Origin of the sequence: Archangium lipolyticum (genome assembly GCF_024623785.1) — a bacterium.
GTDB lineage: Bacteria > Myxococcota > Myxococcia > Myxococcales > Myxococcaceae > Archangium > Archangium lipolyticum.
On record NZ_JANKBZ010000004.1, the window covers coordinates 1 to 114,998 of the forward strand.

Genomic DNA, 114,998 nt, shown 5'->3' on the forward strand with positions numbered 1-114,998 from the left:
GATGCACCACCCGTCGCTCAGCCCCGCGATGCACCACCCGTCGCTCGCCCCGGCGATGCACCACCCGTCGCTCAGCCCCGCGATGCACCACCCGTCGCTCGCCCCGGCGATGCACCACCCGTCGCTCAGCCCCGCGATGCACCACCCGTCGCTCGCCCCGGCGATGCACCACCCGTCGCTCGCCCCGGCGATGCACCACCCGTCCGTCAGCTAATGTCGCGATAAAGCGCGTTGTGGCAGAGCGGAGCGCCGCGCACATCCGCTCTGCCGCGCAGTCTTCCTACATCCTAACGTGTGCCTTGCTTTGGCATAGATAAAAACATGACCGCTGAAACGTACATTCGTCGCGCTCGAACCCTCCTCATTGCGTTCGATGATGGAGCTATCTCGGCGTCAAACTTTCTCACCAACTCTTCAGCGGCCATCGACCAGCTTGATATTTCATTGCTTACGGCGGCCAGCGTTTGGCAACCTCCAGCAACACTGTTCGCTTTATTTAGCAACTGGTACGATCCTCGAACAATATCGATCCAATTGCTGCGCCTAGTTGATCTCGGCTTGATGGTCGTCAAGGACACGCCTCTAGGTGAACGCGACATCCATTTTGAGAGGCAATGGAACTGGGATTTGAAGACAGCCTTCTATCATTTTGGAATCAAGAACCCTCAGTACCTCACTCCGCAGGCGACCAGTCTCTGGTTGACCAATAGGCTCTCCACTACACCCATAGTTCCTCTGTATTCGACGAACGAAAGATACAAAACCGTTGTGCAGCTTGCCCCACCTCAGTTCGACTCCGAGATCCTTTCGGTCATGCGAAATCGTCGAAGCTATCGAGGGTTTGGCGATAAGCCTGTTACGGTAGAGCAGTTGCGCGATTGCTTGGTCGCAGGAGTTGGAATAACGGGGTTCATTGAATCACCTCTTGAAGGAATGGGGCAAATCCCGCTCAAGATGACTCCGTCAGCTGGTGGCAGGAATCCATATGAGGCATTCGTCTACGCGCGTAATGTGGAGGAACTTCCACGAGGAGTTTATCACTACTCAGCTACCGAAAACTCCTTGGGGTTGGTTAATGACTCAGAATTGCCGAATTTAGGAGAACTTGTGGGGGGGCAGCCCTGGTTTGATAATGCCGCCGCAGCTATTTTTCTGGTGGCAAACTTCGATCGAACGATGTGGAAATACCCTCATCCCACGGGCTACCGTGTTGTACTCATTGAGTCTGGCCATATCGCGCAAAACATGTTATTGACGGCCACTCTACATGGACTTGCGTCAGCTCCCACCAGCGCGATCAGTGACTCACTTGCAGAGCGCACGCTGTTATTGAACTCGATCACCCAGTCTGTAGTGTATACCATACTCTTGGGCCCAAGGTCAGGTCAGCCCAGCATCGTCGATCCGGTTCGAATCGAGCCCAACCCCAAGATCGCATGATTCGTTTAAAGAAAATGAATGAGGGCGAGTTTGCTGTCTATATGCAGGACGCAGTGCAGTCTCTCGCCGATGAACTTTCGAGAGCGCATGATCTTCCTCCAGCAGGTGGGCTTGAGATGGCAAGGGCATCTTTTGACTCCCTGTTGCCCGAAGGGCGCCCAGACGCGAAAAACCAATTTCTCTACAGCATCGTCAATGATGAGTTCCAGATCGGAGTCCTCTGGTTCGGGGTGCGGCGGGAATCAGGCCGAGACGAAGCGTATGTTTGGGATCTTCTCATCTACCCGCCCTACAGAGGAAAGGGTTTTGGTAAGCTTGCAATGCTAGAGCTTGAGAAGATTGTTCGAGAACTCGGCCTCGCCAGCATCTCTCTTAACGTCTTTGGTCACAATGAGCGAGCACGACACATGTACGTAAGTCTCGGGTATAAGACGGTGGCCATCCGAATGAGGAAATTCATCTGAGCAGACATTTAACTGTAAAAAACTCAGCATGAAAGCCAAGCCCTTGTGGACCCGAGGTGTCCACCGCCACCGGCCCGAGCTTTGGGCATCTCTCTACGCTGGGCCCTGGTGGCCCTCTACCGGCCCGAGCTTTGCCTGCCGGGCCCCGCGGTGGCCTCCACCGGCACGAGGTGCCCGCCGTGGCTGCCGGGCTGTCCTGGCGGACTCCACCGGGCCCGAGTTTCGACTGCCGGGCCCTTTCGAGATCACCCGCCACGTTTATCCCGCTTGCTCCCCCTCCGTCTGTCAGGCGCGGCGCGTTCCGTGCGCGGTCGGCTGCGCTTGCTAGGCGCTGCCGGGCCGGTCGCTTCGGGCGACCCCACATCATCGTCGGCAGGGTCTAGGGCCCATGTACCCTCTTCCCAGCGTTTCAACGCCTGGGATGCTTCAAAAGGGACCAGTCCTGTGCCCTTCGCTGCTTCCTCCAAAACCGCTTTGGCTTCCGCCGTGCGATGGCGCAACAGCAGCGCCGCCGCTGACACACGCACGTCCATTCGTGGATGCGTGAAGAGCACCGCGAGCGCATCCCGTCCGGTGTCACCATGAGCCCGCAGTTTGTCAAACACGGCTAAGCACTGATCAACGTGCTTGTTCGCTGTCTTGGAGTCGCCCCGCCAAGCCGCCTCGGTTTCTGCCTGCACATGCCGCACAAACTCCGCCACAAGACCTTGCAAATCAATCATGGCCAAATGCCGTTTCTGACGTTCTGAATGGCCAGCAGGCCAAATTCCCGTTGCGCCTCATAGGACTGAGTGCTGAGCCACTGACGCACCGTCAGAATCCTTGAGCCCGTAATCCTAAGCATCTTTCTAGAAAAGAGAGCACTAACCCGTGTGTGAATCGCCTTGTCTAGTGCGATGACATTCTCGGTATTGTGCAGGGCCTCGCCCCCGAACCGCTTTACGTTGCCTTTGGTCTGCTCCACGATGTGATGCCATTCCTTTCCGGGGCCCGCCTTTCCCATAGCCGACTTGAAGCCACCAAACGACCCCCACGCCCTGTGTCCGTTCGGCAGGAGCTTACCCCGAGTCGGGGCCGGGCTCCCAGCGGCAACGCCCCGGGCGGCCATGGCCACTGCATGAGGCGCCAACACCACGCGGATCGTCCCCTCGGGCACAGAGACAATAAGGCGCTCGGCGCCGGTTGCCGTCTCCAGCAGGCCCAACCCGGTGCGAGTCGCGACTCTCTCCGACGCTTGCATGAATCCGGGGAGCTTTGGAGCCTTGGAAGCAAGGGCCGCCGTTTCACCAATGGCCGCCGTCCCCACGATGACGAGAATTCGCACACTGTTGGGGCCGATGACACGCCCGAAACGCTCGCCAATCTCGTGCAGCTCCGCAAAGGTGGAGGCTCGGGGCGCATCTTCGTAAAGCCGCGCATAGGCCCGCAGCAAATCGAAGAATTCATAACCGAGGTAACCCCACAGGGCGGCACTAAACACCAGGGCCGCGCCCTTCGTTATCGGCTCGGGCACTGGCGCCAACAGCAGCGCCATATAAACCGTGATGCTAATGCTAATCATCGCGAGCATTCGCGTAGGGTCGAGCATGGCCCGCACTTCCGCGTTTACGCCTTCCAGGGCAGGACCCACCGCCAGGGCGAGCGCAAGGCTTCGCTTGTCGTCATCCTGAATGCGGGGCCCGTCTTCAAACAACGTCAGGCAATCCCCTGGCGTGCCGCACCGCTCGCAAAAATGCCCATAGGAGCGGGCCAGGTCTGATTGCCACGCTTCGCCACTCAAGGGCGCGGAAGCCAACGCCAGCCTACGGCCGACATACAACGGGGGACGGGACGCGGCCACCCGAAGCGGCATGTTGAGCCAAAGCGTTGTCATGGTCTCCGAAAACTCGGCGTCACTCACCTGCACAGGCGCAAAGTCCGTGGGCAGCTTGGCAAAGAAAGCCTCTCCCTCCTGGCTCCCGTCTTCGGCTTCCGCTTCCAGCCCCGATGATTCGGACGAGTCGTGCGGCACGGGTTGACGGTAACGGGAAGCCGTCAACCCTCCACCCATGGGGGCCCCCGTGGCGCACGCTGTAACCAGCATCAGCGCCGCCAGGGCCAGCGCACCCGCGCGCTGGGGCCGCCGTGTGTCCACGGGGCGAGTATCGACAGAATGCCTAGACATTGCCGCACCTCTCCGGGCGAGCCGCCCGAGCTGGAAGCCCAAACCCGTCGATTACAGAAAGCGGCTGATAGCTAGGTCAAGCCGCCGGGTCTGGTGAGGTGCTGAAAACCCATCGGGTAGGTTGGTTTTCCCTCCCGCCGGATGGGGTGGCGGCACTACTCGCGCGCCGCGCCTTGCTTCCCAGCTTACTCCCCAGCCGGGAAGGTGACGTTCCCGAGGTTGACGGTGCGCGGCCCTTGCGCCTCCCACAGCTTGAGGGTGCAGGGGCAGGCGAGTTGCCCCGGCTCCCGCTTGGCGCCCATCACGACAAAGCCACGGGCGCCGGGAGCAATGGCCGACACTTGCCACGCGGAAAGCTCCACCTCCTCCGCGCCCGTCGCGTCCTTCAACACCGCCCCCGCCGCCGTCCAGGGTTCGGCGCCAGGGTTTAGGAGTTGAAGCCTTACCGCCATGCCTCCTGGGAGGGTTACGCCTTGGCGCTGGCTGTAGCTTCGGGCCTTCTCTGTCCGTAGTGCGTTGGCCGGGTCGTGCTTCAAGTCCCTCCCAATGTCTCGCGATTCAACCTCCTCTTCACGCTCCAGCCACGCGGCGCCCATGAGCCCGCCGGGCTCCTTGCGCTCGGCCAGAAGCCGCGCCTTGTCCTCCTGGCATTGGCGGGCTTCGGCCTGTGCTTCGTCTTTCTCTTTCTGGAGCACGTCCGCCGGGCGGGGCTTGCGGAACACTTCCACGCGCCGCGCCCCCCTTGCCGCATGGCCCACGAGCCAGAAGGTTGCACCTGCCGGGGCCGCGCCATCCGCGAAGCGCACCGTTACCTTTACCCTCTCCCCTGGCAGAAAATCCCCCTTGGGAATGACGTGGAGAGTCAGACCCTCTTTGCCCGGGGTCCAATCCGCAAGGCGGCCCTCTGGCTGGACCTCCACGGCCCCCGCAGCAAGGCGGGAGTCAAACGCAAACGTTGTCGTCTCGTTCGGACTAACGCACACCTCGGGGGCCTGTCCCGTGGAGTCCGCCGCCACGTCGATGCGGGAGGTAGCAGCACAGAGGGGGACGGGGGGCGGCGGCTCGGCGGCCTGTGCGGCGCCAGCGAGAAGGGCGAGCGCCAGGAGAGCGCCAGGGGACGGGGGCAGCACGGAAATCCAACCTCCAGAATGCAAGCGGGCCCGCGTCAGACAACCGGTGGGCCCGTGTTAGGCGCAAGGGTGCGGCGGCACTGTCTAGAAAAAACCGCCCTGGTAGCTAGAGCCCTTCGGGAACACGTCAAAGCGGGTGAACATCTTCACGTTGCCGGGCCTGCTCTCGTGCGCGGGGCAGTCGCCCAGACCGGCGGGGCAATCCGGTCCACCCGGCATGGCTGACGGGACCTCCAGGCCAATAACCAGACACACGGGGTAGGCGTCCCCGCCTGGAATCTGCGCCCGGGTGAAGGTGCCATAAAAGCGGCTTTCCCCAAGCTGCAACGTCCCCGAAAGCAAGGTGCCCCGAGGCAGCTTTCCAACGTCTTGCGCAACAACGGTAACCGGGCCCTCCCGCAGAGGAGCCCTCTCGGTGTTCTCCCCTTCGTACCCTTGCAGCACGACGCCTCCCCCCCCGCTGAAAATGCCTAACCTTTTGTGTGACGCCTTCCAATCGGCGGGGCATTCGACAGGCGCGGGCGTGGGGCGCACCTGGGGGGTCGTGCCTCCAGTGCAGCCCTCAAGCAGCGCACAGGTAGCGCCCACAGCGGCGGCACTCTTCAAGGGGGGGAGCCTGCCCGCGCGTTGCGACTGGGGCTTGGGCGCGTCGTCTGGCTTGTTCGTCGTGTCTGACTTGCGAAGCATGGCGGTAGGGGTAGGCGCGGGGGGTTGGGCCCTAACGGGCGCCGCGCCCGTGTTAGCTTCGGCTGGGTTGTGCGGCTGCGCCACTTCGCGGATGGGTGCGGCCCCTTCCGTCTCCCCACCGCTGGCAGACGCGCTAGGTGGGGGCGCGGCCTTCTGGGCCATGGAGGCAGGCGCGACACTCGGAGCGGGGGCGGGCTTTTGCAGCGGCCCCAGGGAGCCCACCGCGAGCGCCACCACCGCGAGCCCCGCCACGAGCGCCAGGGGAGGCCGCTTGAGCATGTCCACCATCAGGGCCCCCATGGGAAGGGGGCCCGAGGCTCCCAGCCAGCGACGCACGCCCCGGGCCCCTCCTGGCGCCGCCCCGTCCGCCACTGGGCCCGCAGCGGGCGCCTCCGGCTTGGCCCTGGGGGAGGGCAACTCGTCCGGGGACGGGGGCGGGGGCGCCTCCTGCTCCTGTGCCGGTGGCTCCTCCACAGGCCACCAGCCGCGCCGGGGTTTGTGCGCTGCTATCCACTGCTGCACTTCCTTCGCCCTTCCGTTCGGCTCTTCGTCCGCACTCGCATTGCCTGCCGTTGTCGCATCGTGGGGGGAGAGGGGATCTATCAACGGCAAATCCCAACTTGCATCACCCTCGGCGGCACTCAGCACCGCTTCCAGTGCGGCGCACAACTCGTCATCACCCTTGAAGCGTGCCTGCGGGTCCTTCTCCAACATGCGCATACACAAGCGGCTTGCCGACTCGGGCACACGCGGATTGATGAGGTGGGGCGCCCTGGGTGTATTCAGGCGGATCCGATCATTCAGCCCACTTTCCAACCGGCCACCGAACGGCATTACATCCGTCAGCAGCCAATACAGAATTACTCCCATTGCCCACAACTCGTCAGACACGGTGTATGTGTATATGTCCTCTGGCGTCTCACCTCTCAGGAACTTGATGATCTCGGGGCTGCGATACTCGGGCGTCCCGGGGGGCACTCGCCCCGGCCCTGTTTCAGTCTGAATTCCCTTCATGGCTCCGTAGCCAAAATCAATCACGACTGGCTCGCCGTCGTCGGCTCGGATGATGATGTTTAATTCCTTCAGGTCCCGGTGCAGCACGTCGAGCCGATGCACCTCCCCCATGGCCTTCGCAATCTTCAGGAACTTGCCCAATGCCACCCGGGGAGAGGGGTTGAATTTTTGGACATACTTATCCATGGTCAACCCGGGGACGAAATCCATGACAATGTATGGATAGCCTATGTCCGGGTCCGGCCACCGTTCGCACCCGCGAAAGCCCACCACGTTTGGGATTTGGAGGTTGAGGGTTTGAAGGCGGACCATGATGGTGACTTCCCGCCGGTTCCAGCCGGTCCACTCCAATTCCGAAAGGAACTTGATGGCGAAGTAACGCCCGCCGCGCTCGGCCTTGTAGACATAGCCAGAGCCGCCCTCGCCTAGCTTGTGGCGGATTGTGTAGTCGCCTACCCGGGCGCCGTCTTTTGGAAGATGAATGACCATGCCGCGAACCTCCGAAGGTCCGCGACTCTAGCAGAACCCAACGCGCGCGGTTGGGTCGTTCTCGCGCATGCTCGCCCGGTTGGAAGCTGGGGCCGGGGCGGAAGGCAGTCCCCTCCATGGCACGTCCGCGCCGAGCACGAATGCGAGCCGCCCACGCCCCGGCCCCAACGCCAAAGCTCGCTCACGCCTCCGGCTCGGAGTCGGGCACCTGCACCGGCTCCAGCAGCTTGGCGAAGCGCGACAGGAGCTTGACCTTTTCGTCAGGCCACGTCTTCAAGGTGCGCACGAGTCGGCGCACCTCGGGAGTCAAATCTCCCTCGGGCGGTGGCTCGTCCATGTTCTTGGCCACCTCCTTCGAGGTAATGCCTAACAGCACGTCCGCCGAGATGCCGAGGGACACCGCGATTTTACGCAGCGTTAGAACGGCGGGCATCATGTGGCCGCGCTCAATCCTCCCGTAAACGGCTGGGGCAATTCCGGCACCCCTGGCGATTTCGGCCTGAGTCACGTTCAGCCTTTCGCGGACGGCACGGGCCGCCTCACCAAGGCTTTTCATCAGGTCTCCGTATTCAGAATCCAAGTCATCCATGTGTCAGCCCCTCTGATTGCGCTGGTAGGTCCTACCGGCGTTCATATGGCTTGAGGTAGGTACTAGCAACATGGCCGATTGCGCGGAGTTGTTCCGGAGTTAGCTTCTTGAGGTAGCGGAACAGGCGCCGCAATCCGGGCGGGTCCTCTGGCGTAGATATGGGCTCCTCCAGGGCATCCACGGGCAAGGGCTCCGACGCTTCCGCAGATGACCGCCCCGACGCCTGCGACGCGGGGGGGACGTCGAGCCCTAGCAATTTGTTGGCATCCGCTCGGAGGGCACGGCACAGGCGCCGGAAGGTGGGCAAGCTCGGGAGCACTCCCCCCCGCTCAATGCGGCCATACACTTCCGTGGCGATGTTGACCAGATCCGCCACGTCTGCCTGTGTCATATTCGCACGCAACCGACATTCACGCGCGGCGGCTCCCAAGTACCTTGCCAGCTTGATTTGTGTGGGGTGTCTGTCAGACATGATGGAGCCTCAACCGCCGTTCGCTTCGTCTTGCAAATCTTCCAGGTCGGGGAGCACGCCGTATTCCATCGGCTGGGCTGCCAGCTTCTTGCGTTCAGTGGCCATCCGCACAACGGTTTGAACCTCGGCCATGACTTGCTGTCGCCCGTAGGAAGGCCCGGCCACCTCGCGGAGGTAGCCGCGCAAGTCGTCGCGCAAATCGGCGGCTGTCTGGTGACGCTGGCCAGGGTCCGCCGCGAGGGCTCGAATCAGGACAGCTTGGAGCGGCTCGGCAACAAACCCAGTCGCCCGCGATACCTCTTCCGTCCCAAACCGGAGCACGCGGTTAGCCAACACGTCCAAGCCTATCCATGTGGGGCGCTCGGTACGAATGCCTGGAGGGAAGCGCGTAGCGGGGCGCTCGGGGAGGAGCCCGAGCGGGTCTAGCGGATACTTCGCCGTCAGCATTTCCAACAGCACCAGCCCCAAGGAGAAGACATCCGCGCGCCCGTCGAGTTCTTTCGGGGCGAGCGGGTCTGACTTCCTCTGGTTGGCGGCGTAGATGGCGCGCAGGAGTTCCGGGGCGATGTAGGCTGGATCTCCTCTCAGCAAATCGCGCGGTGTGGGCATGCGCCCAGCCAACTCGGAGTAAGCCGCCCCAAAATTGGTCAGTTTGACTCGGCCATCCAATGTGAGGCGGATTCGCATGGGCCCCACGGCGCGGTGGACGATGTGCAAGGGAGTCCCCATGTCATCCTCGCACTCGTGCGCATAGGCCAGGGCATCGGCCACCTCGGCGGCGACGTGGACAGCGAAGGGAATGGGCAGGCGGTACTCCACCGCCGCCGCCAAATCCAGGAGAGTGAAAAGGAAAGAGCCTTTCGCGTGCTCCATGACGACAAAGGGGGTGCCGTCGTGAACGACGAAATCAAACACCCGCGCGATTCGGGGATGATGCAGAAACCCCGCGAGGCGAACCTCTTCCGTGGCACGCGCCCGCGCTTCGCGTCCGGTAATGGCACCAACCTTTTTGAGTACGACGCTCCGACGTTCCTTCTTCTTGAGGTGCCGACGTGATGCGATCAAGAGCGTGTCAAAGTCGGGGTGAATCAAGAGGGGCGCTTCTACGTCATAGCGATAATCCCCCGACTCGAAAGAGAAACGATAATCCCTGTAACGATCCGCTCCCTGGCGAGTCGCTCGCCGGGGGCTGTTTCCTGGTGATGGCATGGTGTGATTCCTGTTTGTGGAAGGTTTTGCAGGGAGCTACGGCGCGCTTTTGAAGGGCGGGAGGAAGACGACGCGCAACCAGCCGCCATTGCCATCCGGGGCGTAGAAGCCGCCCACCTCGTACTCACCCGCCCGCAGCGTGGCGCCTTTCACCTCCACAGGGCCGATGCACTGGGTGGGTGTGCCGGTGAGAGCGGAGGAGAGGAAGCCGTCAGAGCCCATCACGCTTAACTCGCGGTAGCGCAGCAGGCGTGAATCCAGCTCAGAGCGTTTCACGGAGGCGGTGCCTCCGATGACTTCCCGCAGCAGCATGTCCGCGACGAGTCGCGGGCCATAGGTGCGGGAGGTGGGCGGATACAGACCGAAGGTGACGCGCAGCCGCGTTGCTTCCTCCGGAGACACGTCCCGGCCTGGGGGCAGCATGTCAGCCGGTAGTCCGGCCTCCAGCAGCAGCGCGCCGAAGTCGTCCAGATCCGCGAGCACGTCCCGCATGGCGCGGAACACCTCGGGACGTGGGCCGCTGGCGCATGCGGCGGGGCACAGCAACAGCACAGCCAGCAAGGCAGGCGTGAGGGGAAAGGGACGGGGGCGAGCACGGGCAACACGAGCCACTATCCGGCGCGCATGGGGGGCGTTCGGCATGGACACCTCGCGAGTTGTGACAACGGTTGGACGAATAGACCAGCCGTGAACCTTGGTGGGTAGACCGGTAGGTAACATGCGGGACCAACCAAGGGAAGGACCAGCCGACTGCGGGGGTCAACAGGGCCGCCCCGACTTGAGCGGGCGGGAGAGGTGCGCCCCGTGCGGACCCTCCCAGGTCCCGAGCTTCGGCTGCCGTCCCCTGGCGCCCTGCCCCCCGAGAGGCCCGCTGTGCTCCTGTCTCCCTCCACGGGCCCGAGGCTTGGCTGCCGTGCCCTGGTGCCTCCACCGCGCCCTGGTAGGCCCACGGGGCCCGAGGCTCGGCTGCCGTGCCCTGGTGGCCTCCCACCGCGCCCTAGTGGCCTCCACGCGCCCGAGCTTCGGCTGCCGCCCTTCCGGTGCCTCCACCGTGCCCTGGTGCTCCACCGTGCCGCTGATGAGCTCCACGAGGCCCGAGCTTCGGCTGCCGCGCCCTAGTGCCTCCACCGCGCCCGAGCTTCGGCTGCCGCGCCCTGGTGCCTCCACCGCGCCGCTGGTGCCCTCCACCGCGCCCGAGGCTCGGCTGCCGTGCCCGAGCTTCGGCTGCCGTGCCCTGGTGCCTCCACCGCGCCGCTGGTGCGCTCCACCGCGCCCGAGGCGCTCCCCGGTGCGTCCACGGGCCCGAGGCTTGGCTGCCGTGCCCTGGTGCCTCCACCGCGCCCGAGGCTCGGCTGCCGTGCCCGAGCTTCGGCTGCCGCGCCCTGGTGGCCTCCACCGCGCCGCTGGTGCCCTCCACCGCGCCCGAGGCGCGCCCCGGTGCCTCCACGGGCCCGAGGCTTGGCTGCCGTGCCCTGGTGGCCTCCACCGCGCCGCTGGTGCCCTCCACCGCGCCCGAGGCTCGGCTGCCGTGCCCGAGCTTCGGCTGCCGCGCCCTGGTGGCCTCCACCGCACCGCTGATGCCCTCCACCGTGCCCGAGCTTCGGCTGCCGCGCCCTGGTGCCTCCACCGCGCCGCTGGTGCCCTCCACCGCGCCCGAGGCGCGCCCCGGTGCCTCCACGGGCCCGAGGCTTGGCTGCCGTGCCCTGGTGCCTCCACCGCACCGCTGGTGCCTCCACCGCGCCCGAGCTTCGGCTGCCGCGCCCTGGTGGCCTCCACCGCACCGCTGGTGCCTCCACCGCGCCCGAGGCGCGCCCCGGTGCGTCCACGGGCCCGAGGCTCGGCTGCCTGCCCTGGTGCCTCCACCGCGCCGCCCGACGCTGCGCCCAGCCCCCTAGGGCTCAGACCTGGCGCCCCGGTTGCGCAGCAATCCGGGCCTCTGGAGGGCGGCGGAATTGGCGCGGCTCCGAAGTCCTCGAGCACGGCGCCAAGGGAGCACGACGCCAGGGCGCGGTGGAGGCCGCCAGCAGCGCGGCAGCCGAAGCTCGGGCCGGTGAAGTTCACAACGCCACCAGGGCGCGGCGAGCACCTCGGGCCCTTGGGGGGCACCAGCGCAGCGGCAGCCGAAGCTCGGGCGCGGTGGAGGCCGCCAGGGCGCCGCGCAAGCCCCGAGCGCAGTGGAATCCACCAGGGCGCGGCAGCCAAAGCTCGGGCCGGTGGAGCGCATCAGCGGCACGGTGGAGGCGCCAGCGGCGCGAACCATGGTCACGGCGCGAACCTCGGGCCCGCATCAGCGGCGCGGCGGATGGCCACCGGGCGCAAATCTCGGGCGCGGCAACGGGACCAGGGCGCGGCAGCCAAACCTCGGGCCGGGGGAGCCTCGGGCCGGTGGAGGGCACCGGCAGCGCGCGGCAGCCGAGCCTCGGGGCCAGTGGACGACGCCAGGGCGCGGTGGAGCGCACCAGCGGCGCGGCAGCAGACACGGCGCGAAGCCTGGGCGCGGTGGTGGCTACCAGGGCGCAGCGGATCCACCAGAGGCCAGCGGCGCGAACCTCGGGCGGGTGGAGGGCGCCACCAGGGCGGCGGCACCGGGGCGCGGCAGCCGAAGCGCGGGCCCGGTGGCGGGCAGCAGCGGATACGGCGCGAAGCGCGGGCGCGGCGCAACCCCAGGCGCGGCAGCGCCCCAGCGTAGCGGCAGCCGAAGCGCGGGCGCGGCGGAGGCCACCAGGACAGCAGCCGAGCCTCGGGCGGATGGAGCCGCCAGCGCAGCGGCAGACACGGCGCGGCGCGCCCTCGGGTGCGGCAAGAGATACGGCGCGAACCCCGGGCGCAGTGGAGCCACCCAAAGCGGCAGCAGCGGCACCAGGGCGCGGCGCAAACCTCGGGCCGGTGGAAGCACCAGAGCACGGCAGCCGAACTTCGGGCCCGTGGAGCACATCAGCGGCGCGGTAGAGCCCACCAAGGGCGCGAAGCTCCGGCCCTTGGAGGCACCACCAGGGCGCGGCAGCGGCACCAGGGCGCGGCGCGAACCTCGGGCCGGTGGGGCGCATCAGTGGCGCAGCGGCAGACACGGCGCGGCGCGATCCTCGGGCGCGGCAAGAGACACGGCGCGAAGCGCGGGCGAGGTGGGGCGCCAGCAGCGGCCCCCCAGCGCAGCGGCAGACACGGCGCGGCGCGATCCTCGGGCGCGGCAAGAGACACGGCGCGAAGCGCGGGCGAGGTGGGGCGCCAGCAGCGGCCCCCCAGCGCAGCGGCACCCGGACGCGGCGCGAACCTCGGGCGCGGTGGAGACACCGGAGCACGGCAGCCGAAGCTCGGGCGCGTGGAGGCGCCACCAGGGCGCGGCAGCAGACACGGCGCGAACCTCGGCCAGGGCGCGGGGCAAACCTCGGGCCGGTGGAGCGCATCAGCGGCGCGGTGTGGAGCGCACCAAGGCAGCAGCCGAGCCTCGGGCCCGGTGGCCGACGCCAGGGCGCGGCGGACGGTGCCAGGGGCAGCAGCAGACACGGCGCGAAGCTCGGGCGGAAAGGAGCCACCCGAAGCGGCGGCAGCGGCACCAGGGCGCGGCGCGAACCTCGGGCCGGTGGAGGCACGCCAGCGGTGCAAACCTCGGGCGCGGTGGATGGCACCAGGGCACGGCAGCCGAAGCTCGGGCCCGTGGAGGCCACCGGGGCGGCAGCCGAGCCTCGGGCCTGTTGGGGCGCATCGGCGGCGCGGTGGGGGCACCGGGGAGCGGCAGCCGAAGCTCGGGCGCGGTGGAAGCACCAGGGCGCGGCAGCAGACACGGCGCGAAGCTCGGGCGCCGTGGCGCCACCCGAAGCGCCAGCAGCGGCACCAGGGGCGCGGCAGATCCACCAGCGGCCAGCGGCGCGGGGGCGGCGCCGGGGCGCGGCGCGAATCTCGGGCCAGTGGAGGCCCGCCAGCGGCACAAACATCGGGCGCGGTGGTGGCCACCACGGCGCGAACCCCGGGAGGGCGCGGCAGCCAAAGCTCGGGCACCGGGGAGGGGGCCAGGGCGCGGCAGCGGCACCAGGGCGCGTCAGCCGATACGGCGCGAACTCCGGGCGCGGTGAAGACCACCAGGGCAGAGTGGACGGCACCACCAGCGGCGGGGCAGCCGAAGCGCGGGCGTGGTGGTGGGCACCACGGCGGCAGCGGTGACAGGGCGCGAAGCTCGGGCGTGGTGGAAAGCGCCACCAGCGCAGCGGCCCCCGAAGCTCGGGCGCATGGAAGGCGCCAGCGGCGCAGCGGCAGACACGGCGCGGCGGCGCTCCTCGGGCGGCGGTGGTAGTCACCTGGGCGCGGCGCGAACCTCGGGCATGGTGGCCCACCTGGGCACGGGCGCGGTGGCGGTGGAGGGCACCAGCGGCGCGGTGGAGGCACCAGGGCGCGGCAGCCGAAGCTCGGGCCCGTAGAGCCCACCAGGGCAGCAGCCGAAGCTCGGGCGCGGTGGAGGGCACCAGCGGCGCGGTGGCGGCACCAGGGCAGGCAGCCGAGCCTCGGGCGCGTGGAGCACACCAGCGGCGCGGTGGCGGCACCAGGGCGCGGGCGCGGCGGATCAGACACGGCGGCAGCGGCACCAGGGCGCGAAGCTCGGGCGCAGTGGTGGCCACCAGCGCACCAGCAGCCGAGCCTCGGACGCCGTGCTCCGTTGAGGGCGCCAGGGCACCGCGGCCGATTCGTGGGGCCCATGGATAGGGCCCCGGTAGGCTCCAGCTCAGGCGCAGCGGAGGAGCCCCAACGCGGCGCACACCTCGGGCACAGCGGCAGCCACGGCGCGAACCTTGGGCGCGGGTGGCGGGCGCCAGGTACGCCGGCCCAATCTCGGGGGGCGGCGCCAGGACGCGGCGCCATTCCGGCGCCAGTGGAGCGGCAGACACGGTGCGAAACTTGGGCGCGGTAGAGTCACCCGCAGCGGGAGCAGCCGCGCCTCGGGTGCGCTCGGGTGCGGTGGAGCGCCAGCAACGCGGCAGCAGCCCCAGCGCAGCGGCAGCGGCACCAGGGCGCGGCGCAAATCTCGGGCGCGGCGGAGGGCATCAGCGGCGCAAACCTCGGGCGCGGTGGAGGGCGCCAGCGCACCGGCAGCCGAAGCTCGGGCCCGGTGGAGGCACCGGGGCGCGGTGGATGGCACCAGGGCGCGGCAGCCGAGCCTCGGGCGCGGTGGAGCAGCGCCAGCGGCGCCAGGAAGCGGCAGCCGAAGCTCGGGCTCGTGGAGGCCACCAGGGCGCGGTGGAGGCACCGGGGCGCGGCAGCCGAAGCTCGGGCCCGTGGAGGCCACCAGCGGCGCGGTGGAGGGCACCGGGCGCGGTGGAGGGCACCGGGGCGCGGCAGCCGAAGCTCGGGCCCGTGGAGGCCACCAGCGGCGCGGTGGAGGGCACCGGGGCGCGGTGGATGCACCAGGGCGCGGCAGCCAAGCCTCGGGCGCGGTGGAGGTGGAGCAGCGCCAGCGGCGCCAGGAAGCGGCAGCCGAGCCTCGGACGCGATGGAGGGCACCAGGGCGCGGCAGCCGAAGCTCGGGCCCGTGGCACGCATCAGCGGCGCGGTAGAGGCGCCAGGGTGCGGCGCGAACCTCGGGCGTGGTGGAGGCTCACCAGCGGCGCGAGGCTCGGGCGCGGATGGAGGGAGCCAGGACGCGGCGCCATTCCGGCGCCAGTGGAGCGGCAGCCTCGGCGCGAACCTCGGGCCGGTGGAGGCCCACAAGCGGCGCGAGGCTCGGGCGCGGTGGCAGACAGGCAGCGGCACCAGGGCGCGAAGCTCGGACCAGGGGAGCCTACCAGGGCGCGAAAGCAGGCACGGCGCAAGCCTCGGGCCCGCAAGGGCACCAGCAGCGCGGCAGCCGAAGCTCGGGCCGGACCAGAGCACGAGCTGCACCAGGGCACGGCAGCCGAGCCTCGGGCGCGGTGGAGGCCACCAGCGGCACGGTGGAGGCCACCAGGGCACGGCAGCCGAGCCTCGGGCCCGTGGAGCGGAGCGCATCAGCGGCGCGGTGGAGACACCAGGGCGCGGCAGCCGAAGCTCGGGCCGGTGGAGGCCACCAGGGCACGGCAGCAGCCGAAGCTCGGAAGCGGTGGAGGCACCAGGGCGCGGTGGAAGCATCGGGGCACGGCAGCCGAGCCTCGGGCCCGTGGAGGCCACCAGCGGCGCGGTGGATGGCACCAAGGAGCGGCAGCCGAGCCTCGGGCCCCTGGAGCGCATCAGCGGCGCGGTGCAGGCACCAGGGCGAGGCAGCCGGGCCTCGGGAGCGGTGGAGCCCATCAGCGGCGCGGCGGAAGCACCAGGGCACGGCAGCCGAGCCTCGGGCCCGTGGAACGCATCAGCGGCGCGGTGGAGGGCACCAGGGCGCGGTGGAGGGCACCGAGGCGCGGTGGAAGCACCAGGGCGCGGTGGAGGGCACCAGGGCCCGGCAGCCGAAGCTCGGGCGCGATGGATGGCACCAGGGCACGGCAGCCGAGCCTCGGGCCGTGGAGCGCATCAGCAGCGCGGTGGAGACGCCAGGGCGCGGCAGCCGAGCCTCGGGCGCGGTGGAGGCCACCAGCAGCGCGGCAGCCGAAGCTCGGGCGCGGTGGATGGCACCAGGGCACGGCAGCCGAGCCTCGGGCCCGTGGAACGCATCAGCGGCGCGGTGGAGGGCACCAGGGCGCGGTGGAGGGCACCAGGGCGCGGTGGAGGGCACCAGGGCGCGGTGGAGGGCACCAGGGCGCGGTGGAGGGCACCAGGGCCCGGCAGCCGAGCCTCGGGGACGGTGGAGGCAAGCGGGGCCCGGTGGAAGCACCAGGGCGCGGCAGCCGAGCCTCGGGCGCGGTGGAGCGCACCGGGGCGCGGTGGAGACGCCAGGGCACGGCGGCCGAGCCTCGGGCCGTGGAGCGCATCAGCGGCGCGGTGGAGGCGCCAGGGCATGGCAGCCGAAGCTCGGGCGCGGTGGAGCCACCAGCGACGCGGCAGCCGAGCCTCGGGCCCGTGGCGCGCACCAGCGGCGCGGTGGAGGACCACCAGGGCGGGGCAGCCGAAGCTCGGACCTAGCCAACCATGACCAACGGTGCCCAACCTTGGCCAACCTACCCGCACCTATCCGCAACTAGCCTTAACTGGTACTAACTAGCCCTAACTGGACTGCACGCCCGAAACGCTTTGACCGTGCTTGTGATGGCGCGGGAAAATATGGGGCATGAAGTCGCAAGGCATCCCGTCGCCGTCTGATTCGGCGGCCATTCAGGACGAAAGCCAGCCAACCCCAACCGCTGCACTGGACAGCGGAGCCGAGCCCAACCTGCTGCGGGAGATTTACGCGGAGTTGTGCAAGCTGCGCGCGATGGTCGGAGACATGCAGAACCGGATCGCCAACGCGGCCCCGGTTCAAGCAGCCCGCGCCATCTCGATTGACGCCGCGCAGGCCCTCCTCGGCTGCGGGCGCTCCCGGATTTTCGAGCTGTTGCGCTCGGGGGCGCTGCGCCGTGCTCCCAAGGTGGGCAAGGTCGCCATGATCACCCTGGACAGCATCGAAGCGGTTCAGGAGTGTTTCAGCCGCGAGCCCGCCCCCAAGCGCAAGCGGCAACCCGCCCAGCAGACTACCGGGCGGGCTGAGAAGGACGCGATCCTCAAGCTGATTCGGCAAGCCTGACCGGCAGGTATGCCGGATCCTCGGGATGCTCCAGCTTGATGGGCACCTTGATCATCGGGGGCACCTTCACGTTGTCATAAAAACGCTTGGTTGTGTTTGCCGAGTGGTGCCCGACAACAGCGGCAATCGCAGACAGCGGAAGCCCTCCCGCCTTGGGCCGTACCTCCTGCCCGCACTCGGAAGCCCAAGTAACGAAGCTGTGCCGGTACTCCCCGAAATGCACCGGCTTGATCCCGAGGGTCTTGCAGGCGCGAGCAACAACCCGGCGGATGTGGCTATCAACCGGCGCCGCACCGCGCGCCTGTAGCCGCTGCACAGCCGCCAAGGTCTGACGGTCGATGCTCTGACGGTGAACGTTCCCGCTCTTGTGGATGAACGTCACCGTAGCGGCGATCTCGCCTTGGTCCTCGAACACGGCAACCTTGCCCTCTCCCTTGGCTAGCCGCTCGATCTCGGTGCCGTGCATCCCGGTTTTCGCGTGGATGCACAGCACGTCGCGCACACACTGAACGTCGGTCGTGCGCCGCGTCCCCTCCTGCCGGAAGTTCGTAAACTCCCACCCGCTGATGGCCCGATAAAGCCGCTCGGTGGTCTCGATGCTGTAACCCTTCTCCCGCACTGCCTTCTCGGGACGGGTAGCGGGCACCTTGAGGGAGACGGTGGGGTCTTCGGCCAGGGCAAGGGCGCCCTGCTCCCGCAGCCAAGAGGCAAAGGACTTGAGCGCGGTAATGCGGTTCTTCCTGCCCGTCTTGTGCCGGGCCAACTCCCGCAGAAGCTCTTGGAGGGTGACGGTGCGTAGGTCCCGGCCCGCCAGAGCTTCGGCCCACGTCGCCAAGTAGAAGCCGACATTCCCCACGTAACGCTCGGTCGTCTTGGCCTGCCTCATGGACTCCAGGAAGCGGCCCACGGTCTCAGCGTTGACGTAAACGGCGGACTCCTGCTGTTGCTGTCGCGCTTCCCGCTTGGTGCTGTAGCCCTCGGGGTCGCGCATGAAAAGCGCAAGCTCGGCCTCGGCTTCCGTCTCGCTGCTGGCGTCGAGGTGGATGGTGTAGGCCCGTCCCTGAACCATCTTGCGCAGCACGAACACCGGGCGGCCGTCCTTGCCGTTGAAGGTCCGCCCCCCCTTCCACTTCCCTGTCCACTCTCTGTTGTTTCCCACGTCACGGGCTCCGTTTTGGTCCGAATTTGGACCCCAGGTGCCCTGATTTGGTCCCCAAAAGCAAGCCGCGCCCCCCTGCTAGGAGGGGGACGCGGCTCGGAGCGGCGAGTAACTTCTAGTGGAGGCGGCGGGAATCGAACCCGTCGCCTCCTGGCATCAATCAGCCGGTCTCACACCTCCCGCTGGAGCGCGGCCACCATGAGGCTCAGAGTCCGGAGTTGGGACGCCTTCAGCTTGCGCACCGAACGCATCAGCCTCCGTACCTGAACGCCATCCCGTTCGGCGGGAGGCTCGATCGCCCACTGGGGAAGTTGCTCGGAAGCGAGCCCGAGCAGGTGGTCCGCCGGAATCCGGAGCGTCAGGCACAGGCGCCACAAGGAGGGGACACTGGGCAACATCAACCCTCGCTCCAACCGGCCATACACCTCAGCGGCCATGCCGATGCGCTCGGCCACATCCACCTGGGTCAGGCCCGCCTGGACCCGCGCGGCCCGGGCCACTTCTCCCAGCTTCTTGGACAGGCGGCGCCGTACGGCGGCGTCCCTCCCGGACCCGGAGGACTGCTCGGCAATCCTTGTCACGTCCCACCAAAAAACAACGCCCACCGAGAGCTGCCAGGCATCTCGGGGGCGTTGCAGATGGAATCCCGCCATGACGCGGGATACCGTCGTTTCGCAATGCTTTGACACGGGCCACTGCTGGCAGTCAGTGGATTCCGTGGGGTGACTTATGCGGTCACCATCCCAACACAACTTTTCAGGGCATGCAAGCGTGTTGGGCTACTGCTGGATGGACTGCGGCACGGGGGCTCGCTCTCCCACCGGCAGGTAGCACTTGCCTTGGTACTCCGCGTCGTCATCCTCGCAAGGCGGTCGCCTCGCGAGTTCCACCCAGCACCCGCCGTTGATCTCCACCTCGCTCTTACCGCTCTTGCCAGACTTGCAAGGAGGCTTGGCCTGATCTCGAAAGGGCTTGGACGGCAGGGGGTAGGCAATGCCCGTCAGGCGCGTGTCGCTGCTGACGATCTTGCGCGGCGCATGGGCCAGGAACATGTCCTCAGTGCCCGAATCGGGCACTGTTCTCTCCTGGCTCCCGGGGGCCTGAATGCGCAACCACAGGGCCACGCCCATCCCCACCGTGGCGAGGCCCACGGCCGCCAGCGTCCAACGCGAGCGCAACAGCCGGCGCGAGCGCCCGGCCCACCTGCTCCACAGCCCGATCGGCTCGCGAGTCAGATGGGTGCGCACCTCGTCCTTCGCTTCCACGCGCTCCACCGCGCTCGTCAGCAGGTCGAGCATGGCCGACAGCTCCGGCAGCTGGCCCGAGGCGGGCGCCTGCTCCACCTCCAGCACGAGATGAGGCGTTGGCTCCACCAGGGAGGAAGCACGAATCCGCCATGCTTCCGAGGGCTCCCACCCGGCACGCGGGTCAGGCACCAGCACCAGGGCGGAAACACCGGTGCGGACATTGTGGGCCTCGTAGAAGCGACCCAGGTCCGCCCCGACGCCCTTGTACCGCCGGCCGAGGTGGAATGCGCCCAACCGTCCACCCTTCCAAAGTGATTTGTCCGCCATGAGCAAGCGCCTCCCCTCTCCGTATACCACCTCTGGCGGCGGTAGGACGCGCGCTATTCACCAAGTCACCCCGACGAAGGGGCACGCACCTCGATGTGCACCGGTGCCGTCGACGTGGCCGCCTGGATGCGCTGACACGCCGTGCCCGTGAAGAGCACACCGAGAAGGTGGGTTGGGAAGACAGCCGGTGGCGAGCACTCCACCGAGGAGCCACACCGCGAGCGCACACAGGGAGCCGCGAGGCACAGTCGTTCCGTTCATGCGCGGATCGTACTGAAGCCCCTGGCATCTTGGAGCCCCTGCCATCCGCCCCCCTCCCCTGCCCGGTACTCAACGCCCCGGGAGTTGTCCGGCCGTCACCCGGTGGACGCCAGCCGCCGGGAGTCCTCACTTGAATCCGAGCGCGGGCCCGCGCTCCCGGTAGAGTCGGCCCCCTATGACGCACGTGACAGAAGACAAGAACTTCCGACTCCCCCTCTCCATCCGTCCCCGGCGGTACGAGGCGACGCTGACGCTCGACATGGAGGCGAAGACCTTCTCGGGCCAGCAGACCCTCGAGCTGGAGCTCGAGAAACCCTCGAATGAGATCATCCTGCACGCCAACGCGCTGAAGCTCGGCGAGGTGACCTTCCGGGCCAACGGCAAGAGCCTGAAGCCCGCGGAAATCCGCCCGGTGCAGGTGAGCGAGACGGTGGTGCTGCGCTTCGGCGAGCAGCTCCCGGCGGGCGCGGCGGCGCTGGACGTGGCGTGGACGGGCCGCTTCACCGAGGGCCTGCGGGGCCTGTACGCGGCGGGCAAGGTGGCGGCCACGCAGTTCGAGGCGGCGGACGCGCGGCGGCTCTTCCCGTGCTTCGACGAGCCGGCCTTCAAGGCGCGCTGGGCGCTCACGGTGCGGGTGCCTCCGGGGCTGACGACGCTGTCCAACGGGGCGCTGGTGAAGGACGAGCAGGACGGCCCCTTGCGCAAGCTGACCTTCCAGGAGACGGAGGTGCTCAGCTCGTACCTGGTGGCGCTGGTGTGCGGCCCGCTGGTGGGCACGCCCGAGGAGAAGGTGCAGGGCATTCCCGTGCGCACCTGGGCGCTACCGGAGAAGGCGCACCTGACGCGCTTCGGGCAGGACGCGGCGCTGGCGGCGCTGCCCCGGCTGCAGGACTACTTCGGGCTGCCCTATGCCTTCGGCAAGGTGGACCAGGTGGGCATCCCGGACTTCGAGGCCGGCGCCATGGAGAACGCGGGCCTCATCACCTACCGGGAGATCGCCCTGCTGCTCGACCCGGCCAGCGCGCCGCTGTCCGTGCAGAAGCGGGTGGCCGAGGTGGTGACGCACGAGCTGGCACACCAGTGGTTCGGCAACTGGGTGACGATGGTGTGGTGGGACGACCTGTGGCTCAACGAGGCCTTCGCCACGTGGATGGCGTACAAGATCGTCAACGACTGGCGGCCGGACTGGCGGGTGTGGCTGGACTTCGACGCGGGCAAGGCCATGGCGCTGAGCCTGGACGCGCTGCGCTCCACGCACCCCATCCGTGGCGAGGTGCGCAACGCCGACGAGGCGGGCGAGAGCTTCGACGCCATCACCTACGAGAAGGGCGGCGCGGTGCTGCGGATGATCGAGGGCTTCCTCGGCGAGGACGCCTTCCGCGAGGGCATGCGCCAGTACATGCGCACGCACGCGCGCTCCAACGCGGTGGCGGACGACCTGTGGCGGGCGCTGGCCAACGCCTCGTCGCAGCCGGTGCTGGAGCTGGCCAACGCGTGGATCGGCCAGAGCGGCTACCCGCTGGTGGCGGCCTCGGTGGAGGGGCGGACGGTGACGCTGGCGCAGCAGCGGTACTACTCGGAGCCGGGCGTGCGCAGTGGTGAGCGCTGGCCGGTGCCGGTGGTGCTGCGGTACGAGGACGGCGGCGGGGTGCGCGAGCAGCGGGTGCTGCTGCGCGAGGCGCAGGCGAAGGTGACGCTGGAGGGCTCGGGCGAGGTGAAGTGGCTGTGCGCCAACGCGGGCTCCACGGGCTTCTACCGGGTGGCGTACGACGAGAAGGCACTGGAGCGGCTGGCGACGAACCTCCAGGCGCTGGAGCCCGCGGAGCGCATCGCCCTGCTGGCGGACCGGTGGGCGCTGGCGCGCAGCGGACAGGCGACGTTGGCCTCCTTCCTGGACCTCGCGAGCCGCTTCGGAGACGAAGAGGACGACGCGGTGCTGGACGAGCTGGTGGGGCGGCTGGCGTACGTGGAGGCCCGGCTGGTGGAGGGCGAGGAGCAGAAGCGCTTCCAGCAGTGGGTGGAGAAGCTGCTCGGGGCGGGGCTGAAGAAGCTGGGCTGGGACTCGGCACCGGGGGAGTCGGACCGGGTGAAGCTGCGGCGGGCGGCGCTGGTGCGGGCGGTGGGTGGGGTGGCGCGCGGCCAGGAGGCGCTGGCGGAGGCCAGGCCACGAGTGACGCGCATGCTGAACGGGGACAAGGCGGCGCTGGAGCCGAACCTGCTGGACGCGGCGGTGGGCATGGTGGCGAGGGCGGGAGACCGGCCGCTTTATGAAAAGCTGCTGGAGAAGATGCTGGCGGAGCCGGATCCTGCGACGCAGCGGCGCTACCTGCTGGCGCTGACGGCCTTCGAGGATGCAACGCTGGCCGGGGAGGCGCAGAAGCTGTTCTTCACGGACAAGGTGAAGATGCAGGACGTGGCGAGCTTCGTGACGGGGCTGATGGGCAACCGCACGGGCCGGGACGCGTGGTGGGCGGAGATGCAGAAGAGGTGGAAGGACGTACTGGCGAGGACGGGTGGGGCGCCGATGCTGCTGAGGCGGGTGGTGGAGTCGATGGGAGGGCTGCGTGAGAGGAAGCAGCTCGAGGAGGCGCGGAAGCTGTTGACGGCGCACCCGGTGGAGGAGGCGAAGCAGGCCATGGGGCAGACCCTGGAGAGGCTGGACCAGGACGTGGCGCTGCGGGAGCGGGTCATGCCCGAGGTGAGCACCTGGCTGAAGCGTCAGCCGTAACAACCCAGGTTGCGAGCACCCTCTCCCTCTGGGAGAGGGCCGGGGTGAGGGTCTACTGAGTCCTCACCCGCGGTAATCCAGGTCGGACGAGACCTCCGCCGCCTGCCCACTGCGGCGCAGCTGGAAAAGGTGGAGCACGATGACGGCGTCGAGCGTGAGCAACCCTGGGAGGAAGAACCAGGGGCCGACGGTATAGGGGCTCATCATCAGGAAGAACCACATCGTGAGCCACACGGCCATGATGACGAGCACGATGGGGTGAAGAGACGAGAGCCCGCGGTGGCGCAGGGCGAAGCACGCGAGCAGGACGAGGGTGAGCTGGGTGAAGGTGGCGAGCGGCTGCTCTCCGCCCGAGGGTCCGAGCATGGGCATGTGACCGCGAGCCCAGGGCAGCAGCAGCGAGAAGGAGCACACGACAACGCCCACCACCACCCAGCGATCCAGACGCTGGCGGAGGTTGCCGGCGTCCGGGTCGTGGTCGAGCTCCGGAGAGACGAAGAACCGGCGTCCCTGCTCGTAGCCGAGGACCAGGGCGGCGAGCAGCCACAGCAGGGAGACGAGCCCGGTGCCCAGCATCAGCAGGGCGTGGGTGAGGGTGAGGGCGGCATAGGCCTGGGCGATGGCGGGGTGCTGGGTCTCCTCGGGGAGGTTCTCGAGCGAGGCAGGCAGGGTGCGAGCGTTGGCGGTGCGGAACTCCTGGGTACCGGGCTGGCTGAGGATGCGCCATTCGTTGATGGCGACCAGCAAGCCGCCCAGGAGCATCACCCCCGAGCCGAGGAACCCGATGCCCGCGACGAAGGGAATGACGGAGAGCAGGAGGGCGAGGCCCACGCAGGCCAGGCCGAGCAGCGTCAACGAGCCTCCGGGGAGGCGCGAGCGCAGGCGCGGGTCGTCCATCACGCCCTGGATGGCCTCCCAGGTCTGCCCGGCCACGTCCTTGACGGGAGCGAGCACCTTGGAGAGCGCCTCATCCATCCGCGCGAACAAGGAGGGGGGTGGTGGCGGCTCCTCCCACGAGTAGTCCCCCGCATAATCCCCCGCGTTGTAGTCCTCGGAGCCGTAGCTCTCGTCCCCGGTGCTGGCGGCCTCATCCCCCGGGACCTTCAGGGGTTCGCCACATTCGGTGCAGAAGCTGTGCGCTTCATCGGTGACGGAGTGGCCGCAGTTCGAGCATTGCATGGGGGGTGCATCCAAAGAGGGGGCACCCCCAGCTTAGGCCAGGGGAGGCTCGCGGGGGTACAGCCCCCCTACTCGTAGGAGGCGGCGTAGACGAGGTTGCTGGAAAACCCTCCCCCGTTGTCCCGGTACCACGCCGTCACGGCGGCACCCGCGGCGTTGGCTCGGACCCTCGGCCGCTTGGAAGTGCCACCGTGGGCCGGCTCGAGTGCGCCGATGAAGGCGAGCGCGGTGGCGCCCTCGGGGTAGCGGGCCGCATATACCCGATCCACCCCGCTCACGTTCCCCACCCAGACGATGTGGAAGTTGCCCTGGCCATCCGCCGCCACCGAGGGCTGGCTGGCCCTGCCCGTCGTCACCTCCACCGGTTGCCAGCCATCCTCCGGCGTGAAGCGCTGGAGACGGAGAGACGAGGGAGAGACGTCACCCGGCGCCGTCCAGGCGGCGACCGCACGGCCCCACCGGTCGATCGTGACAGCGGGCTCATCCCCTCCCGCGACGGCCCTTCCCAACGGGGTGGACGGGCTCCAACCCTCGCCCGGCACGAAGCGGGTGGCCTGGATGAGGGGAGAGCCCGAGGCGAGGTCCGTCCCGCGGAACACGAGGACCGCCGAGCCGTTGGCGCTCAGGGCAGCGGCCACCGAGGCACCCGAGCCGAGGTCCGAGGCCTGCTCCGGTGGCGTCCACCCCGAGTCGGGCGTGAAGTGACTGGCCCGCACACGCACGCCGCCTCCCGAGTCCGGCTGCAGCCACGCCGCCAGCGCCCGCCCCGACTTCTCCACGGCCAGTGCCGGCACCGACGTGGCCCCCGCCTCCGCCTCCAGCAGCAGCGGCGAGCTCCAGCCACCGCCCTGCACCCGGCGCGTGGCCCACAGGCTGTCCTCGGTGCCATCCGACTGCCGCCACACCACGAGCGCATTGCCCTGTGCGTCCACGCCCACCCTCGGCGCGCTCACGGGCCCGGCGCCGCTCTCCAACAGGCGCGGCTCGCTCCAGCCCGTGCCGGGGGTGTACTCGGCGGCGTAGAGGTCCACCTGGGCACCGTCGTGCAACTCCCACACGGCCACGCCGAAGCCCGACTCGTTCACCGCCACCGCCGGGTGCTCCGCATCCCCCGGGTGGACGGTGTCCAGCTCCCGCGCCGGCTCCCAACCCGCGTACGCCACGGAGCGGCTGGCGAAGGGCCGGAAGGCGCCGCTGGAGGTGCCCTGCACCCAGACGGCCAGCGCCTGGCCCTGCCCATCGAGCGCCACGTCCGGCTGGAGCCCGGGCCGGGTCGGCCGTACCTCTCGCGGAGGCTGCCACGCCCGGCCTCGCGTGGTGAAGGAGACGCTGACGGGCGACTGCATCACCCGCCCGGCCGGGTCCTTCACCGCCGCCGCCAGCGTCGCGCGCACCGTCTCCCGGTAGGGCAGCGGGTTGACGGGAGTGAAGGAGCAGCTCGTGCCCGAGGTCTCACAGGCCACCGTCGCCGCCACGCGCTCGCCCGCCACCTCCAGCGTGAGGAGGCCGGAAGTCACACCGGAGACGTCCACCGGCTCACTGAAGGTGAAGCGGATGGGTGCATGGATGTCCACCTCCACCGAGCCCTGCATGGGAGACACGTCCGACACAGAGGGCGGGGAGAGGTCCACCCGGAAGCCATCGGACACCACGAAGGGAGTCCAGCTCCCCGCCGCGTCCTTCGCGCGGACACAGTGGAAGTAGAACCCCCTCTCGGAGAGCGACAGCCCGGTGATACGCGCGGACGTCCGCGTCGTGGTGGCCCGAGTACCGGAGAAATACGAATCACAGCTGGGGACCGTCGCGAGCAGGTACTCGTACAGGACGACGCCATTGGCATCGGTGAAGCCCGTCCAGTTGATCTCGGAGACATCGGAGACGAGCTGGTAGCGCAGGTCCTCCGAGGGACCATCCGCGACCCTCGCGCTCGAGGTGTCCGGCGGCAGGCTGTCCTCGATGTACACCAGGGGCCCCCGGCACTCCGAGCGGTTGCCCGCCGCGTCCCGCGTGGCCACGTAGAGGGAGGTGGTGGCGTTCTCCGGCACGGTCGCGGACACGGAGAAGGAGCCCTCGCTCCACAGCTGCGCGGAGCTCGCCAGGGGCGTCCCCGTGCAGCCCTCGCTCGTGAAGAGGAGCACCTGGGACGGCACCGAGGTGCCGGACACCGTGATGGAATTGCTCTCGTTGGGTGAGCCAGGTGAGAGCGTGAGGGCGGACGGAGCGGCGGGCGGCGTGCTGTCCTCGACATAGCGCGTGGAGGCGCACGGGCCCATGTTGCCGGCCGTGTCGATGGCGTAGGCGCTGAAGGAGGCGGCGGTGTCATCCGCCACGGAGAGCTTCACTTCGAAGGAGCCGCTCGTGCTCACGGACGGCGTGGCGAACGGATCTCCCGCGCAGGCGCTCCCGGTGAAGACCAGCACGCGGGCGCCCGGCTCGGTGGTGCCCACGAACAGGGGCGCGTTGTCGTTGGCCGGCGTCTCCGGGGAGAAGCGCAAGCGCACGGGCTCGGGAGCCGTACCGTCATGGGTGTAGACGAAGGCCTCCGAGCAGGACGAGGCGTTGCCCGCGATATCGGCCGTTCGCGCGGAGAAGGTGGTCGAGCCGTTGGAGTCGGCGATGATGGAGAACGACGCCTCTCCCTTGTCATCCGCCGCCTTGCTGCCGAGGGTACCGCCGAAACAGCCGGTGGACTTGTAGACGGAGACCGTGCTCCCCGGCTCTGCGGCGGCGATCAGGGAGAAGGTACGCGACGAATTCGGCGAGGAGACGGCGCCGCGGAGCACGGGCGGCGCGGGCGGCAGGAGGTCATGGGTGAAGGTGTGGACCGCCGAGCAGGTGCTCGAGTTGCCGGCGCTGTCCACGGCGCGGGCGGTGAAGGAGGTGGTGCTACCGTGGGCCACCGTCAGGGGGAAGTTGACCTGATCCGACGTCTCCACGACGGTCGTCCCGAGCGCCGTCCCCGTGCAGTCGCCGCTGGCGAAGAACTCCACGCGGGCCGCGTACCGCACCGACACCGTCAGGGTGAGCTCGTTCCGGGTGGACGCCTTCGGAGTGCTCGATGACCACTTCGGGGCCTCGGGAGCCACGGTGTCCGCGTAGTAGCTCAAGGACGACGAGCAGGAGGAAGTGACCCCGTCGCGGACCGCGATGAGGGAGAAGGTGGTGGTCTTGTTGGCTTCGACGGAGATCGTGAACTCCGCGAGCCCGGACTCGTCCACGGGGATTTCGGTGCTGGTCGACGAGAAGCACCCCGGCACCTTGTAGACCCGGAGGGTGGTGCCCGCCTCCGCGTGGGCGCGCAGGCGCGGCTCGAGCTCATTGGACTCGCGCGGATTGCCCTCGGCCCACACGGGCGTGGACGGCTTCGGCTTGGGCGGCTCGTCGGACGAGGAGCCTCCACACCCCACGAACAGCAACCCGGTGCACAGCAAGCCCATCCATCGGTGCATCGCCAGTCGCATACGTCTCACCTTCCAGACAGCCGCGCCCACCCCGGGCGGGACCTGGACACTCATTGAGGGAAGCGGGGCCGGTTGGATCTCAGTCGAGCAGGTCCGACTTGCAGCCCTTGCCATCGAAGACGACCCGGGTCCGGCGCTCGGGGAGGACCTTCACCTCGCAGCTCGCGGGCCCCCCGGTCGTGACGAACCGCAGGGTGTAGCGGCCCGCCTTCCAGCGCCGCAGCACGAGCGGCAACTCCTCGAGCTCGCGCCCGGGGAGCGACACCTGTCCGCCCAGGCCCGGCACCGCGCCGATGATGAGCGAGCCCTCGCCCACCAGCGACTCCTCGACGGGAGCGGGAGCCGCGGCAGCCGCCACCTGGCCCTGCTGCCGGACTCGCTTGGGCTCGCGCTTCGTGCGCTCGGGCCGGGAGGGAGTTTCGGACGCGGCGGCCACCTCCGTGGCCCGCGGGTCCGGAGGGGCCTCGGGAGCGGGCTCCGCAACCCGGGTCTCTGGAGGCGCGGGTGCTGGCGCGGGAGCCTCGGCCACCGGGGCGGGCGGCGTCACGGGGGCGGGCGCCTGCCTCGAAGCGAGGAAGGCCACTCCCGCGAACGAGAGCGCCAGGCCCACCACGACTCCCGCCACGGGAGCCCAGACCCTGGTGCCTCCCGGGAGACGGCGCACCGCGGTCCGCGAGGCCGCCGTCACGGTCGAGCTCGCGGTGCTACCCCCACCGCGGAGCCGGCGCGGGCTCGAGCTGGCGACGGAGACCTCCTCGCCCTCGTCCCGCACGTAGTCCGCGAGCGAGCCGGGTCCCACGGGCAGGCCGGCCTCGAGCGCCACCGACTCGAGCGCCTCGCGCAAGGAGCGGGCGTCGGGGTAGCGCTCCTCGGGCTTCACCCGCATGGCCCGGTCCACCACGTTGGAGAAATCGCGAGGCAGGTCCGGGCACACGCGCGAGAGCGGCTCCCACTCGCCCCGGACGAGCGCGGTGTGACGCGACTGCACGGAGGTGTGCGCATCCAGCGGGCCCACGCCCGCGGCGAGCTGGTAGAGGGTGACACCCAGCGAGAAGAGGTCGCTGCGCCCGTCGAGCGGCTTGCCCCGGGCCTGCTCCGGCGAGAAGTAGCCCACCTTGCCCTTGGTGGTGCCCACGCGGGTGAGGTTGCGGTTGGTGGCCGCCTTGGCGATGCCGAAGTCGATGAGCTTCAGCGAGCCTCCGGCGGACAGCAGCAGGTTCTGCGGCGACACGTCCCGGTGCACCAGGTTGGGCCGGGCGTGCACCGCCTCCAGCGCCGCGCAGGTGGCGATGCCCACCGCCAGCAGCGCCTCGTCCGAGAAGCGCTCGCCGCGCGCGCGCAGCGTGCGCTCCACCACCGCGAGCGACTCGCCGGGCACCAGCTCCATGGCCATGTAGAGGAGCCCGTCCGCCTCACCCACCTCGTAGATGTGGACGATGTTGGGGTGGCTCAGCGTGCAGGCGGTGCGGGCCTCGTCGAGGAACATCTCGCGGAAGTCCTCGGACTCCGAGTACTCGGGCCGGATGACCTTCAGCGCGACCGGACGGACGATGCCGCCCGTGAGGGCCTGCTCGGCACGGTACACCTCGGCCATGCCGCCCTGCGCGAGGAGGCGGATGACGCGGTAACGGCCAACGGTGGTCCCAGGCTCGATGGAGGACAAGGCCCCCCGAGCCTATCACCACAGCATGTCTTGATCCTCCGTGACGCCGGGAACCCCGGACAGGCGGAGCGTCTGGCCACCCACCCGTACCGTGCCCTCGAAGAGGCCGAGCGGCTGGGCGAAGTGGCTCACCACCACCTTGAAGTCGTGGTCCTCCCGGTGGACGTAGAGGGGATGGAAGCGCAGGTCCACCGCCCCATCCTCGGTCCGCATGCGCCAGGGGTTCATCAGCTCGTGGCGGTCGTACTCGAAGTGCGCCCGGGCCAGCGGGTAGAGCCGCTGCCCCAGCCAGAGGGCGTTCTCGTTGGTGCCGGTGCTCTCGTTGAAGCCCTCGACGAGGTTGAGGCCCAACGGGGTGCCGTCCGCCAGCCGTCCGGCCAGGAAGGCCCACCGCCACGCGGTGTGCCGCGCCAGGTACCCCTGGGTGTAGTCCGTGCCCCCTACCCCACCATCAAGCCGGAAGCGCTTGCCGCCCGCCTCGAGGCTGCCAAAGGCCAGCATGCCGCCGCGCTTCTGGGTGACGTTGACGAAGCCGTCCTTCTCCACCGGGGCAATCACCGTCAGCGCCGGAGGGCCTCCGGCCACCAGCAGGTCCCCGTTCCACTGGAAGGACTGGAGACTGCCCGTGCGCAACCGGCTCACGTCCACATGGAGGCGGTAGCGCTCGTCGTCCTCGCCTCGCCGCGCCGTGAGCCGTCCGCCCAGCGTGCGGAACGAGGCCGTCAGCCCCGCGCCCGGCCGGTCACTCACCTCGGCCAGCGGGCCAGGGGCGCCCAGGAAGCTCACGTCGCAGAGAGGCCGCTGCTCCTTGAGGTCGAGCGCCACGGCGAAGGCGTTGGCCGAGTAGCCCACGTCCACCACCGCGAAGAGAGCCATCACCTCCGGCGTGGCGGCCAGGGTGTAGTGCCAGCGCTTGCGCTTGAGCAGCCGGGCGGGGGCCGCCACGGGGGCCCACCTCCCCTTCAGCCGGGAGAGATCCACCTCGGGCAGCTCGCCCTGGTAGGTACCGAATCGGGGTTCACCCGACGCCGTGGCCACCGAGGCCGGCGCCGGAAGGAGACTCAACTCTCGCTCCGGTGTCATGTCCTTCCCAAGGTGGGGCATGTCCTTCTCCTCTGCCACCTGACCCTCCGGTGCGACGGATCACTCGCGCACAAAACGCTGTCCACAAGTGTCCTATAATCATCAATCGTATCACGCATCGGGGTCTCCGGGACCGCGAAAGAGGGGGAGTCCATGGCTGGCAAGCCCATCAAGATGACCGTTTCCCTGCGCTCCTTGTTCGCCGTGAACAACAGCGCCCAGGCTCGATGGGGCTCGCCCAGCTCGCACCCCGTGGCGAAGGCCACGGTGGAACTCAAGGGGACCGGGCTCAGCGCACTCACCGGCACCTTTGGGGACGCACAGTTGGATGTCTCCTCGACGGCCATCGCCCTCAAGCGCGTCCTCCTGGATCGGCAGCGATGAAAGGATTCCCCATGCGGCTGTGGAACATCGGCATCGCTTGCTCCCTGGTAGGCGTCTTCCCAGCGGCGGCAGCCGCCCCAGAGAAAGCCCCGCCCCCACCTGTTCCAGTCGTTTTCGCGGAGCCTCTGGGGGCTCGGACCTTGTGGGCGGCGGGAGGTGGTGATCCTGGCGGGACCGCCTTCGGAGCCTGGGTGTCCAGCGATGGCAAGAGCGTGGCCTTCTTCACCCACGCGTCCTCATCGAGTGATGGCACTGCCCGGACGCTCGTCGTGAAAGACGTGGACACGGATACCGTCGTCTTCGAGAAGGTGCTCTTCACGGAGGAGGAGGATTTCCAACGGAGCGATCCTGACCTGGAGCGTCTGGGCAGAGTGCGTACCTGGGAGGCTCGCCCCTATATGGAACAGCGCCAATGGAAGCCTCTCCTCGTCCACCAGGAGCTTCCCCATTACGACACCGAGTTTCTTTCGGAAGCCTGTTATGAGAAGCAGGTCCGCCCGAACCGCTCGATGTCCGTCGGAGACTTGAAGCTTTCCTATCAGGAGCCACGGGTTCAGCTCTGGGCCCGAGGCAAGAAGGTGCTCGACCGCCGCTATCCCTCCTGGAAGGTTCGCCAGCAGGGATGCGAGCACGCCAGCCCCGCCTGGCTGCAAGGCGCCTACGTCAACAGGCAACAGGGGGTGGTGCTCCTCGAGCTCAGTTTCTGCGGCTCGCATGCTTGCAACGAGCCACCCACTGCCTTCCACGTGCTCCGCATTCCCAAGGAGAAGCCACGTAAGGGGAGTGCATCTCCTGGGCAGGAGGTCACTCCGCCCAGCGGCCCGTTCGTCGGGTACACGAAGGAGGGATATGTCAGTGGGTCGCTCTACGCGACCGGTTTCCCAGTCATCTCGGAGGATGGGACACGCATTGCCCTGGCGGAGGTCCTCGCGGATGGTCAGCGCAAGGACCCCAACCTCCTCATCACGGTCCGCAAGACCGACACGAATGAGATCCTCTGGAAGCTGCCCGTGCTCGAGGCCGGAGAGTTGTCGCCCGTTCGGCGCTCGGTCCCTCTGCGCCAGGAGCTTGAGGGGAAGGTGCTCGAGAGGATCCGCCAGGTGAATGAGTACCTCGGTGGGACGCGCTGGGTGCCATTGGTGGAACAGCCCGTCCAACCAATGGTGACGGAGAGCTGCCAGCAGGCCCCTGCCCAGAAGCTACAACTCCCGGGGCTGGAGCTGTCGTTCCAGCAGGGGCACCTCGTCCTGAAGCGGGGAGAGGGCAGTGCTCCCAGCGAGTTGAGTCTCGCGGCCCCGGGAACCGAGGCGTGCAAGGCGGCGAGCAGGACCTTCATCGACGCGGCCTATGCGGACTCATCCAGGGGCGTCGTCCTGCTGCGCCTCTCCACGTGCGGTGACGAGGCGTGCCCAGAGCAGGACAGGTGGTATCACTCCATCAAGCTGCGCTGAGGCGCCACACGGGAACAGCCCGGGGAGCTAATACCCTCACCCCGACCCTCTCCCAGAGGGAGAGGGAGAGGGGAGGGGGCTCACGAGCGGCCGAAGACGATCCGCTCGTCGCTCAGCAGCCGGGAGATCTGCGTCAGGCAGAGTGCCGTCAGCACCAGGCAGCCCACCGTGCTCAGCACGAAGGGCAGTACGCCCAGCGATTCGCCCCGCATCAGCTCCGACACCAGCAGTTGCTGCCCCAGCACCGGCACTCCGTACATCCACATCTGGCTCTGGATGGGAGACAGCGCCAGCACCATGCCCGGCAACGTGGGCAGCATCATCAGGAGCTGCAGGTACGTCTGCGCTTCCTTGTACGAGCGCGCGAAGGTGGACACCAGCATCTGCGCCGCCGATGACAACAGCGCCATGGGCAGCACCGCGCCCACCATCGCCAGCGCCGTCGCCGGCTCCAGGCTCACCTTCACACCCAGGTCCTGCAACGGTATCCGCTTCGCGACGACCGTGAAGGCCACCGAGACCACCACCACCGTGATGCAGGAGAACACCGTGGTGGACAGCCACTTGCCCAGCACCAGCGTCCCGCGCTCCACCGGGTTGAGCAGCAGCGACTCCAGCGAGCCGCGCTCGCGCTCGCCCGCCATGGTGTCGATGGCCACGTTCAGCCCACCGATGAAGCAGGCCATCACCAGGAAGATGGGAATCATGTTGAGGATGCTCGCGGCCAGGCGCTCCGGCGTGGACAGGTCCACCTCCTCCACCCGCACGGGCATGGCCAGTTCCGGCGCCACCCCGCGCGCCAGCAGCCGCTGCGTCCCCAGGCTCCCCGAATACTGGCTCAGCAACGCCTGCGTCCGCTTGATGGTCGCACGCGCCTTGTTGCGCGAGTTGTCCATCACCAGTTGCACCTTCGCCGAGCGTCCCGCCGCGAAGTCCTTCCCGTAGTCCTCGGGGATGATGAGCACCGCGTCCAGCGTGCCCGCCTGGATGCGCGACTCGTAGTCGGCGGGAGCCTCGGACAGCTTCGCCCCCGAGCGCTCCAGGTACGCCATGAGGCTCGGCGCGTTCGCCCGCCCCACCACCGGCAGCTCCAGCGGCTTGTCCTGCCGGTTCCACGAGGCGATCACCGTGAACATCACCGCGAAGAGGATGGGCCCCACCAGCGAGCCGCCCAGCACGCTCGTCACCGAGCGCCGGTCGCGCAGGTGGTCCCTCATCTCCTTGCGAAACACCGCCGTCAGGAGCGCTCTCACTGCATCAACCCCTGGTCACTGCCGATGACCGTCACGAAAGCCTCCTCCAGGCTGTCCTTCCCCGTGCGCGAGCGCAGCTCGTCCGGGGTGCCCTCCGCCACCACCCGGCCCCGCGCCACCACCACGATGCGGTCGCACAGCGCCCCCACCTCCTGCATCACGTGGCTGGAGAACACCACGCAGTGTCCCTGCTCTCGCAACCGGCGGATGAGCGTGCGCACCGCGCGCGTGCTCATCACGTCCAGGCCGTTGGTGGGCTCGTCCAACAGCACGTTGCGCGGCCCGTGCACCAGCGCCCGTGCCAGCGCCACCTTCATTCGCTCGCCCTGGCTGAAGCCCTCCGTGCGACGGTTGGCGATCTCCTTCATCTCCAGCAGCTCCACCAGCTCGTCGATGCGCTTGTCCAGTGCGGCGCCCGACAGGCCGTGCAGCGTGCCCGCGTAGTGGATGTGCTCACGGGCGGTGAGGCGCGGGTAGAGACCGCGCGCGTCTGGCAGCACGCCGATGGCCCGGCGAACATCCAGCGGGCGCTCGGCCACCTCCACTCCGTCCACCTTCGCGCTGCCCCGGTCCGGCCGGATGAGCGTGTAGAGCATCCGCAGCGTGGTCGTCTTGCCCGCGCCGTTCGGCCCGAGCAGTCCCGTCACCACGCCATTCTCGGCGCGGAAGCTCACGTCCTCCACCGCCGTCACCGCGCCGAAGCGCTTGTGCAGGTTCGTCACTTCGATCATCGGGTACTCTCGCTCTGCTGCTCTTCCAGCCAGAAATGTCTGCCACCGCTCGCCAGGGTCCTATCGAGGAACTCCGAGAAGGAGCTCGCGATCCGCTCGCAGTATTCAGGGTCCGGAAACATCTCCCGGTAGCCGTCCATGAGGGGATAGCGCCCGTTCATCGAGTTGCCAGCATCAATCAAGACGTAGTTGCCATCTCCCACGTCGCAGAGGACGTACCAGGAGGCAGGACCACGCGAATCCTCATCCCTGCCACGGATGGCAATCCGCGCCCGGATGATTCCAGACAAGGGCAGGAATCGATAAGGCGAGTTCGGCCGCTCGAAGAGCTCGGCACCGTTGCAATGAAGGTAGAAGGCGCGGAGTTCCGGATCCAGGCGCCAGCCCACCCGCCGCTCGAAGTCATCGAGCTGCGCGGGCGTAGCCGGTGGATTCGGAAAGTGGTCACGCGAGACCTGTTCGAGCAGGGCTTGAATCGACATGGCACTCAATCCACGTAGGGACGGTCGGGCCCCACCGTGTTCCAGCCATCCGCTCCGGCGTAGCAGGCAGGGTAGGCATCCGTGAACTTGTCATGGGTGTTGGGCGACACGGGAAGCACATTCTTCTCGGAGATCGCATCACCGCCATGTGCGAGATCCCTGATGTGATGGCCATGCCAGTTGTTTCCAGCGGCATCCACGGGCCATTCCCCGAACTCCTCACCCCACTTCTTACGGAAGGCGCGCATCACGGATTCCCACTTCGCACGCTGTGCCTTCACGTTCGAAGCTTTCGGGTAATTGCAGCAACAGTGGGTGATGGCGAGCCTCCCGCCAGCGGATACGGGGAAGAGAGCGAACCGCATTTGCCAGTCCGTCTTGATATCGGCGAGCCAGATGCAGCCCTTGAGCACGTATTCTTCCGCGGCGCACTTTCGCTGGCATCGATCCATCCAGGCCTGGCTGCACTTCCATGGGCCGTAATAAATGGTCGTCTGTACCTGACCGCCCTGCGGGCTCTGTATCGTTGGCCCTACCCACTTGTTGCCGGAGGTAGACGTTCCCGTCGCGACAGCCGGGCCGCTACTCAAGAGGGCCAACATCGCCAGGCCAGTCATCGACCCCATGCGGCCCATCGGCATCAGGGCACCGGGCCTGCGAAAGAGGTGAAGAAGGGTGGACGCTTGAGGCCCTCGCCGCACTTCGGCTCGAGCCCCTCCACGCTGCCTCGGGCCACGAAGTCCGCCATCAGCGACCGCGCACAGCCGATGGCGCTCGTCCCGTGCCCCACTCCCGGCAACGTCACGTGCAGGCTGTGCGTCAGCGTGCGCTTCGCGTCCTCGGCCCACTCGGGAGGCGTCACCGGATCCAGCTCGCCCGACAGCAGCAGCACCGGCACATCCGACTTCACCGGCTCGCGGTAGTCCTTCGGTACCTCGCCGCGCGGCCAGAAGGCGCACGGCTTGAGCATGTTGCGCAGCGCCGCCTCCCCCATCCAGGTGCCCTTCGTCTCGCGGGTGATGGCCTCGTCCGTGATGAGCGGCGCATCCTCCGAGCACACCACCGACAGGAACATGCCGTGGCTCATGTTGCGGTCGAAGACGCCGCTCATGCTGTGGTGGATGGCCACCAGCGGCCTCCAGTCCCCCTGCGTCGCCCGGTCCAGCAGCAGCGGCACCAGCGACGTCGCCTCGGGCATGTAGAGCAGCGCACGCAGCACCGCCGCCAGTCCATCGCGGGTGATGGTGACGTCCTCCGGCACTCCCGTGAGCGGGTGCTCCAGCTTCGTCTGCACCGGCGTCTGCTGGAGCTGCGTCAGCAGCGCCTCGAAGCGGCCCCGCAGGTCCGGGTAGCGCTTCGCGCACGTCGCGTCCTCCTCGCAGTTGCTGAAGAGCAGATCCAACGCGCGCTGGCTGTCCCGCGCCACGTAGAGGGGCAGCAGCAGCGACATCGGCGCCACGCCCTCGAGGATGACCGTGCGCACGTGCTCCGGGTGCTGGCGCACGTACACCAGCGCCGCCCTCGTGCCGTATGAGACACCGTAGAGGTTCAGCTTCTCGTAGCCGAGCGCCTCGCGCACCTCGTCCAGGTCGTCCATCGCGATGGGCGTCGTGTAGAGGCGTACGTCCGCGTCATACCCGGCCAGGCACTTGCGGAACTCCTGCTCGTAGAAGGTGTCGTCGAACTGCTTCGACAGCGGCGCGTCCGGTGGCACCGGATCGCACTCGAGCGGCCGCGACTCCCCCGTGCCTCGCTGGTCCACGAAGACCACGTCCCGGTTGCGCTGGATTCGCTCCAGGATGGGCATCATCTGCCCGGCCAGCTTCGCCGCCCCCTGCCCCGGGCCTCCCGCCAGCAGCACCAGCGGGTCCGCCTCCGGCGAGGAAGCCAGCGCCGGTGCCACCACCACCTTCAGCGGAACCTTGCGCCCCTTCTTCGCGGCGCGGTCCTCCCACACCTCGTAGGTGCCGCACAGGGCCTGCCGACTCGCCCCCTCCAGCCGGCACGGTTTGAGGGCCACCTTCCTCGCGGGCCCCGCCTCCGCACTCCGCGTACAGGCGGACAGGGACAGCAGGGCACACAGCACAGCGGGGAGGAGCCGGGATGCGGAGACCCTCACCCCGTCCCTCTCCCGGAGGGAGAGGGGATGTTCGCGCAGGTCGTGCGTTCTCACAGTGTCCAAGACTTACCACCCCCGGCCTCCCCCACGCACCCCTCCTCCGGGTGGCCAGCCTGCCCCCGGAGCGGTTTGAATCACTCGGCAGACCCTCGCGTCGCTGCTAAGCCCATGACCATGAAGAAGAACCGCTCCCTCCTCGTCCTCGCCACCGTCGCACTCGCCCTGCTCGCCGGCTGCGCCTCCCTGCAGCGCATGGCGAAGAACGCCTTCAAGAAGCCGCGCCTCACCTTCAAGTCCGCGCGTCTGTCCAAGGCCTCCCTCTCCGACGCCACCGTCGACCTCACCTACCAGTTGGAGAACCCCAACCCCCTCGGCCTGAGTCTGGCCTCCATCGACTACGCCTTCTTCGTCGAGGACAAGCAGGTGGTCGCCGGCACCCCGCCCAAGGGCCTCAACATCGCCGCCCGCGGCAAGTCCGACCTCGTCTTCCCCGCCAACGTGAAGTTCGCCGACATCGTCCCCGTCGTGCAGACGTTCCTCAACAAGGACACCGCCCGCTACAAGGCCCAGGGCAGCGTCGGCATCCAGACTCCCATCGGCGTGCTGCGCTTCCCCCTGGAGCACGAGGGCGTCTTCGAGGTCCCCAAGGTTCCCCAGGTCCAGTTCGAGTCTCCTCGCATCTCCAACGTCACCCTCCAGGGCGCCACCGTGGAGTTCCCCCTCGTGGTGAGGAACCGCAACAGCTTCCCCCTCCCCGTCGGCGGCATCAGCGGCGCCCTCAAGGTGGCCGGCGCCAGTGTGGGCACCCTGTCCACCGGGGACCTCGGCCTGCTGGAGGCCGGCAGCACCCGCCAGCTCACCCTGCCCCTCAACATCAACTTCCTGCGCGCCGCCTCCGCCGCCACCGCCCTGCGCTCCGGCGGCAACGCCCAGGTGAAGCTCGAGGGCCAGCTCGTATCCGGTGGGCAGAACGTCCCCCTGGATGTCTCGCAGCTCCTGAATTTCCGGCGATAACCGGACCCGGCCGGGGGGCTGCCGGGCGGGCAAGCTCTTGAAGGTTGTTCCCCGGCGCTTCAACCGTTACGGTTGCGCGGCATTCTTCCGGGCCCCCCATGCGCCGAATCCTTTTCAAGTCGAAAATCCACCGCGCGACCGTCACCCAGGCCGATCTGGATTATGAGGGTTCGGTCACGATCGATCGCAACCTGCTGCGCGCCGCCGACATCCTCCCCTTCGAGAAGGTGGCGGTGTGGAACGTGACGCGCGGCACCCGCCTCGAGACGTACGCCCTCGAGGGCGACGCGGGCAGCGGCGTCATCTGCATCAACGGCGCGGCCGCGCACCTCAACAAGCCGGGTGACCTCGTCATCCTCGCCACCTTCGCCGAGGTGGAGGAGCACGAGGCCCGGGAGTGGAAGCCCACCGTCGTCTTCGTGGACGCGAAGAACCGCATCGTGCCGGGCCGGACGGAGGAGATTCCGGGTCCGGCGCGCCGCATCGCCTGAACGGCGGCGGACGCTCCTACCCCCAGCCGCTTTACGCGCCCCCTCGGGCTTGCCATGTTCGTCCTCCTGTCGAGCAGGGGGGCGCCAAGGCCCCGGAGGCGAGGACGCGATGAAGTCGACGTGGGCATGCGGAGGCCTGCTGCTGGTACTGGCGGGCTGTGGCACCCATCGGGAGGCCTTCCGGCCCAACCCCAATGATGATGATCCCCTGGTGGGCTCCCTCCAGGTGGTGAAGGCCCCCCGCGTGGACCGGTGCGCGCAGCACGGCACCTCCTCGGTGCGCGGTCACTGTGACGAGGCGAAGTACCTCGGCACCGAGTACACGCGGCGGCTGTCCGTGGGCGACGAGGTGTGCCTGGATGGTGGCTACGGCGACGAGCCGGGGCAGGCCTGCAGGGCCCGGGCGGCGGTCATCGACACGGCGCCCAACCAGGTGAAGCTCGAGGTGCGCTCGGCCACGCCGGACTCGCGCTGGTTCAACGCGGAGATGCGCCACGCCTGGTACGAAGAGGGAGCGCTGGTGGACCTGTACCTCGCCGAGCGGGGTTATTGAGGGGAGGAGCTACACATGGCCATCTTTGACCCGATCGCCGACAAGGTGAAGCTGCTGACGCCCTCCGAGCTGAAGAAGCTGGCGGACACGAAGCTGTCGGACCTGGTGCAGCAGGAGGTGCCGCGCTCGCGCAAGCGGGTGGCGGAGCTGGAGCAGCGCTATCCGTCGGCGGGCACGCGGGAGCGCGCCCAGCGGCTCATCGACGAGAAGAAGCACGTGGCCAGCATGGTGGGCGGCATCAGCGGCGTCTTCGGCCTGCTGGGCCTGCCGGCGGACCTGACCGTGATGGCGTGGTTGCAGCTCACGCTCCTGGTGGACCTGGCCACGCTGTACAAGGTGAACCTGAAGAGCGAGCGGGCGCGCAACGAGCTGCTCGACCTGTACGGCTACGCGACGGGCGTGGGTCCGGTGCAGCGCTCGGGGCCGCGGGTGCTGGGAAAGGTGGCCGAGGTGCTGCTGACGAAGGGCGGCCTGCACACCCTGGGGCGGGCGATGCCGCTGGTGGCCGTGCCGGTGACGGCGTACCTCAACAACCAGCACATCCAGAAGGTGGGAGACCACGCGGTGCGCTCCTACGAGGGCTTCGACAAGGCGCACGCCAAGACGAAGCAGGCCACCTCGCGCAAGGCGAGCTGAGTGTCCGAGCGCGCCCCCCAAATCTGTCCGCTGACGGGGGCGTACCTGCGCCCCTACTTCGAGTCGCTGCTGGTCAAGGCGGTGTCGGACGCGCACGCGGCGCGCATGCCCCTGACGCTGCTCTGGGTGGACGCGGATGAAACCCAGGAAGGCAACGACACGCACGGGCGCGAGGCCATGGACGCGGCGCTGAGCGGGTTGGTGGACGAGCTCGCGGCGGAGCTGGACGGGCGCGGGCCCATCGGCCGCATGGAGGGAGACGCCTTCGCGGCGAGCCTCTACGCGGTGGCGCCGTACATGGGAGAGCGGCTGGCGGAGGGGCTGCGCCGCAGGCTCGCGGCACGCACCTTCCACTCGGGCGCGGGCGACTTCCACCTCACCGTCTCCGTGGGCGTGGCGGGGCTGCGTCCCGGGGAGCCCTACGGCAACCTGCTGGAGGCGGCGGAGGCCACGTGCGTGCAGGCGAAGCAGGCGGGGCGCGACCGGGTGGTGGTCCGGTAGCGCTCACTCGATGCCGAAGGCCTTCATCCGCGCCTTGAGGGTGTTGAGCGCGACCCCGAGTTCCGCCGCGGCCCGGGTCCTGTTGCCCTCGTGCTTCGCCAGGGCCTCCTGGATGTCCCGCGCCGTCAGGTCCCCGGGGCGCTTGCGCACGGACGGGGGCATCTCCACACCGGGCAGGGTCGTCCTCGGCGAGGCCATGGAGAGCGGACCGCCGAACCCCAGCTCCCGTTGCTCCAGGTAGGACGTCACCGCCTCCAGGGTGACGATGACGCGCTGGCGCTCGATTCCCTCCAGCAGCTGCTGCGCCGCCTCGCGGGCCACCACCGTCTTCACCGTCGACTCCAACTCACGGATCTGCCCCGGCCAGTCCGCCCGCTGCAGGAAGGCGATGGCGTCCCGCGTGAGCTCCGCGTCGTACTGCTGCTCGACCTTGAGGCGGTGCAGGAAGGACTCCACCAGGCGGGGGATGTCCTCGCGCCGCTCCTCGAGCGTGGGGAGGATGATGAAGTCCCCCGCCGCGAGCCGCTGCGCCAGGTCCGGCCTCAGCCCCGTCTGCCGCAGGGGCACCTTGGACGCGGAGATGAGCCGGAAGCGCGGCGGCGGCTCGCGGAAGTCCGCGGGAGCCCCCAGTGGCGCGAAGCTGCCCGTGCCCTCCAGCACGTCCACGAGGAAGTCCTGCGCGATGGCCGGCAGGAACTCCACCTCGTCCAGGAAGAGGGTCCCCCCGTTGGCGCTGTAGAGCTTGCCCACCCGGGGCAGTGCGTCCGTGAAGGCGCCCTTCACGTGCCCGAGCAGCTCACTGGAGAGCGCCGACGAGTCCTGCGGCAGCCGCCCGCAGTTGAGGATGACGAAGTTGCCGTCCAGCCCGCTGCGGCTGTGGATCTCCCGCGCGATGAACGTCTTCCCCGTGCCCGAGTCCCCTCGCAGGAACACCGGCAGGTGGTGGTGGGCACACCGGTCGATGGCGCGCTCGAGCTGGGCCGTGACGGCCGAGACCGCCTGCTTCACGCGAGCACCCGCCACCAACCCCTGGGGCACCTCCGCCAGCAGGGTGATGCGGCTCTTGCCGTTGCCGAGCAACACCACGTCCCCGGCCTCCAGCACCCAGTCGTGCGAGGGCCCCATGCGTTGGAAGCGCAGGCGCTCATCGCTCGAGACCCGCGCCTCCTCCCGCCCCATGAAGCTCCCGTTCCTCGAGTTGAGATCCCTGTACACCCAGCGGTGATCCTCGCGGAACGACAGGCGCCCGTGCTGCCGCGACACCGCGTCGTGGGAGAAGACCACCGTGGACTCGGGCGCCCGCCCGAACACGTAGGACCGGTCCGGGTACAGCGGCACCGTCAGATCCTCGAGGCCCTCGCGCTGCACCAGGAGCGCCTTGGGCTCCAGATAGGCCGCGTCCCAGTTGCCCGGCAGCAACCGTGTCTCCGTGCCGCTCTCCGTGGCCCGGGACTCACGCCCCAACCGCTCGTTGCGCGTGTCCGCCGAGAGCTCCCGCGACTCGGAAGACGCCGCCGGGGAGGACGCCCCCCCGGTCACCGTCTGGACGGACTGGAAGGTCCTGCTGCGAGAAGGTCGGCCCGGGGGCGAGTGCTGCTCCTTTTCTGCTCCTTCGTGCGACTTGTCGTCCCGGCTCGCCATCCTGCCCCTTCAGTGTGTCCGTGGCGCTACTGTCACGATTGATAGCAGTTTTGACAGGCTGCCGCTGGGGGGCACGTCAGGAGGGGGGTGGAAGATGCGTCCAAGTGCCCGGAGCCACGAGGTCCGAGGAAAGACGTTCCGCTGGCACGCCACGTGCTTTAGAGCAGCGCCGGCAAGCCGGATGGACCGGCCCCTCCTCCACCCAGGAGCACGCGTGTTCACCATCACTGTCGGTCTCATTGGAAAGCGGACCACGACGACGGGGACCCTGGCTTCGCGGGAGATCGCCATCGGAAGAGATCCCAAGAACGACCTCGTCCTGGAGAGTGGAAGCGTCTCGCGCACCCACTGCCGGTTGGTGGCCATCGAGGGTGCCACCATCGTGCTGGACGAAGGCTCACGCAACGGCACCTGGCTCAACGGCCGGCCCGTCGCCCAACCCGCGGTCATGCATTTCGAGGATGAATTGGTCATCGGACCCTACAAGCTGAAGGTGCAGTCACTCGTGGGCCGGGGCACGGCCGGTACGCTGGAGTTCGTGGCCAGCCGGCCGCAAGTGCCCGCCGACACGGACGGGTCCCCCTTCCCCCAGGAGCACACCATGGTGTTCGCGGGGCTGCCCTCCCTGGAGCACCGGCGTCAGGCCCTGCGCTGGCTCATGAGGGATGTGAACTCCCCCAACCCCCGGGTCATCGAGCTGCTGCGGGCCGCCCTGCAGGACCCGGACGCCGAGCTGCGGATGACGGCGGTGCTGGCGGCCGCGTGCGTGCGCGCCCGCGAGGTGCTGCCGGAGCTCCAGGCGTTGGATGTCTCCGCCCTGCTGGAGGAGGTCGATGAGCCTCGCGAGCGCCGCTTCTACGAGCAGCTCTGGCATGGGGTCATCCGGTACCTCCAGGAGCGCCGTCACCCAGGGGACTCCGTTCCCGGGAGGGATCCGCTCAACCCGCTGTGGCGCATGCTGGCCGGGGCCCTGGAGGTGACGGATGTCACGTCCTTGTTGCTGCACTCGCTCACCACGCCCCTCGAGCCGGGGACGAGGCCCGAGCAACTGCCGCCCGGAGTGGTGGAGCAGAACGGCCGCTACGTGCTGCGCCAGTCGGGGATGCCCTTGCGGTGGGTGGCGCCCGTCGACCACTGGGTCGGCGCCAATCCCGTGCGCCGGGTGCGCTCCGAGGGCTTCTTCGTGGCCCAGGTGCCCATCGACCGTCCTCTGGCGGCCTGGGTGGGTAAGCCTCTACCCATTCGTGCCGTGCCAGACTACGAGCAGGTGTGGCTCGGTTCCTACCAGGAGGCCGAGCGGCTGTGCGAGGCCCTCTCACGTATCGAGGGGGTGTCCATCCGGCTGCCCACCGCGGACGAGTGGGAGATGGCGGCCCGCGGGCCGGATGGGCGGCGCTACCCGTGGGGCAATCTGCCCCAGCAGGACTGGGAGAAACACGCCTCGCCCTGGGGTGTGGAGCACCTGGTGGGGGACGTGCCCGAATGGACGTTCGACCCGAGGACCTCCTCGCAGCTGCTGCGGGGGGGCGTGGAGGCCCGGACGTGGGTGCGGCACGTCGTGCACCCGGACGAGGACGAGTTCGCCGCGGCGCTGCGGTTCGTCATTCCGGGCGTGTGAGCGGGGCCGGGGTGCCGCCCCGGCTCAAGGCGTCAGCTCCCGACCGCCGGGGCACAGGGCGAGCTTCCGGGCCTGCTCCCGTGCCTCGGGGTCCGCGGTGAGCCACTCGCGCACCGCGGCCACCCGCGTCCGCATTGCCGCGCTGTCCGCCGCGTACTGAAGCCGCTGCTGGTCATGCTCCGTCAGCGCCCAGCTCAACGGCGCCGCCTCGCTGAATTCGAAGATGGCCGTGGTGAAGAAGCACGGCTCGCCCACGTTCAGCTCGTCCTGCACCAGGCCCAGCAGCTCGTCGTTGCGGAACGACATGCTCGACTCGCGCGCCCGCAGCACCGCCTCCATCGGTGACGTCAGCCCGCCCAGCACGTCCCCCCCGGCCTTCGCCTGCAACTTCGTCCGCCGGCCGTTGCCCAGGTGGTCGCGAATCTGGATGAGCACCACGCCCGAGGTGCACTCGCGCAGCCACTCGCGGTGGGCGTGCAGCCACATCGCCGACAGGTCCACCCCGTAGTTGTCGTAGTAGCCCGCGTCCACCACGCGCACCCGGGGCGAGGTGGGCAGCGCGCTCGCCGGGCTCACGTACGGAAAGGACGCGCTCATCCGTGCCGCCGCCGCCACGGAGAACGCCGGCTGCTTGCGGGGGAAGAGCTGGAAGAGCTGCACCCCCGACATCGACAGCCTCGCCTTCTGGCCCTCGCGCGGCTCGTCGCCGTTGCGCTCCACCACCAGCGTGCTCGCCTCCGACGAGGTCAGCGCGGACAGGTCCAGGTTGCTCACCAGCAACCGCCGTCCGTCCTCCACCAGCATCGGCGAGTACACCAGCGAGGGCAGCCAGCCCTCGGACTCGCCGCCGCGCAGCGACGCGAAGGAGCGCTCCAGCAGCCCCTCCGTGTGCTTCACCCAGGCGCGCTCCACCGCCCGCCCGCGGTTCTCTCCGAAGGGCAGCATCAGCGCGATGGCCGCCGCCGAGAGGCTGTCACTCTCCATCATCGAGACGAGCGACACCCGGTCCGGCAGACCACCGCGCTCCAGCCCCGTCACCCACGTGCCCGCCCCCACCATCCCGCCCGAGGCTCCGGTGACGAGGCGCACGTAACGGTGGAAGCCCGGCACGCCCTCCTCGCCTCCCAGTTTCGAGAGCACGTGCGCCGTCCACACCGCCGCGCGGATGCCGCCTCCGCTCGTCGCCACCAGCGCGAGCCGGGGCTTCGGCCCGGGTGCGCACCGCATCACCGGCTGTCCCGACGCGGGCTGCGTCTCCCCCTGCGTGGGCCACGCCACACCCGGCGGAGGCTCGGCACGCATCCGCTCCAGCCAGGCGTTCAGCGCCTCGTCATCTCCCAGCAGCCCCGCGTCGCGGGGAGACGCGAGGCCCGTCTCCGCGTACGCGGGCGGCTCGGGCTGAGACAGCTCGTCGTAGAGCGACAGGTCCGAGCACCCCCTCATGCCGAACACCCCCACCACTCCCGCCAGGAGGAGCGCTCCCGAGTGCCGCACGGGGAAGAAGAAGTGGACGGCCCCATAGAGGGCACCGCAGAGGCCGATCGCCACGCAGATGACCACGGCCGGCGATACCCACCCCCGGTACCCCGTGAGCGCCACGTGCGCGGCCACGACCAGATAGCCCACGAGGAAGAACACCAGGAGCCCGGCCTGCAACACGTGCAGCACCACCACGGTGGTCGAGTGCCGGCGGAAGAACGTCGCTTCGAGCCTCCGCAGCCAGCGGTGGCGCTGCCGATCCGACGCGTACCAGTGCTGCAACCGCTCGGCGCCGCGCGTGAGCAGCAGCATCACCCCCAGCGCGGCCAGCACGCCGAAGAGGAAGGCGAAGTGCCGGTCGATGAGGCACGGCATGCAGAGCGCCACCAGCCACGCCGGATAGACGCCCGTGCGGAAGAGATACCAGCGGATGGTGGGCGGCACCCCGCCCGGCTTGCCCCTCCGGGGAGCCAGGGCCCATGGCTCGTCCGCGTCCAGCAGGTAGCCGATGAAGCACAGCTGCCCCAACAGCATCGCCGCCATGAAGGCCGCGACGAACGTCACCCGGGGCACGTCGTTCAGGAAGAGGCTCGGCAGTCCCAGCTCACTGAACGCGCCCCAGACGATGCACACCGGCACCGCCTGGAGGACGGGCAGCAACGGGCTGCGGACCAGCCACTCCCACAGCGGGCGCAGCGGCTGCACCGTCTCGCCTCGCCACCAGGACCGGACCCGTTCCAACCACTCCATGACCTGGAGCCTGCCTCAGAATGGATCATCTCCGGTAGGCGGGGACTCCCGACTGTTCACAGGCCGTGCAAGGGAGCGTACGCGGAGATCCAGCCGCGCGATCGGGACGAAGACGTACTCCCCGATGCATCGGGCGTCATTCGTCGCCGTCGACGCGGACTTCCGCCAGGAGATACTCGCCTTCGGTCCTCAAGAGCTCCACCGCCATCCGTCGAAGTATCGCGCCGTCGAGGTCATGTATAAAGACGCGCCCGGTTGACCGGGAAACGCATAAGGAGAGCCGACGGAGCGGCGCTCTGTCGTCAGGAATGATCAAGTACGATCCGCATCACTGGTGGCGGCACCTCCTCAACCTCCGCGGCGGCCTGCTCCAGGAGATCGTCGGGCGAATCGGAGTGTTCGCGCTCTGGTCCGCGGCGGTGACCTGGTACCACCTGAACGTCCACAAGATCGACGTGCCGGCCACTGGCCACACACTGGTCGGCACCGCGCTCAGCCTCCTGCTCGTGTTCCGCACCAACTCCTCCTACGACCGGTTCTGGGAGGGACGGAAGCTGTGGGGAGGGGTTGTCAACGAGACGCGCAACCTCCTGCGCGCGGCGGCGATGAACATCCCCTCGCTCGAGCTGCTGCGCCGGCTGGCGGCATGGACGGCGGTGTACCCGTACGCGCTGACGCGGGTCCTCCGGGGCGGTGGCGAGCTCGGCCCCGCCGCGTCCCTGCTCCCTCCCGCGGAGATCGAGCGCGTGATGGCCGCGGGCAACGCCGGGGTCGCGGTGACGCTGCGCATGTCCGCGGTCCTCGCCGAGGCGAAACAGCGCGGGCTCATCTCCGACATCATCCAGATGGAGATCGACCGCAACGTCCAGATGCTCGTCGGCTATCAAGGCGGGTGCGAGCGCATCGTCCGGACGCCGATGCCGTTCGCCTACATGCTTCACCTGCGACGGACGCTCATCCTCTTCATCCTCGGCCTGCCGTTCGCCCTCGTGGAGTCCTTCGGCTGGTCGACGGTGGTCGTCGTGGTCATCATCGCCTACACGTTCCTGGGCATCGAGGAGATCGGCGTGGAGATCGAGGATCCCTTCGGCACGGAGGAAAACGACCTTCCCCTCGAGGAGATCTCCGCGGGCATCGGCCGGACGCTCAACGAGGTGGTCCCCTGGATGAACCAATCCATCGAGAGTCCCGGGTTGAGCTATCCGGGAGCCTCGCTCACGAAGGGTCCCTCCAAGCCGGAGGAGCCACCCGCCTGAGCCGCGGAAGAGTTCCGCATACAACCCTGGCCGCCAAAAGTGCTGTCGGGGCTCCGTGGAGGTCTCTACCGTCGCGCATTGCCCATGCGCTCCGACCTCGTCCGTCCGGCCCTCTGTGCGCTGCTGCTCTCCACCGGCTGCTATCGCCTCACCGCGAGTGACAAGACGCGGGAGGAGTTCAAGCCGCCCCGGCGCATCGATCCAGCCGCCATCGCGGTGCCAGCCGGCTACCGCATCGAGGCCATCGCCACCGGCTTCACCTACCCCACCGGGGTGGCCTTCGATGAGAAGGGCATCCCCTACGTCATCGAGTCTGGCTACTCGTATGGCGAGGTCTTCACCGAGTCCCGCCTCCTGCGCATCAACGCGGATGGCAGCTCCACCGTGGTGGCCACGGGCGAGCATCCGCCATGGACAGGCGTCGTCTTCCACCAGGGTGCCTTCTACGTCGCCGAGGGCGGTGAGAAGGGCGGTGGCCGCATCGTCCGCATCACCCCGGATGGGCACCTCACCCCGATCGTCTCCCACCTGCCCAGCCTGGGCGACCACCACACCAACGGGCCAGCCATCGGTCCGGATGGAGCGCTCTACTTCGGCGTGGGCACCGCGACGAACGCGGGCATCGTGGGGCCGGACAACGCGGACATGGGCTGGCTGCGCCGCGAGCCCCAGTTCCACGACATCCCCTGCCGGGACGTCACCCTCCGGGGCATCAACGTCACCAGCCCCAACCCCCTCACGCCCGAGCCGGACGACCAGGTCACCACTGGCGCCTTCGTCCCCTTCGGCACCGCCACGAAGCCGGACCAGGTCATCCGGGGCCGGGTGCCATGCTCGGGCGCCATCTTCCGGCTGGCCCCCGGCGCCACCTCGCCGGAGCTGGTGGCCTGGGGCTTCCGCAACCCGTACGGCTTGAGCTTCTCTCCAGAAGGCAGGCTGTACGTGACGGAGAATGGCCACGACGTGCGCGGCAGCCGCCCCGTCTTCGGTGCCGCGGACTACCTCTGGGCGGTGGAGCCCGGGCGCTGGTACGGCTTCCCCGACTTCTCCGGCGGCCGTCCCCTCAACCAGGAGTGGTTCAAGCCGCCCGATCAGGAGCATCCGCCGCAGTTCCTCCTCGCCGAGCACCCGGGCCCACCGCCCCAACCGGTGGCCATGTTCGGCGTGCACTCGTCCTCGAACGGCTTCGACTTCTCGCGCGGCGGCGCCTTCGGCTACGCGGGGCAGGCCTTCGTCGCGCAGTTCGGTGACCAGTCCCCCGACACGGGCAAGGTGATGTCCCCCGTGGGCTACAAGGTGGTGCGGGTGGACGTGTCCACCGGCGTCATCCAGGACTTCGCCGCCAACGAGGACAAGGGCAGTGGCGGCCCGGCCACGCACCTGGGCACGGGCGGGCTCGAGCGCCCCATCGCCGCGCGCTTCAACCCGGACAACGACGCGCTCTACGTCGTGGACTTCGGGGTGATGACCGTCGACGACAAGGGCTTCCACCCCTACGAGAAGACGGGCGTGCTGTGGCGCATCACTCCCGCTCCGAAGAAGGAGGCTCCATGAGGGCCATCGGCTGCCTGCTCGTCCTGACCGTGCTCGGAGCCCTGGTGGGCTGCGGACCGGCCCGCCGTGGGGTTCCCTTCGGCCCGCCCCTGCAACTCACCGAGCGGCAGAAGCAGGGACAGGTGCTCTTCATGCGCGAGTGCAACGGCTGCCACCCGGGCGCGGCGGGAGGCCTGGGGCCGGGGATCGCCAACAAGCCCCTGCCCGGCTTCGCCATGCGCACGCAGATCCGCGCGGGCGTCGGCTCCATGCCCGCCTTCACCGAGCAGATGCTCAGTGACGCGGAGGTGGACGCCATCGTGGACTACCTCAACGCGCTCCAGGAGACCCCGGGTCCGCTGTGAACCGCAGCAGCTCGCCCAGCCGCTCGATGCGGGCGTCCCCGTCCAGCCCGAGCCCCACGAAGCGCACGCCCGCCGCACCGGCCGCGCCCCGGTCGAAGCGCGAGTCGCCAACCATGAGCGCCGCCCCTGGCTCGACCCCCAGCCGGCCGAGCGCGTACAGCACCAGGTCCGGCGCCGGCTTGGCGTTCACCACCAGGTCCGAGCACGCGAGCACGTCGAAGAAGTCGAGCAGGTTCGCGGCGCCCAGGAGCGCCCGGGCCAGCGGGGAGACGGAGTTGGTCACCACCGCGCGCCGCAGCCCTCGCGCGGCCAGCGTCTCCAGCAGCTCGCGCGCATCAGGATTCACCCACACCTCGCCGGCGTAGCGGGGCAGGTGCTCCACGTAGAAGGCATCCAGCTCGGCGGGGGTGCAGCGCAGACCGAAGACGCGCACGTCCTCGTCCGTGCCCTGCCCGAAGGTGGGCGCGAACTCCTCGCGCGTCACCGGACTGCCCCGGAAGCGACGTCCCGCGTCCTCCAACACCCGCAGCCACGCCTCCTCGCTGCGCACGAGGACTCCATCCATGTCGAACAGAACGGCGCTCGGTGTCATCAGGCCTGCGGCTCCTTGGCCTTCTTGCGCGCCTCGAGTTCCTTGCGGACCTCGTCCATGTCCAGCGCGCGCACCTTCCCGATGAGCTCCTCCAGCACCGGCCCGGGCAGCGCCCCGGCCTGCTCGAAGAGCAGGATGCCGTCGCGGAAGATCATCAACGTGGGGATGGAGCGGATCTGGAACATGCCGGACAGCTCCGGCTGCGCGTCCGTGTCGATCTTCCCGAAGGTGATGTCCTTGTGCGTCTCGGAGGCCTTCTCGTAGACGGGAGCGAAAGCGCGGCAGGGGCCGCACCACGTCGCCCACCAGTCGAGCATGACGATGCCCTGCTTGGACACCGTGGCCTCGAAATTCTCCTTGCTGATTTCCTGCGTGGCCATGGCGTGCCTCCCTAACGGACCTGCAGCAGTTCCACTTCGAAGACGAGGGTGGAGTTGGGGGGAATCACGGGCGGAAAGCCGCGAGCGCCGTAGCCCAGCTCCGGGGGAATGGTGAGCTTGCGCAGGCCGCCGACCTTCATGCCCGCCACGCCCTGGTCCCAGCCCTGGATGACCTGGCCCGCGCCGAGCCGGAAGGTGAAGCCCTCGTTACGGTCGCGGCTGCTGTCGAACTTCGAGCCGTTGGTGAGGGTGCCCACGTAGTGCACCGTCACCGTCTTGCCCGGGGTCGCCTCGGCGCCCGTGCCCACCTTCAGGTCTTCCGACTTCAAGCTCATGAGCTCTCTCCCGTGAAAAGCCCCACATTAACGCGCCCGGTGTACGTGCGCTGCCCCTGGAGAGAAAAAAGCGCGGCGCGGTGCCTGTTCGCCAAGACACCGCGCCGCCAGATTGTCATGCCACCATCACATGCGGCGCTCAGAAGGTACCGCCGATGTTGATGGTGCCGTTGTAGCTACCGGTAGAGGCGTCACCCGCGTCCACGCCGGGAGCGAAGTCATCGGCGATGAGGAAGTTGTAGTTGACGCGCGCGTCGGCGGTGAAGTCACCGATATGGGTGCGAAGACCCACGCCCACGGGGATGCGGGAGTTGGTGTCGTCGCGGAAGCCGAGCGCCTCACCGTTGCGGACGTTGTACCAGTTCAGGCCGTAGCCACCGAGCACGTAGGGCTGCACGGGAGCCGCGGTCAGGCCGAGGGTGACGGCCGCCTGGGCACCATTGCGCACGATGTCCGGGCCGGAGCCGCCCACGTCGGTATCCAGGTTGTTCACCGCGCCGCTGTAGCCGACCTCGAGGCCGAGCACCTTGCTGGGCCGCAGGGACGCCGCCACGCCCACGGACGCGCCGGGGTTGATCTCCGGAGCGAGCCCGCCGGTGTAGCCCTCGACGCCGGCGCCGACGGTGACCGTCAAGCCGCGCATGTCGCCCATCTCCTGGCCCTTGTCCTTCTTCTCCTCGTAGCCGGAGCCGCCGAAGGCCGAGTCATCGGAGATGGGAGGCACCGCGCTGACCTCCGAGTCGTCGTAGTCACGCTGGATCGACGACTGCTCGTCACCCTGCAGGCCGACGCCGCTGCCACCCGTGGCCTGCTGCTGCACCGGAGTGCAGAAGAGCGTCATGCCACCCTGGCCCTGCATGGGCATGCCGGGCTTGGCGTGCTGGGCGCCGTGGCCCGCCTGGCCCGAGCCGCCGAAGGCGTCCTGGCCGGAGCCCACGTCACCGGTGGTGCCCAGGTCACCGGAGCCACCCACGCCCTGGTCCTGCATGCTGGTGTCGGGAGGAGGCGCGACGTCCTCCTGTTCGAGGATGAGGGTATCGCTCGCGTTGGGATCCGCCAGACCGGAGCCGCCGATGTTGTCCGGGGATTGCTGCGTGTCATTGCGATTCGCGTCGTCGCTCACATCCTGAGCCCACGCAGCATTGCCGTAGATGAGCGCCGTCACGAGTCCCGCCAGAATCTTCACTTTCATCCGAACCTCCAATACGTCGGGTGGCTGACGGGAAGTTCGTTACCGGGAACACATCCGGCAAGGAGCGGCTCACTTCTGGACAGAGTCGGGACCCCGGCCGAGGAGTACCCAGGCGAGCGAGGCGGGTACACGGGCGCGGGGGGTTGACCCTGGAGGAGGGAGAACTGGCCGAGAGGGGTTACCCCTTCGTCCAGTCGCTGCTCGTCACGACGGGCAACTGCAGCGCGCGCTCGCGATCCAGATCCAGGTTGCCGATGTGCAGCGACAGCGGCGCCTGCACCCACTTGTAGATGGACTGGAGGAAGAGCCGGGTGAACTTCTCCACGTAGCCCTTCAGCCTCGCGCCCTCCACCTCGGGGAACATGGCCTCCAGCGCCACCTGCATCTCCGAGGGCACCAGCTTCTCTCCCGCGAAGAGATAGAAGCAGGCATCCAGGATGGGGAAGGGCATCAGCTCCTCCTCGCCCACCTGGTTGTGCGCCAGCTCCGGTCCCGCGGGCTTCGCCAGCACCCTGCGGATGCCCTCGTAGTTCGTCTGCTCCAGCAGGTAGTCCAGCAGGTACATGACGACCGTCTTGGGCACGTTGGCGATGACGGCCAGCGCGCCCATGAGGTCTCCGCCCGTGGTGGTGTAGCCCACCGCGCGCTCGCTCATGTTGCCCGTCTGGAGGAACAGGCCTCCGCTCGAGTTGGACCAGTTCCACATGCGCTGGGCGCGCAGACGGGCCTGGATGTTCTGCTCGGTGATGGGCGTCACCTCGGCCCCCGCGAGCATGGTGCGCGCGATGGCCAGCTCGCGCTCGAAGGCCTCCTCGATGGGAACCACCTGGAAGGGCACTCCCAGCTCGCGAGCAATGGTCTCCGCTGCGTCGCGCGTGGCATCGCTCGAGTAGCGGCTGGGCATGTAGAAGGCGCGCAGCAGGCTGCCCGGATTCTCCGGCCGCACGCGCTTCGCGTAGCGGTGGGCGATGAGCAGGGTGAGCAACGAGTCGCGCCCGCCCGAGAGCGCGATGCCGATGACCTTGAAGGCGCGCGTCTTCTCGAAGTAGTCGCCAATGCCCAGCGCGAGCGCGTCGAGGATGTCCTCGCACAGCGCCTCGCGGGCGGAGCGGCGCGTGTCGGGAGCGGGGAGGAAGAAGCTGCGGTGCGCGGGCACCGGATAGCGCAGCTTCTCACGCCGGCTGGTGAAGGCGCCGGTGCAGTCGATGGTGGGCACCAGCTTGCCACCCTCGCGCAGCCACGCCTCGCGGTCGCTGCGCCACGTGGTGTTCTCCGCGCGCAGGCGCAGCGTGCGGTCGAGGTCCACCACGGCCGCCGCGAAGCCCTCCTGGAAGCGGGGCTCCTCCGCCACGGGCTTGCCGTTCTGGTTGATGAAGCCGCCGCCGTCGAAAATGATGCCGTCGTTGCTGCCCAGCGCGTTGGAGTAGGCGATGGTGCACTGGTGGTCCGACGCGCGCGTGGCGAGCAGCTCGCGCCGGGTGTCCCCGTGGCCCACGCGGAAGGGCGAGGCGGACAGGTTCACCACCAGCTCCGCGCCCGAGTAGGTGCGCCGACGCAGGGGGGCCTCGGGGCTCCAGATGTCCTCGCACACCTCGGGGGCCATGAGGCCGAAGTCGAAGCGGAAGATGTAGTCCCCGAAGGGGATGCCCCGGTACTCCTCGCGCATGCCGGGGTAGCCGCGGGAGAAGGTACGCCCCTCGTAGAAGATGTTGTAGGTGGGCAGCTTCTCCTTGGGAACCAGGCCCAACACCTTCCCGCCGGCCACGAGCGCGGCGCAGTTGTAGCGCAGGCCCTGGTGACTCAACGCCACGCCCACCAGGAACACGGTGGACAGCGAGGCCGTCTCGCGGGCGAAGCGCTCCAGCTCGGGCCACTGGCGCTCGACGAAGCCCTGCCACTGCACCAGGTCCTCGGGCGGATAGCCACCAATGAGCTGCTCCTGGAAGACGCCCACGGTGACGTCATCGGCGGCCATCCGGCGCGCCAGGTCGAGCGCCTTGTCCACGTTGCGCGCGAAGGCGCCCACGGTGGTGTTGACGCTGGCGAGCCCAATCTTCACGAGCCGCATGAAAAACTCTCCTCCACGTCGAGTGGAACCGGCCGGCACGGAGCCGGCGGGCGGGTGTGGCGCGCTAGCAGACGCCCGGCAGGGGCGGCACGCAAGGGCTAGTTCAGGGGCCCCACCGGCTTCACCGGACTGAGGCGGGCGATGAGCTCTCCCACGTCGTCCAGCACCGCCTCCAGCCGCTTCCTCACGTCCAGCTCGCACAGCAACTGCTGGCGCCGCTCCGGCTCCGGGACGACGGCGGCGGCCACCACGTCCGCCAGCGCGCCTCCCTGGGCGCGGGCCACCACCGGCAGCAGGTTCTCCGCGAAGGAGGCGGGCACCCGGCCGGCCAGCTCGAAGACCGCCTGGCGGAGCCTCTCCTCCTCGGGCCCCTGGTAGGCGACGTCCGGCAGCAGCTGCACACGTACCTGGCGGTACAGCTCCTCGGACGTCAGCTCGCCAAGGAGGCGGGCACGGGCGACGCCCTGGAGGAGGATGTTGTAGCGCCCGTCCTCCAGCTCCTCGTGCCAGATGATGAGCCCGGCGCACATCATCGGCTGCATGGGCGGCCGCTCGCCGTACTGGCTCTCCCAGCCGGGCTCCAGCTGGGCGAGCGCCATCACCTTGTCCCCGGCCAGCGCGTCGCGCACGAGGGCCCGGTAACGCGGCTCGAAGATATGGAGGGGGAGCGCCGCATGCGGAAAGAGGACCGCGGAGGGCAGCGGGAAGACCTTCAGCGCCTGGGTGGTGCGCTCGATGCGTTCGAGGGCCGTCGTCATGGGGGGAACACCGTAGCGCGGTAATAGCGGCCGGGCGAAGGCGGCGCATCCCCCAGCCGCCAGACAGGCATCCGCCCGGGGACGCGACGCTGGTAAAGTCCCCACATTCCGCTAGGGTGCGCGCCGCCATGACCGACCCTGCTGCCCCCGCGGCCGTTCCTCCGGCGAAGCTCTCCTGGTACCGTCGGCTCTACCTGCGCGTGGAGGCCCTGTCCTCCACGAAGCACGCCCTGGCCGCCATGCTGCTGGTGTCCGTGGTGGACGGCTCGGTGTTCCCCATCCCGCCCTTCGCCCTGCTGGTGCCCATGGTGCTCGCCCAGCCGCACAAGTGGTGGCGGTACGCGCTGATGGGCACCGCGGCCAGCCTCGTGGGTGGCTTCATCGGGTACTACCTGGGCGTGCTGCTGCACCAGGGCGCCGTGAGCTTCCTGCAGATCGACCTGGACATGCGCATCCAGCGCTTCGGCATCGACGCCACGCTGGGGCAGCTGCTCGGGCAGAACTTCTGGGTGCTGGCGCTGCTGTGCTCGGTGCTGCCCACCCCCTTCAAGGTCGTGGCCATCGGCAGCGGCATGGTGGGCGTGCCGCTGGACCGCTTCTTCCTGGCCGCGGTGCTGGGACGCTCGGTGCGCTTCTTCCTGGTGGCGGGCGTGATGCGCTTCTTCGGGCCCACCGCCCGCAAGTGGCTGCGCGTCTGAACCCCGCCTCCGGGGCGCCTCAGGCCTGCACGGTGGTGGCCAGCGCCTCGTCGATGGTGGCCAGCAGCTCCTCGGGGCGCACCGGCTTCTCGAGGATGCGGTTGCGCACCGAGCGCACGAAGTCGCGCGTGGCCTGGGTGTAGGCCCCACCGGAGATGAAGACGAGCCGCTCGGCCAGCTCCGGCGCGTGCGCGCGCAGGTTCGAGTACACGTCCATCCCCGTCGTCCCCGGCATCTGCAAATCACACAGCACCAGGTCGAAGCGCTGGCCCTCGCGCACCCACGCCAGGGCCTCGGCGCCGCGCGTGGTGACGAACACGTCGTGCGAGGGCTCGATGAGCATGCGCATGGACTGGGCCAGGCGCGGCTCGTCGTCGATGATGAGGATGCGCCGGCGCGGCGGCACCACGCTGGCCGCGGGGGCCTCCGGTTCGGGGGCCTCGGGGAGCTCGGCGCCCTCCGCCGCGGGCAGCAGGATGGTGAAGACGGTGCCCTGCCCCTCCGCGCTGCGCACCCGCAGCTCGCCGCCATGGGACTGGACGATCTGCTGGCAGATGGCGAGCCCCAATCCGGTGCCCTCCCCGCTCGGCTTGGTGGTGAAGAACGGGTCGAAGATGCGTGCCTGCACGGAGGGGGACATGCCACAGCCGGTGTCCGACACCTCCACCAGGGCGCGGCCCGAGTCGTCGCGGCCGGTGCGCACACGCACCTCGTGACGCTCCGGGCTGCCCTCGGGGATGGCCTGTAGCGCGTTGACGAGCAGGTTGAGCATCACCTGCCCGAGCCGTGCCTCGCTCCCCATCACCTTGGGCGGATGGCCGAACTCCTCCACCAGCCGGGCCCGCGGGCGCACCGCGTGAGCGGCCATGCGCAGCGCGGGCACCACCACCGCATTGACGTCCAGCATCGCCCGTTCCTCCCCTTCCTGCCGGCTGAACACCTTCAAGTCGCGCACGATGACGCGGATGCGCTCGGCGCCCTCGCGGGCCGCCTCCAACCGGGCCCGCGCCTCCGTGAGCCCCGCGGACCCCTGCTCCAGACTCTGCGCCACGCCCTCCAGGTTCAGCACCAGGTAGGCGAGCGGGTTGTTGATTTCATGTCCAACGCCCGCGGCCAACGTGCCCACGGCGGCGATGCGCTCGGCGGAGATGAGCTTCGCCTGGAGCTGCCGCTGCGCGGTGACGTCACGGTGGGTGGCCACGAAGTACGCCACCTGGCCCCGCGCGTCGCGCACCGGGGACACCAGCACCTCGCTCTGCACACGGGAGCCATCCTTGTGCGCCAGCGTCGCCTCGCCTCTGAAGAAGTCGCCCTCACGCACCGCCTTCCCCAGGAGCTGGTGCGCCTCCGACTCCAGCCCGCCCATGAGCAGCCCCCGCGGCGAGCGGCCCACCAGCTCCTCCGGCCCCCGGCCCGTCAGGTCTCGGAAGGACTCGTTGGCGTACACCACGCGCAGACTCCCGTCCGGGAGCAGCTGGTGGATGAGCACCCCCTCGCGCACGCTGCCCACGGCCGTGGCCAGCAGCTCCAATTGCGCATGGGCCTTGCCGCGCTCGGCGTGGGCCGCCGCCAGCACCAGGCCGGTGAAGGAGATGACGGCCAGGAAGAGCTGCAGCTCCAGCAGATCCACCGCCGGCCCGTCCTCCTTCGAGAAGAACGGCCCGTGGCCCGACACGGTCCCCCAGATGGAGATGCTCGCGGTGAGGAGGATGGAGAGCACCGCCCCCTGCACCCCGAAGCGCAGGGCGGCCCAGACGCCCAGGGGGAAGAGGAGGAACACCTGGGCATAGGCCAGGGGCCCCACCGCGTTGCCGCGGAACGACCACAGGCCCACCCCGGCGATGAGCGCCGCCAGCCCCAGGGCCTCCCGCCAGCGGGGCTCCGGGTAGGGCCGGGCGAGGACCAGCACCGCCGACCCCACCACCAGTGCCCCCATGGCATTGCCCAGCCACCACACCCACGCCGTGAGGCCGAGCGCGTTCCAGGCGGCCTTCCCACTCAGCACGAGTCCCAGCGAGCCCATGGAGACGCTGGCCAGCGTGCACGAGACCGCCACGAGGGTGAGCACCAGCACGTCCTGGGTGCGCGCCAGCGTGGACGAGAAGCCCAGGCGCCTGAGCAGCAACACCCCCAGCACCGCCTCCAGCGTGTTGCCCGTCCCCACGACCAGCGCCACGGCAGGGGACGCGGAAGCGAACAGCAGGTTGGCCAGGGAGGCCGCCACGAAGATGGCCGGCCAGCGCGACACGCCCAGCAGGAACAGGCCCGCCAGCGACACCCCCGTGGCCGGCCAGACGGGGCTCGCGACGTCGACGATGGTCGCCGTCGACAACCCCAGCCGGGCGAAGGCGAAATACACGGCCGCCAGCGCGAACATCTCGGCGAGGATCCGCTTGCCGGATGCGAACGAGCGATCGAGGCGCTGTGGTGGCGACTGGATGGCGGTTCCCCCCGAACGCTCGCTGTTCGGCCGGGAGCGTTGGCGCGGCATGCTACCCCGACCTGGGGACGAGGAAAACGTCACCCCTGCTTGCCTGTACGTCCACCCAACACATGGGCGAGCGGGAGTTCACTCTCCGTCCTACGTCTGCAATGGATCGGCACGCGCTCCGTAGGGAAGGACAAGGAGGTCATCGAGACCACATGTCCCGCCCTGGTATCGCCGCTATCCTGTCTTTCTTCATCCCCGGACTGGGTCAGATCTACAACGGGGACATCCTCCGAGGTCTCTTCTGGCTCATCATCACGCCGGGCTTCTGGTTGGGCACCGGCGGATGCCTCGGGTGGGTGTGCCACCTCGTCTCCGCGGCCACGGCGCACAACCGCGCCGAGGACAAGGAGAAGGGGGTGCGCGTCAGGGTCGTGTAGCGGCGCGAGGCGCGCCGAGCAGGGCCTGGAGCAGCTCGTCCGACGTCCGGGCGAGCGCCCGGGCCCCGTGGGACTGGAGCTCCTCCACGTCGCGGAAGCCCCAGGTGACGCCCACGGCGTACATGCCGGCGGCCCGCGCGGTGTCCATGTCCACCGCCGTGTCGCCGACGAAGGCGCAGTCCCCGGGCTCCACGCCCAGCTCGGCGGCAATCCCGAGCGCGGCCGTGGGGTCTGGCTTGCGTGGAACTCCGGCCCGCTCACCGTAGATGGCACCGAAAGGCACGTCCGGCAGCAGGGCCGCCACCAGCCGGCGCGTGGCCGCATCCGGCTTGTTGCTCAACACCGCCAGCTTCACTCCCTCGCCCACCAACCGCTCGAGCACCTCGCGCACACCCGGGAAGGGACGGGTGTGGTCCATCATGTGCTCGGCGTAGAAGGCGCGATAGGTGGCCAGCACCGGCTCGCGCAGGCGCTCGTGCTCGCGGGGAACGGCACGGGACACCAACACCTGGACGCCCTCGCCCACGAAGTGGCGGTAGTCGGCGAGCGGGTGGACGGGCAGCCCGTGGGTGGTGAGCGCGTGGTTCATCGCCGCGCCGATGTCGTGCAGCGAGTCCAGCAACGTCCCATCCAGGTCGAAGAGAGCGGCGCGAGGAGGCATGCCCCTAGAAACACCAACGCCCCGGCCCGGACAAGTCCGAGGCGCGGGGCGTGGGCTTCAGGAACAGGCCCTCGGGAGAAGGAGACCTACTCCGTCTTGGCGGCCGTGGGCTCGCCCGCCGAGGCGTCACCCTTCTGGAGGGTGGCGAAGTTGATGTTGTTGTAGCCGGCGCTGGCGCAGCTGAACATCACGCGCTTGATGATGGCGAACTCCACGTCCTTGTGGGCCTGGATGTTCACGTCACCCTTGAAGGCGTTGGTGTTGCCCTCGGCCATGGAGTGGAGGTCCTCGAACTGCTTCTTCATGTCCCGCAGCTTCTCCTCCAGCGCGGGGATGTTGAGGTACTCCTCCTTCACCAGGTCCTGAACCCGGCCGACGACGTTGCCGGAGATGGAGACTTCCTCTCCGGACACCATCACCACCGGGTGCATCTCCACCTCCTTGACGTTGGTGGCCTCGGGGAGCTGGATGTCCTTGGTCATCATCAGCACCTCGCCCGTCGCCGAGAAGTTGGCGATGAGGAAGAGCACGATGATGACGAACATGTCGACCAGCGGGGTGATGAGCACGTCCGCGTTGCCGCCGTGCTTGCCGTGGGCCGCGCCGTGGCCGAACACCTTGGAATGCTGCAGGCGCTTGCCGTAGCGCTTACCGGGAGCCTTGATGGCCATGAGTCGTCTACCTTCCCTAACCCATGATGGCGGACACCGAGACCTGGGGCAGTCCGGCACCGATGCACTGGTCGATGATGCGCACCAGGTCCTCGTAACGGACCTTGTCCTCGGTCTGCAGCGTGATGGCTGACTGATCCGGGAACTGCGCCTTGAGCTCCTTGAAGCGGGCCACCAGCGGCGCCAGGTCCAGCTTGCCGTTGGAACCCCGCTTCGCCTCGATGGGCGGGAACTCGCTCTGATCCGCCGCCAACCGCAACTCGGTGGGCGTCACGAAGAGCGTGAGCTGGACCGTCTTGGTCTGCTCCTCCTGTTTCTGCTCCTCGTCCGTGGCGGGTCCACCCGCCTGTGCCACCTGGAGACGGCCGATCTGTGTCCAGACCGCCGTCATGATGAGGAAGCTGATGGTCACCGCCATCAGGTCGATGAACGGGGTGAGGTTGATGGCAACGTCCAACGACTTCTTGCCTTTACCTCCCCCGAGATCCATTCCGCCGGCCATGGAACTCTCCTTCCGCCCGCGATCGTACGCCGTTCAATGAAGAAGGGCGCGCGTCACACCCACCGACAACGCGCCCGGATTCTGGTTCCCAGGTAGGAGGAGGAACTACTCCTCCACCTCGCGGGAGGACGCCGAGACGGTGGCGTTCTTGAACTTGTCGCGGTTGTTGACGATGAGGTTGAGCACCGCGACGCTCGTCTCGTTGATGTCGTTGACGAGCGCGGTGGCGCGGCCGGAGAGGATGGAGAAGGCGATAACCGCCGGGATGGCCGTGAGCAGACCGAAGCCGGTGCAGTTCATGGCTTCGGAAATACCGTTGGCGAGAATGGTGGCCTTGTCGGCCGGGTTCACGTTGGCCACGGCCTCGAAGCAGGAGATCAGACCGGACACCGTTCCGAGCAGACCGGCGAGCATCGCCGCGTTGCCGAGCATGGCGAGGTAACCGGTACGCGCCTCGATCTTCGGCGTCTCGCGCAGGCTGGCCTCGTCGAGGGCGGCCTGGACCTCCTCCTCGCCCTTGGGAACGTTCATCAGGCCGGCCTTGATGACCTGGGTGAGCGGCGTCTGCTTCTGGCCGGCCACGTAGTTGATGGCCTTGTCCAGGTCACCGGCGTAGATGTGCTTCTTCAAGCCGCGCAGGAAGGCGTCCTTGTTGATGGACGCCTTGCCGAACAACACGATGCCTCGCTCGATCATGATGGCCAGAGCGAACACGAGGCAGGTGGCGATGGGGTACATACCCCACTGGCCCGCCTCCCAGCGCTTGGCGATCTCCTCGAACAAAGAGCGCTCAGCGCCGCCGGCATTGGCGAGGACGGTCAGATTCGTCAAAAACCCCAGGTTCATTGCTTATGGCCTCCAGAGAGGGGCGGGCCCGTCATGGCGGGCCTTGTGCCACCCCGGCAGTTCCCCATGTGGACACCCACATGGTTCCCTGGCTCGGGAATGGCATGAATGGACGCCGGACTTTAGGAACGCACCTCCTGGAGTGTCAAGGCACGCCCAGTGCTCTTAGTTGCTGAAATCCCATGAGAATTTTGCGATCAGACACCGACAGGCAGGCCGGTCTGGTGTCGGACGGACACGGTGCGTCACGCCTCGCTGCTTGCTTGACGGGACCCGGGGCTGGGGCTAATGGCGGCCGCCATATGGCCAGAAAGCGGATCGGCGAGCTGCTCCTGGAGCGGGGGGCGATCACTCCGGCCCAGCTCGAGGCCGCGCTCCAGGCACAGCAACACTCGCGCCAGAGGTTGGGCGTCGCGCTGGTGTCCCTGGGTGCGATCACCGAGAAAACCCTTTCGCACGCGCTGAGCGAAGCACTGGGCGTGCCAGTGATGGACCTGATGGCCCGCCAGCCGGATTGGAGCGCCATCCACCTGCTGCGCGCGCGCTTCTGCGAGCAGCATGACCTGTTCCCCGTGGCCCTGGAGACCGTGGGCGGGCGCCGGCTGCTGGTGGTGGCCATGGCCGACCCGCTCGACTCCGCCGCCATCCAGGAGATGGAGTTCACCACCGGGTTGAAGGTGAGCCCCCGGGTGGCCCCGCTGTCCGCCGTGCGCGGCGCCATCCAGCGCTACTACCACCGGGCCGCCCAGGGCACCGCGGCGGCCGCTCCGGCGGCCTCGGAGGCCGTCCCCGAGGCGCTCGAGGACGACGTCGAGGAGATCATCGTCGGCGAGGAGCTTCCTCCCGGGGAGAACACCCGCCGCGTGTCGCTCGAGCAGCTCATCCAGGAGCGGGAGCAGCAGCGGCGGGCCAGGCGGGACCAGGTGAAGCCCTCCTCGGCGAAGCGGGCCGGAGACATCAGCGCCGAGCTGGACTCGCTGTTCGGTGAGGTCGTTCCCCCCACGCCCGAGCCGTTGGACCCCGTGGAGGAGTTGGAGCGCAAGTTCTGGGCGCTCATGCGCATCATGGCTCGCAAGGGACTCCTCACGAAGGAGGAGTTCACCCGCGAGCTGGATGACGAGAGCTGAACCGGACGGGCTGTCGCAACCCGGGGGAAGACATACCCTCACCCCGACCCTCTCCCAGAGGGAGAGGGAGTGGATTGGGAGGGCTGGGGCTCAATCTGGGATTGGCAGGCGTACGGTGAAGGTCGTCCCCTGCCCCAGCTCGCTCTCCACGCTCAGCTTCCCACCGTGCTTCTCCACGATTCGCTGCACGATGGAGAGGCCCAGCCCCGTCCCCTTCCCTTCTGTCTTCGTCGTGTAGAAGGGCTCGAAGATACGCGACAGGTTCTCCTGCGAGATGCCGCTCCCCGTGTCCTTCACACAGACCACCGCCTCGCGCCCCTCCTGCCTCGTCCGCAGCGACACCTTCCCGCCAGGCTCCATCGCGTGGCAGGCGTTGGTGATGAGGTTCACGAACACCTGCTCCAGGTTCGCCGGCACCGCCGACAACAGCGGCAGCTCCCCGTAGTCCCGCTCCACCTTCACCTTCGACTGCGTCACCACGTGCTCGCAGTACCCCACCGCCCTGTCCAGCACCGTGTGCAGCTGCACCCGCTCTGGTTTGTCCTTCGCCGGCCTCGCGTATGACGTCAGGTCCTTCGTGAAGCGCAGGATGCGCTGCCCGCTCTCCAGGATCTTCTTCAGCTTGTCCGTGTCCGACGAGCCCGAGCTCCCCACCATCATCGCCCGCTGCAGCAGTGACTCCGCGTACGCCACCACCGCCGTCATCGGGTTGTTGATTTCGTGCGCCACGCTCGCCGCCAACTGCCCCATCGACGCCAGCTTCTCCGCCTGGATGACCCGCTGCTCCAGCTGCGCCACCACCGTCACGTCCTGGCCAATCGCCATCACCCCCTCCACCTCCCCCTGCGAGGTGAGCGTCGAGGACGTGGCGAACGAGGCCCGTGCCTCCCCTGTCCGCGTGCGCAGCCGCAGCTCGAAGTTGGGCACCGCCTCGCCCCGCAGCACCGCCCCCATCAGCGACACCAGCCGCAGGTGCTCGTCCTCCGGCACCAGCGTGAAGACGTCCTTCCCCAGCACCTCCTCCTTGCTGAAACCCGTCAGCCGGCTGATCGCCTGGTTGAAGACGACCACCTTCTTGTCCCGGTTCGCCACCAGGATGAGCGCATTCGCCTTCTCCAGCAGCTCCTCCAGGTACTTGCGCACGAACGTCAGCTCGTCGATGAGCTTCGCGTTCTTCACCGCCACCGCCACCTGGTTGGCCAGCTGCACCAGCACCCGCTCGTCCTGCAGCAGGTCTCCCTCTTCCTTCAGCGTGGCCGGGTACTCCAGGTTGATGGCGCCGTAGAGCTGCCCGCTGGCCACCAGCGGCGCGCTCACCCCGCCCGTACTGCCCTCGAAGAGCAGCGGCACCCGCGCCCCCACCACCACCCGCCCCCCCGCCGGAATGGACTCCAGCGCCAGGTGCATCTTCTCCACCGCGCTGCGCTTGAGCACCAGCGGCTCGCGAGAACCCTCCTTCAGCCGGCCCTCCGCGTAGAGGCTCGTCAGCCCCCCTGTCCGCGCGTCGATGATGCGGATGCAGAAGGTACGCCCGGGGAACAGCTCCTTCACCCCTCGCGCCACCGCCGCCACCAGCTCCTCCTCGCTGCCCGCCTCCGCCACGCTGCGCCCCAGGTCCAACAACACGCCCTCGGTGCGCGCCTGCTCCAGCAGCGCCTGCTCCACCACCACCAGCTGGCCCCTCATCAGCTCCGACTCGCGCCGGCCCACCAGCGACACCCACTCCCCACGCCTCACCAGCTCCACCACCACCACGCCCCCGGGCGGCAGCGCCACCTCCATCACGCACGAGGCCCCCTCCTCGGGCACCCGCGCCCCCACCAGCGACTCCATCATCTGCTCCACCGTCGCCCCGTGCTCGAAACAGAAGCGCGAGAAGGCGGCATTGAGCGCCCGCGGCCTCAGTCCCAGGTCGCACAGCGCCGCTGGCAACTCCACCGCTTCGAAGAAGGCACGGAAGGCTTCGGCGGATGGGCCCCCCGGCACACGGGAGTCACTCGTCATGAGAGCTGGCTTTGTCCAGGTCCAGGATCTGCTGCGAGCCCATGTAGGCCTTCGTCTCGTAGCGCGTGATGCGTCCAATCTTCCGGACGATCTCCGCCATGCGCTCGGCCTCGCGGTAGATGATGTCCACCGGCTTGTAGGAGGTGTCCTCCTCCTTCAGCCGGCGCTTGAGCAGCTCGGCGTAGCCCATCACCGAAGTGAGCGGCTGGTTGAGCTCGTGGGCGGCCGTGCCCGCGAGCGCGACGATGACGGCGTTCTTCTCGCTCTCCTCCAGCCGCGTCTCCACGTCCGACAGCTTGCGCTCCAGCTCCATGCGGTCACGCAGGTCCGTGAAGATGCCCACGCTGGCCACCTCGCGCCCTCCCTCGTAGACGATGGAGGCCGTCATGTTCACCGGAACCAGCTGCCCCGTGCGGTGGACGATGTCCTGCCTGCACACCGACAACCGGCCCCGCCCGCCGTAATCCGGACTGCGCAGTTGCGTCATGATGCGCTGGGCCACCCCCTCCGGGTACAGCTGGTTCACGTGCATGCCACTGAGCGCCTGCTGCGCGGTGTAGCCACAGAGCGCCTCGGCCCCCTTGTTGAAGAGGATGATGCGGCCCTGCATGTCCGAGGCGACGATGGCGTCCACCGACGAGTCGATGAGCCGCTCCAGGAAGTCCTTGGTGTGGCTCAGCTCGTCGGCCAGCAGCCGCGCCTGCGTCACGTCGCGGAACGAGAGGATGATGGCCCGGCGGCCATCCTCCAGCGGGGCCGCGGAGAAGCTCAACGTCAGGCGCCGTCCCTTCGGCGTGCGCACCATCAGGTCCACGTCCGAGCGGGATTCGCCACGCCGGGCCGCCGTCACCAGCTCCATCAGCACCGACTCGTCCAGTGGCTGGGAGACGTCCACCAGGTGGCGCCCATAGGCGGCCTCGGAGGACGTCTCCAGGACCTTCTCCCCGGCGGGGTTGAGGCTGAGCACGCACGCCCGGTCGTCGAGGATGGCCACGCCCTCGCGCACGTTGGCGAAGAAGAGGTGGTACGTCTCCAGCGAGGCCGCCTTCGCCTCGGCGGCGATGCGCGCCGACATCTCCCGCTCGGTCTGCCCGCGCACCGACTGCAACAGCGAGGCGTTGCGCAGCGCCACCGCCGTGGCGTGCGCCACCGTCTTGAGGAAGTCGATCTCATCCGGCGCGAAGGTGCGCCGGTCCCCACCCGAGGCGCGCAACAGCAGCACCCCCCGCACCTCGCCTCGCATCAGCAGAGGCAGCGCCGCCAGCGTGTGGATGCCCCGCGCGGCCACCTCGCTCTGCACCCCCTCCAGCAACGGGTGGTGGGAGGCGTCCTCCACGATGACGGGCAGGCCCGTGCGTGCCGCCTCGCGCACCTCCGGGTAGCGCTCCAGCTCGATGCGCACGTCCGTCTGGCCGGGAGCGTCACTGGCGGCCACCACGCGGGCGGACACCTGGTCGTGCTCCAGCATCACCAGCGCCGCGCGGCCGATGCCGAGCCTGTCCGCGAGCCTGCGGGTGACGTCGTGGAGCAGCTCCTCCACGTCCATGCTCTCGGCGTAATCCGCGGTGAGCTCGAGCAGGAGCTTCAAATCCTCCTGCTTCCGCAGGGAGTCCTGGTGCTCGAGGTGGCGCTCGGCGACACGACGCAACCGGTACGCCAGCTCATGGGGCTCGGCCCCGGCCACCACCACCTCGGCGGGCCGCAGGGACTCCAGGGCCGCGAAGGACGCCTCACCCGGCGCCACCAGCGCCACCAGGGAGAGCTTCGCCCCCGCGGGCGTGGCGAGCAGCTCCGCCAGGGCGGACCTCCCCTCCGGTACCGTCAGGTCCACCAGGCCGATGGTGGCCCGCGCTGGCTCCTCCACCACGCGCAATCCCACCCGGGCCACCGCACGAACGAGCGGCTCGCGCGCGGCCGAAGCCGCGGGCACCAGGACGACACCGAGGGAGGATTCGTGGGGAGACACGCCCCGGACTCTACCCCGGGTCTCGCCTCAGGGGCAGTCAGACTCCCGCGCCCCCATGTCAGGTGCCGAACCGCAGAAGGCCTGCCCGAGGGACAGGCCCTCGTTCCGGGCCGGAGAGGAGGGCGCCAGCCGGAAGTCCCCAGCCTCCGCGTCCTGGAAACCGGGCTCTTTCTCCACGGAGTGTGCGTCCCAGCGGGTGGCGCTCCGCCAGCCAGCGAGGTCCGGGGACTTCCCATCCACCCGGAAGGAGACATGCCCCTCGGGGGAGAAATAGAGGTTGCCGTCGAAGGAGCCCCCGGAACGCTGGGAGCCGGCCCGCACCACGATGGCGCAGGCACCAAAAATGTTGTTGCGTGCCTCCACGTCCTGGCTGGGGCCGGAGTCGCCGTTGCCGAAGCCCAGGCAGTGGCCAGGCATGTTCCACACGGTGTTATGGTGCACCTTCACGTTGACCGCGGTGTCAATGCGGATGCCGGTGCCCTCGTTGCCATCCTCCCCGTAGCCGTCGAGGACGAGGTTGCGCCGCAGGACGATGTGGGTGGGTGGTGAGCCCTGACGCACCCCACCGATGTTGATGCCCCTACCATTGTCGCGCACCTCGTTGTCCTCGAGCGTGACGTCGCGAGCGGACAGGTGCACCACCACGCCCTCTCCCGCCGAGGAGGAGGAGCGGCGGTGGCCCCAGATGCGGTTGCCGCGCAGGGTGACGCGCGTGCACGTCTTGATGTCCGCGCCATTCTCCTGGTTCTCGTGCAGGTCGTTGTCCTCGACGAGCAGGTTGTCGAAGGGCGTCCCGGGCTCGGTGGCGCCGCCCTCGGACCCCAGGCACTGCACCCCGTCACCCGAGTTGTGGTGGATGTCGTTGCCCCGGACGACCACGTTCTTCGAGTTGGTCTGCACGACGACCCCGTGGCTGTCGCCGGAGCGCTGGAAGTTGAAGATGGCGTTGTCCTCGATGAGGACGTCACTGGCCCGCTCGGCGATGTTGACGCCCGCGCCGCTGGTGCCGTTCTTCAATGTGCAGCCACGCAGGATGCCGTGGTGCGCCCCCGGGCCACGCCAGAAGGCGGCGAAGGAGTCCTGCCCCGCCACATCGAGGGTGAGCCCCTCCACGCGCCAATACGCGCGGCGCACGTCCAACAGCGTCGTGCCACTGCCAGCGGGTTTGATGACGGGCTTCGCGCCGGGCGCGGCCTTCACCGTGAGATAGCGGCCGGGCGCGCCGTCCCGCGAGTCGAACCGCAGGCGCTCCGTGTACGTGCCCGTCTTGAGGAAGACGGCCTCGCCCGGTTGTAGCAGCGAGAGCGCCTTGCCCACGGTGCGAAAGGGCGCGCGCTCCGTGCCCGCCGCGGTGTCGCTGCCGCCAGGCGCCACCCAGAGGATGCGGGAGAACTCGGGCGGCGGTGGAGGCGCGGGAGGCGGCGGCGGTGAAGGCGCGGGAGGCGGCGCCGGAGGTGGCGCGGACTGAGCGGGCGGGCTCGCGGTGGGAGGAGGCGTCGTGCTGGAGGTGGGGGGCGACGGCGTGGGGGACGGAGGCGGGGGCGACGCTGGCGGCTTGGGTGCCGGTTGCGGTGCGGAGGCAGTCCCGTCGAGGGTGGGAAGCTCGTCGTCGGATGGAATCGGCCCACCCCGCTCACCACACGCGAGGGCTCCGATGAGGACAGCGGGAGGGACGACCGGCAGCAACCACCTGATGCGCATCCGCACTCCTTGTATGAGCCACGGCCCCTGGGGAAGCCGCGAGGACGCGCGCCGGACACGACCCATCCGCTTTCCATTCCCCCCGCTCCACCCCCCGGCCGCCCGCCCGTTCGTGGACGGAGGAGGCGAGGCATGAAGTTCCGATGAGTTGCGGCTCCAGATCAGAAGCCCGTCTGATATCTATCAGTGAAATCTGAAATGACGACACCCGCTCACGAACGCGGCGGACGTCGCACGGCGGCTCACAGCGGCCGACGCCTCGGGTTCACCCGGAGAAACGATGGGAGGCTCGGTGACGGGAGGCTGGAGACACGAACGCCCCGGCCGGGAGGGCCGAGGCGTCCGAGGGAAACGGGGTTCTCGAAGGGATGCGCCTACCAGCCGTTGCTGGCGACGTAGGTGCCACGTCGAGAGGGGACCCACACCCACTCCTGCACCGACTGGTTGTAGCCCTCCACCCAGCGCTGCTCGTAGTAACCGCCCTGGCACTTCACCCGGTCACGGCGCGGCTTGTACTTGCAGGTCTCCTCGACCCAGACCTTCTCGTAGTGACCCGGCACCCACTTCTGCACCGTCCGGAGCTCGTAGCGGCCCGACTCACGCGGCCCTCGCGAGCGCGGGGGCTCGGGAGGAGGAGGCGGCGCGGGGCGGTAGCCGCCCGTGTGACCGTACCCGACGGAGCCGCCCACCGGGGACGCATCGTGCTGGCCGCCGCGGAAATCATCGGCCCGCGCGGCGGGCGCCAGGAGCAGCGCGGAAAGAGCCAGGGTGAAGAGTCCGTTCTGGAGCGTCATCGTCGTGTCCTCCGTCATCGTTCTTGCCTGATTCGACGGAGGACCCCCGGCTTCATTCAACCGCTCGGAGCGCGGACTCCTACTTCTGCGCCGGCTCCGGCTTCTGCCCGCTCAAGCTCCGGTACGCGATCGTCAGCCACATGTCCTGCTTGATGAAGCCATCGCCCCAGCTCTTGAACTTCTCGGGCATCCCCTCGGCCTTCACCTGGTCGAGCGTCTTGCCCGCGGCGATCTTCCCCTTCACCAGGGACACCGTCTCGCGCAGCATCTCCGCGAAGGCCTCGAGCTGCTCACGCCCCGAGAGCGCACCGTGGCCCGGGATGATCTTCACCCCCGCGGGCAGCGTCTGGAGCACCCGCTCCACGTTGCGCAGGTAGCCCTCCAGCGAGCCTCCGCTCTCCAGGTCGACGAAGGGGTACTTGTCCACGGTGAACTGGTCCCCCAGGTGCAGCACGTTGGAGCCGGTGAAGTACACCATGCTGTCGCCATCGGTGTGGCCCGAGGGCAGGTGCGTCACCTGGATCTCCTCGCCGTTGAAGAAGATGGAGAGCCCCTGGTCGTAGGTGATGACCGGCAGCGCCTCCTTGGGCGCGGGAGGAATCTTCATCCCGAGCGCCGCGCTCTCGAGCCCGTTGATCAGCCGCGTGCGCACGTGCGAGTGCGCCACGATGCGGCCCTCGCGACCGAAGACCGCGTTGCTGCCCGTGTGGTCGAAGTGCCAGTGCGTATTCAGCACGTACTCCAGCGACCCCTTCGCGCCCTTGCCCTGGCTCTTGGCCAGCTTGCCGAACGCCGCGCGAATCTTCGGCGCCAGGGGCGCGAACTGGTCGTCCACGATGAGCACCCCGTCCGGGCCCACGGACACGCCGATGTTGCCTCCCGCGCCCTCGAGCATGTGCACGTTGCCCGCCACCGGAATGGACTTCACCTGCACCTTCGAGAAATCCTGCGTCTGGGCCAGCGCCAGGCCGGGCAGCAGCAGCGCTGAGAGGAAGACCTTCTTCATGTCGGGGGGCTCCGTTCGAATCGAGACGCACCCACCATAACCACGTCACGTAAAACTTGTGGGACTCAGGTGACATGGCACCTTCCGAGCCATGTCCGAGCTCCGTGCCTTCCCGCGTCATCCCCATCGGCTCGTCGTCCGGCTGCGGGGGATGCTGCCCGTGCGCACCCGCGACGTGTCCGACGGCGGCTTCCAGGCGGACATGCTCCAACCCCTGCACCGGGGGAGCACCGTACGGGGCTCGCTCACCCTGGACGGCGAGGAGCTGCCCTTCGAGGGCGAGGTCGTGTGGATCCGTGTGGAGGGAGGCGGCCCCACCGTGCGCGGCCGTTACGCGGTGCGCTTCACCTCGGGGGCCGAGGGCTTCCGCCAACGCTTCCACACGTGGCGGCGCCGGCAGGGCCACCGGCTGGTGCGTTGGTTCACGTAGCCGGCACACGAGAGGTCTAAGCTGCGCCCCTTTTCCTGAACCACGAAGGGGAGAGCACATGGCCGAGCAGGCGAAGCTGACGCCGGCGGATGGAGCGGAGCTTCCGGGCTACCTGAAGCAGGCGGAGGGCGGCACGAGCCGCGGTGCGGTGGTCGTCATCCACGAGTGGTGGGGCCTCACGGAGCAGATGTGCGGCGTGGTGGACCGGCTGGCGCGCGAGGGATTCACCGCGTTCGCACCAGACCTCTACCGGGGCCAGTTGGCGAAGGACGCGGCCCAGGCCGAGAAGCTGATGAACGAGATGAACGACCGTCAGGCGGTGGAGGACCTCTCGCGCGCGGTGGAAGCGCTGCGGCGGCGCGCGCCGGGCACGAAGGTGGCGGTGATGGGCTTCTGCATGGGCGGAGCGCTCACGCTGGCGGCCGCGGCCCATGACGGGAGCGTCGCCGCCGCCGTGCCCTTCTACGGGATTCCTCCCGAGGAGGCGGACGTGACGAAGATCCGCTGCCCGGTCCTGGGGCACTTCGCGAACATCGATGACTGGTGCACGCCCGACCGGGTGGATGCGCTGGAGAAGAAGCTGAAGGGCGCGAGCGTGCCGGCGGAGATTCACCGGTACGACGCAGGCCACGCCTTCTTCAACGAGAAGCGGCCCGAGGTGTACTCGCCCCAGAACGCCGAGCTCGCGTGGAAGCGCACGGTGGAGTTCCTCCGCGTGAAGCTCGGCTGAACCGAAGGCAGATGGCCGGGCGGGGACAGCGGAGCCCTCGCCCGGCCCGGGTCACACGAGATTACGGGCACACCCGGGTGGCCACCGGGCTGATGACGGCAGCCCCGGAGATGTTGCAGGACGACGTCCCTCCAGCGCGCAGCCGGATGACGCCCGTGGCGCCACCACCACCGCCGCCACCGCCGCTCTCGTTACCTTGCTTTCCGCCGTTCGAACCCGCAGTCGGAGCAACCCCCGCCACGCCACCCGAGCCACCATCGCCACCCTGACTGGACGTGCTCGTGCCCGGCAATGCCGCGGACGCCGAGTTCGTCGAGCCATCCGAACCATCCGCGCCCACGTTGCTGCCCTCGAACCCACCCTCGCCACCGGCTCCTCCGTTGGCCGTCAGACGGGCAATGCCGAGAACCTCCAACACCCTCCCCTCCAGCAGAATCCCGCCACCACTGCCTCCGCCTCCGCCTCCGCCAGCGCTGGTGTCGGTCTGACCACCTCCCTTGCCGCCCCCTCCACTGACGGACACGGTGCCATCCACATTCAGCAAACCGGCCGCGGAGATCTGCACGGCGCCACCTCCCGCTCCACCCACTCCTGCCACTGCGTTGGTTCCCCCCGCGCCCCCCGGACAACCACCGATCAGCGGAACCAGAGTGCTCTCAAATTGTGCACCAGCCGTCCCCGCAGCCGAATTGCCATCCCCAGTACCACCCACCGCGCCCGCGGTCGCGAAGCCACCACCACCTCCTCCTCCGCTGCCACCGCCGTTAGTACCTGCTCCGCCAGCCCGAACATCACAGGTCATAGCGTTCCCACCCGCGCCAGGTTGTGCCTTGGTGGCATTCGCCAGGATGGAACCATGGATGTAGGCCAGTTCGTAGATCGCGAAGATGACGGGCCGGGTGCCCTTCACGGTCACCGTCTTCTCGTAGTCGATATCGAGACGCTTCATGTAGAGGACCAGCACCTCGGGTCCACCACCGAGTTGCGGCATCACTTTGGCCAGAGGAGCCACGGGAAGCGTCGTGCATGTATTCGTCGCGGACCAAACGAAGGGGCCCGAGCCCGAGGTGTCGAGCGTGACGTCACACGAGACACGAACCTCCTGCAAACCAGCGACCTCGGCAGGCGTGAGCGCATCCGGGTCGAAATTGCTGGGTGAATACGGGAAGAGGCTACACTTGCCATTAACGCTCGCCACGCACGTGCCCTGCTGATTCGTGGTCGTGCTCCAGGTGCAGGGCTTCCCGAGCATGGCAGGGTTCACCGTGTAGACACAGTTGCCGTCACCCGTGCAGACTTCGGCTTGAATCTGGCACGCATTGGGCGGCGCACAGGTGTAGGCGGTACCGGCGCATCCACCGGCCCCATCGCATCGGTCGTCCCTCGTGCAGAACTGATCGTCGTTGCAGGTTGCTGTGGTGGGCTTGGGCGGGTAGCTACACGCCCCCGAGGAGGGATCGCAGGTGCCCGGACTCTCGTAGCACTGACCCGTCGGGGTGTTGCACGACTTGGGGGCTGAACCCACGCATGCCCCATTGCCATCGCACTTGTCGATGAGCGTACAGGCATTCTTGTCGTCGCAGTCCACCGTCGCGGACTTGGGTGTATAGATGCACGCCCCCGAGGCGGAATCGCAACGGCCCATCGTCTCGTAGCACGAGCTCGTCGGGCTATTGCATGTCACGTCCGTTCCCTTGCATGCGCCATCCTCGGTGCACTTGTCGCCCGTGGTGCAGTTGTTGTTGTCGGTGCAGGCCTTGCCCACGAGAACCTGGTAGGCACACTTGCCAGTGCCGCACGAGCCGACGCCTCCACACTGAGAAGGAGAGTCGCATGCGGTGTCGCAACAGATGCCATCCACGCAATGGCCCGACGCGCACATCGTGGGGAACAGGCAGGTACTCCCGTTGGCCTGCGGCCTGCACTCCTTGATTTCGTCGCAATCGAAATCAACCTCGGCATCCTGTACCGAACACTTCGACGACGCGCCCTTGTATACGTCAGCCCTGCCATCGTTGCAGTCCGTGCCGTTGATGGCTTTGTCTTCCATCGAGCTGGCGGGATGGCCGTCCTTGTCCGCATCCTGGGCCTTGAGCACGAGCGCCGCTGGCACGGCGCCCTTCTCGGGCAGCGTCACCGCCTCGGCGAGGCGGCGCGTCTCGATGGCCTGCCCCTCACACTTCTCCGTGGAGTAGGAGGACACCTCGACCTGGAGCTGCTGGCTCCACCCCTTCTCGCGATACACGGCGAGAACCAGGGTCCGGTCCTCGGCGTGCCTGGCCAACGTGGCCGAGTCGATGAGCTCGGAACTCTTGAGGTTCTCCGCCGCGGCATCCAGGGCGGTCACCCGGATACACGCGGGGACATACCCTGGCTTCGGATACGTGATGGTGAGTGCAACCGCACTCTCCTTCACCTTGTTCGAACAGGCGGCCAGCAGGACGAGGCAGACGAATACCCATGCGCGACGCATGGGGCGATAGATTACCCCAGCTCCAGGCGAACGTCGCGCTTACGACACCCGCGGGTCTCAGCCCTGGGGCGGCTGCTGCTCCCCGGACCCGGTCGCGGGCTGTTGCGCGGGCTCGGGCTCCATGTTCACCAACTGGAAGGAGTAGCTCCGCACGCCTTTCGGCAGCACCACCTCCACCAGCGGATTGTCCGCCAACAGGTGCGGCGTCACCGGCAACTGGACAAGGCCGTCCGCGTCGCTCGTCACGGTGATGCGCCCCCGAGTCGATTCGAGCAGCACCCGCGCTCTAGGGATGGGCTGGCCCGTGGACGGATCCACCACGCGCATCGTCACGTCCTTCATCCCCTGGGCCTGCTGCGGATTCAGCCGCGCCACATCGGGCGGGACCACCTGCCGGTAGTACGGACGCAACGTACAGGCCGACAGCAGGCCGAGGGACAGCAGGGAAAGTCGCATCAGGGAACGCATCGGACACATGGTGGCTCCATCCAGGCGATCAGGGGCACGAGGGAGGCGCAGCATACCGGGTGGGCGGCTTCAGCCAGCAAGCACCGCCCCGCCTGCACGGATGCCCGGCCTCCAATGGTACCTCCCCACCTGTCTCCCGCGCCGGCATGTCGCATCTTCAACGGCATCCGAGTCACGGCGGAGCCTCCGCCCCCACCCACCAGGAGAGCACGCATGTCCGAGCCCATCGACCCCAAGAGCCCCAAGCCCACCACCCGCCGCGAGCTCCTCGAAAAGGGCTACTGCGAGAAGGGCGTCTGGGGACCGGAAATCCACGCCACCGCCACCGAGCCCATGCCCGACATCGAGGAGAGTGGCTACCGCGATGTCGTGGTCATCCCAACGCCCACGGAAGGCGTCGAGTTCAAGAACCGGGGCCTCATCATCGGCGCGCTCACGATGATCTCCGTGAGCCTCATCACCTTCTACATCCCGTTCCTCAATGCCCTGCTGGGCGGCCTCTTCGGTGGCTTCTTCGCCAAACGCTGGCGCCGCGCGTTCGGTGCCGCGGCCATCGCCTCCGTGGCGGTCCCGGCGGCCATCGCCTTCTTCTACGGCTTCGATACGCCCGATCTCCTCTACTTCATGTACGGGCTCGGCTTCTGGGGATGGACCGCCCTCCACGTCGTCGGCATGTTCATCGGCGCGGCGTCCGGCGTGTACTCGCGTCCCCTCGCGGACCGGCGCGGGCTCTCGCGCGGCGTCATGGAAGGATAGCGGGCCCACCAGGCAACCGGGCAAAGCGCATCCCCGACCCGGGACGGAAGCAGCGCCCCGGGTCGCTCGGGACTAGGATGCGCTCGTGAGCATCCCCCGTACCGAGGCCGCCCTGGCCCGCGCCACCGAGGCCGCCAACCGTGGTCCCCACTCCGCGCCACCCGACGGCCATCCCCGCTCGCGGCACCTCGCCATCGGCGACCCCCAGGCGGACATCACCCGCTTCTTCGCCCTGCTCGACCGCCACGGGCTGCTCGGCCCGGACGGAAGGCTGCTCCCCGAGGTCCAGCTCGTCTCGGTGGGAGACCACTTCGACTGGGGCAAGGCCCACGAACGCGACGCCGTGGCCACCAGCGCGTTGAGGCTGCTCGCGTGGATGGCCTCGCACCCGGCCGACCAGGCCGTGCTGCTGCTGGGCAACCATGACCTGGGCCGCGTGGGCGAGCTGTCCGGCTTCACCGACGCGCGCTTCGCCGCCGCACAGGTGGAAGCCGACCGCATCTACCAGGGCGACGACACCGACGAGGTCCAGGAGCGCGACTTCCTCTCGCGCTACCCGGAGGTGCCCAACGTCGAGCTGGTGGCGCGCGACTTCGGCACCTTCCGCGAGGTGCAGCGCGACTGGGTGGCGTACCTGCTGCGCGCCGGCCGCTTCCGGGTGGCCCACGCCGCGGCGGAGGACCTGCTCGTCCTGCATGCCGGCGTCACGCGGGAGGACCTCCTCACGGCGGGAGTACCCGACTCCCTCCAGGCCCGTGCCCCCGTGGTGGCCGACACGCTCAACCGGGTGCTCGACACCGCGGTGGCGGCCTGGAAGCAGGGCCCCTTCTCCATTCCCGGTCTGCACCACCCCGGCAACGCCACGTACGGCGAGGGCCGGGGCATCTTCTATCAGCGCGCCAGCCTGCGCCCCGAGGACGCCGCCCACCGCACCGCCACGCCGCGCCGCCGGTTCGATCCGCACCGGCTGCCTCCCGGGCTCGTCCAGGTGGTGGGCCACACGCGCGACAAGCGCAGCCGCGAGCTGCTCGCCCTGCCCCTCGAGGACATGCGCGACGGCGTGCTGCGCCACCTCGTCACCCACGGCACCTCCCTCCACTACCGCCCCGGGACGCCCCCCCCGACTGGCCCCGGCGAGGCGGTGCTCGTCTTCACCGACGGCGGCATGCGCGAGTCGCCGTTGGAGCTGTTCGAGCTCTTCGACCTCGACACCCGCGCACCCGCACGGCCGCACGAGGCAACGCACCAGGGAGGTCAGGAATGATGAAGACGACGCGGAGACTCGTGGGCCTGACGCTCGTGGGGGCCCTGGGCCTGGGCGGGTGTGCCGGGCACTCGACGCCGGCCACCCGGGAGACGCGAGGGACGGAGGAGCACTCGGAGGCACGCGGACAGCCGGCGCCTGGAGATGAACAGGCGGAGCGGGATGCCTTCGCCCGGCGAGCCATCGAGCGCCTGCGAGCCTCCGGCGAGACACGCGACATCCAGTACGACGCCTCGGGCTTCCTGCTCCGCCTGGGCGCCAAGGACGGCAACTCCGGTGACACGGTGTTCCTGTCCAACTTCTTCGACGAGTACCTCGCCTCCCCGCCGGAGCACCGCGACGAGGTCTTCACCCAGCTCACCCGCGTGCGCGCCCCGCCGGCCCTGCCGAAGACGTTCGCCGAGGCCCGGCCGAAGTTGATGCCCGTGGTGCGCGGACGCACCTTCTTCGAGCAGCTCCGGCTGGTGGTGAAGAGCGGCCCCGGGACGCCCGTCCCCATCCCCTGGAAGCCCCTGAGCGGATTCCTCGGAGTGGGCCTGGCCTTCGACGGGCCGGACACCCTGCAGTACCTCGGGCCCGACGAGCTCGCGCGCTGGGGCGTCTCCTTCGAACAGGCGCTCGACGCGGCCCTCGGCAACCTGCGTCAGCGCAGCACCGAGAAGCTCGTTCAGCTCGCCCCGGGCACCTGCGAGTCCCCCTGGGAGGACAACTACGCCTCCTCCCGCCTGCTGCTCGAGGAGGTGGTGCGCGGATGCAAGGTGCAGGGCGCCCCCGTGGTGCTCGCGCCCCACCGGGACCTGCTCCTCATCACCGGCTCCGAGGACGAGGATGGATTGCGCCGGGTGGCCAGCCGCGCCCTCCAGGCCGTGATGGCCCCGCGCGCGCTGGACGGCCGCGCCATGCGCCTCTCGCCCGAGGGCTGGGTGACCTTCATGCCCGAGCGGCTCAGCAATGCCTGGGCCGACTTCCGCAAGCTGGAGCTCTTCACCCGCGCGCGCGACTACGACGAGCAGACGCAGCAGCTGGAGAAGCACTTCCAGGAGCGGGGCGAGGACATCTTCGTGGCCTCCTTCACCCCCTACCAGGACGAGCGCGGGCGCAGCATCAGCTACGCCGTCTGGCTCAAGGGCGTGGACGCGCTCCTGCCCAAGGCCGAGGTCATCTTCTTCATGGACCCGGCGCTCGGCGAGGAGGCCCCGCCCGTGGGCATCGCGCGGTGGGACGAGGTGGCGAAGGCGGCCGGCAAGCTGCTCGCGCCGGTGAACGGGCTCTACCCGGAGCGCTACCGCGTGCAGGGCTTCCCCGACGCGGAGCAGCTCGCCCGGTGGCAGAACGACCCGGGCGACCTGTTCGACGAGGACGGGCCCTGAGCACGGGCCCGTCCCCTCACGGCTTCGCCTTCACGTCCGCCAGCTTCTTCTCCAGCGCCGCCACCTGGCGCGGAGAGGCCTGCACCCCGGAGAGCGTCTTCGCGTAGGCGAGCGCGTCTTCCAGCGTGCGCACCGCCGCGTCCTTCTCGCCCCGGGCGACGTGGATGTCCGCCCGCTCCGAGAGGACACGCAGCCGTCGGCCACCCTGCACCTTCTCCAGGGCCCGGCCACTCGCCGCCAGCGCATCGTCCAGCCGGCCCAGCCTCCGGTAGAGGTTGGCCAGACGCGCGGGCGGGTTGTAGTCATCCGGGAGATCCTTCTCGCTCTGCTCGATGGCCGGCACCACCCGCATCAGGTCGCCCAGCACCAACGCCGCGGACATGCGGTGCGAGTCGAACACGGAACGCGCATCCGGGTTCGGCGCCTTCGCGGCCTCGCCCTCGAGGAAGGTGAGCCACTGCCCCGCCACCGTCTTCGCACCGGCCTCGTCACCCGCCGACTCGCGGGCCCCGACCAGCACCTCGAAGACTCCCGAGCGGTCATCGGCCGGCATGGCGATGTCCGGGGCGATGGCCTCGCGCGCCACCGCCTCCAACGAGGCCCTCAGCTGCTTCACGTCCGGCACATCGCCCGCCACCGACAGCGAGCAGGAGAGCCCGAGACCCGCCGCGTTCGCCCGCGAGGGCGAGGGGGGCACCCGGGGCAGCTCCGCCAGCGCCGTCCGGGCACATGCCTCGTGACGCTTCGCCCCGTACTGCGCCATCAGGAGCGACTCCAGCGCGCGGCCACGGCGGGACCAGTCCGCGGGAGCCCCGGCCAGCGCCTGGGCGAACACATCCGCCGCCTCGGCCGCCTTGCCCTCGCCATACAGGGCATCGCCCCGGGCCAGCAGCGCCTCCGGTCCCTGCGCCCCCCCGCGGTACGCGCGCTCGCCGTCCTCGAAGAGCCTCTCGAGCTGGGCAACGGTGGCGCTGCCCGCGAAGCGCACGAGCGCCTTCTCCTCCCTCGGATCGATGATGAAGAAGGTGGGCCAGAACTCGACCGGGTACTTCTCCAGGAAGCCCGCGTTGCCAGGAAGGTCCGTGTTGAGCTCGAGCCAGACGAACCGTCCGGCATGCGGCGCGAGCGCCTCGTCCGTGAAGACATAGGCGCGCATCGAGCGGCAGGTGTGACACCACGGGGCCCAGGTATCGACGAAGAGGGGCAACCCCCTCGACTTCGCCTCCGACAGGGCGCGCGAGTAGTCATCCTCGATGAACGGCAGAGGGGCCTTGGCGTGCGCGGCCGGCGTCTCGGATACAGCCGAGGTGCGCGTGGCGGTGCAGGCCAGCAGGCCCACGGCGAGCAGGCTGGACAGGAGCGATCGCATCAGCACGGCACCCTACCCTGCTGACGAGCGACGAAGAAGGTACGACATCCGCCCCCCAGAGGGGGCCAGGGTTCTATATGGTACCGGTTTGCCCTTCGCCTCCCTCTTCCTCCTGCCGAGAGCCCCATGAGTGGCCGAGTCCTCCTCGTCGACGATGACCCGAGCATGGTGGCACTGCTGTCCCTGCACCTCACCCGGCGCGGCTTCAAGGTCACTTCGCTGACGGACCCCCAGGCGGCGCTGCCCCTGTTGATGGAGCAGCCCTTCGACGTGGTCCTCACCGACCTGCACATGAGCGGGCTGAGCGGCACCGAGCTGTGCGAGCGCGTGGTGGCCAACCTGCCGGACCTGCCGGTGGTGGTGATGACGGCCTTCGGCAACATGCAGACGGTCGTCGCGGCCCTGCGCGCCGGGGCCTACGACTTCATCACCAAGCCCGTGGAGGTGGATGACCTGGTGCATACCCTCTCCCGGGCCGTGCAGAACTACCACCTCAAGGGCGAGGTGGTGCGTCTGACCAAGGTCGTCGCCGAGTCCCAGCGCCTGGGCGGCGGCCTGCTCGGCTCCAGCCCGCCGATGCGCAAGGTGTACGACCTGCTCACCCGCATCGCGGACTCGGACGCGTCGGTCATCATCAACGGCGAGAGCGGCACGGGCAAGGAGCTGGTGGCGCGGGCGCTCCACGAGAAGAGCCGGCGCGCCTCGGGGCCCTTCGTGGCCATCAACTGCGCGGCCATGCCCGAGGCCCTGTTGGAGAGCGAGCTGTTCGGCCATGCCCGGGGCGCCTTCACCGACGCCAAGGCGGCGCGCGCGGGTCTCTTCGTCCAGGCGCACGGCGGCACCCTCTTCCTCGACGAGGTGGGCGAGATGCCCCTGGGCCTCCAGCCCAAGCTGCTGCGCGCCCTGCAAGAGCGCTCGGTGCGCCCGGTGGGTGGAGACCACGAGGTGTCCTTCGACGTGCGCGTGGTGGCCGCCACCAACCGCGACCTGGAGGGCATGGTGGAGGAGAACCGCTTCCGCGAGGACCTCTACTACCGCCTCAACGTGGTGCAGATGGAGCTGCCGCCGCTGCGCGCGCGCGGCGGGGACATCCTCCTGCTGGCCCAGCACTTCGTCGAGCACTTCGCCGCCCGCGCCAACAAGCGGGTGACGGGCCTCAACGAGACCGTGGCCGAGCGGCTGATGAGCTACAGCTGGCCCGGCAACGTGCGCGAGCTGCGCAACTGCATCGAGCGCGCCGTGGCCGTCACCGTCACCGAGCACCTCGCGGTGGAGGATCTGCCGGAGAAGATTCGCGCCTACCGCGCCTCGCACGTGGTGGTGGCCAGTGGAGACCCCTCGGAGCTCACCACCCTGGAAGAGGTCGAGCGCCGCTACATCCTCCGCGTCATGGAGGAGGTGAAGGGCAACAAGTCGCTCGCCGCCCAGATTCTCGGGCTGGACCGCAAGACGCTCTACCGCAAGCTCGACCGCATCAAGGGCTCGGGGGAGTAGTCCATGGCGGGCACGGCGGACTCCTGGATGGGGCGCGTGGTGGCCGGGCGCTACCAGGTGACGGGAACACTCGGGCACGGCGGCATGGGGACGGTGTACGAGGCCGAGCAGCTCGGTCTCGAGCGCTATGTGGCCCTCAAGGTGCTGCACCCGCATGTCGCCAGGACGCCCGGCGCTCCGGCCCGCTTCCAGCGCGAGGCCCAGCTCCTGGCCCGGCTCGAGCACCCGGGCGCGGTGCACGTGTTCGACCACGGTGCCGACGGGGAGGACCTCTACCTCGCCATGGAGCGCGTCTTCGGCGTTCCCCTGGACGCGGTGCTGGAGACCCACGGGCCGCTGGAGGTGAAGGCCGCCGTGGAGCTGGTGGTGCAGGTGTTGGAGGTGCTCGACGCCGCGCACGGCCTGGGCATCGTGCACCGCGACCTCAAGCCCTCCAATGTCATGCGGGTGGGCGAACCCTCCGCCTTCTCGGTGAAGGTGCTCGACTTCGGGCTGGCCGCCCTCGTGCACGAGGAGCAGCACTCCCGGCTGACCGGGAGCGGACAGGTGCTCGGCACGCCCGCGTACATGTCCCCGGAACAGTGCCGCGGCGAGCCGCTCGACGCTCGCGCCGACCTGTACTCCGTGGGGTGCCTGCTGCACGAGCTGCTCGTGGGCCGCGCGCCTTTCGGGGACTCGCCCGCCGTGGAGGTGATGAGCGGCCACCTGTACCGGCCACCTCCGCCCCTGCGCCAGCTCCAGCCGGAGCGCGGGATTCCCGAGGCGCTGGAGACGCTGGTGCTCGCGTGCCTCGCCAAGGAGAAGGCCCAGCGCCCCGCGAGCGCCCGCGAGCTGGCCTTCCGGCTCCGGGAGACACTGGCGCCCCCGGCTCCCGCGCGCGGTGAGGGCAAGAAGCAGGAGCGCTCTCGGGCCGTGACCGCCACGCCCGCCGCGCACTCGCCCGACGTCCTCGCGCGGCCCGTGGCCATCATCGAGCCCGGAGGGCCCGCCAATCCCCATGGCATCGGCACCGCCCTCGCGGTGGCCGGGTACCAGGTGGTCCCCGCCAGCGCGGACAGCCCCCTGGAGGGCATGCACGCCCTGGTGGTGGTGCCCCGGAGCGCCCAGGCCCAGGAGGAAGCGCTCACCCTGGCGAGCACCCTGGCCGCCCGGCCCCAGGCCCCGCCCGTGCTGCTGTGTGGGAGCGGCGAGGACTTCTCGCTGATGTCGCGCGCCGTCGCGAGCGGGGTGTACGACTACGTGCCCCTGCCCGTGGACCCCACGGATCTGGCCCGCAAGGTGGGCCGCGCGCTGCGCTCGCGCCGCTGAGCCCCTGGCTCGGGGCCCGGCACATCCGTCCAGGGCCGACACACCTGGCACGTCTTTCATGGGCATCCGGCCCTACACGTGCTGTCTTCGGGCGACCGGATGAACGACCTCGCCCACCTGCGCACCGCCCTCGAGTCCGCCCGCGACGCCCTCCCTCCCCCCGAGCACTTCCCGGAGGCCACCGACGCGGACACCGCCCGCCGCCTGCTGGAGCGGCTCCGGAGAGATCTGCTGCCCCGGCTCGGAGGCGCGGACGCCCCGCTGCTGCTCGTGGCCATCGCCGGGCCCAACAACGTGGGCAAGTCCACCCTCTTCAACGCCCTGGTGGGCACGCCCCTCTCCCCCGCGCGCCCCGAGGGAGGCCTCACCAAGCAGTGCCTCGCCGCCGCGCACCCGGACACCTGGACGGGCTCGCTCAAGGACTTCCTCACCCGCCGCTACGACATCGTCCCCGTGTCCTCGGGCGAGGCCGCGCCGGTGGACCAGCCCGGGCCCTCCGGGCGCCTCTACCTCGTGCTCGCCGAGGCCGTGCCCCGGGGGCTGGTGGTGATGGACACGCCGGACTTCGACAGCGTCTACCGCGACAACCGCGAGCGCGCCGAGGCCCTGCTCGTCACCGTGGACGTGCTCGCCTTCGTCGTCAGCCGGCAGACGTACCAGAACGCCGCGCTGGTGGACTTCCTGCGCGCCGCCGTGGGCCACGGACGGCCCTACCTCCTCGTCTACAACGAGGCCACGCGCGAGGAGGTGGCGCGCGGCCACCTGGAGAAGCTGGCCTCGGACGTGGGCCACCCGCCCCTGGCGCGCTACCTCGCCCCGCACCAGCCGGAGGTGGAGGCCGGGGAGAAGCCGCTCGCCACGAATCCCTTGGACACCTCGCCCCCGCTCGCCGCGCTGCTCGGGGAGGCCGAGCACGCCCGCGCCCTCAAGGCCCAGGCCCTGGCCGCCTCGCTCCGGGACGCGCGCGCGGAGATGGAGCAGCTGGCCCGGGCCGCCACCGCCGCCACCCGTGAGCCGGAGCGCCTGCGCCAGCGGGTGCGTCACGAGCTGCTCACGGTGGGCCGGCACGCGGCCCTCAAGGCGGTGCCCGCGGACGTGCTGGTGGAGGCCTTCCGCGACGAGCTGGACGCGCGCAGCGCCTTCCACCGCTACGTGCGCCTGCCCTTCCGGGGACTGGCCACCGCCCTCACCTTCCTCTCGCGCCAGGTGCGCCGCTCCTTCACCGGCCCCGAGCCCGCGGCCGCCCCGGTGACCCAGCTCACCGAGGACACCCTGCGGGATGGGGTGCGGCGCATGGTGGAGCTCTTCGCCCCGGAGGTGGCCGCGTGGCATGGCGACGCCCGGACGCACGCGCTCCTCGCCGAGTCCTTCGGGCCCACCACCCTGGCGCGCCTGGACGAGCCCCTGGGCTTCGAGGCGCTCCATGCCCAGGCGGCGGACCGAGACAGTCTCTACGCCTTCTGCCGGGGCCTGGTGGCCACCGAGCTCCAGGGCGGCATGCGCGAGGAGCTGCTACAGACCCTCACCACGCTCGTCTACTCGGTGCCCTCGGGAGCCGCGGCGGTGGTGACGGTGGCCACCGGCGGCTTCGGCCATGACGCCGTCATCTGGGCCGGCACGCTGCTGTCCACGCCCCTGCTGGAGCGCTTCGTGGACCTGCTGGGCGCTGACATCCGCGAGCGCGTCACCTCCAAGTGGGCCGATGCCCACGGCGCCACCCTCGCGCGGGCCCTGGAGGAGCGCTTCTTCGCGGGTCTCCTGGGCCAACTGGACACGCGGGTCTCCGCCTGGGAACGCACCGCTTCCGCGCTGTCCGACACGACCCGGCGGATCTCCTGCTGAGCGCCCACCGTGTCAGACCCCCCAGGCATTCTGTGTCCAACCGCGACTCGAGGACCACAAGAGGCGGGTGGGAGTGCTTCGTACACGGGTTGTCGGAGGGAAGGATGGGGATGGTCGAGGGGAGCGCGCGCCGTGCGGTGCGGTACGCGTGAGGGCCTCAAGGACCGGGTTGACTTCAAACATAGGGTCAAAGAAATGACCTTTACGGTCCTGTTCCGACAACCTGATGCGTCGTATTCCGCCCTGCCTACACTGTAGGGTGGGTTCAGGTATGGACAAGAAACTGGCGAAGACGATTGGGGAGGCCGCCCGTTCGGCCCGTCTGCGTGCGCAGCTCACCCAGGCGGATGTGGCCGAGATGGTCGACCTGGTGACCGAGGTGTACGGGCGCATCGAGCGCGGCGGCATGGTGCCAAGCGTTCCGACGCTGCTGCGGCTGTGCCGCGCGCTGCGGATTTCCGCGGACGAGCTGTTGGGCCTTGCGGGACCGGATGGCTCGCTCAAGCTGGCCGAGCCGCCGAACGAGCAGGGCGAGAAGCCCGAGGTGCGCGCGGTGTTGCGCGTGCTGCGGCAGCTCGACTCCGGGCAGATCAAGTTGCTGGGCCGCCTGGCGGTCGCCCTGAAGAAGGAGTGACCGTCGAAGACTAGAGGCCGAGCCGGGAGCCGGGTACACTTTCGTCCCACCCCATACAGTGTCCCCGGCTTCAACTTGACCGCAGAGGTTGGTCGGGGAATCCTGCAGGCCCTTGTCCGTGCACCCATCCCGAAGAATGGTCGCCCTGGCGGCGATGTTGATGGTGGTCCTGGCCCCGGCGGTCCACGCCGAGGTGCTGCCCACCGTGGTCATCACCGGGGACCCGGTGGCCCCGTCGCCGGCCCTGACAGGAACGGGTCTGTGCGCGACGTCGCGAACGTCAACGGACCCGTACGAGGACTTCCCCCAGACCAACTCCGGATTCATCGGCGGGGTGAACTCCTTCCTGGAAACCGCGCCCAACTCCGCCAATCCCAACGCGCGTGTCACTGCGGTGCTCCGGACCCTGTTGGATCTGTCGAACAACAACACCTCGGGCGAGCAGAACGGCACCTACCTGAGCTACGGCGACTATGAGAAGTCGGTCCCGGGGTGCCCGGATGGTGGATGCGACTTCTTCGGTGTGAACCGCGCGGCGGCCTTCGCCACGCGTCTGCGCGGTTACCTGAACATCACCTCGGACATGGTGGGCCTGCCCGTCCACTTCGGGTTCTACGCGGACGATGCCGTCGCGTTCAGCATCTACGACAACACTCCCCAGCGTTACCAAATCATCAACCGGCCGCCGAGGCTCGGATTCGCGACCTGGCGCACGACCAATAGCGTCACCTTCACGAAGCCCGGCCTCTACCCCATCGAGGTGCTTTATGCCGAGGTCGGCGAGCACGCCGCGCTGGAGATGTCGGTGCTGGTGGGGACCTTCAACGACTTCGAACGGGCGGCGAACGAAGATCCGGTCGTCAGACTGCGGGGCGCGGGTTTTGTCCTGATGAAGCCCGCCGACCTCTACCAGACGGAGAGTGGACGCCCGTCGTACCCGGACCTGGGTCAGTGCCAGCAGTGCAACCGGCAGGACGCGAACACCGCAGGCAACAACGGGTGCGGCTCGGCCTACTACTGTAACAAGGCGGCGCTGTGTGCCCCCTGTGAATCGTCGCTCTTCTGCGGTGACACCTGCTCGCCCTGCGGGCCCTCCACGCCGCTGTGCATCAAGCGCAACGAAAAGTACACCTGCGTCCAGTGCTCGGAGGACTCGCAGTGCCCCAACGGTCGCTGCGACCTGACCACCAACCAGTGCCGGGGCTGCAACGACGACGGTGACTGCCGCTCCGAGGGCAAGGTCTGCGACCTGTCCCAGAACGAGTGCGTGGTGTGCAACACCGACTCGAACTGCCCCAAGGGCCAGGTCTGCAGCGCCGACCACACGTGCAAGGAGTGCGTCACGGACGCGCACTGTCCTCGCGGTCAGTTCTGCGCCGACAATACGTGCCAGACGTGCGGCACCCAGGACAGCTGCGCGGGCACCTCGTGCAACTGCTGCCCCGGCGGCCTCAAGTGCGCCTCGCCCGTCCCCGGCGCTTCCCCCACCTGCGTGGAGTGCACCGCCGACGCAGACTGCGCCGACGGCAAGACGTGCGACATCGCCAACGGCCGCTGCGTGGAGAAGGTCGCCGAGTGCAACACCTCCGAGCGCTGCGGCGAGCAGTGCGTGAAGTGCCCCTCCAACCGGCCCTTCTGCCTCGACGGCCAGGTGTGCGTCGAGTGCCGCTCCGACCTCGAGTGTGGTGACGGCAAGTTCTGCCTCAGCGGCGAGTGCGCCTCGTGCACCACCGACAAGCGCTGCGGCTCGCGCTGCGAGGCCTGTACCGCCGACGCGCCCTTCTGCCTCACGGACGGCACCGCCCAGGGCAGTTCCTGCGCGGGCTGCCTCCAGGACGCCGACTGCGGCCCCGGCGGCACGTGCGACCCCACCACCCGCACCTGCGGCACCTCCACCTGCTCGGTGAGCTGCGCCGAGGGCCAGGTGTGCTACGGCGACTCCTGCGTGGAGTGCTTCGCCGATGCCCACTGCCCCTGCGGTGGCACCTGCGACACCGCCACCAACACCTGCACCACCTCGTGCGACGCCAGCGACGACTGCCTCGGCGTCCAGCACTGCTCCGCCGCCACCCAGCAGTGTGAGCGCGGCCGCCGCAAACCCGGCACCGAGCCTCAAGGTGGCGCCTTCTGCTGCGGCACCACCGCAGACAGCACTCCCGGTGGCCTCGCCCTGCTGCTCCTCGTGGCCGCCTTCCTCGCCCTCCGCCACCGGGGCGCCGCATGAAGCGCTCTGGCTCCTTCGCTCTCGCGCTCGCCCTGGCACTCGCCGCCGCGTCCGCCTCCGCGCAGGACGCCCGCTTCGATGTGCAGTCCTTCCGCCCCCTTGGCGCACCCCAGGATCTGGTCGTCGTCGGCCAGTCCCGGCCCCTCTCGCACCTGTCCATCTCCGGCGGAGCCTTCCTCAACTTCTCGTTGGATCCCCTGGTGCTCGTCGCCTTGGGCACGCACTCCAAGGCCGTCAGCGTGGTGGGCAACCGCCTCCAGCTCGACGTCATGGCGTCCGTGGGGCTCTTCGACTGGATCGAGCTCGGCGTGGACATGCCCCTGGTGCTGGCCCAGGGCTCGGACAACCTGGAGGCCATCGGCACCGAGGGCGTCATCCAGTCCTTCGCCCCCGGAGACCTGCGCCTCACCGCGAAGGTGGCCGTGCCCGGCCTGCGCCGCGCCGCCGAGGGCTCGGGACTGGGCGCCTCGCTCACCTTCGGACTGGGCCTGCCCACCGGTATCCAGGATGCCTTCACCAGTGACGGGGACGTCACCTACACGCCCGGCCTGCTGCTGGACTACCGCTTCGAGTCGGGCATCCTCCTGGCGCTCAACACCGGCGTCTGGCTGCGTCCGGACCGCCAGTTCGCCGGCGTGCAGTGGGGCAACGCCGCCACCTTCGGACTCGGCGCCGAGGTGCCCGTCCTGCGCAGCAGCGGCATCACCGCCGTCGGCATGCTCACCGGCAGCATGCCCCTCGACAGGCTCCCCGACAGCGCGCTGCAGATTCCCGCCGAGTTCCTCCTCGGCCTGCGCTGGTACAGCTCCACCGGCCTCACCTTCACCGTTGGCGGTGGCGGCGGCTGCGGCTGCTCGCTGACGGTCCCCACGCTGCGCGTCTTCACCTCCATCGTCTGGGTGCCCGGGAAGACCCGCGAGTGGGAGGCGCTCGAGCGCTTCAAGGAGCCTCCCGAGCCACCCGTGGATCCGGACGGAGACTCCGTCATCGGAGAGGGCGACCGCTGCCCGAGCGTCCCCGGGCTCGTGGAGAACGGCGGCTGCCCGGACTCGGACACCGACCTCGATGCCGTGGTGGATCGGCTCGACCGCTGCCCGGCCGAGGCGGGCCTCGTGGACAACGGTGGCTGCCCCGACCCGGACGCGGACAAGGACGCCGTGGTGGATCGGCTCGATCGCTGCCCCGACGTTCCCCAGGGCCCGCGCGGCCGTGACGGTTGCCCGTTCGCGCACATCAAGGGCAACAAGATCCTCATCCTCGACCAGGTGCACTTCGCCACCGGCCAGGACATCATCCTCCCCGAGTCCTTCCCCATCCTCGAGGAAGTGGGGCAGATCCTCATCGACCACCGCGAGATTCAACGCGTGCTCGTCGAGGCCCACACGGACGCGCGCGCCAGCGACGCGTACAACTTCGACCTGTCGCGGCGCCGCGCAGCCAGCGTGATGAACTACCTGCTCGACACCGGCGTCGCCGTGGAGCGCCTGTGCTCGGCGGGCTTCGGCCGCAGCCGCCCGCTCGGGGACAACAACACCGAGGAAGGCATGGCGCTCAACCGCCGCGTCGAGTTCACCATCCAGCCGCCCGTCCAGGGTGCGATGCCGCCCTGCCCGCCGGATCCGTCCGCGGAGCAGGAACCGTCCTCGGCGAAGAAGGGCCGGCGGCCCCCCGCGGAGCGCAAGACCGCCGCGCCCCTTCCCTAGAGGAGTCCTCACGGCGACGGCAGCCGGTTCCACTCCTCACCGGTGAGGAGTGGATTCGCTCTACCCGGTTCCGCTGCTCAACCGGTGAGGAGTGGATTCGCTCTACCCGGTTCCGCTGCTCAACCGGTGAGGAGTGGATTCGCTCCAGAGCCCGCACGGTCGACGCCGGAGGTCGAGCGACCCCCGGCGGCACACGGTACCTCTGGGGTACGGAGAAGACGGCGCCCGGAGCGCGACGCGCCTCAGCGGTTCGCCGTCTTGACCTCGAAGACGACCTCGGCGGCCGCCTTGCGCCGGCCAGCGGTGGCTGTCACCACCGTGCGGCCCGGACCCACCGCCGTCACCTGCCCGGTGGACGACACCGTCGCCACCGACCAGTCCGAGCTGAACCACGTGACAGGCACGTCGCTCAGGGCGATGCTCCGGTTGTTGAACGTCCTGGCGCGCAGTTGCTGCACCTGCCCCACCTTCGCGAAGACGAGGTGCGTGGGCTCCACCTCGATCCGGGCGAAGTCCGAGCGCACCACCTGCACCTGGAGGGTGCGGCTCAGCGGAGGCACCGTGGCGGTGATGGTGGCCCGGCCGGGCGTCACCCCCACCAGCCTCCCGTTCTCCACACGCGCCACGGTCGCGTCACTGGTGCTCCACTGGGGCGGCACGTCCACCAGCGGCTTGCCCAGCTCGTTCTTCACCACGGCGGAGATGGGGATGGAGTTGCCGGCCAGCAGGAAGTCCGCTCCATCCACCCGGATGTCCACCACACTGGGGATGGACACCTGCACCTCCACCGAGGCCCGTGCCTTGCCCACCGCCGCGGCGATGGTGGTCTTGCCGGAGCGGCGCGCCACCACCACGCCGTCCGTCACGCTGGCCACCTCCGGCGCCGAGCTCACCCAGCGCAGCTTGGGGTTCTCCACCGGCTGCCCCTTGGCGTCGAGCGCGACGACCTTGAGGGTCATGGACTCACCCGAGGCATGCAGCGGCCGGTTCTCCGGCATGGTCAGGGAGAGGGAGTCCGGGGCGGAGCGGCAGGCCCCGAGCACGAGGACGGAGAGCAGGAGCAGGGATCGGGCGGACGGCAAGGTCTTCACGGCGGTAGGGGGAGCGGGCGGGCGCACGAGCGTGCCTTCCAAACGGAAGGCGCTCACGACTGTATTCCCATAAAGCCCTCACGCAATCATTCGCAAGCACATCTCCCGGCTGGCTGCCTGCTCTGCCGGGTGGAATGCACTTCCGGAAGCCGGGGTTCGCTCGAAGACGTACGTTTCTCCTCGGAAACCGGGGGTTCCGACCGTGATCCACCACGTCTTCTCGCTCCTGTCCCTCCTGCCAGCGGGCCCTCGCCGGGCCGCCGTCCGCAAGCTGATGGACACCCTCTGGAATCTTCGCACCACCACGGAGGTCGTCGGCCGGGAGAACCTCCCCGACGAGCCCTGCCTCTTCATCTGCAACCACCTGTCCAACGCGGACGGCTTCACGCTCGACCGCGCCCTGCGGCCCCGGCCCGTGTTCTTCCTGGCCGGCATCAAGCTCCAGGGCACCGTGATGACCCGGCTGGGCACCGAGGCCGTCAACACCATCTTCATCCGCCCCAACTCGGCCGACATCGAGCCGCTCAAGCGCGCGGTGGAGACGCTCAAGGCGGGCCATCCCGTCCTCATCTTCCCCGAGGGCGGCCGCAGCCGGACGGGAGCCCTCATGCGCGCCAAGAAGGGAGCTTCCCTCATCGCCCGGCGGGCCGGTGTCCCCGTCGTCCCCGTCGCGCTCACCGGGACGGAAAAGTTCATGCCCATCGATGACACGGACATGGGCCGGGAGCGGGTGCGCCGGGCCCACCTCACCGTCCACTTCGGCAAACCGTTCCGCATCGCCGAGCTCGAGGCCGAGGCCGCCCGAGCCGAGGACCCGCGTCAGGCCCTCGCCGACGCGATGATGCGGCGGGTGGCCGAGCTCCTGCCCCCTGAGTACCGCGGCGTCTACGCCTCCGCCGAGGAGCACGAGGACCTCGAGCCCCGGGAGCGCCCTGGCACGGAGGCATCTCCGCCCCCCGTCCGCTGAGCCCTCAGTCTCCCGCGTACCACTGCAACCGGCTCGTCGTCCCACCCGGGGCGAGACTCAGCGGCGGCAGGTAGAGCCCCAGCTCCTCGCGCTTCCACCACGCCCCCGTGCGCCGGTGCGTCTCCAGGTCCGTCATCCGGTAGTCGTGGAGGACGGCGCGGACATAGCGCGGCGGGTGCTCCGGAAAGGGGTTGATGGCGAAGAGCTTCAGGACGTCGGGAGAGCCCTCGAGAAGGCGCAGCACGAGGGCGAGCAACCAGGTGGGTGGCGAGCCCAGCGCCGCGAACCACATCTGCCAGTCCAGCCGGGGCTGGTGCGGGGCCACCTGCCTCGGAGCCCGGTTCAGGCCGCCCACCTTGTAGCGGAAGGTGTACTCGCGCCATGTCTCCCCATCATCCGAGCCCTCGAGGGTGATTTCGGGGCGGCGCACCGTCATCACCGCGAAGAGGCCATAGGGATTCACCGCGCGCAGCGGGCGGGCCCGCGCCTCCAGCCAGTCCAGCCACCGGGGCGAGCGGCGCGGCCGGTTGAAGCGGGCCAGGATTTCATTCGCGCCCAACACGAGGAACGGAAGGGCGACGAGCCAGCCCCCCACGGTGCGCCATGCAGGCCTCGGCTCGGCGGGCCGCGGGGACGCGAGCGGCAGGAGACGCCGCAGGGCCTCGTCGTCCAACATCCACAGGCCGAGCGCCAGCGACTGGGCATTGAAGAAGCCGTAGTTGCCGGTGGCGATGATGACTCCCTGCAGCCCGGCGAAGAGCCAGAAGCCGAGGAGCCGCAAGGGCCTCGGGGCGAGGGCGAGGAACGGGCCCGCCGTCTCCATCGCCAGCACCGACAACGTGGAGAGCTTCTGGAACCTTCGTGGCAGGTGGTGCGCGTACCAACCGCCCCGCGTGGGGAGCGGCGCCGTCTCGTAGTAGTAGTTGCAGGCGGTGAGCTCGCGCCACGTCTTGTCCCCAGACTTCAGCTTGGACACCCCGGAGCCCAGGTAGAGGCGGAACACGAGCGCCCGCCACAGCGCGACCTGCGCCGCGGAGGGCTCATGGCGCCCCGCTCCCGGCCTCACTCCCGCCGGCGCGGTGAGCATGCCGAGCAATCCCATCTCCAACAGCAGCGCGTCCCATTGGAAGGAGAGAAACTCCCGCCCCGCCGACACATAGGAGAGATAGAGGGCCCAGAGCCCCATCAGCGCGGCCTGGGGCGCGAGGCCCACCATCACCGCCACCGACAACACCTGGCCGGCGCGGATGCCACGCACCAGCGTCTCGTCGGACGCATCCAGCCAGAAGAGCGAGGGCACCAGGGCGTAGCGCTCGCGGCCCATCGCGGCCAGCCGCTTCGAGGAGACCAACTCCTGGAAGGGCATGATGCCACGCGAGCCGTAGAGCCCCCGCACCTGCCGCCCCAGCGAGGTGAAGGCGATGAGGTAGAGGCCGCCCAGGGCCCGGAAGAACACCTGGCGCACGAGCCGGTGATGCGGCGGTGCCACCGAGCGCCCTTCCAACATGCCGAGCCACCGCCCCACCCGCGTCCGCTCGCGCCGGCTCGGACGCCTGGCGGGCAGGGAGCGAATCATCTGGAAGAACGCCTTGGCGCCCTGGGGGCTGGCTGCTCGCATGGGGGCTCCTCCTCTCCGCGTCAAAGCTGGGAGTGCCGGGGATGAGGTGTCCACCCACTCCAGCCCCTCGCTCCGGAAGGGCCCGAGCGGCCGGGCCTCCACGCTCCGTGAAGAGGGGTGCCTAGCTTTGCCGCATGAGCGAGCCCAAGGAACGAGCCCACCGGACGGTGCAGGTGCTCCCCGGCGTCCACCGCTGGAGCGTCAAGGATGACCGCATCGGCGGCATGGACAGCGAGGCCTACGCCGTGGTGGCCGAGGACGGCGCCGTCACCCTCATCGATCCACTCCCCATCGACGAGAAGGCCCTGCGCAAGCTGGGCCGGGTGGAGGCCATCGTGCTCACCGCCGGCAACCACCAGCGCGCCGCGTGGCAACTGCGCAAGCTGTTCGGCGCTCCCGTCTGGGCCCCCCAGGACGCTTACGGTCTGGAGGACACACCGGACGCCACCTACGGCCCCGGAGACAACCTCCCCGGAGGCCTCGTGGCCTACCACACGCCCGGACCCGCCTTGTCCATGTATGCCCTCTGGCTGGAGCGGCCCCGGAGCGTCATCTTCCTCTCGGACCTCCTCACCCACTTCGACCAGGGCACACCGCGCTTCGTGGAGAGCGAGTACCAGGACGATCCCGCCCGCACCCGCCTGAGCATCCGGCGGATCCTCGACCACCTGCCGCTGGAGGTGCTCTGCTTCGCGCACGGCCACCCCATCCTGCACGACGGCGCGTCCGCGCTCCGGCGCGCCCTGGACGAGGACACCGAGGCCCCCGCTCCCTCCGAGCCCCTCTGAGCCTGAGCCTCCGACGAGGCAAAACCCGCGCCCTGAACCGCGCGCCCCTCACTCCACGCGAATCACGGCCACGTCGGGCTCGGTCTTCTTCACGGGCCCTCGTGCCACGGCGAGCTCTCCATTCTTCACCGTGCACGTGGCCTCCTCGGCGGGCACCACACGCACGGGATTGAGCACCTCGGGCCGGCCGAACTTCACCGGGCTGGTGGCGAGCATCAGCTCCTGCTTCTTCCCACTGTCGCTGTCGCTGTAGACGACGGCGATGCCCTTGAAGGGGGGCAGCTTCATCAGCAGCCGGTAGCCCCGCTTGCCGGGCAGCTCCGCGCGCTCGACCTGCAACGTCTGCTTGGGCGAGCCGAAGGCGGGGAACACCTGCCCATCGGCGATGCGGATGCCCCACTGCGCGGGCTTCTGCGCGTCCGTCGGCTTGCCGCAGCCGGTGAGCTCCTGAGGCGCCTGCGGGGCCAGCCACAGCTCCACGTGGTCATCGGCGAGCCACTTCGCGCTCGGGCCCGTCCACTTGTCGTCATGCACCTCGACGAGCAGCGTGTCCGGCGCCACCAACAGCGCCTTCAGGGCCGCGTCCTTCGGGTCATCCTGGTTGCCCAGCAACACGTGGCCCGCCTCGAAGCCGCACGCGCCGAGCCCCGCCGTCTTCCACCCGCCCTGGAGATACGCCTTGTCCACCTGCACCTGGGGCAGGTACGGCAGGAGCCTCTCACCGGGGGAGGCCTCGCCCGCCTCGCACGTGGACGCGGCGCGGGCGACCTCACCGCGCAGCGCCTCGAAGTCCCAGGACTCGCCATCCTCCTTCGCCTCACCCTCCGAGGGCACGGAGGACCGCCGCGACTCGCTCATCGGCAACAGCGGGGAGAGCTGCACCGTGCGCGACTGGCTCCACCGCTCGCGGCTGCCGCCCGTCTGCTCATGGGAGAAGAGGTTGTCGGTCACCGTCACCGAGTCCTGGCCCACGCCCGCGGCGCCATAGCCGTCATTGCACACGGACAGCAGGAGTTGGGCGGGCTGGCCGGAGCGCACCAGCCACCACTCGGCGGCCTCGCACTGGCCATTGGCCCGGGAGCCCTTCGCCTTGCGCCCGCCCGGCCCGAACTTGCGGCCGATGAACCCGCTCGACGTCTCCACGTCCGCCCATCCGAGGTCCAGACGCTTCACCTGCAGGGAGTTGCCCCGCGAGTCCTTGCCCGCGTCGAGCGTCTCCGCGACGGTGCAGGGCTCGCGCTTCGCGCAGAGCGGGTCCGACGAGGAGGCGGGTGGAGCGCCCAACAGGGAGAGCAGCAGCACGGTTCCGGTAGCGTTCATGGGGGCACAGCTTGCACCAACCCGCGGCCCCGGTTGAACCCTCCGTGCCCTGTCCCTCACCGCTTCGGGGGAGACACCACTTCCACCTGACGCGCCATCCAGTTCTCTCCCTGGATGACGTAGGAGGCCCGCACCTCGGCGCCGGGCTGGAGCGCCCGGAGCGTCGTGGACTGCCCGCCCCGCTTCACCTGGGTGTCACCATCCGTGGTGAGGACGATCTGCTTCCCATCCGCATCGCGCAGGTGGAGTGCACCGCCGCTGGCGCGGGCGACCGTACCGGACACCGAGCCCGTCAGCGGATCCTCCACGGCCTGCTCCGCCGCGGTGGACCCCTCCTCACGGATGTCGCGGGCAATCTCACGCGCCTGCTGACTGACATCCTGGGCCGTCTGGCTCAGGTCCTCGTGGAGCTTGGGGGCCTCCTCCTTCACCCGCTCGTTCACCTCGGAGGCCTCCTGCTTCGCCACCTCACCGGCCGCCCGCGCGGTACGGGAGGCGGCATCCGCCAGCTCGTCCGCCTGCTTCTGGAGCTGCTGCCGGGCCTCGGCCCTCTCCCCTTCCGAGGGTGAGCCGGTGGCCTGTGCCTCATCCCGCTCCCGACACCCCGCGCCCAATGCCAGACCCAGGGTCGCCAATGCTGCCCACGAGCGCCGTCGCATGTTCCGTCACCTCATCCGACGCGGGCCAGGAGGTCCCCGACCCGCCTTAGCCGCTCAAGATAGGCACGGGCCTCGGACGCGCTCCGGTGCCGGGGCACCCGCCCTCGGTGAGGAAGCGGACAAGAAAGAATTTCCCGGAAGGAAACCGGCCCCCGAGAGTGGTTGAGGCAGGGTAGTCGTTTCAGCTCACAACACCATCCGTCTGGCCCGCACCACGACGTCTCATCGAAGAGGCCACCATGGAGACCGCCCTCCCGCTGGACCAATACCGGCTGCTGGTCGAGCACGCCCCGACGATGGTGTGGCGCGCGGGACTGGATGGCCGGTGTGACTATTTCAACACCACCTGGCTCCAATTCACGGGGCGCCGCATGGAGGAGGAGGCCGGCGAGGGGTGGATCTCCGGCGTCCACCCGGACGACCTGCGCCGCTGCATGGACACCTACCTCACGAACTTCGAGCGGCGGCAGCCCTTCGAGATGGAGTATCGGCTGCGGCGGTACGACGGCGTCTATCGCTACATCTTCGACCGGGGCGTTCCCTTCACCGACGACACGGGACGCTTCGCTGGCTTCATCGGCAGCTGCGTCGACATCCACGAGCGCCGCGAGGCGGACCGGGCCAAGGCGACGTTCCTCGCCCTCGCCACCCACGAGCTGCGCACGCCACTCACCTCCATGCGGATGTACCTGGAAGCGCTGCGCCGGCAGCACCCGGAGGAGGAACCGGCGACGGGTGGCGCGCTCACGCGGATGGGCCTGCAGCTCGAACGGGTCGCCACCCTGGTGCAGGAGCTGGAGGACAACGGGCGCATCGAAGCGCAGATGCCGCTCCTCATGCGCAAGGAGGAGTTGGAGCTGGCCGGGCTCGTCCAGGCCGTGGTGGACAACCACCGGAACACCGGCGCGCTCCGGGCCCGGGGCCGCCAACGCCATGCCTTCGAGCTCTCCATCGCTCCGGGGACATACCGTGTCCTCGCCGACCATCAGCGTCTGGAGCAGGTGCTCAACCACCTGCTGGGCAACGCGGTGAAGTACTCGCCCAGGGGAGGCACCCTCCGCGTCACCCTGACCCGTGCAGCAGAGGGCTTCGAGCTGTCCGTCTCGGACCCGGGCATCGGCATTCCCGCCGCGGACATCCCCTCGCTGACGCGGCGCTACTTCCGCGCGAGCAACGTCTCCGCGGAGAACTTCCCGGGGCTCGGGCTGGGGCTGTCGCTCGTCAAGGACATCCTGGACGCGCACGGCGGCCGGCTCCGCATCCAGAGCGAGCAGGGGCAGGGAACGACCGTCACCGTCTTCCTCCCCGAGACACGGACGGAGGTGGGCACATGAAGCGCGTGCTCATCGTCGACGACGACCCGGACATCCTCGACTCGCTCACCCTGCTGCTCGAGCTCACCTACGCGGTCACCGCCGCGGAGGACGGTGCCGTAGCGCTGGAGCTGGTGGAGAAGCAGACGTTTGATGTCGTGGTGCTCGACCTGATGATGCCCGTGCTCGACGGCACCCGGGTCCTGAAGGAGCTGCGACAGCGGGGCATCCAGGTGCCCGTCATCCTCGTCTCCGCGCACCGGGACCTCGATGCGCTCGCGGCACAACACCGCCAGCTGGGCGCCTTCGCCTCCCTGCGCAAGCCCTTCAACATCCAGGAGTTGGAGCGGCGGCTCGAGGAGGCCTTGAATCAGGGAAGCCCGAGTGGCGGCACCTCGGGTGCTGGCGGCTCGGGCCACGGCATGCCCCCGTCGCGCGGCCCGACGCGGGGCGGACAGAGCTACCATGCGGCCCGGCTCGCGCACGGGCCGCCCTTCGTGCCGGACCCCGCTCAGTGCACCAACGCGGGCGGCTGGCCGTCCAGCACGCACAGGTTGGTGGTCTCCTCGCAGGTGATGGGGAAGAACGGGTCCAACGACAATCCCGAGCGCGGCTGCTTGCAGATCTCCGGGTCACGCACGCCATCCTTCTCGCACCGGATGGCCGGGAACACGCCCACCGCCTCGTAGGTGGCCGTGCAGTCTCCCTCCGAGTAGGTCAGCTCCGCCCACCACTGCGTGCCAGGAATGGCCGCCTGGCCCTGGATGTGGAGGTTGCTCCACTGGTAGCGCCGGTCCACCGTCGAGCCCGGGTCCGCGCTCACCACCTGCCGCGCCTCGGACATCTGGGGCACCACGCACTCCCCCGCCTGGTTCGGGTACTCGGTGCTGAAGTCCCCCAGGGCCACGGCGGAATGCGTGGGATCCGGGTCCTTCCCCTCGAGATCCGCCAGGGGTTTGGGCTTGAGCGCCAGCGTGGGCGGCACATGAGAACCCGGGACGCGGAAGGCCTGCGCGCCGAGGACCTCCGCCTTCTTCCGCGCGCACGTCCCCGTGCCCGTCTTCAACGTGTAGCGCACGGCATGCTCGCCGCGCCCCACCGTGCACTGGGGCAGCGGCTGCTCCGCGCCACATGCGCTCAACCCGGCCGCAAACCCGAGCGGCAGGAACCATGCAAAGGCTCGTCGTGTCTTCATGATGGATGGCTCCGCCTGGGCTTCAGAACGAGAGACGCGCGCCGAAGCGGATGCTGCGAGGCGCCTGATAGGAGAGGGGCTTCTGGTAGTTGGGATTGACCACGACCGCGGCCGTCCCGCCTCGGACCTTCAGGTTCTCGAGGTCCGCCGGCTTGCCGCCGACGATCGCGTCCACGGTGTCGTAGGTGTAGTTCTGGTCCACCGAGGTGACGGCCTGGAAGTTGAACAGGTTGAAGCTGTCCATCGTCAGCGTGGCGGTGAGGCCCCGGGCGAACTTGTAGTGCAGACCCAGGTGGGCATCCACGTTGTGCACCCAGGGCAGCCGACCACCGCTGCCGCGCGGCAGGATGAAGGTGCCGCCCGTACCGTAGGCGGGGTTGCTGCCCAGCACGTTGAGCGGCGCGCCCGAGGTGCTGCGGTACGAGAGCCCCAGGTCGAGGCTCGCGGTAGGCGAGAGCTGGAACTCGCGGGAGCCGTACACCTTGATGGCGTGGGTGCGATCCAACGGCAGCGTGCCCGTCCGGTTCTCCATGAAGGAGATGAGGTCGAAGTCCGAGGTGACGTTGGGGGCGAGCTGGTTGGCATCCGGCCTGTAGAGGCCGGAGTAGTTCCCGCGCAAGTAGGACCAAGTGTAGCTGGCCTGGGCGAGCCACTGGTCCGAGAACGCCTTGTTGAAATAGACGCTGACGGCGTCGTAGTCGCGCACGGCCTTGTCGAACTGGGAGGCGATGCCCCGGCCCGGGTTGCCGATGAAGAAGTTGGTCCGCTCGTTGACGGACATGTCCTCGATGACCTCGTTCATGTAGCGCCGGGTGTAGGTGGCGCCGACGCTGGCGCGCGGGAGCACCTCGTACTCGCCGCCCAGGACGATCTCATCCGAGGACTGGGGCTTCAGGTCCGGGTCCACCGGGCTGTTGATGGCGAAGGTCTGGGTGTAGCGAGGGCTGAGGGAGGTGTTGGGGGCCCCTGGCGGCACCAGGACGTTGCGCACGTCGCGGCAGTCCGTGTACGGCGCGGCCTGGTTGAGCGGATCACACCCCGGCCCGCCCGAGGCGGTGGGCGTGCTGCTGCGCGTGGCGTTGATGCGGGTGATGTTGGAGAACTGCGAGTTCACCATGGCCAGCACGGCGTTCTGGTAGTAGCGCGCGTAGCTGGCGAAGAGCTTGGAGCGGCCCTGCTGGGTGAAGTCGTAGACGAGCCCCACGCGCGGAGAGAGCTGGTTGGGCAACGCGAAGGCCAGGTCGCCCCCGGTGCCGTAGATGGCCTGAGTGTCGTAGCGCAGGCCCGCGTTGAGGGTGACGCGGTCCATCACGCTCCAGCTGTCCTGGACGAAGGCGCCCAGGGCATCGGCGCGGGTGGAGGTGGGAACCACGGGCTGGATGAACACCTGGTCCGGACCGGTGAGATAGCCGAACGCGCGGTAGTCCTGGAAGTTCGTCCCATCGGTGGACTGGACGTAGGTGACGCCACCGGAGTAGGCGCGCGCATCGCGGTTGGTCATCACCTCGGCGTCGAGGCCGGCCTTGATGACGTGGTGACCGAGCGCGTTGAGCAGCAAGGTGCCCACGACGTTGGCCTGGTAGCGGTCCGTCGTGCGCTCCATCAGGAAGCCGGGGCCGCCCAGCAGGTAGGTGCCCGCGGGGCAGCGCACCGCGTTGGTCGTACCGGCGGGCTCGCATACCGAGTCTTCTGGCAACCGCTCGAAGTCACGGATGGAGTAGCGTCTCAGCCCGGCGCTGGTGCCGGTGCGCTGCATCTGGAACTGAGGCGTGCCGGACAGCCCCGATTCATTGCCGATGCCGCTGCCGTCCACCGGAAGGGTGGACTCGTACTGGTGGTGCCAGCCGACGTTGGCGTCGAGCAGCACGCGCTTGTCCAGGAAGGACGAGGACAGCTTGAGGGTGATGTCCCGTGCATCCTGGTCGTAACGGTGGGCGAGCGCCTCGTAGCTGCCGTTCAGGTTGTCCACCTCGACGGCGCCGCTGTCCAGGTTGTAGCCGAAGCGGCCCGGGCCGCCGGAGCTGGCCGGAGTGCCATACACAGACAGGGTGAGGCTGTGGTCCGCGGCCACCTGCCAGGTGAGCTTGCCGAGGTACTGCACCGAGCGCTGGTCGGCGAAGTAGCGGGTGGTGGTGTTGGGGATGAGCTCGGTGCGGGAGAAGCCGTTCTCGTCCTTGAGGGGCTTGCCATCCTCGCCGAGCACATAGGCGTTCAGGTTGCGATCCAACGCCCGGCGGGTGAAGGACGGCGCCACGCCCGCGAAGAACCAGAGCTTGTCCTTCAGGACGGGGCCGCCCAACGTCGCGCCGAAGTCACCCAGGTTCCACAGCCGTTGGCTGGTGGTGATGACGGAGCCCTCGCGCGGCACGCGGGTGGGAGCGCTCTCGAGCGCGCCCGGGGTGATGTTGCCGAAGACCGAGCCCTGGAACTCGTTGGAGCCGGACTTCGTGACGGCCGTCATCACGCCGCCGGTGGCACGGCCGAACTCGGGCATGAAGCCACCGGTGATGACGTTCACCTCCTGGATGAACTCGATGGACAGGGGCGTACCGAGGAGGCCGAGCGCGGGGTTGCCGGCGGACAGGCCATCCACGAGGAAGCCGTTCTCCGGCGAGGTGGTGCCGTTCATCGAAATGCCGTAGGCATCCGCGTTGGCGCCGGGAGCGAGCTCGGCGAGGCTCTCGAAGGAGCGGGACGCGGAGCCCTTGGAGGTGGGGCCCACCACGGCCAGGTGGCGCACCAGCGCGTTGTCCACGCTGACACCGGTGCGGGTGGAGCCCACGTCGACGGCGGGCGGAGCGGCCTGGACGATCATGACCTCACCGAGCGAGTCGGGGAGGAGCTCCGCGTTGAGGCGGACGGTGTGGTTGAGCCGGAGGGTGATGTCCCCGCGCGAGTAGGGCTTGAAGCCCTCCCTGTCGAAGCGCAGCGTGTAGACCCCCGGGGGAAGCTGCGGCAGCCGGTAGAGGCCGGTGGCGTCGGTGACGGCGACCTGCTCTCCCTGGAGCTGGGGAGAAGTGGCGGTCACCACCACGTCCGGGACGGGTTGCTTGCTGCTGGCGTCCACCACCGTGCCTGTCAGCACGGAGGTGCCCTGCTGCGCCAGGGCGGGTGCCATCCACAGGCACACGCCCAGCGTCAACACGGCCACGAGGACGCGCGCCTGGATTCTCTGGGAACGTCGGTTCAAGGATTTGCCCTCTGTCAGGCGCCCACCCTCCATGCAACTCGGCGCCTCCGTTCCACGTGCTACACTGGGAGTTCAGAAGAAGACAAGAGAGCCCTCTTGTCCTCCAACGGAGGCAGTGCATGTTCCTCGAGGATGTGGAGAAGCACGAAGGGACGAGCCCCTATTCGGAGCTGATCCGCCGTGCTCGGGAACAGGGCCAGCCACCCGCGGGCATCTGGCACTTGTTTGCGTTCAAACCGGAGATGACGAACATCCTGGCGCAGCTCACCCAGGTGGCGATGCGTGGCCCCTCGCCGCTCTCCGCCGGGATGCGCGAGCTGATCGCCGCCTTCACCTCGCGGCGCAACCAGTGTGTGTATTGAACGGACTCCCACGCCGCGGTCGCGGCGAAGCTGCTGGGAGATGAGTACAAGGTCCGAGCGGTCCTGGAGGACCTCGACACGGCCCCGATTCCGGAGGCCGAGCGGGTCCTGCTGCGCTTCGTGGAGAAGGTGAATCGCGAGTCGGAGCGCATCCAACGCGAGGACGTGGAGGTGGTGAAGGCGGAGGGCTGGACGGACGAGGCCCTCTACGACGCCATCACCGTGTGCTCGTTGTTCAACTTCTACAACCGGTGGAACGACGCCATGGGCGTGCGCGAGCACCCGGTCGAGGTCTACCAGCGCAGTGCCGAGCGGCTCGCCCAGGAGGGCTATGCGGGCCCGCCGGCCGGCAAGGAGGAGTAGGCGGCGGGGAGGAGCTCAGGGCGCCCGCGTCTGCCAGGCCTTGCGCCGCACGGACTCGCCGATGCGGGAGATTGGCAACACCTCGTCCACCGCTCCGCGCTCGATGGCCGCGCGCGGCATGCCGAACACCACGCAGCTCGCCTCGTCCTGGGCGATGGTCGCCGCTCCCGCCTGTCTCATCGCCAGCAGCCCGTCCGCCCCGTCATCGCCCATCCCCGTCAGCAGCACCCCCACCGCGTTCGCTCCCGCCGCTCGCGCCACCGAGTGGAACAGCACGTCCACGCTCGGAATGTGCCCCGACACCCGCGGCCCATCCAGCACCTCCACCCGGTAGTACCCGCCGCTGCGCTTCACCCGCAGGTGCCGGTTGCCCGGGGCGATCAGCGCCCTGCCCTGCTGCACCCGGTCTCCCGGCGCCGCCTCCCTCACCTCGATGCGGCACAGCTCGTTCAACCGCTTCGCGAAGGCCGTCGTGAACTGCTCCGGCATGTGCTGCACGATGACGATGCCCGGGCAGTCCGGAGGCATGGGCATCAGGAACTGCCGCAACGCCTCGGTGCCTCCCGTCGAGGCCCCCACCGCCACCACCTTGTCCGTCGTCACCGACAGCAGCGTGGACGCCGGCCGCTCCGGCTGCCGTGCCACCTCGGGCTCGGATGCCGCCCGCCGGGCCAGGCGGGAACGCGCCCTGGCCGCGCCCCGCAGTGACTCCAGCAACCGGGCCTTCGATTCGCGCAGGAAGTCTCCCACGCCCAGCGAGGGCTTGGAGATGATCTCCACCGCCCCCTCCTCCAGCGCCCGCACCGCCATCTCCGAGCCCGGTCCCGCCAGCCCGGAGCACACCACCACCGGCACCGGCTCCTCCTCGCGCATCAGCTCGCGCAGGAACGTGAGCCCGTCCATGCGTGGCATCTCCAGGTCGAGCAGGAGCACGTCCGGCCGGTGGCTCTTCATCTTCTGCCGCGCGATGAGCGGGTCCGACGCCACCTCCACCACCAGGCCCGGCTCGCGCGCCAGCAGCATCAGCACCCCCTGGCGGACCACCGCGGAGTCATCCACCACCAGCACGCGCAATACCGAAGTCATGCATCACCCGCGCGGAGCGGCCTCCCCGGCCAGAGCCCGTAACGCGTACACGGTAGGCATGACCGTGCGGAATTTCCACCCGAGCCCCGTGAGGCTCTCCGAGTGCCCGAGGAAGAGAAGTCCCCTGGGTGACAGGTGCTCCACCAGCCGCTCCAACGCCCGGGCCTTCGAGGCCGCGTCGAAATAGATGAGGACGTTGCGGCAGAAGACCAGGTCGAAGCGCCCCACCACGCCGTGGCCGTCGTTCAGGTTCACCCGCTGGAAGCGCACCAGCGAGCGCAGCTCGGGGCCCGCCTTCATGCGCCCTTCCTGGCTGCCGGTGCCCTTCAGCATGTAGCGCAGGTAGGGTTTGGGAATCTCCCGTGACTTGTCCAAGGGCCAGAGCGCCCGGCGCGCCTGCTCGAGGATGCGGGTGGACAGGTCCGTCGCCAGGATGTCGATGTGCCAGCCCTCCTCGGCCGGCAGGTGGTGGCGCAGCACCATGGCCAGGGTGAAGGGCTCCTCCCCCGTCGAGCACCCCGCGCTCCACACCCGCACCCGCCGCCCCTCGCCATTGCCGGTGTCCCTCTGGGCGCGCCAGTGTGGCAGCACCTCGCGCTCCAGCAGCTCGAAGTGCCGCGGCTCGCGGAAGAAGTGCGTCTCGTGCGTGCAGAGCGCGTCCAGCAGCCGCACCCGCTCCGCCTCGTCCTCCTCCACCCGCTTCAGGTAGGCACCGAAAGACAGTCCACCCAGCTCGCGCAGCCGCCGCGCCACCCGGCCCATCAGCAGCGCCCGCTTCGCCTCCGACAGCCAGATGCCCGCCTCGCGATGGACGAGCTTCTGGTAGCCGAGGAACTCCCGCTCGGTGAGCGCCGAGGGCTCGTGAAAGGAGGCGGGCTCCTGGTCCTCCCGGTTGGACCCGCCGCGCTCTTCATGTCCTGAAATCAGGTCACGGCTCCTTCTGGATGGGCGTCTCCGCCTGGGTTCTCAGCGTGCTGGCCACCAGCACCTCCTGACTGCTGAGCACCTTGTCGATGTCCATCAGCAGCACGAACTTCTTCCCCCCGCCGGGCCGCCCCATCCCCACCAGGTAGTCCACGTGCACCGGCGCGCCGAACGCCGGTGGCGGCACCACCTCTCCGGGCGCCAGCTCCATGACCTGCCCGATGGCATCCGCCAGCAGCCCCAGCACGAGCCGCTCTCCGCCCAGCTTCACCTCCACCACCACGATGCAGCTCCACCTCGTCAGCGTGGCCGGTGGCATTCCCAGCTTCACCGCCACGTCCACCACGGGCACCACGCTGCCTCTCAGGTTGAACACGCCCCTCACCCAGACCGGGGCTCCAGGGATGCGCGTCACCGTGTCGTACTCGATGATCTCCTTCACCTGCAGGATGCCGAGCGCGTACTCCTCTCCGGCGAGGATGAAGCTGAGGTACTGCGTGGAGGTGGCCGATGTCTGTTCGCTCATGGCTGGCACCTAGAAGCGCTTGAACTCGCGGTCCTCATCCGGGAGCGCGGCGGGAATGGAAACACGGGGAGCCGGAGCCACGACCCCGAGCCCATTCGCCACGGCCTTCAGCCCGTGCGCGGTGGGAGCCTTCTGGACCGGAAGACGCTGCACCGGCCGGGAGGTGCGCCCCCCATCGGGCACGCGGAAGAAGGACACGAGCTGGTTGAGCGCCTCCGCCTGGGCCGACATCTCCTCCGCCGTGGACGCCAGCTCCTCCGAGGCCGACGCGTTGCGCTGCGTCACCTGGTCCACGTGCGCCATCGCCTTGTTCATCTGCGCCACGCCGCTGGACTGCTCCCCCGAGGCCGCCACCACCTCCTGCACCAGATCCGCCGTCTTGCGGATGGAGGGCACCAGCTCCGTCAGCAGCTCTCCCGAGCGCGTCGCCACCTTCACGCTGCCCGAGGCCAACCCCGAAATCTCCCTCGCCGCCGTCTGGCTCCGCTCGGCCAGCTTGCGCACCTCCGTGGCCACCACCGCGAAGCCCTTGCCGTGCTCTCCCGCCCTCGCCGCCTCGATGGCCGCGTTGAGCGCCAGCAGGTTCGTCTGGTAGGCGATCTCCTCGATGATGGAGATCTTCTGCGCGATGGAGCTCATGGCCTCCACCGTCTCCTTCACCGCCCGGCCACTCTCCTCCGCGTCCCGGGCGCCCTGCATGGCCATCTGCTCCATCTGCCGGCTGTGATCCCTGTTCTGCGTGATGCTGGCCGTCATCTGTTCCAGACTGGAGGTGGTCTCCTCCACGCTACTGGCCTGCTCGCTGGTGCCCTGCGCCAGGCTCTGAGAAGAGGCGGACACCTGCGCGGAGGCCGAGGCGAGCGCATCGGAGCCCTCGCGCACCTCGCCGATGACCTCGGCGAGCTTCTGCACCATGCGCTGCATGGCCGTCAGCAGCCGCCCCGTCTCGTCCTGCGTCTCCGAGGAGATACGCACGGTGAAATCCCCCTCGGAGAGGCGGTCCGCCACCTGAAGCGCGTTGCTCAGCGGCCGGGAGATGACCCGGGCGAGGAGGACGCTGAGCAGCAGGCCGACGAGGAAGCTGCCCCCCATGGCGGAGAGGATCCACCCTCGCGCGAGGTCATGGGTGGCATCCGAATCGTCCGACGCCTTCTGAGAGGCCTTGAGGATGAAGTCCACCAGCTCCTCCAGCTTGTCGGAAGCGGACTCGTAGGTGTGCTGCGCGCGGCCCTGGCTGAAGGCGCGAGCCTCCTCCTTCTGATTGGAGCGCGACAGCGCGAGGATCTTCTCGTGCTCTTCCAGGTAGTCCTTCCAGAGCGCGCGGAACTCCGTGGTCAAGCGCCGCTCCTCCTCGGTGGAGATGAACGGCTCGTACTTCTTGAAGTTGTTCTCGACGGATTCCAGCTCCCGCCGCATGTCCCGCTCCAACTGGGCCATCTGGGCGGCATCGGTCGCGAGGACGTGCTGCTGCTCGTAGATGAGGAAGTCGGAGGTGTCGGTGTTCGCGTCCGAGACGTAGGCGATGCTGGGCATCCAGTTGTCGGTCACCTCATCCGTCGCCTCGTTCATCTTGCTCAGCTGGACGATGGCGAAGACCCCCAGCAGGAGGTTGAGGAAGCTCAAGAAGAGGAAGGCGAGCAGCAGCTTGAAGGAGATCTTCAGGTCGTAGAACCAGGTCATGGTGCTTTCTGGGGGGTGAAGAGTCTCAGGCCGCGGCGGCGGGCTGCGCCGCCCTCAAGGCCTGTTGCAGGAGTGCGGGTACATCGAGGATGAGGGCCACCCGGCCGTCACCCAGCAGGGTGGAGCCGGCCAGCCCGGGCAATCCCTGGCACAGCTTGCCCAGGGGCTTGATGACCGTCTGGCCCTGACCGAGCAGCGTGTCCACGGTGATGCCCGCCTTGCCCAGGCCATGGCCGATGACGACGATGTTCTCGCGGGGAGGCAGCTCGCCACCGAGCTGGAAGTGCTCGCGCAGGCGCAGGTACGGCAACGGCTCGCCGCGCAGGTTGATGAAGCCGGTGCGGCCGGGGTGGCGCTCGTCCAGTGGCAGCTCCACGCACTCGAGCACGTTCTCCAGCGGGATGACGTATGTCTCCTCGCCCACCCCGACGGAGAAGCCCTCGATGATGGAGAGGGTGAGCGGCAGGCGCAGGCTGAAGGTGGTGCCCTGGCCGGGCGAGGTGTCCACGGAGATGGTGCCGCGCAGCGACTCCACGTTGCGCTTCACCACGTCCATGCCCACGCCGCGGCCGGACAGCTCGGTGATGCGCTCAGCGGTGGAGAAGCCCGGCTCGAAGATGAGGGCGAAGAGGTCCGCGTCGGAGCGCTGCTCGTCGGGGCCCAGCAGTCCGCGCTCACACGCCCGGGCGGTGATGCGGTCCCGGTCCAGCCCCGCACCGTCCTCGGCCACCTGGATGACGATGGTGCCCGCCTCGTGGAAGGCGCGCAGGGCCAGCGTGCCAGTGGGATCCTTTCCGCGCTCCTGGCGCACCTCCGGCCTCTCCAGGCCGTGGTCCATCGCGTTGCGCACCAGGTGGGTGAGTGGATCGCGGATGAGCTCCGCGACGGTGGTGTCCACCTCCACGTCCTCGCCGCTCACCTCCAACCGCACCAGCTTGCCGGTGGCCATGCTCAGGTCGCGCACCGTGCGCGTGAAGGGCTGGAAGGTGCGGCCGATGGGCACCATCCTCACCTTCATCACCAGCTCCTGCAGGTCCAGGTAGAGCCGGTCCGCCTCGCGGTGCGCCTCCAGCAGTTGCTGAGGCGTGTAGCGGTGCGCCTGCACGAGCATGGAGGTGAGGCGCCCACGCGCGATGGCGATCTCCCCGGTGATGTCCAGCATCCGGTCCAGCCGGTCCAATCCCACGCGAAGGGTGCGCTCGCGGGCGTGAGAGGGCTCGGACTGCTCGGAGCCGGACTCCCGCGCGACACGCTCCATGCCACCCCCTCCCGAGGGCGGGGCCATGGGCCGGGCGGCCTTCACCGTGCTGTCGAGCAGGGCGTGCACGTCCCTGGCCGGCAGACGCAGGTCGGGCTCGGCCACGGGCCGCAGGCCCACCAGCTCGCGCATCGCGTCCACCGACTGAAGCAGCAGGGTGCCCAGTCCCGAGTGCAGCACCAGCGCGCCCGCTTCCAGCCGGGTGAGCAGGTCCTCGAGCGTATGCGCCAGCTCCACCGCCTCGGAGAGGCCCATGACGGCCGCTCCGCCCTTCAGGGTATGCACCGTGCGAAAGACGGCTCGCAAGGTCTCCGGACCGGGAGACGCCTCGAGCGCGAGCAGGTCCTGCTCCAGGCTGGTAAGCTGCTCCTCCGTCTCGGTGAGGAAGACAGCGTGGACCTTCTCCAACTCGGGCTTCATCTCCCCGCGTCGAGAGCAATCCCCACGCCAATGTCCGCTGGTGGACAACTCCCTGGAATCACAAACAGGGGTTGCTCAACGACGACCCGGATCCAAAACATGGATTCTAGATTCTAGATTTTGGACGAAAGGCCCAGGCGCTTGAGCTTCTGGTACAGCGAGCTGCGCGGAATGCCCAGACGCTTGGCCGCCCGCTCCACGTGCCCGCCCTCGTCGGCGAGCACCCGCTCGATGTGGCGGCGTTCCACCTCCCGCAGCGTCAGGTCCAGCTCCGAGCGCCCGGAGGAGAGAGCGGCTCCTGGCTCCACGGGGGAGGGAGCGAGAGCTCGCGCGAGGAGATGGTCGAACCGCAGGTCGTCCGGCCGCAGGACGGGGGTAGAGGAGAGCAGCACTGCGCGCTCCAACACGTTGCGCAGCTCGCGCAGATTGCCGGGCCACGAGTAGGAGCGCAGGGCGGCCTCCGCCGTGGGTGACAGATCCAGCCCGGGGCGTCCCAGCTCGCGGGAGAGCCGCGCGAGCATATCCCGGGCGATGACGAGGATGTCCTCGGGCCGCTCGCGCAGCGCGGGGATGAACAGGGGCAGGGTGCTGATGCGGAAGTACAGGTCGCTGCGGAAGCGGTGGGCGCGCACGGCCTCGACCAGGTTCTGATGGGTGGCGGCGATGAGGCGCACGTCCACCGAGCGGTCCTCCACCTCGCCCAGCCGGCGGAAGCGCTTCTCCTCCAGCACCTTGAGCAGCTTGGGCTGCACCTGGAGGTCCATGTCCCCAATCTCGTCGAGGAACACGATGCCGCGGTGGGCCACCTCCAGCAGGCCCTGCTTGCGACTGACGGCGCTGGTGAAGGCCCCGCGCTCGTGACCGAAGAGCTCCGTCTCGAGGAACTGCGGTGACAGCCCCGCGCAGTTGAGCTGGACCCGAGGGCCTCCGCCGCGGGGGCCGTGCAGGTGCAGCCACGTGGCGAGCACGCCCTTGCCGCTGCCCGTCTCCCCCTGGATGAGGACGGGGCTGTCGCTGTCCAGCACGGCGCGCGCGGTGGACTCCAGCTCGCGGATGGCGCGGCTCTGGCCGAGGAAGGGGTTGAGGGCCTCGGGACAGCTCGCGGCGAGTGCCTGCTGCTGGCGGCGCGTCCGCTGGGCCTCCAGCAGGCGCTCCACCATCATCAGCAGGGTGGACAGCTCCACCGGCTTGGGCAGGAAGTGCTCCGCGCCCTGCTTGATGACCTGGATGGCGGTGTCGATGGAGACATGCGCGGTGAGCACCAAGACGGGGATGGACGGGTCCACCGCCCGCATCTCCGGGAGCAGGTCGAGCGCGGTGCCATCCCGCAGGCGGTAGTCGAGAAGCACCAGGTCCGGCCGGCAGCCGCGGAAGAGCTCGCGGGCCTGGCGGCAGCCCTCCGCCTCGACGACCTCCATTCCGTGCGCCTCGAGGAAGTGGCGGATGCCGAAGCGGACCGTCGGCTCATCATCGACCACCAGAATCCGTCGCTGCATTCAGCGCCCCCTCGGCAGGGAGGCACACGCGGACCTCGGCGCCCCCCTCGGGCCGGTTGCCCACGGAGACCGAGCCACGATGTTCCTCCACGATACGTTGGACGATGGAGAGGCCCAGACCCACCCCCCCTGGGCGCTGGGAGTAGAAGGGCTCGAAGACGCGCGGCAGCTCCTCGGGCAGGAAGCCGGGACCCTGATCCATCACCAGGCACTCGACCTGGGAGGCATACTCGTCGGCGCTCCTCCGGGCGATGAGCCGCACCGTGCCGCCGTGCGGGGAGTACTGGAGCGCGTTGGCGAGCAGGTTCTGGAACACCTGGGTGAGCCGCCCCGGGTCCATGGGAAGACGAGGCAGGTCCGGAGCCACCCGCAGCTCCACGCGCGCCTCGCACTCGTGGGCGAGGGGGGCGGTGATTGCGACGGCCTCGTCGAGCACGCTGGAGAGCGTACAGGGGTGGAGCTCGGTGGTGCGCGGGCGGCCGTAGGTGAGCAGCCCGTGCATGAGCTGGTGCAGGCGCGACACCTCGCGCCGGAGCATGGAGACGTAGGGCGCGTGCTCGTGTGATGGGCCGAAGCGCGCCTCGAAGGCATCCAGGGTGGCGGAGATGCCGAAGAGGGGATTGCGCACCTCGTGGGCCACGCCGGCCACGAGCGCGCCCATCCGGTGCAGGGTCTCGTTGCGGCGCAGCGAGTCCAGCGCCTCGCGCAGCCGGACCTCGGTCTCGCGGCGGGCGGTGATGTCGCGCACCACCCCCGCGAAGCCGTGAAGCCCGCCGTCCGGCTCCCGCAGCGCGGTGAGGAAGAGGAGGATGTAGAAGCGCGAGCCATCCTGCCGCAACCGCCAGCCCTCGTCCCGCACCTTGCCCTGGGCCTCCGCCTCGTCCATCAGCCGCTGGGGCAGGCCCGCGGTGATGTCCTCCTCGAGGAAGAACATCGAGCAGTGCCGCCCGATGACCTCCCTGGCGGGGTAGCCCGTGACGCGCTCGGCGCCCGCGTTCCAGCTCGCGGTGCGTCCATCCCGCCCGAGCATGAAGAGGCCGGAGTCCTCCACGCTCTCGACCAGGAGCCGGAAACCCTCGCCACAGCCCTCGTGGTCGGGATTCAGGAGCTCACAGGGGAGCCGCGCACCGGACATCGCGCAGATACGGTCCAGGGGTCGATGTGAATGGGTCGACATGGAGGGAGATGAACCGTCGAGGGAAGGTCAATACGCCTTGAAGATGCGATCGGCCGCCACGTCGCGCACCGCCTGGTTGCGCACCGGGGCGAGAGGGGCCGGGCGGGTGGGCATCACCCGCGGAGGAGGGGTGACCGACAGGTCATTCCCCGTGCCCACCTTGAAGAAGGCGACCAGCTGCCGCAGCGCCTCGGCCTGGGCGGACAGCTCCTCGGCGGTGCTCGCCAGCTCCTCGGAAGCCGAGGCGTTGCGCTGCGTCACCTGGTCCACCTGCATCATGGCGCGGTTCATCTGCGTCACGCCCGTGGACTGCTCGCGGCTGGCGTCCGCCATGTCCTGGACCAGCGCCGCCGTCTTCTGGATGGAGGGGACGAGCTCTCCGAGCAACTGTCCGCTCCGCTCGGCCACCTTCACGCTGCCACTGGCCAGCAGGGAGATGTCCTGGGCCGCCGTCCGGCTCCGCTCGGCCAGCTTTCTCACCTCGGTGGCCACCACCGCGAACCCCTTGCCATACTCGCCCGCGCGCGCCGCCTCGATGGCCGCGTTGAGCGCCAGCAGGTTCGTCTGGTAGGCGATCTCCTCGATGATGGAGATCTTCTCCGCGATGGCGGTCATCGCCCCCACCGTCTCCCTCACCGCCTGGCCACTCTCCTCCGCCTGGCGCGCCCCCTTCACCGCCATCTGCTCCATCTGGCGGTGGTTCTCGCTGTTCTGGGTGAGGGTGGCGGACATCTGTTCGAGCGAGGCCGTCGTCTCCTCCACACTGATGGCCTGCTCGCTGGTCCCCTGGGAGAGGGACTGGCTGGAGGCGGAGACCTGCGAGGAGGCCTCCGCGAGCGCGGCTGCTCCCCCTCGCACCTCGCCGATGACCTGCGCCAGCTTCTCCGACATGCGCTTCATCACCTGCAGCAGGCTCCCCTCGAGAGCGCCCCGGGTATCGAGGGTCATGGTCAGGTCTCCCTCGGAGATCCGGCGGGCGATCTCCGCGACGTGGTCCGGCTCGCCTCCCAGCTTCCGGAGAATCCCCCGGGTCATCATCGCGCTGATGACCAATTGCACGGCGAACGCGGTGATGAGCACGAACAGCAGCGCCAGGAACGTCTCGACCCGCTCCGTCTCCCGCTCGACGGCCGCCTGCGTGCGCCTGTCGAGCATCGAGAAGAACTCGTCGATGGGCCGCAGGATGGTCGCCTTGTTCGCGTGATAGGCCTCGTCGTGCATGAGCCGCGCCGCCAGGGAGGGAGCCGGCTCGCGGTGGACGGTGAAGTTTCCGCTGCCGTCCTCGTAGAGCCCCTTCACGGCGTTCATGGCGATGGACTCGGTCCTGACGAGCGCGTTGGAGCTGCGCTCCGCCTCGGAGAGCTTGCCAAGCTCCTCCTGGGTGAACCCCAGCTCCTTCATCATCTGGACCAGGGAGATCCGCCGACCATCGGGGCGTGGCTTCTCGCCGTTGCGAACCGCGAGCACATCCCAGTACATGCGCTCGTACCGGGCGTCGCCGGTGACCACGTACGTGCGCGCGAACCGCGTCAGGTCGTCTGACGACTGACGGAGCTCATCGGCCACCTGGTACGAGGCATAGCGGATGTACTCCTGCTCCCGGGCCCGCTGCGCCCCTCGGAACAAGAGGACGGAGACCGCAATGAGGGAGAAAAGGAAAAGCACGTAGAGAGAATGGATGATGATGAGCGATTTCTTGACGGTCACCGCACACTCCGGGCGGATGGCGGCTCGGGCCGCACCCGCTCGCGTCAAGAGCAATCCCTACGCCAGCATCCGGCAGGCGACAAACGCCCGGAACCACACCCGGGGCCCTCCCACGTGCGGTTGGGATCCGACGGCTGGAGTCTGGAGTCTGGATTCTGGACGGACTCATTCCCCCGAAGGGAAACACACGCGGACCTCGGCGCCCCCCTCGGGCCGGTTGCCCACGGAGACCGAGCCACGATGTTCCTCCACGATACGTTGGACGATGGGGAGGCCCAGACCCACCCCCCCTGGGCGATGGGAGTAGAAGGGCTCGAAGACGCGCGACAGCTCCTCGATTGGGAAGCCGGGACCCTGATCCCTCACCACACACTCCACCCGGGGGGGCCCGTCGTCCACGAGGCGCCGTGCGGTGAGCCACACGGTGCCACCGCGCGGGGAGTGCTGGAGCGCGTTGGCGAGCAGGTTCTGGAACACCTGGGTGAGCCGCCCCGGGTCCATGGGCACGGGGGGAAGGCCGGGCTCCACGTGCAACTCCACGCGTGCCTCACGCTCGTGGGCGAGGGCGGCGGTGGCGTCCATGGCCGCGTCCAGCACACTGGAGAGCATGCGGGGTTGGAGCTCGGTGCTCGGAGGGCGGCCGTAGGTGAGCAGTTCCTGCATGAGCACGTTGAGGCGTGACACCTCGCGCCGGAGCAGGGAGAGGGAGTGCGCGGTCACCTGGGGATGACCGGGCTGCGCCTCCAGGACGTCGAGCGTGGCGGAGATGCCGAAGAGGGGGTTGCGCACCTCGTGGGCCACCCCCGCCAGGAGCTCGCCCACCCTGGACAGGGATTCACTGCGCCGGAGCGACTCCAACGCCTCGTGGAGCCGGGCCTCGGTCTCGCGGCGCGCGGTGACGTCGCGTGTCAGCTTGGCGAAGCCGCGGAGCTCACCACCGGGGCCGCGCAGCGCGGTGAGGACGACGTGGGCGTAGAAGCGCGAGCCGTCCGCGCGCACCCGCCAGCCCTCGTCCCGGGCCTTGCCCCGCGCCTCCGCCGCGCGCAGCAGCCACCGGGGCCGGCCCTGGGCGACGTCTTCCTCGGCATAAAGGACGGAGAGGTGCCGCCCGAGGATGTCCTCGGCGCGATGGCCCTTGATGCGCTCGGCGCCCCCGTTCCAGCTCGCGATGCGGCCGTCGGGGTCGAGCATGAAGAGCGCGGCGTCCTCCACGCTCTCGACCAGGAGCCGGAAGCCCTCGTCGCGGTCGAGGCTGGCGGGCGTCTCGAAGCCCGTGAAGGGAGACACGCCGTGGTCACAGCGGCACAGCCCCTCGAGGGATGTCTCCTCCGTCGTCACGGAGAGCCTGTCTGGGAGGCAGAACGGGTGAAGCGGCATGAGAAGAAGATGAACCGCTGGAAGGGGGCGGGTCCCTCCCACCTGCCCGTCCGCCCGCTGGGGAGGGGACCTGGGATTGCCCACCGCCGAGCGGCCATGCCAAGAAGGCCACATGTCCTTCCTGCACCAGGCCCTCGTCTTCCTGGCCGCCGCGGTCGTCTCCGTTCCCCTCTTCAAGCGGCTGGGCCTGGGCTCGGTCCTCGGCTACCTGACGGCGGGCGTGGTCATCGGACCGTGGGGAGCGGGGCTCATCTCGGACGTGGAGAACATCCTCCACTTCGCCGAGCTGGGCGTGGTGCTGCTGCTCTTCGTCATCGGGTTGGAGCTCCAACCTTCGCGCCTGTGGGAGCTGCGCCGGTCGGTGTTCGGCCTGGGCGGGGTGCAGGTGGTGGCCACGGGGGCCCTGCTCGCGGGGGTGGGGCTGCTGCTCGGGCTGCGGCTGCCCACCGCGCTCATCGCCGGGCTGGGGCTGTCGCTGTCCTCCACGGCCTTCGCCCTGCAGCTGTTGGCGGAGAAGAACGAATTGCCCACGGAGCACGGGCGGGCCGCCTTCGGCATCCTGCTCTTCCAGGACCTGGCCGTCATCCCGCTGCTGGCGCTGCTGCCCTTCCTCGGGGAGCCCATCACGCGCGCGACGCAGCCCGGGTGGGTGTCGGCGCTCCAGGTGGTGGGTGTGCTGGCCGGAGTCATCCTGGGAGGCCGCTACGTGCTGCGGCCCCTCTTCCGCTTCGTGGCCTCGCTGCACAGCCAGGAGCTGTTCACCGCCACGGCGCTGCTGCTGGTGGTGGGCACCGCGCTGTTGGTGAGCCAGGTGGGGCTGTCCATGGCGCTCGGGGCCTTCCTGGCCGGCGTGCTGCTGGCGGACTCGGAGTACCGCCACGAGTTGGAGGCGGACATCGAGCCCTTCAAGGGCCTGCTGCTGGGCCTCTTCTTCATCGCGGTGGGCATGTCGGTGAACATCGGCCTGCTCGCCAGCGGCCCCGTGCGCGTGGTGGCGCTGGTGCTCGGGCTGGTGCTGCTCAAGGCGCTGGTGCTCTACGCCCTGGGGAAGTGGACCTTCAAGAGCGACGAGCCCGCCCTCAGCATGGCGGTGGTCATCTCACAGGGCGGTGAGTTCGCCTTCGTCCTCTTCGGGCTCGCGGTGGGCTTCCGGGTGATGGAGCGCGAGCTGGCGGATCTGCTGGTGGTGGTGGTGAGCCTCTCCATGGCCGTCACCCCGGTGCTCTTCGTCCTCTATGCCCGCTTCGTCCGGCCCCGCTTCCACAAGACGGAGAAGCGCGCGTTCGACGTGGCCCCCGACGAGGACCATCCCGTCATCATCGCGGGCTTTGGACGCGTGGGGCAGGTGGTGGGCCGGCTGCTGCGCGCCAAGCGCATCGGCTTCACCGCCCTGGACTCCAGCCCCGAGCACATCGACTTCCTCAAGCGCTTCGGCAACACGAAGCTCCACTACGGCGACGCCTCGCGATTGGAGCTGCTGCGGGCCGCGCGCGCGGACAAGGCGAAGCTCTTCGTGCTGGCCATCGACGACGTGGCGGCGTCGCTGCGCACGGCGGAGACGGTGCGCCAGCACTTCCCGCACCTCACCATCTTCGCGCGGGCCCGCAACCGGCAGCATGCCTACGGGCTGCTGAACCTGGGCATCACCCACGTCATGCGCGAGACGTACGCGGGCAGCCTGGAGATGACGGGAGAGATTCTACAGGAGCTGGGGCTCACCTGGTCACAGACCAAGACCACGCTGGACCGCTTCCGCGAGCACGACGAGGCCCTGCTGCTGGCCACCTACAAGCACCACCGGGACGAGAAGAAGCTCGTCGAGATGGCGAACCAGGCGCGCAAGGAATTGGAGGAGATCTTCGAGAAGGACGAGCAGAAGAAGCCCGCTTGAACGGCGGAAGGGCGGCCCGCCTCCAGGACGAGCCGCCCTCCCCTTCAGCAATGCCCTACCTCAATAGCAGAGGTAGTTGTCGTCCCACGTGTGCGGATCCGCGTCCTCGTACACCTGGGTGCACTGCATGCCGGCGATGGGGCCCGCGGAAGACCAGGAGAACTGGAACGGGCTGCTGGTGGGCACGCAGAGGTAGTTGTCCGTCCAGGTGTGCTCGGCCGGCTCGGAGGCCTCGTGGATCTGCGTGCAGCGCATGCCGGAGATGGGCCCGGCGCTGCTCCACTGGAGGCCGTGGTTCACGGGCGAGCACAGGTAGTTGTCCGTCCAGGCATGGGGATCCGAGGTCTCGAGGAAGTGGACGCAGGACTGGCCCGGGAGGGCCCCCGCCTGGGACCAGGTGAACTCGGGCAGCTGGGCGATGGCCTGCCGCAGGTTGGGCAGACGGCCGATGTTGCGGGAGTCGGCGGCCTGCGGGGTGCCCGTGGAGGCGAGGAGGCTCCGGACGTAACGCGGCTCCAACGCGCCCTTGCCGCGCGCGAGGGCCACGCCCTGGAGGTTGGCCACGGAGGCGGTGACGATGGGCGAGGCGCTGGAGGTGCCGCTGAAGGAGGAGGTGTAGTACTGGTTCTCGCCGTAGGCGGAGCCGAACAGGTCGCCATAGCCCAGCGACGTCACGCGCTCGCCCCAGCCGTGCACGTCCACGCGGGAGCCGAAGTTGGTCCAGCACATGGGGACGCGGGTGGTGGCGGTGCTGGCGCCCACGAGGATGGCGCCCGAGTCGCGGACCGCGCGGTTGAAGAGGTTGCCGTACACGGGTTCATCCAGGTTGACGCTGCCGTTGCCGGCGGCCTCCACCACGTGGGTGCCATTGGCGGTGGCGGTGGCGATGGCGTCGAAGTTGGCCTGCCAGTACTCCATGGCGATGTAGTTGCACTGGGTGGTGTTGCAGGTGCAGGCCGTGCTGTCGGCGGGGCCCTGGGCGTGCAGCTCGATGAGCACCACGCCCCCGCGGCCCACGGCGGCCGCGGCGTTGGCGATGGCGCTCGCGGTGCTCTGGCCGCCGATGCCCTCGTAGCCAGCGGAGGCCTCGTGGGCGATACCGGTGACCCCGTAGCCGTTGGGCGCGCCCACCATCTCACCCAGCACCGCGGTGCCGTGGTTGCGCCAGGAGAGATCGGAGTACTGGGTGCCGCCCATGCGGAAGAGGCCGGGCATGTCCTCGTGGGCCGTGTTCCAGCCGCCCTCGACGTCGACGATGCGCACGCCCGCGCCCTTGCCGCCGGGCACCGTCCAGGAGTAGCGCGCGTCCACGCCACCCGGGGCCGCGTCCAGGTAGCCCTGGCGACTCTCGTAGCTGGACGTGGCGGGCGGGATGTCGGCCGCCGCCAGCAGCCCCGAGGCGAGCAGGGAGCCGAAGCCCACCATCGCGGGCTCCGCGGGAGGCTCGGCGTAGGCCACCTCCACGCTGTCCAGGGCATTGAGCCGCTCGATCATGTCCTGCACGCCGTCGGCGGTGGTGCCGGGCAGCAGCGGCACCTCGACGTAGAGGCCCAGGTCCGCCAGCTGGCGGCCACCGCGCTCCTCGCCCGAGCGCTTGAGCTCGGCCAGGGAGGCCTCGTCCTGCTTGAAGAGACGCGTCGGGGCGCCCGCGCGCGGCACCCGCGCCAGCAGGTCCGACGCGGAGGAGAGATCCCTGGCGAGCCGCGCGTCATCGAGTC

Annotated in this window: 96 protein-coding genes and 1 pseudogene (1 of these 97 running past the window's edge); 40 read left to right on the forward strand and 57 right to left on the reverse strand. The window is 69.2% G+C overall.

What is annotated here, in order from left to right; translation table 11 throughout:
* The 3 genes from NR810_RS52065 to NR810_RS10145 form a co-directional block, all read left to right on the forward strand.
* On the forward strand, positions 1-214 hold a 214-nt coding region (locus NR810_RS52065; RefSeq protein WP_306818060.1), incomplete at its 5' end, for a hypothetical protein.
* 107 nt (positions 215-321) lie between these two features.
* Positions 322-1,440, forward strand: a complete 1,119-nt coding sequence (locus NR810_RS10140) for a SagB/ThcOx family dehydrogenase (RefSeq protein WP_257450737.1) — start codon at positions 322-324, stop codon at positions 1,438-1,440.
* Entirely contained in the window at positions 1,437-1,904 is a 468-nt protein-coding gene (locus tag NR810_RS10145; protein WP_257450739.1) for a GNAT family N-acetyltransferase, read from the forward strand. Before NR810_RS10140 ends, NR810_RS10145 begins: the two co-directional genes overlap by 4 nt.
* Positions 1,905-2,149: 245 nt before the next feature.
* On the opposite strand, the gene NR810_RS10150 is transcribed toward NR810_RS10145, so the two are convergent.
* The 8 genes from NR810_RS10150 to NR810_RS10185 form a co-directional block, all read right to left on the reverse strand.
* Entirely contained in the window at positions 2,150-2,626 is a 477-nt protein-coding gene (locus tag NR810_RS10150) for a DUF2019 domain-containing protein (protein ID WP_306818061.1), read from the reverse strand.
* Positions 2,623-4,068, reverse strand: coding sequence for a SitA5 family polymorphic toxin (sitA5, locus tag NR810_RS10155; protein WP_456062028.1), 1,446 nt, complete (start codon positions 4,066-4,068; stop codon positions 2,623-2,625). The genes NR810_RS10150 and sitA5 overlap by 4 nt, the downstream gene beginning before the upstream one ends.
* 185 nt (positions 4,069-4,253) lie before the next feature.
* The gene (locus NR810_RS10160; protein WP_257450744.1) at positions 4,254-5,198 is read right to left on the reverse strand and encodes a DUF2381 family protein; all 945 of its coding nucleotides are present in this window, start codon (positions 5,196-5,198) and stop codon (positions 4,254-4,256) included.
* An 84-nt stretch (positions 5,199-5,282) separates the two neighbouring features.
* Complete coding sequence (locus NR810_RS10165) at positions 5,283-7,388, reverse strand: serine/threonine protein kinase (RefSeq protein WP_257450761.1); 2,106 nt, start codon at positions 7,386-7,388, stop codon at positions 5,283-5,285.
* A gap of 181 nt (positions 7,389-7,569) precedes the next feature.
* Positions 7,570-7,977, reverse strand: a complete 408-nt coding sequence (locus tag NR810_RS10170; protein ID WP_257450763.1) for a helix-turn-helix domain-containing protein — start codon at positions 7,975-7,977, stop codon at positions 7,570-7,572.
* A gap of 31 nt (positions 7,978-8,008) precedes the next feature.
* Entirely contained in the window at positions 8,009-8,449 is a 441-nt protein-coding gene (locus NR810_RS10175; protein ID WP_257450765.1) for a helix-turn-helix transcriptional regulator, read from the reverse strand.
* 9 nt (positions 8,450-8,458) lie between these two features.
* Positions 8,459-9,541, reverse strand: a complete 1,083-nt coding sequence (locus tag NR810_RS10180; RefSeq protein ID WP_257450768.1) for a serine/threonine-protein kinase — start codon at positions 9,539-9,541, stop codon at positions 8,459-8,461.
* Between the two features lie 153 nt (positions 9,542-9,694).
* On the reverse strand, positions 9,695-10,150 hold the full coding sequence (locus tag NR810_RS10185) for a hypothetical protein (RefSeq protein WP_257450770.1): 456 nt from the start codon (positions 10,148-10,150) through the stop codon (positions 9,695-9,697).
* 737 nt (positions 10,151-10,887) lie between these two features.
* On the opposite strand from NR810_RS10185, the gene NR810_RS10190 reads away from it, so the two are divergent.
* The 4 genes from NR810_RS10190 to NR810_RS10205 all read left to right on the forward strand — a co-directional run bounded on the left by NR810_RS10190 (position 10,888) and on the right by NR810_RS10205 (position 17,273).
* Entirely contained in the window at positions 10,888-11,553 is a 666-nt protein-coding gene (locus NR810_RS10190) for a hypothetical protein (protein ID WP_257450772.1), read from the forward strand.
* Between the two features lie 2,328 nt (positions 11,554-13,881).
* Positions 13,882-14,070, forward strand: a complete 189-nt coding sequence (locus NR810_RS10195) for a hypothetical protein (protein WP_257450775.1) — start codon at positions 13,882-13,884, stop codon at positions 14,068-14,070.
* 2,287 nt (positions 14,071-16,357) lie between these two features.
* Positions 16,358-16,675, forward strand: coding sequence for a hypothetical protein (locus NR810_RS10200; protein ID WP_257450777.1), 318 nt, complete (start codon positions 16,358-16,360; stop codon positions 16,673-16,675).
* Between the two features lie 145 nt (positions 16,676-16,820).
* On the forward strand, positions 16,821-17,273 hold the full coding sequence (locus NR810_RS10205; RefSeq protein WP_257450780.1) for a hypothetical protein: 453 nt from the start codon (positions 16,821-16,823) through the stop codon (positions 17,271-17,273).
* On the opposite strand, the gene NR810_RS10210 is transcribed toward NR810_RS10205, so the two are convergent.
* The 3 genes from NR810_RS10210 to NR810_RS10220 all read right to left on the reverse strand — a co-directional run bounded on the left by NR810_RS10210 (position 17,251) and on the right by NR810_RS10220 (position 20,006).
* Positions 17,251-18,432: a site-specific integrase gene (locus NR810_RS10210; RefSeq protein WP_257450782.1), complete on the reverse strand. Its 1,182-nt coding sequence runs from the start codon at positions 18,430-18,432 to the stop codon at positions 17,251-17,253. The two genes, NR810_RS10205 and NR810_RS10210, sit on opposite strands and share 23 nt — an antisense overlap.
* A gap of 170 nt (positions 18,433-18,602) precedes the next feature.
* Positions 18,603-19,013: a helix-turn-helix domain-containing protein gene (locus tag NR810_RS10215; protein ID WP_257450784.1), complete on the reverse strand. Its 411-nt coding sequence runs from the start codon at positions 19,011-19,013 to the stop codon at positions 18,603-18,605.
* Between the two features lie 198 nt (positions 19,014-19,211).
* Positions 19,212-20,006 carry a hypothetical protein gene (locus tag NR810_RS10220; RefSeq protein ID WP_257450786.1) on the reverse strand — a complete coding sequence of 265 codons (795 nt, stop codon included), beginning with the start codon at positions 20,004-20,006 and terminating at the stop codon, positions 19,212-19,214.
* Positions 20,007-20,442: 436 nt separating this feature from the next.
* Between NR810_RS10220 and NR810_RS10225 the strand changes: the two genes are divergently transcribed.
* Entirely contained in the window at positions 20,443-22,995 is a 2,553-nt protein-coding gene (locus tag NR810_RS10225; protein WP_257450787.1) for a M1 family metallopeptidase, read from the forward strand.
* A gap of 63 nt (positions 22,996-23,058) precedes the next feature.
* On the opposite strand, the gene NR810_RS10230 is transcribed toward NR810_RS10225, so the two are convergent.
* The 4 genes from NR810_RS10230 to NR810_RS10245 all read right to left on the reverse strand — a co-directional run bounded on the left by NR810_RS10230 (position 23,059) and on the right by NR810_RS10245 (position 30,381).
* Positions 23,059-24,174 (reverse strand): zinc ribbon domain-containing protein, encoded by a 1,116-nt coding sequence (locus NR810_RS10230; protein WP_257450790.1) that lies wholly within the window; start codon positions 24,172-24,174, stop codon positions 23,059-23,061.
* Between the two features lie 68 nt (positions 24,175-24,242).
* Positions 24,243-27,635, reverse strand: a complete 3,393-nt coding sequence (locus tag NR810_RS10235; RefSeq protein ID WP_257450792.1) for an Ig-like domain-containing protein — start codon at positions 27,633-27,635, stop codon at positions 24,243-24,245.
* 79 nt (positions 27,636-27,714) lie between these two features.
* Positions 27,715-29,298 carry a serine/threonine protein kinase gene (locus tag NR810_RS10240; protein ID WP_257450794.1) on the reverse strand — a complete coding sequence of 528 codons (1,584 nt, stop codon included), beginning with the start codon at positions 29,296-29,298 and terminating at the stop codon, positions 27,715-27,717.
* Positions 29,299-29,313: 15 nt separating this feature from the next.
* Positions 29,314-30,381, reverse strand: coding sequence for a DUF2804 domain-containing protein (locus tag NR810_RS10245; protein ID WP_257451976.1), 1,068 nt, complete (start codon positions 30,379-30,381; stop codon positions 29,314-29,316).
* Positions 30,382-30,534: 153 nt separating this feature from the next.
* Between NR810_RS10245 and NR810_RS10250 the strand changes: the two genes are divergently transcribed.
* Positions 30,535-30,765 carry a hypothetical protein gene (locus NR810_RS10250; protein WP_257450796.1) on the forward strand — a complete coding sequence of 77 codons (231 nt, stop codon included), beginning with the start codon at positions 30,535-30,537 and terminating at the stop codon, positions 30,763-30,765.
* Between the two features lie 191 nt (positions 30,766-30,956).
* On the forward strand, positions 30,957-32,216 hold the full coding sequence (locus tag NR810_RS10255; RefSeq protein WP_257450797.1) for a hypothetical protein: 1,260 nt from the start codon (positions 30,957-30,959) through the stop codon (positions 32,214-32,216).
* Between the two features lie 80 nt (positions 32,217-32,296).
* Here the strand turns inward: NR810_RS10255 and NR810_RS10260 are convergent, their stop codons facing one another.
* From NR810_RS10260 to NR810_RS10280, 5 genes are all read right to left on the reverse strand, one after another.
* The gene (locus tag NR810_RS10260) at positions 32,297-33,469 is read right to left on the reverse strand and encodes an ABC transporter permease (RefSeq protein ID WP_257450798.1); all 1,173 of its coding nucleotides are present in this window, start codon (positions 33,467-33,469) and stop codon (positions 32,297-32,299) included.
* Positions 33,466-34,200, reverse strand: coding sequence for an ABC transporter ATP-binding protein (locus tag NR810_RS10265; protein ID WP_257450799.1), 735 nt, complete (start codon positions 34,198-34,200; stop codon positions 33,466-33,468). The genes NR810_RS10260 and NR810_RS10265 overlap by 4 nt, the downstream gene beginning before the upstream one ends.
* Positions 34,197-34,682: an SMI1/KNR4 family protein gene (locus NR810_RS10270; RefSeq protein WP_257450800.1), complete on the reverse strand. Its 486-nt coding sequence runs from the start codon at positions 34,680-34,682 to the stop codon at positions 34,197-34,199. Before NR810_RS10270 ends, NR810_RS10265 begins: the two co-directional genes overlap by 4 nt.
* A 5-nt stretch (positions 34,683-34,687) precedes the next feature.
* On the reverse strand, positions 34,688-34,930 hold the full coding sequence (locus tag NR810_RS10275) for a hypothetical protein (RefSeq protein ID WP_257450801.1): 243 nt from the start codon (positions 34,928-34,930) through the stop codon (positions 34,688-34,690).
* Between the two features lie 392 nt (positions 34,931-35,322).
* Positions 35,323-36,801, reverse strand: a complete 1,479-nt coding sequence (locus tag NR810_RS10280) for an alpha/beta hydrolase (RefSeq protein ID WP_257450802.1) — start codon at positions 36,799-36,801, stop codon at positions 35,323-35,325.
* Positions 36,802-36,969: 168 nt separating this feature from the next.
* Between NR810_RS10280 and NR810_RS10285 the strand changes: the two genes are divergently transcribed.
* The 5 genes from NR810_RS10285 to NR810_RS10305 all read left to right on the forward strand — a co-directional run bounded on the left by NR810_RS10285 (position 36,970) and on the right by NR810_RS10305 (position 39,996).
* Entirely contained in the window at positions 36,970-37,815 is an 846-nt protein-coding gene (locus NR810_RS10285) for an LEA type 2 family protein (RefSeq protein ID WP_257450803.1), read from the forward strand.
* A 98-nt stretch (positions 37,816-37,913) separates the two neighbouring features.
* Positions 37,914-38,306, forward strand: a complete 393-nt coding sequence (gene panD / locus NR810_RS10290; protein WP_257450804.1) for an aspartate 1-decarboxylase — start codon at positions 37,914-37,916, stop codon at positions 38,304-38,306.
* A 109-nt stretch (positions 38,307-38,415) separates the two neighbouring features.
* Positions 38,416-38,859 (forward strand): hypothetical protein, encoded by a 444-nt coding sequence (locus NR810_RS10295; protein ID WP_257450805.1) that lies wholly within the window; start codon positions 38,416-38,418, stop codon positions 38,857-38,859.
* Between the two features lie 15 nt (positions 38,860-38,874).
* Positions 38,875-39,495 carry an EcsC family protein gene (locus tag NR810_RS10300; RefSeq protein ID WP_257450807.1) on the forward strand — a complete coding sequence of 207 codons (621 nt, stop codon included), beginning with the start codon at positions 38,875-38,877 and terminating at the stop codon, positions 39,493-39,495.
* Positions 39,496-39,996, forward strand: coding sequence for a GGDEF domain-containing protein (locus NR810_RS10305; RefSeq protein ID WP_257450808.1), 501 nt, complete (start codon positions 39,496-39,498; stop codon positions 39,994-39,996).
* A gap of 3 nt (positions 39,997-39,999) precedes the next feature.
* Here the strand turns inward: NR810_RS10305 and NR810_RS10310 are convergent, their stop codons facing one another.
* Positions 40,000-41,637 (reverse strand): sigma-54-dependent Fis family transcriptional regulator, encoded by a 1,638-nt coding sequence (locus tag NR810_RS10310; protein WP_257450809.1) that lies wholly within the window; start codon positions 41,635-41,637, stop codon positions 40,000-40,002.
* Positions 41,638-41,851: 214 nt separating this feature from the next.
* Between NR810_RS10310 and NR810_RS10315 the strand changes: the two genes are divergently transcribed.
* Complete coding sequence (locus NR810_RS10315) at positions 41,852-43,255, forward strand: FHA domain-containing protein (RefSeq protein WP_257450811.1); 1,404 nt, start codon at positions 41,852-41,854, stop codon at positions 43,253-43,255.
* Positions 43,256-43,279: 24 nt separating this feature from the next.
* Here the strand turns inward: NR810_RS10315 and NR810_RS10320 are convergent, their stop codons facing one another.
* Positions 43,280-45,484 (reverse strand): hypothetical protein, encoded by a 2,205-nt coding sequence (locus tag NR810_RS10320; protein WP_257450812.1) that lies wholly within the window; start codon positions 45,482-45,484, stop codon positions 43,280-43,282.
* A 308-nt stretch (positions 45,485-45,792) separates the two neighbouring features.
* Between NR810_RS10320 and NR810_RS10325 the strand changes: the two genes are divergently transcribed.
* The 3 genes from NR810_RS10325 (at position 45,793) to NR810_RS10335 (ending at position 48,638) form a co-directional block, all read left to right on the forward strand.
* The gene (locus NR810_RS10325; protein ID WP_257450813.1) at positions 45,793-46,740 is read left to right on the forward strand and encodes a bestrophin family protein; all 948 of its coding nucleotides are present in this window, start codon (positions 45,793-45,795) and stop codon (positions 46,738-46,740) included.
* Between the two features lie 84 nt (positions 46,741-46,824).
* Entirely contained in the window at positions 46,825-48,294 is a 1,470-nt protein-coding gene (locus NR810_RS10330) for a PQQ-dependent sugar dehydrogenase (RefSeq protein ID WP_257450814.1), read from the forward strand.
* Positions 48,291-48,638 (forward strand): c-type cytochrome, encoded by a 348-nt coding sequence (locus NR810_RS10335; protein ID WP_257450815.1) that lies wholly within the window; start codon positions 48,291-48,293, stop codon positions 48,636-48,638. Before NR810_RS10330 ends, NR810_RS10335 begins: the two co-directional genes overlap by 4 nt.
* Here NR810_RS10335 and NR810_RS10340 read toward each other — a convergent pair.
* The 6 genes from NR810_RS10340 to NR810_RS10365 form a co-directional block, all read right to left on the reverse strand.
* Positions 48,604-49,230 (reverse strand): HAD family hydrolase, encoded by a 627-nt coding sequence (locus NR810_RS10340; RefSeq protein ID WP_257450816.1) that lies wholly within the window; start codon positions 49,228-49,230, stop codon positions 48,604-48,606. The two genes, NR810_RS10335 and NR810_RS10340, sit on opposite strands and share 35 nt — an antisense overlap.
* The gene (gene trxA / locus NR810_RS10345; RefSeq protein WP_257450818.1) at positions 49,230-49,610 is read right to left on the reverse strand and encodes a thioredoxin; all 381 of its coding nucleotides are present in this window, start codon (positions 49,608-49,610) and stop codon (positions 49,230-49,232) included. Before trxA ends, NR810_RS10340 begins: the two co-directional genes overlap by 1 nt.
* Positions 49,611-49,621: 11 nt before the next feature.
* Positions 49,622-49,945, reverse strand: coding sequence for an FKBP-type peptidyl-prolyl cis-trans isomerase (locus NR810_RS10350; RefSeq protein ID WP_257450820.1), 324 nt, complete (start codon positions 49,943-49,945; stop codon positions 49,622-49,624).
* Positions 49,946-50,084: 139 nt separating this feature from the next.
* Positions 50,085-51,137: a hypothetical protein gene (locus tag NR810_RS10355; RefSeq protein WP_257450822.1), complete on the reverse strand. Its 1,053-nt coding sequence runs from the start codon at positions 51,135-51,137 to the stop codon at positions 50,085-50,087.
* Positions 51,138-51,315: 178 nt separating this feature from the next.
* Entirely contained in the window at positions 51,316-53,205 is a 1,890-nt protein-coding gene (gene nadE, locus NR810_RS10360) for an NAD(+) synthase (protein ID WP_257450824.1), read from the reverse strand.
* A 98-nt stretch (positions 53,206-53,303) separates the two neighbouring features.
* A complete protein-coding gene (locus NR810_RS10365) occupies positions 53,304-53,963 on the reverse strand; it encodes an LON peptidase substrate-binding domain-containing protein (protein ID WP_257450826.1) in 660 nt (219 codons plus the stop codon).
* A 128-nt stretch (positions 53,964-54,091) separates the two neighbouring features.
* Here NR810_RS10365 and NR810_RS10370 point away from each other — a divergent pair, with 128 nt between their 5' ends.
* The gene (locus NR810_RS10370; protein ID WP_257450828.1) at positions 54,092-54,661 is read left to right on the forward strand and encodes a YqaA family protein; all 570 of its coding nucleotides are present in this window, start codon (positions 54,092-54,094) and stop codon (positions 54,659-54,661) included.
* A gap of 19 nt (positions 54,662-54,680) precedes the next feature.
* Here NR810_RS10370 and NR810_RS10375 read toward each other — a convergent pair whose 3' ends face one another.
* Entirely contained in the window at positions 54,681-57,152 is a 2,472-nt protein-coding gene (locus NR810_RS10375; RefSeq protein ID WP_257450829.1) for an MASE1 domain-containing protein, read from the reverse strand.
* Between the two features lie 152 nt (positions 57,153-57,304).
* Here NR810_RS10375 and NR810_RS10380 point away from each other — a divergent pair, with 152 nt between their 5' ends.
* Positions 57,305-57,529 (forward strand): DUF5683 domain-containing protein, encoded by a 225-nt coding sequence (locus NR810_RS10380; RefSeq protein WP_257450831.1) that lies wholly within the window; start codon positions 57,305-57,307, stop codon positions 57,527-57,529.
* Here the strand turns inward: NR810_RS10380 and NR810_RS10385 are convergent.
* From NR810_RS10385 to NR810_RS10400, 4 genes are all read right to left on the reverse strand, one after another.
* Positions 57,516-58,190, reverse strand: coding sequence for an HAD family hydrolase (locus NR810_RS10385; RefSeq protein ID WP_257450833.1), 675 nt, complete (start codon positions 58,188-58,190; stop codon positions 57,516-57,518). The genes NR810_RS10380 and NR810_RS10385 overlap by 14 nt on opposite strands.
* Before the next feature lie 86 nt (positions 58,191-58,276).
* On the reverse strand, positions 58,277-58,861 hold the full coding sequence (locus NR810_RS10390) for an ExbD/TolR family protein (RefSeq protein ID WP_257450836.1): 585 nt from the start codon (positions 58,859-58,861) through the stop codon (positions 58,277-58,279).
* Positions 58,862-58,877: 16 nt separating this feature from the next.
* Positions 58,878-59,363, reverse strand: a complete 486-nt coding sequence (locus NR810_RS10395) for an ExbD/TolR family protein (RefSeq protein ID WP_257450839.1) — start codon at positions 59,361-59,363, stop codon at positions 58,878-58,880.
* 105 nt (positions 59,364-59,468) lie between these two features.
* Complete coding sequence (locus NR810_RS10400) at positions 59,469-60,209, reverse strand: MotA/TolQ/ExbB proton channel family protein (protein ID WP_257450842.1); 741 nt, start codon at positions 60,207-60,209, stop codon at positions 59,469-59,471.
* 302 nt (positions 60,210-60,511) lie between these two features.
* Here NR810_RS10400 and NR810_RS10405 point away from each other — a divergent pair, with 302 nt between their 5' ends.
* Complete coding sequence (locus NR810_RS10405; protein WP_257450844.1) at positions 60,512-61,336, forward strand: GspE/PulE/PilB domain-containing protein; 825 nt, start codon at positions 60,512-60,514, stop codon at positions 61,334-61,336.
* 90 nt (positions 61,337-61,426) lie between these two features.
* Here the strand turns inward: NR810_RS10405 and NR810_RS10410 are convergent, their stop codons facing one another.
* The 5 genes from NR810_RS10410 to NR810_RS10430 all read right to left on the reverse strand — a co-directional run bounded on the left by NR810_RS10410 (position 61,427) and on the right by NR810_RS10430 (position 68,807).
* The gene (locus NR810_RS10410; RefSeq protein ID WP_257450846.1) at positions 61,427-63,340 is read right to left on the reverse strand and encodes a GAF domain-containing sensor histidine kinase; all 1,914 of its coding nucleotides are present in this window, start codon (positions 63,338-63,340) and stop codon (positions 61,427-61,429) included.
* On the reverse strand, positions 63,330-65,306 hold the full coding sequence (locus NR810_RS10415; RefSeq protein ID WP_257450848.1) for a PAS domain S-box protein: 1,977 nt from the start codon (positions 65,304-65,306) through the stop codon (positions 63,330-63,332). The genes NR810_RS10410 and NR810_RS10415 overlap by 11 nt, the downstream gene beginning before the upstream one ends.
* Positions 65,307-65,333: 27 nt before the next feature.
* Positions 65,334-67,007: a right-handed parallel beta-helix repeat-containing protein gene (locus tag NR810_RS10420; protein ID WP_257450850.1), complete on the reverse strand. Its 1,674-nt coding sequence runs from the start codon at positions 67,005-67,007 to the stop codon at positions 65,334-65,336.
* A 374-nt stretch (positions 67,008-67,381) separates the two neighbouring features.
* Positions 67,382-67,801 carry a hypothetical protein gene (locus NR810_RS10425; RefSeq protein WP_257450852.1) on the reverse strand — a complete coding sequence of 140 codons (420 nt, stop codon included), beginning with the start codon at positions 67,799-67,801 and terminating at the stop codon, positions 67,382-67,384.
* A gap of 79 nt (positions 67,802-67,880) precedes the next feature.
* The gene (locus NR810_RS10430; protein ID WP_257450854.1) at positions 67,881-68,807 is read right to left on the reverse strand and encodes an MBL fold metallo-hydrolase; all 927 of its coding nucleotides are present in this window, start codon (positions 68,805-68,807) and stop codon (positions 67,881-67,883) included.
* Positions 68,808-68,898: 91 nt separating this feature from the next.
* Here NR810_RS10430 and NR810_RS10435 point away from each other — a divergent pair, with 91 nt between their 5' ends.
* Both NR810_RS10435 and NR810_RS10440 read left to right on the forward strand, forming a co-directional pair.
* The gene (locus NR810_RS10435) at positions 68,899-69,237 is read left to right on the forward strand and encodes a PilZ domain-containing protein (protein WP_257450856.1); all 339 of its coding nucleotides are present in this window, start codon (positions 68,899-68,901) and stop codon (positions 69,235-69,237) included.
* Positions 69,238-69,295: 58 nt separating this feature from the next.
* Positions 69,296-69,967, forward strand: a complete 672-nt coding sequence (locus NR810_RS10440; protein WP_257450858.1) for a dienelactone hydrolase family protein — start codon at positions 69,296-69,298, stop codon at positions 69,965-69,967.
* 61 nt (positions 69,968-70,028) lie between these two features.
* On the opposite strand, the gene NR810_RS10445 is transcribed toward NR810_RS10440, so the two are convergent.
* Together NR810_RS10445 and NR810_RS10450 are read right to left on the reverse strand one after the other, a co-directional pair.
* The gene (locus NR810_RS10445) at positions 70,029-72,440 is read right to left on the reverse strand and encodes a hypothetical protein (RefSeq protein WP_257450861.1); all 2,412 of its coding nucleotides are present in this window, start codon (positions 72,438-72,440) and stop codon (positions 70,029-70,031) included.
* A 57-nt stretch (positions 72,441-72,497) separates the two neighbouring features.
* Complete coding sequence (locus NR810_RS10450) at positions 72,498-72,896, reverse strand: carboxypeptidase-like regulatory domain-containing protein (protein ID WP_257450864.1); 399 nt, start codon at positions 72,894-72,896, stop codon at positions 72,498-72,500.
* Positions 72,897-73,121: 225 nt separating this feature from the next.
* Here NR810_RS10450 and NR810_RS10455 point away from each other — a divergent pair, with 225 nt between their 5' ends.
* The 3 genes from NR810_RS10455 to NR810_RS10465 all read left to right on the forward strand — a co-directional run bounded on the left by NR810_RS10455 (position 73,122) and on the right by NR810_RS10465 (position 76,298).
* A complete protein-coding gene (locus NR810_RS10455) occupies positions 73,122-73,664 on the forward strand; it encodes a hypothetical protein (RefSeq protein WP_257450867.1) in 543 nt (180 codons plus the stop codon).
* A gap of 85 nt (positions 73,665-73,749) precedes the next feature.
* Complete coding sequence (locus tag NR810_RS10460; RefSeq protein WP_257450870.1) at positions 73,750-74,928, forward strand: metallophosphoesterase; 1,179 nt, start codon at positions 73,750-73,752, stop codon at positions 74,926-74,928.
* Positions 74,925-76,298, forward strand: coding sequence for a hypothetical protein (locus NR810_RS10465; RefSeq protein WP_257450872.1), 1,374 nt, complete (start codon positions 74,925-74,927; stop codon positions 76,296-76,298). The genes NR810_RS10460 and NR810_RS10465 overlap by 4 nt, the downstream gene beginning before the upstream one ends.
* Positions 76,299-76,314: 16 nt before the next feature.
* Here the strand turns inward: NR810_RS10465 and NR810_RS10470 are convergent, their stop codons facing one another.
* The gene (locus NR810_RS10470) at positions 76,315-77,667 is read right to left on the reverse strand and encodes a thioredoxin family protein (RefSeq protein ID WP_257450874.1); all 1,353 of its coding nucleotides are present in this window, start codon (positions 77,665-77,667) and stop codon (positions 76,315-76,317) included.
* A gap of 126 nt (positions 77,668-77,793) precedes the next feature.
* Between NR810_RS10470 and NR810_RS10475 the strand changes: the two genes are divergently transcribed.
* The 6 genes from NR810_RS10475 (at position 77,794) to NR810_RS10500 (ending at position 86,872) form a co-directional block, all read left to right on the forward strand.
* Positions 77,794-79,161: a sigma-54-dependent transcriptional regulator gene (locus NR810_RS10475; protein WP_257450876.1), complete on the forward strand. Its 1,368-nt coding sequence runs from the start codon at positions 77,794-77,796 to the stop codon at positions 79,159-79,161.
* A gap of 3 nt (positions 79,162-79,164) precedes the next feature.
* On the forward strand, positions 79,165-80,469 hold the full coding sequence (locus NR810_RS10480) for a protein kinase domain-containing protein (protein WP_257450879.1): 1,305 nt from the start codon (positions 79,165-79,167) through the stop codon (positions 80,467-80,469).
* Positions 80,470-80,568: 99 nt separating this feature from the next.
* Positions 80,569-82,311 (forward strand): GTPase, encoded by a 1,743-nt coding sequence (locus tag NR810_RS10485; protein ID WP_257450889.1) that lies wholly within the window; start codon positions 80,569-80,571, stop codon positions 82,309-82,311.
* 271 nt (positions 82,312-82,582) lie between these two features.
* Positions 82,583-82,945, forward strand: a complete 363-nt coding sequence (locus NR810_RS10490) for a helix-turn-helix domain-containing protein (RefSeq protein ID WP_204224720.1) — start codon at positions 82,583-82,585, stop codon at positions 82,943-82,945.
* Positions 82,946-83,063: 118 nt separating this feature from the next.
* A complete protein-coding gene (gene traA / locus NR810_RS10495; RefSeq protein ID WP_326522496.1) occupies positions 83,064-85,169 on the forward strand; it encodes an outer membrane exchange protein TraA in 2,106 nt (701 codons plus the stop codon).
* Positions 85,166-86,872, forward strand: coding sequence for an OmpA family protein (locus tag NR810_RS10500; RefSeq protein WP_257450894.1), 1,707 nt, complete (start codon positions 85,166-85,168; stop codon positions 86,870-86,872). Before traA ends, NR810_RS10500 begins: the two co-directional genes overlap by 4 nt.
* Before the next feature lie 242 nt (positions 86,873-87,114).
* Here NR810_RS10500 and NR810_RS10505 read toward each other — a convergent pair whose 3' ends face one another.
* Complete coding sequence (locus NR810_RS10505) at positions 87,115-88,020, reverse strand: Ig-like domain-containing protein (RefSeq protein ID WP_257450896.1); 906 nt, start codon at positions 88,018-88,020, stop codon at positions 87,115-87,117.
* A 145-nt stretch (positions 88,021-88,165) separates the two neighbouring features.
* On the opposite strand from NR810_RS10505, the gene NR810_RS10510 reads away from it, so the two are divergent.
* Positions 88,166-88,930: a lysophospholipid acyltransferase family protein gene (locus NR810_RS10510; RefSeq protein WP_257450898.1), complete on the forward strand. Its 765-nt coding sequence runs from the start codon at positions 88,166-88,168 to the stop codon at positions 88,928-88,930.
* A gap of 4 nt (positions 88,931-88,934) precedes the next feature.
* On the opposite strand, the gene NR810_RS10515 is transcribed toward NR810_RS10510, so the two are convergent.
* Complete coding sequence (locus tag NR810_RS10515; protein ID WP_257450900.1) at positions 88,935-90,548, reverse strand: lipase maturation factor family protein; 1,614 nt, start codon at positions 90,546-90,548, stop codon at positions 88,935-88,937.
* Positions 90,549-90,682: 134 nt separating this feature from the next.
* Here NR810_RS10515 and NR810_RS10520 point away from each other — a divergent pair, with 134 nt between their 5' ends.
* Positions 90,683-91,336, forward strand: coding sequence for an MBL fold metallo-hydrolase (locus tag NR810_RS10520; RefSeq protein ID WP_257450902.1), 654 nt, complete (start codon positions 90,683-90,685; stop codon positions 91,334-91,336).
* 48 nt (positions 91,337-91,384) lie between these two features.
* Here NR810_RS10520 and NR810_RS10525 read toward each other — a convergent pair whose 3' ends face one another.
* Positions 91,385-92,656: a hypothetical protein gene (locus NR810_RS10525; protein WP_257450905.1), complete on the reverse strand. Its 1,272-nt coding sequence runs from the start codon at positions 92,654-92,656 to the stop codon at positions 91,385-91,387.
* Positions 92,657-92,712: 56 nt separating this feature from the next.
* Positions 92,713-93,315, reverse strand: coding sequence for a hypothetical protein (locus tag NR810_RS10530; RefSeq protein WP_257450908.1), 603 nt, complete (start codon positions 93,313-93,315; stop codon positions 92,713-92,715).
* 239 nt (positions 93,316-93,554) lie between these two features.
* Between NR810_RS10530 and NR810_RS10535 the strand changes: the two genes are divergently transcribed.
* Together NR810_RS10535 and NR810_RS10540 are read left to right on the forward strand one after the other, a co-directional pair.
* Positions 93,555-94,649, forward strand: coding sequence for a PAS domain-containing sensor histidine kinase (locus NR810_RS10535; protein WP_257450911.1), 1,095 nt, complete (start codon positions 93,555-93,557; stop codon positions 94,647-94,649).
* Positions 94,646-94,972 (forward strand): annotated as a pseudogene (locus NR810_RS10540) (response regulator); the annotation flags it as partial. The gene NR810_RS10535 and the pseudogene NR810_RS10540, both read left to right, overlap by 4 nt.
* Before the next feature lie 167 nt (positions 94,973-95,139).
* On the opposite strand, the gene NR810_RS10545 reads toward NR810_RS10540, so the two are convergent.
* Positions 95,140-95,823: a hypothetical protein gene (locus tag NR810_RS10545; RefSeq protein ID WP_257450913.1), complete on the reverse strand. Its 684-nt coding sequence runs from the start codon at positions 95,821-95,823 to the stop codon at positions 95,140-95,142.
* Between the two features lie 22 nt (positions 95,824-95,845).
* Positions 95,846-99,013: a TonB-dependent receptor gene (locus NR810_RS10550; protein WP_306818066.1), complete on the reverse strand. Its 3,168-nt coding sequence runs from the start codon at positions 99,011-99,013 to the stop codon at positions 95,846-95,848.
* A gap of 119 nt (positions 99,014-99,132) precedes the next feature.
* Between NR810_RS10550 and NR810_RS10555 the strand changes: the two genes are divergently transcribed.
* Together NR810_RS10555 and NR810_RS10560 are read left to right on the forward strand one after the other, a co-directional pair.
* Entirely contained in the window at positions 99,133-99,375 is a 243-nt protein-coding gene (locus NR810_RS10555) for a carboxymuconolactone decarboxylase family protein (protein WP_257450915.1), read from the forward strand.
* A gap of 129 nt (positions 99,376-99,504) precedes the next feature.
* Entirely contained in the window at positions 99,505-99,738 is a 234-nt protein-coding gene (locus tag NR810_RS10560) for a carboxymuconolactone decarboxylase family protein (protein WP_257450918.1), read from the forward strand.
* A gap of 15 nt (positions 99,739-99,753) precedes the next feature.
* On the opposite strand, the gene NR810_RS10565 is transcribed toward NR810_RS10560, so the two are convergent.
* From NR810_RS10565 to NR810_RS10605, 9 genes are all read right to left on the reverse strand, one after another.
* A complete protein-coding gene (locus NR810_RS10565; protein WP_257450920.1) occupies positions 99,754-100,824 on the reverse strand; it encodes a protein-glutamate methylesterase/protein-glutamine glutaminase in 1,071 nt (356 codons plus the stop codon).
* Between the two features lie 3 nt (positions 100,825-100,827).
* Complete coding sequence (locus tag NR810_RS10570; RefSeq protein ID WP_306818099.1) at positions 100,828-101,751, reverse strand: CheR family methyltransferase; 924 nt, start codon at positions 101,749-101,751, stop codon at positions 100,828-100,830.
* A 1-nt stretch (position 101,752) separates the two neighbouring features.
* Entirely contained in the window at positions 101,753-102,274 is a 522-nt protein-coding gene (locus NR810_RS10575; RefSeq protein ID WP_257450922.1) for a chemotaxis protein CheW, read from the reverse strand.
* 9 nt (positions 102,275-102,283) lie between these two features.
* Complete coding sequence (locus tag NR810_RS10580; protein ID WP_257450924.1) at positions 102,284-103,954, reverse strand: methyl-accepting chemotaxis protein; 1,671 nt, start codon at positions 103,952-103,954, stop codon at positions 102,284-102,286.
* Between the two features lie 25 nt (positions 103,955-103,979).
* Positions 103,980-105,632, reverse strand: a complete 1,653-nt coding sequence (locus NR810_RS10585) for a chemotaxis protein CheA (RefSeq protein ID WP_257450926.1) — start codon at positions 105,630-105,632, stop codon at positions 103,980-103,982.
* Positions 105,633-105,745: 113 nt separating this feature from the next.
* On the reverse strand, positions 105,746-107,128 hold the full coding sequence (locus NR810_RS10590) for a sigma-54-dependent transcriptional regulator (RefSeq protein ID WP_257450928.1): 1,383 nt from the start codon (positions 107,126-107,128) through the stop codon (positions 105,746-105,748).
* On the reverse strand, positions 107,100-108,305 hold the full coding sequence (locus tag NR810_RS10595; protein WP_257450930.1) for a two-component system sensor histidine kinase NtrB: 1,206 nt from the start codon (positions 108,303-108,305) through the stop codon (positions 107,100-107,102). Before NR810_RS10595 ends, NR810_RS10590 begins: the two co-directional genes overlap by 29 nt.
* A 27-nt stretch (positions 108,306-108,332) precedes the next feature.
* Positions 108,333-110,012 carry a methyl-accepting chemotaxis protein gene (locus NR810_RS10600; protein ID WP_257450932.1) on the reverse strand — a complete coding sequence of 560 codons (1,680 nt, stop codon included), beginning with the start codon at positions 110,010-110,012 and terminating at the stop codon, positions 108,333-108,335.
* A 165-nt stretch (positions 110,013-110,177) separates the two neighbouring features.
* The gene (locus NR810_RS10605; RefSeq protein ID WP_257450936.1) at positions 110,178-111,350 is read right to left on the reverse strand and encodes a two-component system sensor histidine kinase NtrB; all 1,173 of its coding nucleotides are present in this window, start codon (positions 111,348-111,350) and stop codon (positions 110,178-110,180) included.
* A 151-nt stretch (positions 111,351-111,501) separates the two neighbouring features.
* On the opposite strand from NR810_RS10605, the gene NR810_RS10610 reads away from it, so the two are divergent.
* Entirely contained in the window at positions 111,502-113,280 is a 1,779-nt protein-coding gene (locus NR810_RS10610; RefSeq protein ID WP_257450938.1) for a monovalent cation:proton antiporter-2 (CPA2) family protein, read from the forward strand.
* 60 nt (positions 113,281-113,340) lie between these two features.
* Here the strand turns inward: NR810_RS10610 and NR810_RS10615 are convergent, their stop codons facing one another.
* Positions 113,341-114,998, reverse strand: the 3' portion of a protein-coding gene (locus tag NR810_RS10615) for a S8 family peptidase (protein WP_257450940.1). Its footprint extends 271 nt past the window's final position; 1,658 of the gene's 1,929 nt are visible here — the last part of the coding sequence; its start codon lies beyond the right edge, outside the window; it ends in the stop codon at positions 113,341-113,343.

What these genes read in the sequence shown, in the direction of transcription:
- NR810_RS10245 (WP_257451976.1), bottom strand. Translation starts at nt 30,381, where the DNA reads ATGACACCGGAGCGAGAGTTGAGTCTCCTTCCGGCGCCGGCCTCGGTG.
- NR810_RS10590 (WP_257450928.1), bottom strand. Translation starts at nt 107,128, where the DNA reads ATGCAGCGACGGATTCTGGTGGTCGATGATGAGCCGACGGTCCGCTTC.
- NR810_RS10425 (WP_257450852.1), bottom strand. Translation starts at nt 67,801, where the DNA reads ATGACGCTCCAGAACGGACTCTTCACCCTGGCTCTTTCCGCGCTGCTC.
- NR810_RS10325 (WP_257450813.1), top strand. Translation starts at nt 45,793, where the DNA reads ATGATCAAGTACGATCCGCATCACTGGTGGCGGCACCTCCTCAACCTC.
- sitA5 (WP_456062028.1), bottom strand. Translation starts at nt 4,068, where the DNA reads ATGTCTAGGCATTCTGTCGATACTCGCCCCGTGGACACACGGCGGCCC.
- NR810_RS10230 (WP_257450790.1), bottom strand. Translation starts at nt 24,174, where the DNA reads ATGCAATGCTCGAACTGCGGCCACTCCGTCACCGATGAAGCGCACAGC.
- NR810_RS10150 (WP_306818061.1), bottom strand. Translation starts at nt 2,626, where the DNA reads ATGATTGATTTGCAAGGTCTTGTGGCGGAGTTTGTGCGGCATGTGCAG.
- NR810_RS10555 (WP_257450915.1), top strand. Translation starts at nt 99,133, where the DNA reads ATGTTCCTCGAGGATGTGGAGAAGCACGAAGGGACGAGCCCCTATTCG.
- NR810_RS10265 (WP_257450799.1), bottom strand. Translation starts at nt 34,200, where the DNA reads ATGATCGAAGTGACGAACCTGCACAAGCGCTTCGGCGCGGTGACGGCG.
- NR810_RS10525 (WP_257450905.1), bottom strand. Translation starts at nt 92,656, where the DNA reads ATGAACGCTACCGGAACCGTGCTGCTGCTCTCCCTGTTGGGCGCTCCA.
- NR810_RS10275 (WP_257450801.1), bottom strand. Translation starts at nt 34,930, where the DNA reads ATGCGCGCCTTCCGTAAGAAGTGGGGTGAGGAGTTCGGGGAATGGCCC.
- NR810_RS10170 (WP_257450763.1), bottom strand. Translation starts at nt 7,977, where the DNA reads ATGGATGACTTGGATTCTGAATACGGAGACCTGATGAAAAGCCTTGGT.
- NR810_RS10470 (WP_257450874.1), bottom strand. Translation starts at nt 77,667, where the DNA reads ATGCGATCGCTCCTGTCCAGCCTGCTCGCCGTGGGCCTGCTGGCCTGC.
- NR810_RS10465 (WP_257450872.1), top strand. Translation starts at nt 74,925, where the DNA reads ATGATGAAGACGACGCGGAGACTCGTGGGCCTGACGCTCGTGGGGGCC.
- NR810_RS10390 (WP_257450836.1), bottom strand. Translation starts at nt 58,861, where the DNA reads ATGGCCATCAAGGCTCCCGGTAAGCGCTACGGCAAGCGCCTGCAGCAT.
- NR810_RS10440 (WP_257450858.1), top strand. Translation starts at nt 69,296, where the DNA reads ATGGCCGAGCAGGCGAAGCTGACGCCGGCGGATGGAGCGGAGCTTCCG.
- NR810_RS10145 (WP_257450739.1), top strand. Translation starts at nt 1,437, where the DNA reads ATGATTCGTTTAAAGAAAATGAATGAGGGCGAGTTTGCTGTCTATATG.
- NR810_RS10455 (WP_257450867.1), top strand. Translation starts at nt 73,122, where the DNA reads ATGTCCGAGCCCATCGACCCCAAGAGCCCCAAGCCCACCACCCGCCGC.
- NR810_RS10610 (WP_257450938.1), top strand. Translation starts at nt 111,502, where the DNA reads ATGTCCTTCCTGCACCAGGCCCTCGTCTTCCTGGCCGCCGCGGTCGTC.
- NR810_RS10375 (WP_257450829.1), bottom strand. Translation starts at nt 57,152, where the DNA reads ATGCCGCGCCAACGCTCCCGGCCGAACAGCGAGCGTTCGGGGGGAACC.
- NR810_RS10235 (WP_257450792.1), bottom strand. Translation starts at nt 27,635, where the DNA reads ATGCGACTGGCGATGCACCGATGGATGGGCTTGCTGTGCACCGGGTTG.
- NR810_RS10195 (WP_257450775.1), top strand. Translation starts at nt 13,882, where the DNA reads ATGGAAGGCGCCAGCGGCGCAGCGGCAGACACGGCGCGGCGGCGCTCC.
- NR810_RS10225 (WP_257450787.1), top strand. Translation starts at nt 20,443, where the DNA reads ATGACGCACGTGACAGAAGACAAGAACTTCCGACTCCCCCTCTCCATC.
- NR810_RS10535 (WP_257450911.1), top strand. Translation starts at nt 93,555, where the DNA reads ATGGAGACCGCCCTCCCGCTGGACCAATACCGGCTGCTGGTCGAGCAC.
- NR810_RS10250 (WP_257450796.1), top strand. Translation starts at nt 30,535, where the DNA reads ATGGCTGGCAAGCCCATCAAGATGACCGTTTCCCTGCGCTCCTTGTTC.
- NR810_RS10380 (WP_257450831.1), top strand. Translation starts at nt 57,305, where the DNA reads ATGTCCCGCCCTGGTATCGCCGCTATCCTGTCTTTCTTCATCCCCGGA.
- NR810_RS10520 (WP_257450902.1), top strand. Translation starts at nt 90,683, where the DNA reads ATGAGCGAGCCCAAGGAACGAGCCCACCGGACGGTGCAGGTGCTCCCC.
- NR810_RS10395 (WP_257450839.1), bottom strand. Translation starts at nt 59,363, where the DNA reads ATGGCCGGCGGAATGGATCTCGGGGGAGGTAAAGGCAAGAAGTCGTTG.
- NR810_RS10585 (WP_257450926.1), bottom strand. Translation starts at nt 105,632, where the DNA reads ATGAAGCCCGAGTTGGAGAAGGTCCACGCTGTCTTCCTCACCGAGACG.
- NR810_RS10330 (WP_257450814.1), top strand. Translation starts at nt 46,825, where the DNA reads ATGCGCTCCGACCTCGTCCGTCCGGCCCTCTGTGCGCTGCTGCTCTCC.
- NR810_RS10340 (WP_257450816.1), bottom strand. Translation starts at nt 49,230, where the DNA reads ATGACACCGAGCGCCGTTCTGTTCGACATGGATGGAGTCCTCGTGCGC.
- NR810_RS10370 (WP_257450828.1), top strand. Translation starts at nt 54,092, where the DNA reads ATGACCGACCCTGCTGCCCCCGCGGCCGTTCCTCCGGCGAAGCTCTCC.
- NR810_RS10435 (WP_257450856.1), top strand. Translation starts at nt 68,899, where the DNA reads ATGTCCGAGCTCCGTGCCTTCCCGCGTCATCCCCATCGGCTCGTCGTC.
- NR810_RS10320 (WP_257450812.1), bottom strand. Translation starts at nt 45,484, where the DNA reads ATGGAGTGGTTGGAACGGGTCCGGTCCTGGTGGCGAGGCGAGACGGTG.
- nadE (WP_257450824.1), bottom strand. Translation starts at nt 53,205, where the DNA reads ATGCGGCTCGTGAAGATTGGGCTCGCCAGCGTCAACACCACCGTGGGC.
- NR810_RS10450 (WP_257450864.1), bottom strand. Translation starts at nt 72,896, where the DNA reads ATGCGACTTTCCCTGCTGTCCCTCGGCCTGCTGTCGGCCTGTACGTTG.
- NR810_RS10480 (WP_257450879.1), top strand. Translation starts at nt 79,165, where the DNA reads ATGGCGGGCACGGCGGACTCCTGGATGGGGCGCGTGGTGGCCGGGCGC.
- NR810_RS10165 (WP_257450761.1), bottom strand. Translation starts at nt 7,388, where the DNA reads ATGGTCATTCATCTTCCAAAAGACGGCGCCCGGGTAGGCGACTACACA.
- NR810_RS10335 (WP_257450815.1), top strand. Translation starts at nt 48,291, where the DNA reads ATGAGGGCCATCGGCTGCCTGCTCGTCCTGACCGTGCTCGGAGCCCTG.
- NR810_RS10475 (WP_257450876.1), top strand. Translation starts at nt 77,794, where the DNA reads ATGAGTGGCCGAGTCCTCCTCGTCGACGATGACCCGAGCATGGTGGCA.
- NR810_RS10270 (WP_257450800.1), bottom strand. Translation starts at nt 34,682, where the DNA reads ATGTCGATTCAAGCCCTGCTCGAACAGGTCTCGCGTGACCACTTTCCG.
- NR810_RS10205 (WP_257450780.1), top strand. Translation starts at nt 16,821, where the DNA reads ATGAAGTCGCAAGGCATCCCGTCGCCGTCTGATTCGGCGGCCATTCAG.
- NR810_RS10430 (WP_257450854.1), bottom strand. Translation starts at nt 68,807, where the DNA reads ATGAAGAAGGTCTTCCTCTCAGCGCTGCTGCTGCCCGGCCTGGCGCTG.
- panD (WP_257450804.1), top strand. Translation starts at nt 37,914, where the DNA reads ATGCGCCGAATCCTTTTCAAGTCGAAAATCCACCGCGCGACCGTCACC.
- NR810_RS10405 (WP_257450844.1), top strand. Translation starts at nt 60,512, where the DNA reads ATGGCCAGAAAGCGGATCGGCGAGCTGCTCCTGGAGCGGGGGGCGATC.
- NR810_RS10490 (WP_204224720.1), top strand. Translation starts at nt 82,583, where the DNA reads ATGGACAAGAAACTGGCGAAGACGATTGGGGAGGCCGCCCGTTCGGCC.
- NR810_RS10420 (WP_257450850.1), bottom strand. Translation starts at nt 67,007, where the DNA reads ATGCGCATCAGGTGGTTGCTGCCGGTCGTCCCTCCCGCTGTCCTCATC.
- NR810_RS10545 (WP_257450913.1), bottom strand. Translation starts at nt 95,823, where the DNA reads ATGAAGACACGACGAGCCTTTGCATGGTTCCTGCCGCTCGGGTTTGCG.
- NR810_RS10365 (WP_257450826.1), bottom strand. Translation starts at nt 53,963, where the DNA reads ATGACGACGGCCCTCGAACGCATCGAGCGCACCACCCAGGCGCTGAAG.
- NR810_RS10575 (WP_257450922.1), bottom strand. Translation starts at nt 102,274, where the DNA reads ATGAGCGAACAGACATCGGCCACCTCCACGCAGTACCTCAGCTTCATC.
- NR810_RS10185 (WP_257450770.1), bottom strand. Translation starts at nt 10,150, where the DNA reads ATGCGGGACGTGCTCGCGGATCTGGACGACTTCGGCGCGCTGCTGCTG.
- NR810_RS10350 (WP_257450820.1), bottom strand. Translation starts at nt 49,945, where the DNA reads ATGAGCTTGAAGTCGGAAGACCTGAAGGTGGGCACGGGCGCCGAGGCG.
- NR810_RS10515 (WP_257450900.1), bottom strand. Translation starts at nt 90,548, where the DNA reads ATGCGAGCAGCCAGCCCCCAGGGCGCCAAGGCGTTCTTCCAGATGATT.
- NR810_RS10140 (WP_257450737.1), top strand. Translation starts at nt 322, where the DNA reads ATGACCGCTGAAACGTACATTCGTCGCGCTCGAACCCTCCTCATTGCG.
- NR810_RS10485 (WP_257450889.1), top strand. Translation starts at nt 80,569, where the DNA reads ATGAACGACCTCGCCCACCTGCGCACCGCCCTCGAGTCCGCCCGCGAC.
- NR810_RS10300 (WP_257450807.1), top strand. Translation starts at nt 38,875, where the DNA reads ATGGCCATCTTTGACCCGATCGCCGACAAGGTGAAGCTGCTGACGCCC.
- NR810_RS10285 (WP_257450803.1), top strand. Translation starts at nt 36,970, where the DNA reads ATGACCATGAAGAAGAACCGCTCCCTCCTCGTCCTCGCCACCGTCGCA.
- NR810_RS10220 (WP_257450786.1), bottom strand. Translation starts at nt 20,006, where the DNA reads ATGGCGGACAAATCACTTTGGAAGGGTGGACGGTTGGGCGCATTCCAC.
- NR810_RS10295 (WP_257450805.1), top strand. Translation starts at nt 38,416, where the DNA reads ATGAAGTCGACGTGGGCATGCGGAGGCCTGCTGCTGGTACTGGCGGGC.
- NR810_RS10175 (WP_257450765.1), bottom strand. Translation starts at nt 8,449, where the DNA reads ATGTCTGACAGACACCCCACACAAATCAAGCTGGCAAGGTACTTGGGA.
- NR810_RS10530 (WP_257450908.1), bottom strand. Translation starts at nt 93,315, where the DNA reads ATGCGACGGCGCTCGTGGGCAGCATTGGCGACCCTGGGTCTGGCATTG.
- NR810_RS10565 (WP_257450920.1), bottom strand. Translation starts at nt 100,824, where the DNA reads ATGACTTCGGTATTGCGCGTGCTGGTGGTGGATGACTCCGCGGTGGTC.
- NR810_RS10500 (WP_257450894.1), top strand. Translation starts at nt 85,166, where the DNA reads ATGAAGCGCTCTGGCTCCTTCGCTCTCGCGCTCGCCCTGGCACTCGCC.
- NR810_RS10445 (WP_257450861.1), bottom strand. Translation starts at nt 72,440, where the DNA reads ATGCGTCGCGCATGGGTATTCGTCTGCCTCGTCCTGCTGGCCGCCTGT.
- NR810_RS10580 (WP_257450924.1), bottom strand. Translation starts at nt 103,954, where the DNA reads ATGACCTGGTTCTACGACCTGAAGATCTCCTTCAAGCTGCTGCTCGCC.
- NR810_RS10400 (WP_257450842.1), bottom strand. Translation starts at nt 60,209, where the DNA reads ATGAACCTGGGGTTTTTGACGAATCTGACCGTCCTCGCCAATGCCGGC.
- NR810_RS10595 (WP_257450930.1), bottom strand. Translation starts at nt 108,305, where the DNA reads ATGTCGACCCATTCACATCGACCCCTGGACCGTATCTGCGCGATGTCC.
- trxA (WP_257450818.1), bottom strand. Translation starts at nt 49,610, where the DNA reads ATGGCCACGCAGGAAATCAGCAAGGAGAATTTCGAGGCCACGGTGTCC.
- NR810_RS10355 (WP_257450822.1), bottom strand. Translation starts at nt 51,137, where the DNA reads ATGAAAGTGAAGATTCTGGCGGGACTCGTGACGGCGCTCATCTACGGC.
- NR810_RS10385 (WP_257450833.1), bottom strand. Translation starts at nt 58,190, where the DNA reads ATGCCTCCTCGCGCCGCTCTCTTCGACCTGGATGGGACGTTGCTGGAC.
- NR810_RS10410 (WP_257450846.1), bottom strand. Translation starts at nt 63,340, where the DNA reads ATGACGAGTGACTCCCGTGTGCCGGGGGGCCCATCCGCCGAAGCCTTC.
- NR810_RS10310 (WP_257450809.1), bottom strand. Translation starts at nt 41,637, where the DNA reads ATGGCGAGCCGGGACGACAAGTCGCACGAAGGAGCAGAAAAGGAGCAG.